General features: G+C 51.8%; 107 protein-coding genes (1 of these 107 only partly in view). 41 read left to right on the top strand and 66 right to left on the bottom strand.

Annotated features, from left to right (window positions below):
* Positions 1-735, top strand: the 3' portion of a protein-coding gene (locus AC13H5_RS00735; protein ID WP_034780476.1) for a hypothetical protein. 240 nt of this gene lie to the left of the window's left edge; 735 of the gene's 975 nt are visible here — the last part of the coding sequence; the start codon falls outside the window, past its left edge; it ends in the stop codon at positions 733-735.
* 49 nt (positions 736-784) lie between these two features.
* On the opposite strand, the gene AC13H5_RS00730 is transcribed toward AC13H5_RS00735, so the two are convergent.
* From AC13H5_RS00730 to AC13H5_RS00710, 5 genes are all read right to left on the bottom strand, one after another.
* Positions 785-952 carry a hypothetical protein gene (locus AC13H5_RS00730; protein WP_200881508.1) on the bottom strand — a complete coding sequence of 56 codons (168 nt, stop codon included), beginning with the start codon at positions 950-952 and terminating at the stop codon, positions 785-787.
* Between the two features lies 1 nt (position 953).
* Positions 954-1,157, bottom strand: coding sequence for a YwbE family protein (locus tag AC13H5_RS00725; RefSeq protein WP_021067949.1), 204 nt, complete (start codon positions 1,155-1,157; stop codon positions 954-956).
* A gap of 64 nt (positions 1,158-1,221) precedes the next feature.
* A complete protein-coding gene (locus AC13H5_RS00720; RefSeq protein WP_034780474.1) occupies positions 1,222-1,554 on the bottom strand; it encodes a hypothetical protein in 333 nt (110 codons plus the stop codon).
* Between the two features lie 49 nt (positions 1,555-1,603).
* Positions 1,604-3,301, bottom strand: a complete 1,698-nt coding sequence (locus AC13H5_RS00715; protein ID WP_371819214.1) for a glycoside hydrolase family 13 protein — start codon at positions 3,299-3,301, stop codon at positions 1,604-1,606.
* A gap of 140 nt (positions 3,302-3,441) precedes the next feature.
* The gene (locus tag AC13H5_RS00710; RefSeq protein WP_034780472.1) at positions 3,442-4,197 is read right to left on the bottom strand and encodes an alpha/beta hydrolase; all 756 of its coding nucleotides are present in this window, start codon (positions 4,195-4,197) and stop codon (positions 3,442-3,444) included.
* Between the two features lie 387 nt (positions 4,198-4,584).
* Between AC13H5_RS00710 and AC13H5_RS00705 the strand changes: the two genes are divergently transcribed.
* The 9 genes from AC13H5_RS00705 to guaC all read left to right on the top strand — a co-directional run bounded on the left by AC13H5_RS00705 (position 4,585) and on the right by guaC (position 20,490).
* The gene (locus AC13H5_RS00705; RefSeq protein ID WP_483546144.1) at positions 4,585-8,091 is read left to right on the top strand and encodes a chitobiase/beta-hexosaminidase C-terminal domain-containing protein; all 3,507 of its coding nucleotides are present in this window, start codon (positions 4,585-4,587) and stop codon (positions 8,089-8,091) included.
* A gap of 113 nt (positions 8,092-8,204) precedes the next feature.
* Complete coding sequence (locus AC13H5_RS00700) at positions 8,205-9,410, top strand: NAD(P)/FAD-dependent oxidoreductase (RefSeq protein WP_034780469.1); 1,206 nt, start codon at positions 8,205-8,207, stop codon at positions 9,408-9,410.
* Positions 9,411-9,460: 50 nt separating this feature from the next.
* Positions 9,461-10,123: a hypothetical protein gene (locus tag AC13H5_RS00695; RefSeq protein ID WP_483546143.1), complete on the top strand. Its 663-nt coding sequence runs from the start codon at positions 9,461-9,463 to the stop codon at positions 10,121-10,123.
* 111 nt (positions 10,124-10,234) lie between these two features.
* A complete protein-coding gene (locus tag AC13H5_RS00690; RefSeq protein ID WP_483546142.1) occupies positions 10,235-12,319 on the top strand; it encodes a heparinase II/III domain-containing protein in 2,085 nt (694 codons plus the stop codon).
* 109 nt (positions 12,320-12,428) lie between these two features.
* Entirely contained in the window at positions 12,429-14,438 is a 2,010-nt protein-coding gene (locus tag AC13H5_RS00685; RefSeq protein WP_214754403.1) for a catalase, read from the top strand.
* Between the two features lie 120 nt (positions 14,439-14,558).
* Positions 14,559-15,815: an MFS transporter gene (locus AC13H5_RS00680; protein ID WP_483546141.1), complete on the top strand. Its 1,257-nt coding sequence runs from the start codon at positions 14,559-14,561 to the stop codon at positions 15,813-15,815.
* Between the two features lie 139 nt (positions 15,816-15,954).
* Positions 15,955-17,139: an MFS transporter gene (locus AC13H5_RS00675; protein WP_214754407.1), complete on the top strand. Its 1,185-nt coding sequence runs from the start codon at positions 15,955-15,957 to the stop codon at positions 17,137-17,139.
* A gap of 110 nt (positions 17,140-17,249) precedes the next feature.
* Positions 17,250-19,307: a PAS domain S-box protein gene (locus AC13H5_RS00670; protein ID WP_215190471.1), complete on the top strand. Its 2,058-nt coding sequence runs from the start codon at positions 17,250-17,252 to the stop codon at positions 19,305-19,307.
* Between the two features lie 199 nt (positions 19,308-19,506).
* Positions 19,507-20,490 (top strand): GMP reductase, encoded by a 984-nt coding sequence (gene guaC, locus AC13H5_RS00665; protein WP_214708298.1) that lies wholly within the window; start codon positions 19,507-19,509, stop codon positions 20,488-20,490.
* Positions 20,491-20,518: 28 nt separating this feature from the next.
* Here guaC and AC13H5_RS00660 read toward each other — a convergent pair whose 3' ends face one another.
* The 4 genes from AC13H5_RS00660 to AC13H5_RS00645 are packed head-to-tail and all read right to left on the bottom strand — an operon-like array spanning position 20,519 to position 25,761.
* Positions 20,519-20,956, bottom strand: coding sequence for a GNAT family N-acetyltransferase (locus tag AC13H5_RS00660; RefSeq protein WP_214754409.1), 438 nt, complete (start codon positions 20,954-20,956; stop codon positions 20,519-20,521).
* On the bottom strand, positions 20,956-21,816 hold the full coding sequence (locus AC13H5_RS00655) for an MBL fold metallo-hydrolase (RefSeq protein WP_214824184.1): 861 nt from the start codon (positions 21,814-21,816) through the stop codon (positions 20,956-20,958). Before AC13H5_RS00655 ends, AC13H5_RS00660 begins: the two co-directional genes overlap by 1 nt.
* Positions 21,803-22,564 carry a P-loop NTPase family protein gene (locus tag AC13H5_RS00650; protein ID WP_214754413.1) on the bottom strand — a complete coding sequence of 254 codons (762 nt, stop codon included), beginning with the start codon at positions 22,562-22,564 and terminating at the stop codon, positions 21,803-21,805. The genes AC13H5_RS00655 and AC13H5_RS00650 overlap by 14 nt, the downstream gene beginning before the upstream one ends.
* Before the next feature lie 14 nt (positions 22,565-22,578).
* Positions 22,579-25,761 (bottom strand): EAL domain-containing protein, encoded by a 3,183-nt coding sequence (locus tag AC13H5_RS00645; protein WP_214754415.1) that lies wholly within the window; start codon positions 25,759-25,761, stop codon positions 22,579-22,581.
* 152 nt (positions 25,762-25,913) lie between these two features.
* Between AC13H5_RS00645 and AC13H5_RS00640 the strand changes: the two genes are divergently transcribed.
* Positions 25,914-26,225, top strand: a complete 312-nt coding sequence (locus AC13H5_RS00640; RefSeq protein WP_214754417.1) for a hypothetical protein — start codon at positions 25,914-25,916, stop codon at positions 26,223-26,225.
* 39 nt (positions 26,226-26,264) lie between these two features.
* On the opposite strand, the gene AC13H5_RS00635 is transcribed toward AC13H5_RS00640, so the two are convergent.
* Entirely contained in the window at positions 26,265-27,257 is a 993-nt protein-coding gene (locus AC13H5_RS00635; protein WP_214754419.1) for an LLM class flavin-dependent oxidoreductase, read from the bottom strand.
* A gap of 275 nt (positions 27,258-27,532) precedes the next feature.
* On the opposite strand from AC13H5_RS00635, the gene AC13H5_RS00630 reads away from it, so the two are divergent.
* Positions 27,533-28,909: a YjiH family protein gene (locus tag AC13H5_RS00630; RefSeq protein WP_215191455.1), complete on the top strand. Its 1,377-nt coding sequence runs from the start codon at positions 27,533-27,535 to the stop codon at positions 28,907-28,909.
* Between the two features lie 73 nt (positions 28,910-28,982).
* Positions 28,983-29,642 carry a C39 family peptidase gene (locus AC13H5_RS00625; protein WP_214824180.1) on the top strand — a complete coding sequence of 220 codons (660 nt, stop codon included), beginning with the start codon at positions 28,983-28,985 and terminating at the stop codon, positions 29,640-29,642.
* Here the strand turns inward: AC13H5_RS00625 and AC13H5_RS00620 are convergent.
* Positions 29,630-30,439, bottom strand: coding sequence for a hypothetical protein (locus tag AC13H5_RS00620; protein ID WP_214824178.1), 810 nt, complete (start codon positions 30,437-30,439; stop codon positions 29,630-29,632). The two genes, AC13H5_RS00625 and AC13H5_RS00620, sit on opposite strands and share 13 nt — an antisense overlap.
* 95 nt (positions 30,440-30,534) lie before the next feature.
* Between AC13H5_RS00620 and rluF the strand changes: the two genes are divergently transcribed.
* Positions 30,535-31,245 (top strand): 23S rRNA pseudouridine(2604) synthase RluF, encoded by a 711-nt coding sequence (gene rluF / locus AC13H5_RS00615; RefSeq protein WP_483546140.1) that lies wholly within the window; start codon positions 30,535-30,537, stop codon positions 31,243-31,245.
* 28 nt (positions 31,246-31,273) lie between these two features.
* Here rluF and AC13H5_RS00610 read toward each other — a convergent pair whose 3' ends face one another.
* Positions 31,274-31,693, bottom strand: coding sequence for a hypothetical protein (locus AC13H5_RS00610; RefSeq protein ID WP_483546139.1), 420 nt, complete (start codon positions 31,691-31,693; stop codon positions 31,274-31,276).
* 115 nt (positions 31,694-31,808) lie between these two features.
* Between AC13H5_RS00610 and AC13H5_RS00605 the strand changes: the two genes are divergently transcribed.
* Positions 31,809-32,135, top strand: coding sequence for a hypothetical protein (locus tag AC13H5_RS00605; protein ID WP_483546138.1), 327 nt, complete (start codon positions 31,809-31,811; stop codon positions 32,133-32,135).
* Between the two features lie 49 nt (positions 32,136-32,184).
* Here AC13H5_RS00605 and AC13H5_RS00600 read toward each other — a convergent pair whose 3' ends face one another.
* Both AC13H5_RS00600 and AC13H5_RS00595 read right to left on the bottom strand, forming a co-directional pair.
* The gene (locus AC13H5_RS00600) at positions 32,185-34,809 is read right to left on the bottom strand and encodes a S8 family peptidase (RefSeq protein ID WP_483546137.1); all 2,625 of its coding nucleotides are present in this window, start codon (positions 34,807-34,809) and stop codon (positions 32,185-32,187) included.
* A gap of 220 nt (positions 34,810-35,029) precedes the next feature.
* The gene (locus AC13H5_RS00595) at positions 35,030-35,779 is read right to left on the bottom strand and encodes an SDR family NAD(P)-dependent oxidoreductase (RefSeq protein ID WP_034780427.1); all 750 of its coding nucleotides are present in this window, start codon (positions 35,777-35,779) and stop codon (positions 35,030-35,032) included.
* A gap of 122 nt (positions 35,780-35,901) precedes the next feature.
* Here AC13H5_RS00595 and AC13H5_RS00590 point away from each other — a divergent pair, with 122 nt between their 5' ends.
* Entirely contained in the window at positions 35,902-36,528 is a 627-nt protein-coding gene (locus tag AC13H5_RS00590; protein WP_483546136.1) for a TetR/AcrR family transcriptional regulator, read from the top strand.
* Between the two features lie 26 nt (positions 36,529-36,554).
* Here the strand turns inward: AC13H5_RS00590 and gloA2 are convergent, their stop codons facing one another.
* Positions 36,555-36,935 carry an SMU1112c/YaeR family gloxylase I-like metalloprotein gene (gene gloA2 / locus AC13H5_RS00585; RefSeq protein WP_483546135.1) on the bottom strand — a complete coding sequence of 127 codons (381 nt, stop codon included), beginning with the start codon at positions 36,933-36,935 and terminating at the stop codon, positions 36,555-36,557.
* A gap of 279 nt (positions 36,936-37,214) precedes the next feature.
* On the opposite strand from gloA2, the gene htpG reads away from it, so the two are divergent.
* The 4 genes from htpG to ahpF all read left to right on the top strand — a co-directional run bounded on the left by htpG (position 37,215) and on the right by ahpF (position 42,407).
* Positions 37,215-39,083: a molecular chaperone HtpG gene (gene htpG, locus AC13H5_RS00580; RefSeq protein ID WP_483546134.1), complete on the top strand. Its 1,869-nt coding sequence runs from the start codon at positions 37,215-37,217 to the stop codon at positions 39,081-39,083.
* Between the two features lie 95 nt (positions 39,084-39,178).
* The gene (locus AC13H5_RS00575; protein WP_215190460.1) at positions 39,179-39,976 is read left to right on the top strand and encodes an SRA domain-containing endonuclease; all 798 of its coding nucleotides are present in this window, start codon (positions 39,179-39,181) and stop codon (positions 39,974-39,976) included.
* A 331-nt stretch (positions 39,977-40,307) separates the two neighbouring features.
* Complete coding sequence (gene ahpC, locus AC13H5_RS00570) at positions 40,308-40,871, top strand: alkyl hydroperoxide reductase subunit C (protein ID WP_021067918.1); 564 nt, start codon at positions 40,308-40,310, stop codon at positions 40,869-40,871.
* A gap of 12 nt (positions 40,872-40,883) precedes the next feature.
* Complete coding sequence (gene ahpF, locus AC13H5_RS00565; protein WP_483546133.1) at positions 40,884-42,407, top strand: alkyl hydroperoxide reductase subunit F; 1,524 nt, start codon at positions 40,884-40,886, stop codon at positions 42,405-42,407.
* Between the two features lie 14 nt (positions 42,408-42,421).
* Here ahpF and AC13H5_RS00560 read toward each other — a convergent pair whose 3' ends face one another.
* On the bottom strand, positions 42,422-42,835 hold the full coding sequence (locus AC13H5_RS00560) for a hypothetical protein (protein ID WP_034780399.1): 414 nt from the start codon (positions 42,833-42,835) through the stop codon (positions 42,422-42,424).
* A 142-nt stretch (positions 42,836-42,977) separates the two neighbouring features.
* Here AC13H5_RS00560 and AC13H5_RS00555 point away from each other — a divergent pair, with 142 nt between their 5' ends.
* Positions 42,978-43,814 carry an aldo/keto reductase gene (locus AC13H5_RS00555; RefSeq protein ID WP_034780397.1) on the top strand — a complete coding sequence of 279 codons (837 nt, stop codon included), beginning with the start codon at positions 42,978-42,980 and terminating at the stop codon, positions 43,812-43,814.
* Positions 43,815-43,849: 35 nt separating this feature from the next.
* Here AC13H5_RS00555 and AC13H5_RS00550 read toward each other — a convergent pair whose 3' ends face one another.
* The 4 genes from AC13H5_RS00550 to AC13H5_RS00535 form a co-directional block, all read right to left on the bottom strand.
* Positions 43,850-44,668, bottom strand: coding sequence for a MetQ/NlpA family ABC transporter substrate-binding protein (locus AC13H5_RS00550; RefSeq protein WP_034780395.1), 819 nt, complete (start codon positions 44,666-44,668; stop codon positions 43,850-43,852).
* 25 nt (positions 44,669-44,693) lie between these two features.
* Positions 44,694-45,356 carry a methionine ABC transporter permease gene (locus AC13H5_RS00545; protein WP_029596402.1) on the bottom strand — a complete coding sequence of 221 codons (663 nt, stop codon included), beginning with the start codon at positions 45,354-45,356 and terminating at the stop codon, positions 44,694-44,696.
* Positions 45,349-46,095 (bottom strand): methionine ABC transporter ATP-binding protein, encoded by a 747-nt coding sequence (locus AC13H5_RS00540; protein ID WP_483546132.1) that lies wholly within the window; start codon positions 46,093-46,095, stop codon positions 45,349-45,351. The genes AC13H5_RS00545 and AC13H5_RS00540 overlap by 8 nt, the downstream gene beginning before the upstream one ends.
* A 115-nt stretch (positions 46,096-46,210) precedes the next feature.
* Positions 46,211-46,957: a hypothetical protein gene (locus AC13H5_RS00535; protein ID WP_483546131.1), complete on the bottom strand. Its 747-nt coding sequence runs from the start codon at positions 46,955-46,957 to the stop codon at positions 46,211-46,213.
* Positions 46,958-47,092: 135 nt separating this feature from the next.
* Between AC13H5_RS00535 and AC13H5_RS00530 the strand changes: the two genes are divergently transcribed.
* Positions 47,093-47,521, top strand: coding sequence for a MarR family winged helix-turn-helix transcriptional regulator (locus AC13H5_RS00530; protein ID WP_483546130.1), 429 nt, complete (start codon positions 47,093-47,095; stop codon positions 47,519-47,521).
* Positions 47,522-47,627: 106 nt separating this feature from the next.
* On the top strand, positions 47,628-48,152 hold the full coding sequence (locus AC13H5_RS00525) for a CarD family transcriptional regulator (protein ID WP_131472030.1): 525 nt from the start codon (positions 47,628-47,630) through the stop codon (positions 48,150-48,152).
* A gap of 89 nt (positions 48,153-48,241) precedes the next feature.
* Here AC13H5_RS00525 and mqo read toward each other — a convergent pair whose 3' ends face one another.
* Positions 48,242-49,741: a malate dehydrogenase (quinone) gene (gene mqo / locus AC13H5_RS00520; protein ID WP_483546129.1), complete on the bottom strand. Its 1,500-nt coding sequence runs from the start codon at positions 49,739-49,741 to the stop codon at positions 48,242-48,244.
* A gap of 224 nt (positions 49,742-49,965) precedes the next feature.
* Between mqo and AC13H5_RS00515 the strand changes: the two genes are divergently transcribed.
* Complete coding sequence (locus AC13H5_RS00515) at positions 49,966-50,379, top strand: (deoxy)nucleoside triphosphate pyrophosphohydrolase (protein WP_214754526.1); 414 nt, start codon at positions 49,966-49,968, stop codon at positions 50,377-50,379.
* Between the two features lie 20 nt (positions 50,380-50,399).
* On the opposite strand, the gene AC13H5_RS00510 is transcribed toward AC13H5_RS00515, so the two are convergent.
* Positions 50,400-53,279 (bottom strand): DEAD/DEAH box helicase, encoded by a 2,880-nt coding sequence (locus tag AC13H5_RS00510; RefSeq protein WP_483546128.1) that lies wholly within the window; start codon positions 53,277-53,279, stop codon positions 50,400-50,402.
* 111 nt (positions 53,280-53,390) lie between these two features.
* Here AC13H5_RS00510 and AC13H5_RS00505 point away from each other — a divergent pair, with 111 nt between their 5' ends.
* Positions 53,391-53,942 (top strand): histidine phosphatase family protein, encoded by a 552-nt coding sequence (locus AC13H5_RS00505; RefSeq protein WP_483546127.1) that lies wholly within the window; start codon positions 53,391-53,393, stop codon positions 53,940-53,942.
* Between the two features lie 46 nt (positions 53,943-53,988).
* Here the strand turns inward: AC13H5_RS00505 and AC13H5_RS00500 are convergent, their stop codons facing one another.
* The 4 genes from AC13H5_RS00500 to AC13H5_RS00485 all read right to left on the bottom strand — a co-directional run bounded on the left by AC13H5_RS00500 (position 53,989) and on the right by AC13H5_RS00485 (position 56,885).
* A complete protein-coding gene (locus tag AC13H5_RS00500) occupies positions 53,989-54,852 on the bottom strand; it encodes a DegV family protein (RefSeq protein WP_029596408.1) in 864 nt (287 codons plus the stop codon).
* Between the two features lie 90 nt (positions 54,853-54,942).
* Positions 54,943-55,455, bottom strand: a complete 513-nt coding sequence (locus AC13H5_RS00495) for a methylated-DNA--[protein]-cysteine S-methyltransferase (RefSeq protein ID WP_483546126.1) — start codon at positions 55,453-55,455, stop codon at positions 54,943-54,945.
* The gene (locus AC13H5_RS00490) at positions 55,442-56,341 is read right to left on the bottom strand and encodes a DNA-3-methyladenine glycosylase family protein (RefSeq protein WP_483546125.1); all 900 of its coding nucleotides are present in this window, start codon (positions 56,339-56,341) and stop codon (positions 55,442-55,444) included. Before AC13H5_RS00490 ends, AC13H5_RS00495 begins: the two co-directional genes overlap by 14 nt.
* Positions 56,298-56,885, bottom strand: a complete 588-nt coding sequence (locus AC13H5_RS00485; protein WP_483546124.1) for a bifunctional transcriptional activator/DNA repair enzyme AdaA — start codon at positions 56,883-56,885, stop codon at positions 56,298-56,300. Before AC13H5_RS00485 ends, AC13H5_RS00490 begins: the two co-directional genes overlap by 44 nt.
* A gap of 209 nt (positions 56,886-57,094) precedes the next feature.
* Here AC13H5_RS00485 and mprF point away from each other — a divergent pair, with 209 nt between their 5' ends.
* The gene (mprF, locus tag AC13H5_RS00480; protein WP_483546123.1) at positions 57,095-59,593 is read left to right on the top strand and encodes a bifunctional lysylphosphatidylglycerol flippase/synthetase MprF; all 2,499 of its coding nucleotides are present in this window, start codon (positions 57,095-57,097) and stop codon (positions 59,591-59,593) included.
* 47 nt (positions 59,594-59,640) lie between these two features.
* On the opposite strand, the gene AC13H5_RS00475 is transcribed toward mprF, so the two are convergent.
* The 4 genes from AC13H5_RS00475 to AC13H5_RS00460 all read right to left on the bottom strand — a co-directional run bounded on the left by AC13H5_RS00475 (position 59,641) and on the right by AC13H5_RS00460 (position 63,817).
* The gene (locus AC13H5_RS00475; protein ID WP_483546122.1) at positions 59,641-62,031 is read right to left on the bottom strand and encodes a carbohydrate binding domain-containing protein; all 2,391 of its coding nucleotides are present in this window, start codon (positions 62,029-62,031) and stop codon (positions 59,641-59,643) included.
* A 191-nt stretch (positions 62,032-62,222) separates the two neighbouring features.
* A complete protein-coding gene (locus tag AC13H5_RS00470) occupies positions 62,223-62,795 on the bottom strand; it encodes a DUF1349 domain-containing protein (protein WP_215190445.1) in 573 nt (190 codons plus the stop codon).
* Positions 62,767-63,309, bottom strand: a complete 543-nt coding sequence (locus tag AC13H5_RS00465) for an NUDIX hydrolase (RefSeq protein WP_034780368.1) — start codon at positions 63,307-63,309, stop codon at positions 62,767-62,769. The genes AC13H5_RS00470 and AC13H5_RS00465 overlap by 29 nt, the downstream gene beginning before the upstream one ends.
* A 13-nt stretch (positions 63,310-63,322) precedes the next feature.
* Complete coding sequence (locus tag AC13H5_RS00460) at positions 63,323-63,817, bottom strand: LURP-one-related/scramblase family protein (protein ID WP_214797344.1); 495 nt, start codon at positions 63,815-63,817, stop codon at positions 63,323-63,325.
* Positions 63,818-63,920: 103 nt separating this feature from the next.
* Here AC13H5_RS00460 and AC13H5_RS00455 point away from each other — a divergent pair, with 103 nt between their 5' ends.
* A complete protein-coding gene (locus tag AC13H5_RS00455; RefSeq protein WP_215192615.1) occupies positions 63,921-64,364 on the top strand; it encodes a hypothetical protein in 444 nt (147 codons plus the stop codon).
* A 53-nt stretch (positions 64,365-64,417) separates the two neighbouring features.
* Here AC13H5_RS00455 and AC13H5_RS00450 read toward each other — a convergent pair whose 3' ends face one another.
* The 5 genes from AC13H5_RS00450 to AC13H5_RS00430 all read right to left on the bottom strand — a co-directional run bounded on the left by AC13H5_RS00450 (position 64,418) and on the right by AC13H5_RS00430 (position 71,129).
* Positions 64,418-65,788, bottom strand: coding sequence for an alkaline phosphatase (locus AC13H5_RS00450; RefSeq protein ID WP_483546121.1), 1,371 nt, complete (start codon positions 65,786-65,788; stop codon positions 64,418-64,420).
* Between the two features lie 174 nt (positions 65,789-65,962).
* Positions 65,963-66,613, bottom strand: coding sequence for a FusB/FusC family EF-G-binding protein (locus AC13H5_RS00445; RefSeq protein ID WP_483546120.1), 651 nt, complete (start codon positions 66,611-66,613; stop codon positions 65,963-65,965).
* Positions 66,614-66,745: 132 nt separating this feature from the next.
* Positions 66,746-67,012: a CD3324 family protein gene (locus AC13H5_RS00440; RefSeq protein ID WP_214797341.1), complete on the bottom strand. Its 267-nt coding sequence runs from the start codon at positions 67,010-67,012 to the stop codon at positions 66,746-66,748.
* Between the two features lie 275 nt (positions 67,013-67,287).
* Complete coding sequence (locus AC13H5_RS00435; protein ID WP_483546119.1) at positions 67,288-70,062, bottom strand: glycoside hydrolase family 3 C-terminal domain-containing protein; 2,775 nt, start codon at positions 70,060-70,062, stop codon at positions 67,288-67,290.
* A complete protein-coding gene (locus AC13H5_RS00430; protein WP_483546118.1) occupies positions 70,059-71,129 on the bottom strand; it encodes an alpha/beta hydrolase in 1,071 nt (356 codons plus the stop codon). The genes AC13H5_RS00435 and AC13H5_RS00430 overlap by 4 nt, the downstream gene beginning before the upstream one ends.
* Before the next feature lie 84 nt (positions 71,130-71,213).
* On the opposite strand from AC13H5_RS00430, the gene AC13H5_RS00425 reads away from it, so the two are divergent.
* Both AC13H5_RS00425 and AC13H5_RS00420 read left to right on the top strand, forming a co-directional pair.
* A complete protein-coding gene (locus tag AC13H5_RS00425; RefSeq protein WP_214824098.1) occupies positions 71,214-71,987 on the top strand; it encodes an aminoglycoside 6-adenylyltransferase in 774 nt (257 codons plus the stop codon).
* A 186-nt stretch (positions 71,988-72,173) separates the two neighbouring features.
* A complete protein-coding gene (locus AC13H5_RS00420; RefSeq protein WP_214824096.1) occupies positions 72,174-73,619 on the top strand; it encodes a DEAD/DEAH box helicase in 1,446 nt (481 codons plus the stop codon).
* A gap of 210 nt (positions 73,620-73,829) precedes the next feature.
* Here the strand turns inward: AC13H5_RS00420 and AC13H5_RS00415 are convergent, their stop codons facing one another.
* Together AC13H5_RS00415 and AC13H5_RS00410 are read right to left on the bottom strand one after the other, a co-directional pair.
* Positions 73,830-74,249 carry a hypothetical protein gene (locus AC13H5_RS00415; protein WP_404583739.1) on the bottom strand — a complete coding sequence of 140 codons (420 nt, stop codon included), beginning with the start codon at positions 74,247-74,249 and terminating at the stop codon, positions 73,830-73,832.
* A gap of 24 nt (positions 74,250-74,273) precedes the next feature.
* The gene (locus AC13H5_RS00410; RefSeq protein ID WP_034780348.1) at positions 74,274-75,467 is read right to left on the bottom strand and encodes a DUF4317 domain-containing protein; all 1,194 of its coding nucleotides are present in this window, start codon (positions 75,465-75,467) and stop codon (positions 74,274-74,276) included.
* Between the two features lie 255 nt (positions 75,468-75,722).
* On the opposite strand from AC13H5_RS00410, the gene AC13H5_RS00405 reads away from it, so the two are divergent.
* Both AC13H5_RS00405 and AC13H5_RS00400 read left to right on the top strand, forming a co-directional pair.
* Complete coding sequence (locus AC13H5_RS00405; RefSeq protein WP_483546117.1) at positions 75,723-76,355, top strand: HNH endonuclease family protein; 633 nt, start codon at positions 75,723-75,725, stop codon at positions 76,353-76,355.
* Positions 76,356-76,374: 19 nt separating this feature from the next.
* A complete protein-coding gene (locus AC13H5_RS00400; RefSeq protein ID WP_214754506.1) occupies positions 76,375-76,617 on the top strand; it encodes a hypothetical protein in 243 nt (80 codons plus the stop codon).
* 29 nt (positions 76,618-76,646) lie between these two features.
* On the opposite strand, the gene AC13H5_RS00395 is transcribed toward AC13H5_RS00400, so the two are convergent.
* Positions 76,647-77,120, bottom strand: coding sequence for a peptide-methionine (S)-S-oxide reductase (locus tag AC13H5_RS00395; RefSeq protein ID WP_483546538.1), 474 nt, complete (start codon positions 77,118-77,120; stop codon positions 76,647-76,649).
* A gap of 84 nt (positions 77,121-77,204) precedes the next feature.
* On the opposite strand from AC13H5_RS00395, the gene AC13H5_RS00390 reads away from it, so the two are divergent.
* Positions 77,205-77,468: a hypothetical protein gene (locus tag AC13H5_RS00390; RefSeq protein ID WP_214797335.1), complete on the top strand. Its 264-nt coding sequence runs from the start codon at positions 77,205-77,207 to the stop codon at positions 77,466-77,468.
* 66 nt (positions 77,469-77,534) lie between these two features.
* Positions 77,535-77,909 (top strand): VOC family protein, encoded by a 375-nt coding sequence (locus tag AC13H5_RS00385; protein WP_215190433.1) that lies wholly within the window; start codon positions 77,535-77,537, stop codon positions 77,907-77,909.
* Between the two features lie 81 nt (positions 77,910-77,990).
* Here the strand turns inward: AC13H5_RS00385 and AC13H5_RS00380 are convergent, their stop codons facing one another.
* The 19 genes from AC13H5_RS00380 to AC13H5_RS00290 all read right to left on the bottom strand — a co-directional run bounded on the left by AC13H5_RS00380 (position 77,991) and on the right by AC13H5_RS00290 (position 96,026).
* Positions 77,991-78,944 carry a hypothetical protein gene (locus tag AC13H5_RS00380; protein ID WP_483546116.1) on the bottom strand — a complete coding sequence of 318 codons (954 nt, stop codon included), beginning with the start codon at positions 78,942-78,944 and terminating at the stop codon, positions 77,991-77,993.
* Positions 78,945-79,168: 224 nt separating this feature from the next.
* Entirely contained in the window at positions 79,169-79,648 is a 480-nt protein-coding gene (rlmH, locus tag AC13H5_RS00375; protein WP_214797332.1) for a 23S rRNA (pseudouridine(1915)-N(3))-methyltransferase RlmH, read from the bottom strand.
* A gap of 83 nt (positions 79,649-79,731) precedes the next feature.
* Positions 79,732-79,893, bottom strand: a complete 162-nt coding sequence (locus AC13H5_RS00370; protein WP_021067873.1) for a CxxH/CxxC protein — start codon at positions 79,891-79,893, stop codon at positions 79,732-79,734.
* 37 nt (positions 79,894-79,930) lie between these two features.
* Complete coding sequence (locus AC13H5_RS00365) at positions 79,931-81,199, bottom strand: S1C family serine protease (RefSeq protein WP_483546115.1); 1,269 nt, start codon at positions 81,197-81,199, stop codon at positions 79,931-79,933.
* A 51-nt stretch (positions 81,200-81,250) separates the two neighbouring features.
* Positions 81,251-82,042, bottom strand: coding sequence for an MBL fold metallo-hydrolase (locus AC13H5_RS00360; RefSeq protein WP_034780331.1), 792 nt, complete (start codon positions 82,040-82,042; stop codon positions 81,251-81,253).
* A 13-nt stretch (positions 82,043-82,055) separates the two neighbouring features.
* Positions 82,056-82,880, bottom strand: coding sequence for a two-component system regulatory protein YycI (locus AC13H5_RS00355; protein ID WP_483546114.1), 825 nt, complete (start codon positions 82,878-82,880; stop codon positions 82,056-82,058).
* Positions 82,867-84,252 (bottom strand): two-component system activity regulator YycH, encoded by a 1,386-nt coding sequence (gene yycH / locus AC13H5_RS00350; RefSeq protein ID WP_034780327.1) that lies wholly within the window; start codon positions 84,250-84,252, stop codon positions 82,867-82,869. Before yycH ends, AC13H5_RS00355 begins: the two co-directional genes overlap by 14 nt.
* A complete protein-coding gene (gene walK / locus AC13H5_RS00345) occupies positions 84,252-86,093 on the bottom strand; it encodes a cell wall metabolism sensor histidine kinase WalK (protein ID WP_034780325.1) in 1,842 nt (613 codons plus the stop codon). The genes yycH and walK overlap by 1 nt, the downstream gene beginning before the upstream one ends.
* Positions 86,094-86,096: 3 nt before the next feature.
* Positions 86,097-86,807: a response regulator YycF gene (gene yycF, locus AC13H5_RS00340; RefSeq protein ID WP_034780323.1), complete on the bottom strand. Its 711-nt coding sequence runs from the start codon at positions 86,805-86,807 to the stop codon at positions 86,097-86,099.
* A gap of 120 nt (positions 86,808-86,927) precedes the next feature.
* Positions 86,928-88,217, bottom strand: a complete 1,290-nt coding sequence (locus AC13H5_RS00335) for an adenylosuccinate synthase (protein WP_034780322.1) — start codon at positions 88,215-88,217, stop codon at positions 86,928-86,930.
* Positions 88,218-88,453: 236 nt separating this feature from the next.
* Positions 88,454-89,806, bottom strand: a complete 1,353-nt coding sequence (gene dnaB / locus AC13H5_RS00330) for a replicative DNA helicase (protein ID WP_021067865.1) — start codon at positions 89,804-89,806, stop codon at positions 88,454-88,456.
* A 17-nt stretch (positions 89,807-89,823) separates the two neighbouring features.
* The gene (gene rplI / locus AC13H5_RS00325; protein WP_214718796.1) at positions 89,824-90,267 is read right to left on the bottom strand and encodes a 50S ribosomal protein L9; all 444 of its coding nucleotides are present in this window, start codon (positions 90,265-90,267) and stop codon (positions 89,824-89,826) included.
* Positions 90,264-92,255, bottom strand: coding sequence for a DHH family phosphoesterase (locus AC13H5_RS00320; protein WP_214755111.1), 1,992 nt, complete (start codon positions 92,253-92,255; stop codon positions 90,264-90,266). The genes rplI and AC13H5_RS00320 overlap by 4 nt, the downstream gene beginning before the upstream one ends.
* A gap of 150 nt (positions 92,256-92,405) precedes the next feature.
* Positions 92,406-92,636, bottom strand: a complete 231-nt coding sequence (gene rpsR, locus AC13H5_RS00315; RefSeq protein WP_015880232.1) for a 30S ribosomal protein S18 — start codon at positions 92,634-92,636, stop codon at positions 92,406-92,408.
* Positions 92,637-92,676: 40 nt separating this feature from the next.
* The gene (gene ssb, locus AC13H5_RS00310; RefSeq protein WP_024371077.1) at positions 92,677-93,186 is read right to left on the bottom strand and encodes a single-stranded DNA-binding protein; all 510 of its coding nucleotides are present in this window, start codon (positions 93,184-93,186) and stop codon (positions 92,677-92,679) included.
* A 37-nt stretch (positions 93,187-93,223) separates the two neighbouring features.
* Positions 93,224-93,511, bottom strand: a complete 288-nt coding sequence (rpsF, locus tag AC13H5_RS00305; RefSeq protein WP_021067861.1) for a 30S ribosomal protein S6 — start codon at positions 93,509-93,511, stop codon at positions 93,224-93,226.
* Between the two features lie 130 nt (positions 93,512-93,641).
* Positions 93,642-94,742 carry a redox-regulated ATPase YchF gene (ychF, locus tag AC13H5_RS00300; RefSeq protein WP_483546113.1) on the bottom strand — a complete coding sequence of 367 codons (1,101 nt, stop codon included), beginning with the start codon at positions 94,740-94,742 and terminating at the stop codon, positions 93,642-93,644.
* Between the two features lie 152 nt (positions 94,743-94,894).
* Complete coding sequence (locus AC13H5_RS00295; RefSeq protein WP_034780313.1) at positions 94,895-95,098, bottom strand: DUF951 domain-containing protein; 204 nt, start codon at positions 95,096-95,098, stop codon at positions 94,895-94,897.
* Positions 95,088-96,026, bottom strand: a complete 939-nt coding sequence (locus tag AC13H5_RS00290) for a mechanosensitive ion channel family protein (RefSeq protein WP_138860244.1) — start codon at positions 96,024-96,026, stop codon at positions 95,088-95,090. Before AC13H5_RS00290 ends, AC13H5_RS00295 begins: the two co-directional genes overlap by 11 nt.
* A gap of 169 nt (positions 96,027-96,195) precedes the next feature.
* Between AC13H5_RS00290 and yyaC the strand changes: the two genes are divergently transcribed.
* Positions 96,196-96,822, top strand: a complete 627-nt coding sequence (gene yyaC / locus AC13H5_RS00285) for a spore protease YyaC (RefSeq protein ID WP_034780311.1) — start codon at positions 96,196-96,198, stop codon at positions 96,820-96,822.
* On the opposite strand, the gene AC13H5_RS00280 is transcribed toward yyaC, so the two are convergent.
* The 5 genes from AC13H5_RS00280 to mnmE form a co-directional block, all read right to left on the bottom strand.
* Positions 96,795-97,577, bottom strand: coding sequence for a ParB/RepB/Spo0J family partition protein (locus AC13H5_RS00280; RefSeq protein ID WP_215192585.1), 783 nt, complete (start codon positions 97,575-97,577; stop codon positions 96,795-96,797). The genes yyaC and AC13H5_RS00280 overlap by 28 nt on opposite strands.
* A gap of 45 nt (positions 97,578-97,622) precedes the next feature.
* Positions 97,623-98,501, bottom strand: coding sequence for a nucleoid occlusion protein (noc, locus tag AC13H5_RS00275; protein ID WP_214755117.1), 879 nt, complete (start codon positions 98,499-98,501; stop codon positions 97,623-97,625).
* Between the two features lie 79 nt (positions 98,502-98,580).
* Entirely contained in the window at positions 98,581-99,297 is a 717-nt protein-coding gene (rsmG, locus tag AC13H5_RS00270; protein WP_214755119.1) for a 16S rRNA (guanine(527)-N(7))-methyltransferase RsmG, read from the bottom strand.
* A 4-nt stretch (positions 99,298-99,301) separates the two neighbouring features.
* Complete coding sequence (mnmG, locus tag AC13H5_RS00265) at positions 99,302-101,188, bottom strand: tRNA uridine-5-carboxymethylaminomethyl(34) synthesis enzyme MnmG (protein WP_034780305.1); 1,887 nt, start codon at positions 101,186-101,188, stop codon at positions 99,302-99,304.
* Between the two features lie 15 nt (positions 101,189-101,203).
* Positions 101,204-102,583 carry a tRNA uridine-5-carboxymethylaminomethyl(34) synthesis GTPase MnmE gene (mnmE, locus tag AC13H5_RS00260; protein WP_034780303.1) on the bottom strand — a complete coding sequence of 460 codons (1,380 nt, stop codon included), beginning with the start codon at positions 102,581-102,583 and terminating at the stop codon, positions 101,204-101,206.
* A gap of 170 nt (positions 102,584-102,753) precedes the next feature.
* Here mnmE and AC13H5_RS00255 point away from each other — a divergent pair, with 170 nt between their 5' ends.
* On the top strand, positions 102,754-103,506 hold the full coding sequence (locus AC13H5_RS00255) for a nucleotidyltransferase domain-containing protein (RefSeq protein WP_214824047.1): 753 nt from the start codon (positions 102,754-102,756) through the stop codon (positions 103,504-103,506).
* Positions 103,507-103,522: 16 nt separating this feature from the next.
* Here AC13H5_RS00255 and AC13H5_RS00250 read toward each other — a convergent pair whose 3' ends face one another.
* From AC13H5_RS00250 to rpmH, 4 genes are all read right to left on the bottom strand, one after another.
* A complete protein-coding gene (locus tag AC13H5_RS00250) occupies positions 103,523-104,065 on the bottom strand; it encodes an HdeD family acid-resistance protein (RefSeq protein ID WP_138860250.1) in 543 nt (180 codons plus the stop codon).
* 121 nt (positions 104,066-104,186) lie between these two features.
* Entirely contained in the window at positions 104,187-105,047 is an 861-nt protein-coding gene (gene yidC, locus AC13H5_RS00245) for a membrane protein insertase YidC (protein WP_034780298.1), read from the bottom strand.
* A 102-nt stretch (positions 105,048-105,149) separates the two neighbouring features.
* A complete protein-coding gene (rnpA, locus tag AC13H5_RS00240) occupies positions 105,150-105,503 on the bottom strand; it encodes a ribonuclease P protein component (RefSeq protein ID WP_034780297.1) in 354 nt (117 codons plus the stop codon).
* Positions 105,504-105,670: 167 nt separating this feature from the next.
* Complete coding sequence (gene rpmH, locus AC13H5_RS00235) at positions 105,671-105,805, bottom strand: 50S ribosomal protein L34 (protein ID WP_015880216.1); 135 nt, start codon at positions 105,803-105,805, stop codon at positions 105,671-105,673.
* Positions 105,806-106,576: 771 nt separating this feature from the next.
* Here rpmH and dnaA point away from each other — a divergent pair.
* The 6 genes from dnaA to gyrA all read left to right on the top strand — a co-directional run bounded on the left by dnaA (position 106,577) and on the right by gyrA (position 115,334).
* Positions 106,577-107,950, top strand: coding sequence for a chromosomal replication initiator protein DnaA (dnaA, locus tag AC13H5_RS00230; protein WP_021067847.1), 1,374 nt, complete (start codon positions 106,577-106,579; stop codon positions 107,948-107,950).
* Positions 107,951-108,147: 197 nt separating this feature from the next.
* Positions 108,148-109,287, top strand: a complete 1,140-nt coding sequence (gene dnaN / locus AC13H5_RS00225; RefSeq protein ID WP_034780296.1) for a DNA polymerase III subunit beta — start codon at positions 108,148-108,150, stop codon at positions 109,285-109,287.
* A 135-nt stretch (positions 109,288-109,422) separates the two neighbouring features.
* Positions 109,423-109,638: a S4 domain-containing protein YaaA gene (gene yaaA, locus AC13H5_RS00220; RefSeq protein ID WP_034780295.1), complete on the top strand. Its 216-nt coding sequence runs from the start codon at positions 109,423-109,425 to the stop codon at positions 109,636-109,638.
* Position 109,639: 1 nt separating this feature from the next.
* Complete coding sequence (gene recF, locus AC13H5_RS00215) at positions 109,640-110,758, top strand: DNA replication/repair protein RecF (RefSeq protein WP_034780294.1); 1,119 nt, start codon at positions 109,640-109,642, stop codon at positions 110,756-110,758.
* Between the two features lie 54 nt (positions 110,759-110,812).
* Positions 110,813-112,741 carry a DNA topoisomerase (ATP-hydrolyzing) subunit B gene (gene gyrB, locus AC13H5_RS00210; protein WP_483546112.1) on the top strand — a complete coding sequence of 643 codons (1,929 nt, stop codon included), beginning with the start codon at positions 110,813-110,815 and terminating at the stop codon, positions 112,739-112,741.
* 22 nt (positions 112,742-112,763) lie between these two features.
* Complete coding sequence (gene gyrA, locus AC13H5_RS00205) at positions 112,764-115,334, top strand: DNA gyrase subunit A (protein ID WP_034780292.1); 2,571 nt, start codon at positions 112,764-112,766, stop codon at positions 115,332-115,334.
* Positions 115,335-115,343 lie beyond the last annotated feature (9 nt).

Here is a 115,343-nt window from a genome sequence, read left to right as displayed (position 1 = left end):
CCGGAGAATATCAAGATTGATTTCCGTCTATTGAGCGGCTCATTGGAACGAGGAAACCCAGGAGGATACGACTTTAAAGCGTACTCAAACGTCGATCCGACCCACTTGCTAATTCCGTATGCGGACCTCGCGGGCTATTTAGGCGTGTTAGAGTCGACACTCAAATCGGACGGATTCCAATTTAACGTCTTCCTTCACTTGGATACGGTCGTGAACGGCTCTAGCGAGACGGCTTATCCTGGTGATCCGGGATCAGGTACCCCTTGGGTCCGCTACGTCACGTTGACGGTGGAAGAATGTACGCCACCACCGCCACCAATGGACGACTATGACGTGTATACGATCGGCTTCTGGAAAAACACATTCAACTTCGACAAAGTGACGTTCTCCTATGGAACGCTCATTACGATCGACGGCCAAACCTATAGCGTGATTGACGACCGTGAAGCACTAGCCCTGCTCATGGATCCTGCGAAAAAAGGAATGACCGAAGAGAAACGATTGATTATGCAACTGACGGCGGCAAAAATTAACGTCTTGTTAAACGGTGCTGATGTGCTCGACCTCGAACTCGTCTACGCCATAGACAATAGTGAAGTCGGGTTGACCGTCGGTGAGTTGCTTGCCGGTGCGGACGCGGCGCTCGCAAGCAAGAACATCGAACAGATGAAGTATTATCAACAACTGCTCGACCACTTCAACAATGGCTATTTCATCGGTACGTCACATGACTGAACAAACGTGGACAAACAAAAAAGGCAGTCGCTCACTGAGCGGCTGCTTTTTAGATGCCCGTCCGTTTCTTCTGGTTGTTCGGCTTCTTCGTCAACTGGTTCGTCAACGGTTTCTGCTTCGTCCCACGAAGTCCTGTCGGCACTTTCGTATCGTTTTGTTTCTTCTCGGCGAGCTTTTGCTTCATCGCCTCTTGAAAACTTAATTTCTTTTCACTCATATCATTCACCTCCAGCTTCGATCACTTTCACCCGACCGACCTGTCCATCGCTTAAGCGTACTTTAATGCCGTGCGGGTGACGCGGCGAGTTCGTCAAAATGTCTTTGACGACGCCTGACGTCAACTTCCCACTCCGCTGATCTTGTTTTAGGACAATCTGGACGTGGAGCCCTGGGCGAATGTCCGCGCGTTTCGTGCCATCCATACCCGACACCCCTTTCCGTATAGTCAACCTCTATCATATGCTCTTTTCCCGCGTTTGTCACAATCTATTCCACGATGCCGATTTGACTGACCGTTCTCGTCAAGTAACTTTGATCGGTCCTCAATCGACGCTTCGTTTGCCCCCACGCCGTCTCGACCTCGACCCGGCCGCGTTCAAATGAGATTGTCAAAATGTCTCGCCCGTCTGCATTTTGAAGCCTGGCTGCACCGTTCAACTCGTGATAGACGCGAGTCAAATCATTCGCGAACTGGACGTAATCACTTGTCCGAACCGTTTCTGGCTCCTGGTCGTGAACGAGCCGCAACGTGGTTCGTGACGCTTCCGCGATGACGAACCGGAATGTCGTCTCCTCGTTTCTAATCTCGAAGTGATGCATGATCCCACCTCCTAAAAAAGACACCTTCGACGTGAAGGTGCCTTCTCAATTATAAACGATACAACCTTGCTTCGAACGGCCGCATCATAAACGTTTCTGTCTCAATCGTCTCAGGGTCCATCTCATTCGTCAAGACGAGCGTCGCTTTATCGAGACCAGGAAGCGTCGCCTCGGCAGGGTTTGCCGTCAAGTTGACGACGACATAAAATGTCTGTTCTTCAAACTTCCGTTCATAGGCGAACACTTGCAGATGGTCCGGCAGCAAATCACGGTAACTGCCGTACGTGAACGTCTCTTCGGCCCGACGAAGACGAATCATCGCCTTGTAGAACGATAGAATCGAGTGGGCATCCTTCGATTGGGCGTCGACGTTAAGCGTCTCATATTCTTCGTGGATTGGCATCCACGGCTTCGTCGTCGAAAAGCCCGCGTTCGGTGACGCGTCCCATTGAATCGGGGTGCGGACGTTGTCGCGCGACGTGCCCCATACGTGCTGCATCGAATCGATTTCGCTCATCCCGTTGGCAATCCGTTCGAAATATTCATTTTTTGTCGCCACATCGTCATAGTCATGAATCGAAGGGAGCGGTACGTTTTTCATGCCGATTTCCTGACCTTGATAGATGAACGGCGTCCCGTGCATGAAGAAGTACATCATGCCAAGGGCGGTCGCGCTTTCGCGCCAGTAATGGTTCTCATCCCCGACGAGCGAGACGGCGCGCACCATGTCGTGGTTCTCGATATAGAGAGCGTTCCATCCCGTCTCGAGCAGGCCTTGTTGCCACTTGTCAAAGATTCGTTTCAATTCGACGACATCGAGCGGTGCCAGGCGTGACTTGCGCATGATGTCGACGTGGTCAAAGTGGAATGCCATGTTCATCGCCCCGTTGTCCGGCCCCATCCATAAGTCGGCCGCTTGCGGTTCAATCCCGTTCGTTTCGCCGACCGTCATGATGTCGTAATTGGCGAATGTCGCTTGTTTCATCTCTTGAAGATAATCGTGGATGCCGTCGATATTCGAATACATCGAGAACGCCGTGACGAACGATTTGCCGTCTGGAGATGGCAACATCGTCTCGGTCGGCATCTTCTTGATGTGGCTGATCGCGTCGACCCGGAATCCATCGATGCCTTTGTCGAGCCACCAATTGATCATGTCATAGACGGCGCCGCGCACTTCTTCATTTTCCCAGTTCAAGTCTGGCTGTTTTTTCGAGAAGACGTGCAAATAGTATTGTTCGGTCGTTTCATCATATTCCCAAGCCGAACCACCAAAGATACTCGCCCAGTTGTTCGGGGGTCCCCCATCCGTCCCGTCGCGCCAGATGTACCAGTCGCGTTTCGGGTCGTCCTTCGAGCGCTTCGACTCGACGAACCACGGGTGCTCATCGGACGTGTGGTTGACGACGAGGTCCAAGAGCAACTTCATGCCGCGTGCATGGACGGCCTTGAGCAAGGCGTCAAAGTCTTCCATCGTCCCAAACTCTTCCATGATGTCTTCATAATCTGAGATATCATAGCCGTTGTCATCGTTCGGGGACTTGTACATCGGACATAGCCAAATCACATCGATACCAAGGTCTTCTAAATAATCGAGCTTCTCGATGATGCCACGGAGATCACCAATCCCATCCCCATTTGAATCCTTGAAACTGCGTGGGTAAATTTGATACGCAATCGCTTCTTTCCACCACGTGCGGGTGACCGTTTTCTGTTTCTCTTGTTGTCTACTGACCATCGACTCCATACGCCGCCTGCCTCCTATATGTCATGATTTCTAGTTATATACTTGAACAGCAATACCTGTTTTAGGCTCAATCTAATCCTACAATAGCACTTGTGCAAGCGTTTGCAAATAATCAGACATAAAAAAATGCAGTCCGAGGACTACATTTTAGAGACGGTCGCGACTTGTTCACAAAACGAACCGATGACGTCGGCCAACCGCTCGCGATCATAATCCATCGTGGCCACATGGTACGAGCGTTCGAGCACTTCCCGTTGTTTCGGTGCTTGTACTTGTTCGTAGAGCCATACCGAATCTTCTGGAGGGACGACGTTGTCGATGGCGGAATGAATGACGCACGTTGGGACGGCCACCTCAGCCACCATCGGGCGCACCTCCTCGATGAGCGCGAGCAGTTCACGGATGGCTGACGTCGGGACTTTGTCATAGACGATCTCATACACGCCCGGTGCACAGATGTCCGGTTCGTCTTCATCGATGAAGCGACAGACGTCATCTGTGGCGTGACAGGCATAGCCCGGGACCGACAACGCCGCATTGATGGTGACGATCGCATCGGCATGACCGGACAAGGCCGCCTTCATCGCCAACGTTCCGCCCATCGACTGCCCGACGACGATGACGTGTCGACATCGCTCGCGTAAGAGACGGATCCCGGCCTCCATCGACTCGTACCAACAGCGGCGCGTCGAGTGCCGAAATTCTTCCGGGTCCGTCCCATGTCCTTTGAGCCGAGGCGCATAGACGGTGAATCCTTTCTCCATCAAAGCGATCCCGACATCACGCACACTTTGAGGCGTTCCGTTAAAGCCGTGACACAATAAGATTCCTATTTCATTTCCTTCATAAAAAAACGCGCCCGCTCCCGGGATGACCGGATAAGTAATTGTCGTCATTCGTTTCCTCCCTATTTAATCCACAGTTAACCGATATACTTAATTGTATTAATGAATTGTAAGAGTTGGACGACGTCCCGTCAACCCGATTGACCTCTGCCTTGTTTTCTTCTGGTCTGTAATCAAACTGTAATATGAACTTCGCAATAAGTGGATTGAGTTCTGACGTCTGCTTGGTTATGTTTAACATGTAGTTGAAAAGTTGGTAAATGATAGTGGAATCCGTCAATCGATGGAGGGAATACGAACGCATCTTCCTTACATCAAGTCGAGTAATGTAAGCGCTATCATTTTGTTTTGGCCTAAAGGGGGCATCCGCTCAAGCAAGTGACCACACGAACTGGGACATCGTATCGGCCATCTACATAATCAAAGGGAGACTAACACATGGGGAAACCACAAGCACGTTCATTCAAGCAAATGACCGGCCTCGCTTTATCGGCTGGACTCATCGTCAGCAGCATGACGCCGATTGCGGCAAACGTACACGCAGAGACGTTGAACGCTACAGATTTATTCATTTCGGAATATGTTGAAGGCTCTAGCAACAATAAAGCGATCGAACTGTTCAATGGAACGAATGCGGCCATCGACCTCTCGGCCTATAAACTTGAACTGTATTCAAACGGCGGGACGGCTCCAGGAACGACCCTCAACTTGACAGGTACGCTCGAGCCAGGTGGCACGTATGTCATCGTCAACGCCAACGCGAGCGATGCCTTGAAAGCGAAGTCGAACACGACAAGCGGTGTGACGAACTTTAACGGCGATGACACGCTCGTCTTGAAAAAAGGCGACACGGTGCTCGACGTCTTCGGTCAAGTCGGATTCGATCCGGGTACGAAATGGGGAACTAGCGTCGCCACGGCTGACCAGTCGTTGGTTCGAAAAGATACGGTCACGACAGGGGATGCGAACGGCGCCGATGCGTTCGACCCGGCCACTGAATGGAACACACAACCAATCGATACGTTCACGAACCTCGGAGCCCACACGTTCCAAGGCGTCGACTACGGCGATGGCGGTACGGTAGAACCACCGGCGCCGGTCACTCCGATCTCGATCAGTGACGCCCGTACGAAAGCCGAAGGTGAAACGGTCACGATTAAAGGCGTCGTCACGGCGAAACTGGCCAACACGATTTCGATTCAAGATGCGACAGGCGGCCTCTCGGTCCGTCCGACGTCACTCGCCGTCAACGTCGGGGATGAAGTCGTCGTCACGGGTGCGATCGGTTCGTATCGTGAACTGCTTCAATTGAACAGCGCCGTCGTCGTTTCAAAACAAGCGGCGAGCGTCCCGGCTGCGCAAGTTCTCACTGGCGAACAGATCAATGAGGACGTCGAGTCTGAACTCGTCACCGTCAATAACGTCACGCTCTCGGGCAGTGGTCAAAACTTGACGGCCACGGACGGAACGAAAGAATTCGTCGTGCGCGATGAGCGCGGCATTCTCGATTTACAGACGGACGTCAACTACTCGTCAATCACAGGAATCGTGCAACAGTTCGATAACACGTATCAAATCATCCCGCGTGACGCATCTGACACGGTCATCGACGCGTCGGTACTCCGTCCGGCAACTGCGAAGCCAGGTGCGGGCACGTTCGTCGGACCACAAGACGTGACACTCTCGACGACGACAGCGGGCGCTGACATCTATTACACGCTCGACGGGTCGGACCCGAAAGTGAACGGTACGCTTTATACATCACCAGTCCACATTGAAGAAACGAAGACGCTCAAAGTGGCCGTCAAATCAGGTGATGCGTTCAGCGCCGTGACGACGTTCGACTATAAAATCACGGACAAGATCCGCATCCACGACATTCAAGGCGCGAGCCATACGTCGCCGATGAACGGACAGACGGTCGAAGGTGTCGAAGGAATCGTCACGTACTCGTTCGTCTCGAACGGAACGACGTATTACTACATTCAAACACCTGACATGGAAGCGGACCAAGACGCACGCACGTCAGAAGGAATCATCTTGTATGGCGGCCGTTCGATCGCCGGCATTCAAGTCGGAGACCTCGTCAGCGTGAAAGGTCTCGTCAGCGAGTACGCCATCGAAGGATATAGCGACCGTCAACAGACGGACATGAAGATGACGCAAATCGATACACGTAACGGTGGTGTTGACGTCATCAAGAGCGGTGTCGCCCTCCCGACGCCAGTGAAAATCGACGAGTCGAACTTGCCGACCGAGTTCATCGACAGCGACGCCCTCGCCGTCTTCAACCCGGACAAAGACGCCATCGACTTCTGGGAGAGCCTTGAAGGGATGCGCGTCGAGACGGGCAACCTTAAATCTGTCTCCCCACAACAATACGGCGACCTCGTGACCGTGCTCGAAGGAACACCGACGGAGACGTTCAACGGTGGTGTGCTTCTTAAAAAAGATGACGCCAACCCGGAACGGATCCAATTCCGTCTCGAACCAAACGCGGAAGCGCGTGAATTCGATGTCGCGACCGGTGACCGATTCAACGGCCCGATCGTCGGAATCGTCGGATACTCGTTCGGAAACTACAAGATTCAAGCCTCACTCGACGAAATGAAAGCCGCCTTCGTCAAAGGCGATGCCAAGCGCGAGACGACGTTCATCGAAGCCGAAGAGGACAAATTGACGATCGCCTCTTACAACCTCGAGAACTTCTCGAATAACGTGAAGGAAACATCGGATGAGAAGGCACTTAAACTCGCGAAAGCGTTCGTCGAGGAATTGAACAGCCCGGACATCATCGGCGTGACCGAGGTTCAAGACAACAACGGTGAGGGCACAGGCGATTCTGCGGCCGACCAAAGCTATCAACGCTTGATTGACAATATCGTCTCGATCGGCGGCAAATCGTACAAGTACGTCAACATCGACCCAGAAAACAACAAAGATGGCGGTGCACCGAACGCCAACATCCGTGTCGGCTTCTTGTATGACCCGGAACGTGTCTCGCTCACAGAAGGCATCCCTGCCGGTGACGCGACGACAGCTGTCGGTTATGAGAACGGCAAGTTGACGCACAACCCGGGCCGCATCGACCCGCTCAACCCGGCGTTCAACAGCTCACGTAAACCGCTCGCGGCGCAATTCGACTTCCAAGGCGAGAACGTCGTCGTCATCGCCAACCACTGGAACTCGAAAGGTGGCGACACTGGCTTCTTCGGCTCGAAACAGCCGGTCGTCCTTGGCAGTGAAGTCCAACGGAAACAAATCGCACAAATCGTCCATGATTTCGTGGCCGATGTGAAGACGGACAACCCGGACGCGAACGTCGTCGCCCTCGGTGACTTTAACGACTTCGAGTTCTCAGACGCGATGCAAATCTTCAAAGGCGACTTGATGACGAACATGGTCGAAAAAGTACCTGCCGTCGACCGTTACTCGTACGTCTACCAAGGGAACTCGCAAGTGCTCGACCATATCCTCGTGTCGAACCACTTAGCGGCGACGACCGAGATCGATATGATCCACGTCAACGCGGACTTCACGGAAATGTCTGGTCGCGCAAGTGACCACGATCCGGTGCTCGCTCAAATCGACCTCACTCCGGAGCCGGAAGTGGAATTGACACGTTACACGGTCGAAAATAACCGTGCTGCTCGCCTCGTCCTTCAAGACGACTTCATCGGCGTGACGATCGGCAAGGGCACGAACTTCAAGAACGGTATCTTCGTACGTGGCGCTTACACGGAATTGACAGGTGACCCGCTTAAAAACATCGTCGTTCAAGTGAAACCGAAAGAAGCCGGTGCCATCATCGACTTCGACGGCGCGACTGTCAAAGAAGTCGTGGTAGATGGAACGAACTTGGCTGAAATCCGTGGCGCAGAGAATGTGAAACGAATCAGCTACACGAAAGGCGCGTCCGCTAACACGGTCGTCATCAAGAAGTAACGAACACACATCCGATTTAAAAAACCGCAGACACGTCGTCTGCGGTTTTTGGCGTTTTCAATCGTGAAATTCGGGGATTAAGAAGGAGATGCTGATTATCGGAGGATGACGTCATGGAGATGCACAACGGGAACTTATATTGGCCGATCACGGAATCGGAACAGATTGTCTTACAGAAACCAATCAAAAAAGAACGCTACGACGTACTCGTCATCGGCGCCGGCATGTCCGGAACGCTGACGGCCTATACCCTTCACAAGGATGGTGTCGATTTCGCCGTTATCGACCAAGGGAAAGTCGGTGCCGGGAGCACGGCCGCGAATACCGGGCTCATTCAATACTCGAACGACATCATGTTGCATGAACTCGCCGAGCAAATCGGCGAAGAGGATGCCGTCCGCTTCTATAAATTGTGTGCCGAGGCGGTCGATGCGCTCGACGAGGTCGCCGAGACGGTCGATGCCAAAGACGTCTACATCCGGCGCGACAGCCTTTGCTTTGCCAGCAGTGAGGCAGATGTCTCCAAATTGAAACGGGAGTATGAGATGCTGACGAAACATGGGCTTCAAGCCGAATGGCTCGACCGGGAGGCGTTACGCGCACGCTATCCGTTCGACAAACCGGCCGCCTTGATCACGAACGGGGACGCCGAGGTCAATCCGCTCACACTCAGCCGCCAAGTCGTCCGTTACTTGTCGACACAGGACGTCCCCATCTTTGAAGAGACGGACGTTACGGAAGTCGTCGCCGACGGAGACGACTGGCTCGTGCTGACTCCAGCAGGAACGTTCAAGGCGGGCCACGTCATCTTCGCGACCGGCTATCGCCCGGCCCCGCTCCTCGACACGCATCGAATCGAACTCAACCGTTCTTATGCGATTGCGACGAATCCCGTCCCTGATTTTAAAGAATGGGATGGCCAGGCGCTCATTTGGGAAACGAAACGGCCGTACCTTTATTTACGGACGACCGTCGACGGCCGCATCATCGCCGGCGGGCTCGATGAAGAGAAACCAGAGACGCCGCATAGCGAGGCGCTCATTCAAAAACGGGCCGAGCGGTTGCGCCAAGAAGTCGAGGCTTTGTTCCCGATGTATGATTTGACAGTTGAATACGCCTGGGTAGCCTTGTTCGGTGAGTCAATCGACCAACTTCCCTTTATCGGGGAACACCCGGACCGCCCCAATCTCTTTTATTTACTCGGATACGGGGGCAATGGAACGGTGTACAGCATGTTAGGTTCTAAAATTTTGAGTGAGCTGGTTCGTGGGATCGACAGTCCCGATTCTCGAATCGTACGGCTCGACCGCACACGTTAATCCCCTGACATCAGGGGATTTTTTTATATATAAGAATTGGAGTGATTTAAATGACAACGAAACGTAAACCGAAATGGGTGTATCGTCTAAGGCGCAGTCTTCTCTTCATCCCCGCCATGATCTTGACCGCCTATGTCTGGCCGCATGAGTCTATCGAGGATGAACGCGATGGCGCGATCACCCGAACAGAAGCGACACATGAGGAGGGACGCTATACAATCGAGGCGAGGCAGGCCGTGAAGGAAGACGAGGCCGTCCGCTATGCATATGACGTTATCGTCCACGGCCAACCCGACGTCGAGACACTCCAATCGATCAGCCAGGATGTGATCGACGAAGTGGCCGTACAAGACACGTTCCAAGCCGCCCTCATCCGTTTTTATGACCATGAAGCCTATATCGGTACAGAATCTCCGCTCGGCGAGGCCGTATTTGCGCCTGGTGGAGATTGGAGCCTTGCTGATACGGTAAAAGCCGGTTCTTATGAAGACATGACGTTCGGGTGGCAGTTGAAAGAAAAAGAATGGGGCACGCAACTTTCGGACAAGGAAGCACGTATCTGGCAAGCATGGAATCGTGTCTATGAAGCGGAACAGTCGGACGATCCTGACTTGAAAGCGAAGGTGACCCGCACCATTTCCACGAAATACGACTTGAATCCGGAAACTGTCCAACAAATTGTATTAAAGCAGAATGTGTGGGCCGCTTTATAACCTGAATCCTCCAGAAAAATACATCGAATTTTCCTTTCTTTGGCTAAATATATAATTGTATACTAATTGTATAGACGTAACTGGTTGAACGGCCAAAGAAAGGAAGACGTTATGAAACGATTGATGATTTTGTGGGTGCTGTTGTTCGTGATGGGTTCTACTATGACGCCACAGTCCGCCGTGGCCGCGACGACACCCCCTTATGAGGTGAGCGTCCCTTCCGGCACAACGCTTTATCAATTTGTCGGCAAGACACTCAAGCCGAAAGCGACGTTGCGAACAGCAAAGCGGTTCAAGGCGCTCAGCACGTCCGGTTATTACTATAAAGTCCAGGACGGAAGAACCATCTATTACGTGAAAAAGAAAGCCGTCAAACTAGTGGCGACAAACCTGTCCTTGACGACGTTTTCTGGTTCGACGTATGCACGTCTGACCCACGAATATATGCGCTCGCTCACCCGCGGCCAGACGCCGTACTACTATGATGAGTTGACAGCCAAGACCGCCGTCATCCGGGCTGACGCAGCGATGAAAGGGAACTGGTATATCCCCTCCCCGCCCTATCAGCTGCGCGTCCCGAACATCGATACATACCGCTTCGACGTCAGCGTCCCGGAGGTCGACTCGAAGTCGTTCAAGTTCCAAATCCATTACTTCACGACGTTGAACCAGTTGACGCAAGCATACGCCGCGACCGGAAACACTGAGTATCTCCGTTACGGAAAGCGGATCGTAACGAGTTGGACCAAGCAATATCCGGCTGGGAACTACAAACGCTATCCATGGCCGTATCACGACCACGGCACGGCGATCCGGACGTTCCATCTGCTCAACTTCTGGAACGAGTTCCGCTCGTCCGCCATCAACACCGACCCGGCGTTCTCGCAACTGTTCGCCAAGACGCTCTATGAGCACGCGACGCTCCTCGCGACACCGAGCTTTTATAAGCCGAACAATAACCATGGCATGTTCCAAGACATGGCGTTGACCGCTGTCGCGGAGACGCACCGAAGTTTCTATCGTTCGTCGTCATGGCGTTCGCTGGCGACGAACCGGCTCACACAGCAGTTGAACCATAGCTTGAGCACGGACGGGGTCCACCTTGAGCACTCACCGTTCTATCAGATTTATTTATATGACACGCTCGCCCGTTTCAACGACTGGGCCGCCGCTAACCGGTTCGCCTTGTCGAGCCGGATGGGAGACGTCAAAGATATGCCTGGTGCGCTGACGTATATGTTGAAGCCGAACGGGACACTCCCGATGTTCGGCGACACCCCGTCCATCGTTCACCGTCCGGACGCGATTCCCTATGTCGAGCGTTATCCACACTTGTATTATGCGATGACACAAGGGAGATCTGGGGCGCAACCGTCGACACGGGTCGGCAAGTTGTCGAACCAGTACGCCTTCTTCCGTCAGCATTGGGGCGGGGCTTCTGGTCCGTTCCACGACGCGGTCCAAGTGATGATGACGGCCGGCTATCACAGCAACATCCATAAACATGCCGACGATTTATCGATCGACCTTTACGGTTACGGACGCGACTTTATCGTCGAGAGCGGTCGTTACGCCTATACGAATCGACCCGAACGAAAGGTCGTCATGCAGGCAGCGGCCCATAATACCGTCCATGTTGCCGGACAGAACTTCAAATTGACGCCGAGCAACTTGCGACGCAGTCAAATCACTTCGGTCGGCGCTTCATCGACACAGTGGACGGCAGCCGGGACGAGCGGACTGCTCGGCCAGGGGATGACGCACACCCGTCGCCTCGCCTACGACCGCGACGGAACGGTGCTCGTGTACGATGACATCACGAGTCCGACCACGACCTCGTTCGTCCAGCGGTTCCATCTTGGGACCGGTTTGAACCGGGTCTCGAGCGGAAGCCGTCATGCCATGTTTAAAGACAACCAGAACCGCTCCATCCACTTGTTGCAACTCGAGGTCGGCACGACCCCGAAAGTCGCCGTCGGTGCGAGTTACGTGTCATACCGAGATTATGACTGGCAACGCCGCAATCAAGTCGTGACGACAAAGCGCGGCAAGCAAGTCGAGTATTTGACGCTGATCCATATCGGTGAAAAGACGACGAAAATCACATCCGCCACGGTCCAGACGACGGCGCGCCACTACGTCGTGCGCTACAAACTGTCGGACGGCAAGACGAAAACCCTATCCATGTTACGCTAACCTCCATTTTAAAAATGGGGGTTTTTTCTCGGTCGGTTAGGGAAAACTCGTTAAGTAGGCCAAAACGTGGCTTACAGCGCGTGTGCATACTTAAAGGGGAGGCAATTACATGGGGAACAAGAAGGAAGAGCAATTAAAACAACATATGATCGATAACGAGCAGCAAGCCGGGCTCACGACGAACCAAGGTCTAAAGATGGCGGAGGATGAGTTTTCGCTCAAAGCCGGGCGACGCGGACCGACGCTCATCGAGGACTTCCACTTCCGTGAGAAGATGACGCACTTCGACCACGAACGGATTCCTGAACGCATCGTGCATGCGCGCGGCGTCGGGGCCCACGGGGAGTTCCAAGTGTACGAGTCGCTCGCTGACTATACGAAAGCCGACTTCTTGAACGACCCGTCGAAAGTGACGCCGGTGTTCGTCCGCTTCTCGACGGTGCAAGGCTCGCGCGGTTCTGGGGACACCGTCCGCGACGTCCGAGGCTTCGCGACGAAGTTCTACACGGATGAAGGGAACTATGACCTTGTCGGGAACAACATGCCCGTCTTCTTCATCCAAGACGCCATCAAATTCCCGGACCTCGTCCATGCCGTGAAACCGGAACCGCACACGGAAGTGCCGCAAGGCGGAAGTGCCCACGACACGTTCTGGGACTTCGTCGGTCAAAACCATGAGGCGGCTCACCACGTGATGTGGGCGATGAGCGACCGCGGCATCCCGCGCAGTCTGCGCATGATGGAAGGGTTCGGCGTGCACACGTTCCGACTCGTCAACAAGGAAGGCAAGGCACATTTCGTCAAATTCCATTGGAAGCCAAAACTTGGCGTCCATTCGCAAGTGTGGGACGAAGCACAGAAGGCGCTCGGGAAGAACGCCGACTTCCACCGTGTCGACTTGTATGAAGCAATCGATAAAGGCGATTACCCGGAATGGGAACTCGGGCTTCAAATCATCGCGGAAGAAGATGAGTTCAAGTTCGACTTCGATATTCTCGATCCGACGAAACTTTGGCCGGAAGAAGACGTGCCCGTCAAACTTGTCGGCAAGATGATGCTCAACCGCAACGTCGATAACTTCTTCGCCGAGACCGAGCAAGTCGCGTTCCACCCTGGCCATCTCGTGCCTGGGATCGACTTCTCGAACGATCCGCTCCTGCAAGGACGCCTGTTCTCGTACACCGATACCCAGTTATCACGTCTTGGAGGACCGAACTTCCATCAACTCCCAATCAACAAACCGGTCTGCCCGTTCCATAACAACCAGCGCGACGGCATGCATCAGATGGCCGTTCATAAAGGACAGACGAGCTACCACAAAAATGCGCTCAACAACAATCAACCCGAGCCTGTTCCAGCCGAGCAAGGTGGGTTCGAGCACTATCAAGAGAAAATCGACGGGCACAAGATTCGTGGCCGAAGCGACAGCTTCCTCGACTTCTATTCGCAAGCGAAGCTCTTCTATAACAGCATGACCGACGTCGAAAAGCAGCACATTCAAGACGCTTACAGCTTCGAGCTCGGCAAATGTGAGTCGGACATGGTCAAAGAGAACGCCGTCGATTTGTTGAATCGCATCGACCGTCACCTCGCCTCTGTCGTCGCTGACAACTTAGGCGTCGAGCTTCCGGACGAGAACAATGAAGTCGTCTCGGACAAGACCTCACCGGCGCTCAGCATGGCCAATACAATCGCGAAACCGGACACGAAGAGCGTCGCCGTCCTCCTTGCCGGAGACGTCGATGCCGCGCAAGTGAAGGCGTGGGTCCAGGTGTTCGCTGACAACAAGGTCAATTACAGCCTCGTCGGGAAGAAGTCGTATACGCTCGGCGACCTTAAAGTGAAAGAGACGTATGATACGGTCGACTCGAGCCTGTTCGATGCCGCTTTCCTCGTCAGCACCGCGACCTCGGTCGAGGACGACGTGCTCGAATTCATCGAGAACACGTATAAGCACTTCAAGCCACTCGCGCTACATTTGCACCACGATGAAGTGCTCGACCGCTGCCGGGTGAAGACAGATCAACCAGGCGTCTACACGTTCAAACAACATAGTCTCGATGGTTTCGATACGTTTATCGACGGCATCGCGCAAGGACGGTTCTGGGACCGCGCCTAATGTGAACAGTTCAAGGATTCGACCCAAAACGACGGGTCGAATCCTTTTTACGTGCTTCCCTTCCCCTCCTCTCTAACGATATACTAGGTGGGGTATATAGCGTAAAGGAGGAAAGACTGGATGCGAAAAGAGTTTGCTACCTATGTGGAAAACCTTGAACTGCAACGACAGTTATACAAACGAACGTTAGTCACTGTCGTGCTCTCACAAATATTTGGAGGGGCCGGCCTCGCCGCCGGGATCACGGTCGGCGCCTTGCTGGCCCGTGATTTACTCGGGACCGACGCGTACGCGGGCGTTCCGACGGCACTGTTCACGCTCGGTTCCGCCGCCACCGCCTTTTTGATCGGGTTGATGTCACAGCGGGTCGGACGCCGCTTCGGACTAGCGACCGGGTTCTTGACCGGTGCGCTCGGAGCGGTCGGGGTCATCATTGCCGCGACGCTCGAGAGCGTACCGCTCTTGTTCATCTCACTCCTTATCTACGGGGCGGGGACAGCGACAAACCTCCAAGCCCGTTACGCCGGGACAGATTTGGCGAATGCGACGGAGCGAGCGACCGCGGTCAGTATCGCGATGGTCTCGACGACGTTCGGGGCTGTCGCCGGACCGAACTTGGTCGAGCCGATGGGACGTGTCGCCGACGGGCTCGGCTTGCCGACACTATCAGGACCGTTTTTGCTTGCGGGGGTAGCCTATCTCTTCGCCGGCCTCATTTTGCTCGTATTCTTGAACCCTGACCCGCTTCTCGTCGCCCGTGCCATCGAGGCGAAACGGCAAGAAACCATCGACACATCAGTCCATCCGGTTGAATCGACGCATGACCGCCGTGGTGTCTATGTCGGTGCGTTCGTCATGATCCTCAGCCAAATTGTGATGGTCGCCATCATGACGATGACGCCCGTTCATATGCGCCACCACGGACACGAGCTCGGTGCCGTCGGGCTCGTCATCGGGTTTCATATCGGGGCGATGTACTTGCCGTCCCTCGTGACAGGCGTGCTCGTCGACCGGATCGGTCGTGAAATCATGGCGATTGCCTCGGGGGTGACCTTGTTCTTCGCCGGGGTCGTCGCCGCTTTTGCCCCAGCCGACTCTCTCTTCTTGTTGATTGTCGGGCTCGTCCTGCTCGGTGTCGGGTGGAACTTTGGTCTCATCAGCGGGACCGCCATCCTCGTCGATGCGACGTCGACGGAGACGCGCGCGAAGACACAAGGCTCAGTTGATGTTTGGATTGCCTTAGCCGGCGCATCAGGAGGGATGCTCTCGGGCGTCATCGCCGCCCAGTCGAGTTATCTAACCTTGTCACTGCTCGGCGGCGTCATCTCCCACGTGCTCGTCCCGCTTGTCCTCTGGTATCGCCGTCATCTAGCCTGACGACCGACCGATGCGTGAACACGCATCGGTTTTTCTAGTGACAAGCGTCTGTTCGGACAAACCTCCATCCTTTTGTTATACTCCTTTAGTTATGTTTGTTAACTATTTAGAATCAAATGGATAAGGAGGCGGGCCGACGATGCAACTGACCGCACAAAAACTATGGACGAAAGATTTTCTCATCATCTCCCTCGTCAACTTCTTCTTGACGCTCATCTTCTTCTTGCTAATGGTAACCATCGGCGTTCATGCCGTTTCCACATATGGGGCTTCGACGAGCGAGGCCGGGCTTGTCACCGGCATTTTTATTATCGGGACGCTCGTCGGGAGACTCTTCATCGGACGCTTGATCGATTCGATCGGACGGCGCAAGACGCTTCTCATCGGTCTCACCTTCTTCACGGCGACAATTTTGCTCTATTTTATCGACCTCGGCGTTGGCTTTTTGCTGTTCACCCGCTTCGTTCACGGTCTCGGAATGGGACTGTCGAGTACGGCGACCGGAACAATCGTCGCCCAGGTCATCCCCGGCTCTCGAAAAGGCGAAGGCATCGGCTATTACAGCATGAGCTCGACACTCGCCACCGCCATCGGCCCGTTCGTCGGCCTGATGATGAGTCAGTACACGAGCTTCTCGGTCATCTTCCTAACTTGTCTCGTCGTCGGACTCATCAGTCTAGGAAGTGCCTTGTTCGTGAACGTCCCTGAGGCTGACAATCCGGAAGTTGTTCGGGGCTTGTCACTGAGTGCATTCGTCGAACCAAAGGCGTTGCCAATTGCACTCATCATTGGCGTCGCGGCCCTCAGTTACTCGAGCGTGTTGTCTTATATCAATTTCTATGCGAGTGAACTCGATCTCGTGGAAGCGGCGAGTATTTTCTTCCTTGTCTATTCTATTGCGGTCCTGATCTCGCGGCCCATCACCGGGCGCCTGATGGACGCGCGAGGGGCCAACATCGTCATGTACCCGGCCATCGCCTTCTTTGCGATCGGCATGCTTGTCTTGAGCCAAGCCAACAACGCAGTCATGCTGTTACTCGCCGGGGCGCTAATCGGATTAGGATTCGGGAATATCCAATCCGGCACACAAGCGATCGCCGTCAAAGCGGCGTCCCCTCACCGGATGGGCATGGCCACGTCGACCTTCTTCATCGCCTTGGACGCGGGTCTAGGATTCGGGCCTTATTTTATTGGCTTGCTCATTCCGTTGACCGGTTTTTCAACGCTCTATCTGTTGCTTGCCGGCGTCGTCTTCTTTACGTTGTTCCTCTATTACTTGATGAACGGTCGCCACGAGCGATCCGAAATGAAACAAGCTGCCTGACAGGACTTTTTACAGTCCCGTCTTTTTTAGAATGTTCACACATTTCATCGTCACTTACGGTAATATGAGAATGACGCGCCGAAAAGTTTTTGATTGAAATGAGGGACATGATGCACGCCGACCAGACAATCCAACACTATTCCTCCGTCCTCCTCCGAACGTTCGACAAAATCTCTGATTTTGTCTTCTTCATGGAAGTGGACGGTTCAACTTATCGCTATATATTTGTAAACGAGCCGGGGAAGCAGGCGATCGGCTGGACAGATGCCGATATCGGGAAACGTGTCGAGGACATGGTCCCGCCCGAGACAGCCGCTCTCGTCACACGACATTACGAGGAGGCTGTTCGGGAGCGAAAGAGTATCGTCTTCGAAGACTACCGCCTGGCCGAACCTTCTTACTCGGTCCAACCCGTCTCACATGAGATTCAACTACCGGTTCATTACTACGAATCCGAGGTGACCCCGGTCTTCGACGAGGCAGGCGTCTGCACACACGTCATCTCGGTCGTCCGGGAAGTGACGGAGCGGAAGCGTCGCGAACTCGAACTGTCGATTCTGAAAGACCAGCACGAGTCGCTCCGGCGCTACTCGCCGCATGGCATCTTCGTCCTCGATGACGCGTTTCGCGTCCAATCGATCAACCCCGCTGCCACGCAGATTACCGGTTACGGAGAAGATGATTTGTTAGGCGAGTCATTTTTAGCATGGTTGCCAGAGTCAGAACGAATGCTCGTCGACGACGGTCTCCGCTTTGCCTTGTCCGGCACCCCGCACAAATACGGGATCACGGCGCTTCAAAAGACCGGGGATTTCCTCGACTTGGCCATCTTGAATATTCCGATTGAAGTCGGAGGCCGAATCACGGGTCTGTTCGCCATCATTATTGACCATACTCCGGAGAAAAATGCCGAGCGTGCGACCCAAGAGAGCGAGCGTCGCTATCGCCAACTGATCGAGACGATTCCGGAAGGGATTATCGTTCATAAAGACGGCGTCATTCTATACGCCAACGCCCTAGCGCTAGAAACAATCGGAGAGACGAATATCGAGCGCGAATCAATCTTTAAATTTGTCGCCTCGGAATTTCATGAGACGACAAAGGCGCGCCTCCAAGCCTTACGGCAAGGTGATCCCGTTCAAGACACGGAAATCGTGCTCCTCACGCCGGGAGGACGAAGACTACATATGGACATCGGCAGCCTGCTCATCGATTACGAAGGCACGACTGCCGTCATGACTTTGTTGCGCGACGTCACCGAGAAGCGTGAGATGGAGCGCGCCCTGCACCAAAGTGAGACGCAATATCGCCTCATCACGGAGAACATGAGCGACCTCGTCTGTATCCTCGAGCGTGACGGTCAAGTGCGCTACGCTTCGCCGTCCCACAAGACCGTGCTTGGATATGCGCCCGAGCTTTACGAGGGTAAAAATACGCTCGACTTCATCCATCCGAATGACGTCGAGTCCGCGAGACGACAACTCGACACGATGACAGCGTCGAGCGAACCGCTCACCCTCGAATTTCGTCACCTGCACCAGGATGGACGTTGGATTTGGCTCGAGACGAAGATTCAAGCGATTTACGACGACGTTGGCCAGCTGCTCCATTATTTGACGGTCACGCGGGAAATCATGAAACGCAAAGTGTTGGAGAAACAGCTCAAGCACCTGGCTTACCATGACACGTTGACCGACTTGCCGAATCGGCGCTACTTCCTCGCCTACTTGGAAGAGACATTGGTGCGATTGGATGAAGGAGACGAGTCTCTCGCCGTCCTCTCGCTCGATATCGACTGTTTCAAACAGATTAACGACACACTCGGACATGACATCGGCGACGAACTGCTACGCCAATTCTCTGCTCGCCTGACCGATGTCCTGCGCAACCAAGACGTGATCGCTCGCTTTGGCGGCGACGAATTTTCGGTGCTCATCCGTTACACGGAATCCGATGCGCCGAGACGGGTGGCCGAAAAGCTTGTCACCGCGCTCCAACTTCCGTGGTTAATCGAAGGACATACGTTCGTTACGACCTCGAGCGTCGGGGTCGCCCCTTACCGACCAGGAATGTCGACGAAACAATTGCTCAAACACGCGGATTTGGCACTATATGAAGCCAAGGCCAATGGACGAAATCAATATGTCGTTTTTAAAGACCGCTCCTGAGCGGTCTTTTTTCACGTGAAACATAGATAACAGCACCTAAACACGAACATTAAAGAGGATTTATCAGCAATCATCAAGAATTTTTATCTTTTATCGCTATATCCCTTTGACATATGCTCTAATTTACGTTACATTACCGAATGGACGAAGTATTTATCATTCAACGAATCTAATTGTTCGTAAATAGGGGTGTGACAACATGGATAAAGTATTTGATTATGAAGATATTCAATTGATTCCCGCAAAATGTATCGTCGACAGCAGGTCTGAATGCGATGCGAGCGTGACGCTTGGGGGCTTTACGTTCCGACTTCCGGTCGTGCCTGCCAACATGCAGACGATCATCGATGAGAAAGTCGCCTTATCGCTGGCCGAGAACGGTTACTTCTACATCATGCATCGCTTCCATCCAGAGACGCGGCTCAAGTTCATCGAAGACATGCATGGACGCGGGTTATATGCATCGATCAGTGTCGGTGTGAAGGAAGATGAGTATCGCTTCGTCGAGATGCTGGCCGAATCCGGGCATACGCCGGAGTTCATCACGATCGATATCGCGCACGGTCATTCGAACGCGGTCATCCGCATGATTCAACACATCAAACACCACCTTCCAGGCTCGTTCGTCATCGCCGGCAACGTCGGGACCCCGGAAGCAGTCCGGGAACTCGAGCATGCCGGGGCGGATGCGACGAAGGTCGGTATCGGACCAGGCAAAGTCTGTATCACGAAAATCAAGACAGGCTTCGGCACGGGCGGTTGGCAACTCGCCGCGCTCCGTTGGTGTGCCAAGGCGGCGACGAAACCGATTATCGCGGATGGGGGCATCCGGACACATGGGGACATCGCCAAATCGATTCGCTTTGGGGCATCGATGGTCATGATCGGTTCGTTGTTCGCCGGCCACGACGAGTCACCGGGCGAGACGTTCGAACAGGACGGGAAGTTGCTCAAAGAATACTTCGGGTCGGCTTCTGAATTCCAAAAAGGGGAACGGAAAAACGTCGAAGGCAAGAAAGTGTTCGTCGAGCATAAAGGGGCGCTCCAAGACACGTTGACCGAGATGGAGCAAGACCTCCAATCGGCCATCTCTTACTCGGGTGGGGACAATCTCGATGCATTGCGCACCGTCGATTACGTCATGGTGAAAAACTCAATCTTCAACGGGGATAAAGTGTACTAAAAAAAGCGGCTCGCGTGAGCCGCTTTTTTTATGCATCAATCAATCGTTTCGTCATCATATAGTAATCAGAGCCAGGCGGATAGTCGTATAGGACGCCCGCTACCTCATAACCGAAGCGCTCATAAAACGTCTTCGCCTGAAACGAGAACGTCGTCAACTTGACGCGCGTCGCCCCGAGTTCGCGGGCCAACCGCTCCCCTTCCTCGAGCAGACGGCTTCCCAGGCCTGTTCCCGCATGTTCTGACGCGACCCATAACCGGTCCAAGTCGAACCAGCCCCAATAGACGCTCCCAAACAACCCTGCGATCATTTCCCCGTCGTGTTCCACTTTCAGCTGAACGACCGGGACGTCAGCATTGCGGATCTCGCGATGGTGCATCGAGTGAGCGTCATTGAACGTTCGCAACCGACTCGTCAAAAACTGTTGAAACGTTTCGTCTTCGTCGTGAATCCGTTTGATTTCCATCACGCTTCCCCACTCGAGCCGTTCACGAAGAACGAAATCAGCTCTTGTTCTTCCTCGTCGACCGAGCGCCCCGTCAAACGTTCGTACTGTGCGGTTATCTTTTCCTTATTTCCTGGGAAATCAATAGTGATTTGGGCCAAACTCCGTAATATGTCTCGGTCTTTCTCGTACTCGAGACGGGTCACGACTTGACCGTGCGACCAGACGTACGCCTCGGCCTCGAACTGGTCGAGCACCTCTAAAAGGCGAAGCGTCTGGGCCGGCGTCATCCGCCAAGACGGCGCGTACAAGTTCGCATAGAGGGCATCCCCTAAAAACAGTACCTTTTCCTCTGGTACGTAAGCCACGACCGCATCGGCAGCATGATCTCCACCGACATGCTTTAAGAGGACGTGGACCCCGCCAAGGTCGAGCGTGATTGTATCATCGAACGTCACGGTCGGTAAGACGACACGCATCGACCTGTCTTCACCGTATTCGAGTTGGATCGCCTCCGCGCAAAACGCGATTTCACGTCCGTCCTCGACCCGTTCGGCCAACGCCTCATCGTCCCACGTGTAGGGAAACAGTCGCTCGATTCCGGCTTTTGTCGCCGTGCTTGCAATCGAGACAGTATCGGTCAATGCCGACAATCCAAAAACATGGTCCCAGTGCCAATGCGTCAACGCCACGAGCGTTGGGCGCTTGATTCCTTGTACGGTCAAGGCGTCTAAAAATAAGTTCGTATGCGCCTCGGAGTTCCCTGCATCAATCATGAGTGTATGCGTGTCACCGACAACAGCTCCTAAAATCGGACGATCGGTCTCGGCGACAGGGGTCATGTACCAAAAGCGGTCGGAATATTGTTTAAGCGTCTGCATGACCGGCTCCTTCCTTATTCCATAATTTGTCGAACGCTTCGAGCGCTCTCCGTTCGTCATTGACGATTCGAATCGTTCGTAGCGGCAAATGACTCAACACCTTCAATTCACGTTGTTGCCGTTCTTCCAGAAGTCGAATCGTTCCTTCGATTCCAACCAATCCGTTCGCCCGGCCATACGCACGAGTCGTATAGTAGTCGACGAAACCTTGTTGCCACTCGGGCGGACGTTCCGCATACACATTACGAAACACAGCCGGGACATCGTTCGTCTCCAAGTACACAACCGTCGGATCAAGCGTAGTGATCAGGCCCGCCACGGTCTCAATATAACGCTCAATCTGTTCGTTCGGAACGTGTTGCGACACCATGCCGATCGTGAACGGATTTTGAAGAATGGCACACTCAAACACATAGTCTACCTCATCCCTTTGTGCACGTTCCACGAACCGATGCCAACGGCCGATCATGAGGTCGACATGTTTCTCGAACGGTAACTCATAGACGTCCGTGCCATAGATGGCCTCTCCAGCCCGATAGCGGACGAATCGACCATCTCCATCTTGATCGATGACATCTCCCTCGAACCGTATGTCCCCTTCGACCCAATGGACGTCATGCAAATCGACCGGGTGGGACGCATCGATTTCCGAATAGAATTTGTAGGAACTCCCTCTCGCCACAAACGTTTCGGCGAATGTCGTCTTTCCGCTCCCAGGCAACCCTTCAATCAGCCACAACTTCCCCATCGTCCGTCTCCTTTTCAGTGTTCTTGATATGAGTCGTACACGTAGTATCCGTCCCCGCCACAGTTTTTCGCGACGTACATGGCCGCGTCCGAGTGATGGATGATCGCATCAAGGGATGCTTGGTCCATCCTAGAGTAGGCGACACCGACACTGGCTGATAATCTAAGTCTCAAGCCGTTCCCGACCGTCATTTCCTGGGAAATGACATGATTCAACTCGCCAAACACGGTTGGATCGAGCGCTTCCGGCTCTGCTTCGATGACGATTAAAAACTCGTCGCCCGCAAATCGGTACGCTTTCCCTGAAACCGTTTGGCTGAACGTACGGATTCGTTTCGCCGTCTCGATGAGCACCTCGTCCCCGATCAAATGACCGTAGGAATCGTTTACTTGTTTAAAGTCATCTAAATCGATAAATAGCAGAGCGACCGTTTGCTTCCGATTCATTTTCTGTCTCAAATCGGTCATGAGCGAATGCCGGTTCGCCAGCTTCGTCAGCCCATCTTGGGTGATGAGCTCAATCACTTCTTGATGCTTGCGTTCACGTCGAATCTCGTTCTCCATCCAGCGGGTCACGAGCAGGATCGTATCGGTCATCTCGTTGATCGTCACCGTGTCGACGACATCGTCCAAGCTGCCTTGTTCAGCCAAAAAGACGACCCATCCGAACGTCTTCCCTTCATTCGCTAGTGGCAGGCTGATCATCGAGGCAAACTCGATTCCATCGATGACGAATTCGTTTCGACCCAGCTTTTGATGACCGATCGTCGTCAACGCGTGTAGTTGCTGCAACTCGTCTCCCGTCCAATCGAGTTTGCTTTCCCCATCCTCTGATAAGACGCGATAGGTGGACTCCGTCGAGAAAACGAGTGCGTGGGAATATCCAATCCAGTCACGGAGCACCGTCTGAATCCGTTTCAATTTATCACTGAACGGTTCGTGAATGGCCGTCACTTCATAGAGCGACTCGAGCGTCTGTTGCCGTCGGGCTTGCGCTCGCGCTTGCTCGGTCAATTCGATTTCCGCCATGACCCATCTGGCGAAATCTTCGAGCGTTTGCAGCGCCTCGGTATCGAAGCGACGTGACCGTTCGTCGGTCACGCATAGCGTACCGATGACGTGGCCGCTTCGTGTCAAGAGCGGCACGCCGGCATAAAAACCAATCCCTTCGAGTAACGGATTGTCCGACATCGCCTCGGCCGTCCGTACATCCTCGATGACGAGCGCCGATTTTCCTGTCACGACACGGTCGCACAACGTCCACTTCCGCTCCACGCTCGAATTTTCAAGCGCGACCCCTTGGCACGATTTGATCCATTGTTGATCCGTCGTCAAAATCGAGATCAGTGCGACCGGCATGTCCAACGTCCGGGCGACAAGCCGTGAGATCCGATCATACCGTTCTTCTCGCGGGGTGTTCAAAATTTCAAGCCGAAGGATTGTCTTCAGTCGTTCGGCCTCCGTCTCATCGAGTGACGTCACCGCCATGGCTTTATCTGACTCGCCCTGACGCAACGCCGCATGTTGTGAGACGAGCGCTTCAAGCGCCTGCTTGAGGTCAGAGGGTGGAAGGGGTCGACTGAAGAAGTATCCTTGAACCTCGTCACATCCGAGCTGATCAATCGCACGATACTGTACTTCAGTCTCAACACCTTCAGCCGTGACCTCTAAATTCAATTTCTTGGCGAGCGAGACGATCAGTTTGACGATTTCGTACTCTTTCAGCCCGTTGTCTTTGTCCAATTGATTGATGAACGAACGGTCAATCTTGATGCCATCGATATCAAACATTTTTAAATAGTTGAGCGACGAATAGCTGACCCCAAAATCGTCAATCAAAATCCGGAACCCCTTCGCTTTCAAATAATCGACTGTTTGAATGCCGAGGAGCGGTTCTTGCATGAGCGTATGCTCTGTGATTTCAAATTCGAACTGTTCCGGCAGCAGGCCATACGCCGAGAGAATCGGTAACAACTGCTGAATATAATCTTGGCGGAACAATACCGGCGAGACGTTGATTGCGACACGTCGGCCTTCAAACAAGTCCGGCTGGTCAATCATGTCACGGCAGACCCGATCAAAGACGAACTCGGTAATATCCTCGATCAAAAGTGACTTTTCGGCAATCTTAATAAACGTTTCCGGCGAGACGTTCCCGAGTGCCGCGCTTTGCCAACGCACGAGCGCCTCGAAATGAACCGTTCCGTCCTGACAGCCGACTTTCGGCTGGTAGACGACGCTCAATTCATCCGCCTTCAACCCTTTGACGAGTTCCATCTCAATCGTCATCTCATCGATGTAGTGCTGCACGTAGTCATCTTTCTCGTACACTTTGATGATTTGTTTCCCAGCCTGTCTGGCCTCCAGGAGTGCTGTTGACGCGTTCATGATGACCCGGTCTGCATCCTCGGTTCCCGCACTGATTCCGAGGCAGCCGGACAAGGCGAATTCCGTCTCGGCAACTTGGTACGTGTAGTCGGCAATCGCCGCGAGCAGGCGCTCCCCATGCATCGTCGCCGTTTCGACCGACGTGTATGGTAAGACGGCGATAAAATCCTCCCCGTCGACGCGACCGATGATTGAGCCTTTCGGCAATAGGTTCGACAAGTGCCGAGTCATCTCTTTAATCAGGCGATGTGACCGCTCCACGCCTTGGAGGGACAGAATGATTTTGAATCGATTGATGTGCAGCCGCATGACGCTCGTCGCTTCCGTTTCTTGTTTCAGGAACAACTTCTCGAGTTCGAGCTTCACTTTCATCAAGTTCGGCATCCCGGTCAAGTAGTCAATATTCTCGATGCTACTCAACAATTTCATTTCCGCCTCTTCCGATAAGTCCGTCGTCAAGCCGAGGACGTAACGCACCTCTCCCGCCTCGTTCTCGAGTGGCATGAGGACGGATGAGGCGAATCGGGCCGTGTTGGCGTCGATGTTCATCTTCGACATGAAATAGACGGGTTCATGCGAGGCGACGACTGCGTCGTAATGCACAATCAGCTCGTTGGCGACCTCGGCCGCGTACATGTCATGCAGATAACGTCCCCCTACGTCTTCCGGAAGTGAGGACGCCAGTTTCCCCTGCTCACTGACGCGCACATAACGGTAACCGTCAGGCGTCACTTCCATCAAAAACACCATCCGGTATAAATGAACGAAAACATCAAACAAATAATACGGGTCGATCTTCATCTGCTGCATACTGTACCTCCAGGCAATCTCCGTTTCCTCTAGTTTAGTTGTTTTAGACGATGTTGTTCACGAAACCGTTCAAAAAAAGGGGAAGCATTTTTTGAGATGTACTTAAAATCGGGTATAGATAGGTAAAAGTTGAAAAAGCGAGGTGAACCATCATGCTCAGTCGAAACGTCTACCCACAGACACGTCCAGGGAAATGGTCGGTCCTCTTGTTGCTCGCTGTGTTCTTTCTCTTAATCATCTCTGCCCTCATTGTCCAGTCGGGTCAACCATTCAATTTCGACACCCTATTCGACAACACGTGGGCTGCCGTCGTGTCGATATCGGCCGTCGTCGCCGCGTTCGGTGCGTTTGTCATTGGACTTTACACGATTTTCCGCAACCATGAGCGCTCGGTCGCCGTCTTCTTTACCGTCTCACTCGGTGGACTGGTCGCCCTGTTCGTCATCATGCAACTGTTTCTCTAATCGAAAACGCACCTATCCGTTAGGACAGGTGCGTTTTGGTCAGAGAAGCTCTTTGGCGAGGAGGCGGTAGACGTTCAGACGACTCTCTTGCGTATGTTGGATGCTGCAAATCATCGCCTCATCAAATCCATAATGGGCCGACTCTTCTTGTAGCTGCGTCGCGATTTGCTTCGGTGTCCCGACAAGATGAATCTTGCGGTTGTTGGCGATTTGAATCTTATCGACTTCGGTGAGGGGGTAATCGTGCGCCGCTTCCGGACTAAGCAGTTGACGGAGCTGGCCTTTCATCAAGAACAAGCGCGACAAATCCGACGGACGGGCCAAATACTCGGCTTCCTCTTCTGTCTCGGCCGTCGTGACGAGATACGTGACGCTAATGTCGGGCTTCTCCATGAACGCGGATGGGGTGAAGTGATGGCGATATGCGTCGAGCGCATCGACGCTCAGTTCACCGTTGAAAAACTGGGCGAACGAATAGCCGAGCCCCATCCGCCCTGCTTGAACGGCGCTGTTTCCGCTCGATCCAAGGAGCCACGCCTCAGGAAGCGTCACCCCGGTCGGAGCGGCCGGCGTGTTCTTATACCATCGCTCTTCCGGGGTCTCGTCGTTAATCAGTTGCAACGTCGTTCCAAGTTTTTCATACAAACCGTCCATCATCGGTTTTTGACCTTGTGACATCGCGTAGATGGCGTTAGGGTCTCCCCCCGGTGCCCGGCCGACCCCGAAGTCGATACGGCCCGGTGCGAGCGCGCTGAGTGTCTTGAACACTTCGGCCATCTTGAGCGGCGAATAGTGCATCATCATGATGCCACCCGACCCAAGACGAATCCGTTCCGTCTTCGCGGCGATATACGCTGCGACGACTTCCGGGGCCGAGCTCGCGAACGACATGCCTCCGTGGTGTTCGGCCATCCACATCCGGTAATATCCTAGTTCTTCTGCCACTTGGGCGAGTTCGACCGCGCTTTGCAACGCGTGTTCTGACGTATGGCCGGATGTCACCGGCGCTTGATCGAGTACACTTAATCTCATCTGTATCGCTCCGTTCCTAAAGTATATATGGTGAATATCTCGAATTTGTAAGACTCGCCGTCATCATACTAAAGTGAGCCCGAGAATACGAGCAGTTCGCTCGTGTGACCGTTTTCTTTTTTTCAGAAAATTGCAACGAGTTGTTGCCTGCTACGTATCCCCTTCTCTATAATGAACGAGAAGAAACTATTCTTTCATAGCGATTCACTCACGCATGATGGGGACATGCGAGTGAGGCGCGCCAACTACTTTTTCGGGGAAAAGGGGTAAAACACATGAATCAGACACCAAACAAGCCTGACCAAGGCGGGACGTCATTCACGTCCAACGACTTTCTGAAATTCTTAATTCCTTCTTTGATCGGCCTCATGTTCTTCATCGTGCCCGTTCCGACCGAGGACGGATTTACGATTCCGGTCGCACTCTTGTCGAATCAGTTGATCGACCTCATCGGCGGGATCGTTCCGACGCTTGCCGTCATCATGATGGGCATCTCAGTGCTTGGATCATTATGGACGTATTTGGCTAAACCGGCGTTCATCCTAGAACGGCCACACTTCAATTCACTGTTCAACGTCACACCGTTCTGGTTCGGGATGCGAGTCGTCGGTTTTATTGCTGGGGTGATGACGCTTCTCGTGATCGGACCGGAGATGATCACATCCGAATTCACTGGCGGACTCTTGCTGTATGATTTGATTCCGATTTTATTCGCGACGTTTTTATTTGCTGGGATGTTGCTCCCGCTCCTCTTGAACTTCGGTCTGCTCGAGTATGTCGGGACGATGCTCATCAAAGTGATGCGCCCGCTCTTCAAACTTCCGGGCCGGGCCTCGCTCGACTCGCTCGCATCTTGGGTCGGGGACGCGACGATCGGGATTCTTTTGACGACGAAACAGTATGAGAACGGCTATTACACGAAACGAGAAGCTGCCGTCATCGCCACGACGTTCTCCGTCGTCTCGATCACGTTCACCATCGTCATCTTGTCGTATATGGAGCTCGACGCTTACTTCCTGCAATACTACGGAGCGATTGTCTTATCAGGGATTGTCGCAGCGCTGATTATGCCTCGGATTTATCCGTTGTCGAAAAAGGCTGATACACCGTACGAAGAAACTGAACTAAAACCGGAAGAACCGGTGCCGGCCAACGTGAAGATGCGGACGTGGGCGTTGCGCCAAGCACTGTTGAAGTCGAAATCTAGCAAAGGTGCCGTCGCCACGTTCAAGGATGGTTTCCAAAACGTGCTCGACATGTGGCTCGGTATCTTGCCGGTCGTCATGGCCGTCGGGACGATTGCGCTCGTCATTGCAGAATATACACCGCTCTTCACGATTCTCGGTAAACCGTTCGAACCGATTTTGATGTTGCTCCAAGTTCCTGAAGCCGAAGCGGCTGCTCAGACGATGGTCGTCGGGTTCGCCGATATGTTCTTACCGGCTGTCCTCGGGAGCGGGATCGAAAGTGAGCTGACGCGTTTCGTCATCGCCACTGTATCGGTCACGCAGCTCATCTTCATGTCGGAAGTCGGGGGACTGCTGCTCGGATCGAAACTGCCGATTTCATTCTTTGACCTCGTCCTCATTTTCTTACTCCGGACGTTTATCACGTTACCTATCATCGTCGGGATCGCTCACTTGGTCTTTTGACGCCACAACGCCTCTTCTCATAGTTTCCTGAGAAGAGGCGTTGTTTGTATACTAAAGGAAAAGGAGGTGCGTCATGGAACATCATTACGCAGGTCAGCTCGAGGTCGCGAAAAAAGGCTATGCCGGGATCGTCGACCCTGTGGCTTACGTGAACGACCGCTATCATGGCCATTGGACAATCAAAACCGAAAAGCGGATTGAAGGAGTTCCGGCGCTCCTGCAAAAAACGTTCAACGGCGGCAAAAACAATTGTACGCTCACTTCGATGACGGCTGTCTTTCGTTATTACCGTGACCAAGGCTATGACCAAATCCCAGAGGACGTGTTCGAGATTCAACAGGATGCCCGCGCGATCGCCCTCGCCCATCAGTTCAAAGACGAGAAAGGCACACCCCCGACCCGCATCGCGACAATCGTCACGAAACTATGGGCCCACTACGGCTACAAAGGGCATAGCAGCTCACGTTATCTATGGAAATGGTCGACGTTCGAGCGCGAACTCGCGGCCGACCGTCCCTTCATCTTGAATATGGCGAACGGGTTCTATAAAAATCACTCTGTGACCGGAATCGGGTACATCATCTTCCGTAAACCCGGCTTTCCCGACGTCATCTTGCTCGAGGTGCTCGATAATCGGGTACGTGACGTCCGTTATATCGATTTCAACGAGTTCAACTTTTGGGGCAGCATCACGCGCGTCCATCCGCCAAAGCTTGACGTTCAGGCAAAATAACGACGAGCGCTCGTCTCGATGGCTGCCCCGATTCGAATCAGATGGTCTCGCTTCGCGTACGAACCGTGATGGAGTCCGAATACGTCTCGACCGTTCCCGAGACCGACGAACACTTCGGATGGTTTGAAATGCAGTCCGACCATCGGGACACCGAGCGTCGTATGATAACCGAGCTCGAACCGGGCACTCGGATACGCCTCGATTCGCTCACTGTAAGTGAATCCTTCAAACGACGCGCAGTTGTCCCGCCCAAGGACAATCAGACGAGACGGGTTCACATAACGAATTGTCCGTTCCAGCAAATCGAGTGACGTCGGGTGCTCCATCCATTGTCGCCCCGTCCGCAACCGGCCCATCTGACGCCACGTCGCATATTTGAAGAAGTCGACATGGAGCGCGGATTCGTCATAAAATGAGCGCCCCATGCCCTCAAGCAACGCTTCCAGTTTCGCTCCATTCCGCTTGCCGAACCAACTCGTCGTCGCTCGTCCGGCCTCAAAATAGGCCGCGGCGTGTTCAAGCGTCGCTTCGTGCGCCCTTTCGTCTTGAAGATAGGCATCGAGCGATTGGTCACGCCAATAAAATTTTTGCGACTCCCCGCTTCTGACGTTACCGTCCCGTTCGAAAAACTCGCCGCGCGACGGGTTTGTCCCGACGGTGAGCCATTGTTCCTCCGTCGGTCGCCCGTACCATAGAACCGGGGACGCCCCATCAATCAGCTCTGCCTGAAACGACGACGTCATGAGCGCTTGTTGAAATCGTATCGCGTCTTGCAATAGCAAACGTGCCTGCTCCATCATGCCACATCCTCTCTACTCGGTCGTTTCCCGCTTTCAGGCACCTCTAAAATACGTTATAGTGAGAGGACGAAGCCAAAAAAGGACGTGGATCTATGCGTATCAACAAATTTATCAGTGAATCCGGCAAGGCGTCCCGCCGCCAAGCCGACCGCCTCATCGAAGAAGGACGGGTAACCATCAACGGGAAGAAAGCGAAAATCGGGGACCAAGTGAGCCCAGGAGACGAAGTGCTCGTCAACGGTTCGGCCGCGCGTGTCGCACGAAACAACGTCTATATCGCCGTCCATAAACCGGTCGGCATCACGAGCACGACCGAGAAAAAAGTCAAAGGCAACTTGGTCGACCTCGTCAACCACCCGCTCCGCATCTTCAATATCGGCCGTCTCGATAAAGACTCGGAAGGGCTCATCTTGATGACGAACGACGGTGATATCGTCAACGAGATCCTTCGCGCAGAGGGTGAGCACGAGAAAGAATACATCGTCTCGGTCGATAAGCCGATCACCCCGGAGTTCGTCGAACAGATGGAAGCCGGCGTGAAAATCCTCGGCCAGAAGACGTTGCCATGTAAAGTCCACCAACTGTCGAAGTTCGATTTCAACATCACGCTGACGCAAGGACTCAACCGCCAAATCCGTCGCATGTGTGAAGCGCTCGGCTACGAAGTATACCGACTTCAACGCGTGCGTGTCATGAACATCACGCTCGGCAAGCTCCCGCCAGGACAATGGCGCGACCTATCGAAGAAAGAGCGCGAGCAGTTGTTCCGCGAATTGAATTACGAACCGAAAGAATGGTACTGAAAAGCAGCCTGAGACGTCTCAGGCTGCTTTATTCTGGTCGGAGCGAGTCGACATGGTCGGTCTCACGACGGATGAAACGTTTGAGTTGAGCGCTCAAATCATCGAGTTGCCCCATCGTCGTCTCGAACAAGAAGGACGCGTTCATGTCTCCCCCATCGCCTTTCATTTGTTCGACCACGGCGTTGACTTGCACGGTCCCTCTCGCATTCGCCAGTTCGAAGGTCAAGGAGACGTGGACGAGCGGAACATTGAGTCTCCACGTCTGGGGCGACTTCCCATTTCGTGCATTGAACGCGGATAACGTGGAGACGAGCGCTTCGATATCGGATGCGGTGACATACTCGTCCACCGTGACCTCGCACCATTTTGCTTTTAACGTCAATGCCACATTCATCTCGAGCGCATCCTCCCAAACACGTCTCATCTTGAACTGTTCGATCATAGCCATCCCTCACTCTCTCATTTCGAATATATCATGTCGTTTCAACGAAATCCGTCAACATTTCGCCAAAACGGGAATAGTCCTATACAGATGATTTTGTAACGAAAAGAGGTGAATCGTCATGAATGGCGCCTTGTTCCCACGCACCTCGGTCGGCAAGTGGTCGATTATCCTCATCGGCTTGTTCCTCGCCATGTACGTGCCGTTCCTCCTGCTCGATAACTTCGATACGACCTTCCACTCGACGCTTTGGAGCAACAACGCCGCGAACATGCTACGGCTCAGCTACATGACCACATTCTTCGTCCTTGGGCTCGGAGCGTTCGTGACCGGATGGTGGGCCATCTTGAAACAAAAAGAGTACGCCGTGCTCGTCTTCTTCGCGGCCGTTCTCGGCTCCGGACTGTTCGTTTTATTGGTCATGGAGCTCCTCGGTATCCTCGAGTAGAAGGCAAAACAAGGAGTTCGCTGCGGCGAACTCCTTGTTTCATGTGTACTTATTTGACGACGACGTGTTTCATCTGACTCGCGCGACCTTTCGCGTCCTCGATGTGGACCGAGAGGCGCTCCCCTTTTTTAAGGGTGCGTGTCTTCGTGACGAACGTTCCCGTGAGGCCGGTCGGCCCTTTCCCGATGACGCGGCGCTTCGCGTCTCGGACGATGACCGTCATTCCCGCATCCGCGCGACCCGATACTTGCTTCGCGTTCGCACGTGGTGTCGAGACGGTCGGTTGTTTCGCACGGGCACCTTTCACGACGAGAAGGCGTTCGCTCGAGGCGAGCTTCCCGTTGCTATAGACGACCCGGAGAACCGTGCCTTCTTTTTGAGCTCCGATATTCAATGCGACACGAGCCTGTTTCGACGTTCCGGTCGCGAGACGTTTCTCGCCGTTATAGACCGTCACTGTCGTCCCGCTCTGCACGCTAGCAGCAAATACCGTCGAATTGTCACGGACGACGCCTGGCTTGGCGTAGAGACGTAGCATCGAAGCCGCATGGTGCACGTTGACCTTGCCATAGCCGCTGATGTAGTCATAGTTGAACGGAAGTTCTTCCTCCGAGTCTTCCATGAAATAATCAAGGCCGTCTTCATAGCTCATCCCACCTGTCGCATCCCCGCCAGAGAAAGCAAGCGGCTCTGCCGTACGATGGAGCAACTGGCGAATCTCTTCGACTTTGAGTGCCGGACGTGTCGATAGCAGTAATCCAACGACAGCCGAGACGTGTGGCGTCGCCATACTCGTGCCGTCCATATAGACGACGTTTCCGTTCGGGACGAGACTCGCGACTTTCGTGCCCGGCGCCACGACATCGACCCCATAGCCATAGTTCGAGTAATCCGAGACGATGCCGAACGTGTTCGTCGCACCGACCGAAATCGTATACTTCGATGAAGCTGGATAAGAGAGACTTGAATCGCCATCATTCCCCGTTGCCGCCACGACGACGACACCGCGGTCATAGGCGTACTTCAACATGTAGCCGATCGTCCGGCTCTCGCTGCCGCCAAGGCTCATGTTGATGACTTTCGCACCGGCATCGACGGCATATTTGATTCCGAGCGCGATTTGTTCCGTATCCCCAGAACCGCTCGCGTCGAGCACTTTGACCGGGAGAATCGAGACAGCAGGCATCATCCCGCGCATCGATGTCCCGTTGTTTTGAATCGCACCGATGACGCCGGCTACGTGTGTCCCGTGTCCGTGATCGTCAAGCGCGCTGCCTTCCCCGTTCGGGTCGACAAAATTTTTCTCGTTGGCGATGTCGACACGTCCTTTGAAATCAAGGAGGCGATAATCGACACCCGTATCGAGGACGGCGACTTTCACCGAACGGACCGGCAATTTGAGAGCCTCATACGCATCGATTCCGATTCCAGCTTCCTGGAATGGCTGCAACACCGATTTCGAGTTGAGTGACCATTGATAGTCGTAACTCGTGTCGGCCATGAACGCTTGATACGTCTGGACCGGCTCGATGAATTCGACGTTCGTGTCACGCTCGAGCGTCGTCTTGGCCGTCGCCTGCGTTTTCGTGCTCGCCGACTCGACATCGACGACCGCGAAGTGGTCACCTGGGCGACCGATATCGATCTGCTCTGCCGAGACGTTCGACAATGCGTTCATCTTCCCGATCGACTTGCTCGGTGACGACTTGTATTTGACGATATAACGCGGGGCATCATCAATTTCAATCGATACTCCGAATTTGACCATCACATCTTGAAGCGGTGTCCCGGCAAGTGTACCTCTGCCGAGTGTGGCTGCTACTTTGTTTACTTCTGCCTGTAACGCGGTCGGGACGTTTGTCGTCACGAAGGCCTGCAAGCTCTTGATGGCAGCCTCATCCGCTTTCGTGAGCGTGTACGCCTTGCGGTCGACGAGCGCGTTCATGAGTGGCTGTAGCGCCTTCAAATCATTGTACGCTTGTTGACGTTTGGCTCCGTCTTTCACAATCGCTTTAATCAAGTACGGAGACGTGCGATAGTACAAGGCGGCCAAATCGTTCCCGGCCTCAGATTGCGACAACACTTCCGTCTGAATGCGACGGATAAGCTTCAACATCGAGTCGCGCTCCGGCGTCGGATTCAAAATCGACTCGACGGCGCACATGCCGGCCTCAGTCTCGATGTTCTCATATTTGACCGGCAATTTGACCGGGTTGTAGACGAGCTTGATGTCAGACGCAGCGGCCTCCTCCGCGTCTTCCGTCATTGGAAGGTACTCCACTTTGATGTAGTACGGGCCTTCCCATGCATACGGGAGACGAAGCGTCGCCGTCTGTTGTTCTTCCTCTTGTGTCGCGCTCGAACGATATTGTTCGAACGTCTCATCTTTCGCTGCCATGTCGGCGCTCGGATAGACCGAGATGTTCGCGAGTTTTGTTGACTCGAACTGGATTTCCATATGTGTCATCGATGACGGGGCACCCCGCTCCATCTTGAACCAATATGTATTCGTTGCGTCCGTCCCAGTCTCAAACGCGACCTCCACTCCCGGGCTGAGCGTCTTCGCATCTTGCATGCCCGCTCCTGCATCCGCGCTCACGTGGGGCGGGATCAAGGCCAAGACGAGCATGAGCACCGTGACGAATGATAATACTTGTTTCCATGTTGCTTTCATCTGTTTTCCTCATTTCTACATGTCCATAGCTACGACCGACGGATCCGTCAATTCATGTATACGAGATAATGGCTTGAAGGTTCCAACAATTAACTCCAAAAAATCACTTCATTTCATTATTTTAGGAAACGCTCAATTTGTCTATCTCTAATATGGTTTTTTCGAAAAATAATATGAAAAAGGCCAGAGGGATTCCTCTGACCTGGACAAGTGATTTTTCTTATTTGGCCGTGACACCCCCGTCGACGGGTAGTTCGATTCCGGTGATGTGGTTCGCCTCGTCCGATGCAAGGAACAAGACAGCCGCAGCCACTTCCCCCGCCTGACCGAGATTCGGCAAAGCGATTTGATTCAGGAAATGCTGTTTATAGTCCGGGTGCTCCATGTGCGGCGCGCTCATCGGCGTCACGATATAGCCCGGATGGACCGAGTTGACGCGAATATTGTGCTTCCCGTAATCGACGGCCGCAGCCTTCGTAAGTGAGCGAACGGCCCCTTTTGAAGCCGTATAGGCACCTGCCCCGGCCATACCGGTGAGCGCCGAGATTGACGAGATGTTGACGATTGAACCGCCGCCATTTTGCTCCATGAGCGGGATGGCATACTGCGTCCCGAGCATGACGCCATCGATATTGATTCGATACGTCCGTGACCAGTCGTCCTCGGTCTGTTCCAAGAACGGTTTTGCAAGCGCGATGCCCGCATTGTTGACGAGAATATCAAGCTTCCCGCACACCGATTGCACTTCATCATAAATTCTTTCCCAATCACTGCGCGAAGTGACGTCGTGCTGAAGTGCGAGCGCCTCTCCTCCGTTCGCCCGGATCGTTTCGACGACACGTGTCACCGCGTCTACATTGATGTCTGTCGCGACAACCGTCGCTCCTTCGCGTGCGAACAGTTTGGCCGTCTCTTCACCCATACCGCTGCCTGCCCCTGTAATGACCGCTACTTTCCCCGTTAACCGCATTGTTCCAGCTCCAATCTTAAATTATGATAGTCTAACTATCATAATAGTAGTCGATGCACATTCGATTCTCAACGAAACTGCTTCAAAGCGTTATAATGACAAGAGAACAAAGAGGTGATGATATGAGTAAACGTCAACAAAACAAAGAAGAACGATTAAATCGCATCATCAGTCAGGCTGAAATCCTGTTTCTGAAAGACGGATTCGAGCGCGTCCAAATGCAGGATATCGCTGACGCCGCCGAAATCGGGGTCGCGACACTGTTTCGCTATTTCCCGAAAAAAGATCAGTTGATTGTCGCAGCAGCTGTCCGTAACTTGGCACCGACGCTCGACGCGTTCAAGGAATTGACGAGCCGGACGGGAGATGCGTACTCGCGACTCGAGGCAATCATTGACTATTTGCTCGACCAACAAATGAAACGGACGAGTCACTCTCGCTTCCGTGAAGCGTTCGAGAGTTATGCCTCGTTCGTCGTAAGTCCCCTTCCCGGAATCGATAACTACATCGGACTACAGCGCGAGATTATGGAGACGCTCGAACCGCTCATTGAGCATGGGAAGACGGACGGCTCACTTCGAGGCGACATCGACGTGAAAACGACCGTCGTCACCGTCATCAATGCGTTCGGGACGTTCGGCAACAATATCATTTTGAAGTCTCACATCAGTTATTTAGAGGACGATATCGAACCGCACATCCAACAACGGGTGTTGCGAGAGATGCTCCTATCATATGTGCGGCCATAACGAAAGCCCCTTCGCGTGAAGGGGCTTTATTCATGTAGCTCGAGTGGCAGACCGTTTGGGTCGAAGAAGAACGTCATCTTCTCGCCCGTGAACGTGTCAAACCGAATCGGTTCCGTCGTGACACCGTGCGTATTCAGTTCGGCGACGACCGACTCGATGTCGTCGACTTTGAAGGCGAGATGACGGAGCCCGCACGCCTCCGGGAAGCTCGGCCGTTTCGGGCTATCCGGTTTGATGAACAGCTCAAGCTCGTACGCGCCGAGCCGCAGGTCGATCTTGTGATCGCCTTTGTCCGGACGATGATGCTCGCGGATGACGTCGAAACCAAGGATATCGATGTAGAACCGCTTCGCCTGCTCATAGTTCGAGGCGATAATCGCCACGTGATGGATTGTATGTAACTCCATAAAAATCCCCCATATACAAAAAAATGAGCACCTCTCACTAGAGGTGCTCTCGAAAAGTCTACCGCGTCGAACCACGCTCCACAACGTGCTCCCGAAGGAATGTCCGCCGTCTTACATAGACCAGCTCATCGCATGTACTCAACTATAGGCGAATCTGGCCCCCGCGTCAATCTTTTGTTTGAATCGGGTTGACATCTTCCTAAAAATTAGGATAATCAATAGTGTTAGCACTCTTATTGATAGAGTGCCAAAATCGAACAAATAAAAAGGAGAACGATCATGACAAAGAAACAGTTTCAAGCCGAATCGAAACGAATTTTAGAGTTGATGGTCCACTCAATCTATACGCATAAGGACATCTTCCTCCGTGAGCTCATCTCGAACGCGAGTGACGCCATCGACAAGATGTATTACCGGGCCCTGTCGGACGAGGCGATCGACTTCAACAAAGATGATTACTTCGTCAAAGTCGAGCTCGACAAGGACGCTCGTACGATCACCATCCGTGACACCGGAATCGGGATGACGGACGACGAGCTCGAGTCAAACCTTGGGATCATCGCCAAGAGCGGTTCGCTCGCGATGAAGCAGGCGACGAAGATGGAAGAAGATCACAGCCTCATCGGTCAATTCGGTGTCGGGTTCTACTCGGCGTTCATGGTCGCCGACCGCGTGACGGTCCGTACCCGCTCGGTCGACAGCGAACAAGGTTACTTGTGGGAATCAGAAGGCACGGACGGTTACACGATCGAGCCGACGGACAAGACCGACATCGGGACTGAGATCACGTTGCACGTGAAAACCGACACGGACGACGAGACGTATTCGACGTTCCTCGAAGAGTACGAGATCCGTTCGCTCATCAAGAAGCACTCGGACTTCATCCGCTATCCGATCAAGCTCGACGTGACGAAACACCGTCAAAAAGAAGACTCGGAAGAGTACGAGGACTACGTCGAAGAAGAGACGGTCAACAGCATGGTGCCGATTTGGCGCAAACGGAAGAGCGAGCTGTCGGACGAAGACTACAAGACGTTCTATCACGAGAAACGCTATGGCTTCGACGAGCCGCTCAAACACCTCCACTTGAACGTCGACGGTTCCATCCGGTATCAGTCGATTCTCTACCTCCCATCGACGGTCCCGTTCGACTATTACACGAAAGAGTTCGAGAAAGGACTCGAGCTATATTCAAATGGCGTCTTGATCATGGAGAAATCGCCTGACCTGCTCCCGGACTATTTCGGTTTCGTCAAAGGGATGGTCGACTCGGAAGACCTATCGCTCAACATTTCCCGGGAGATGCTGCAACAGGACCGCCAACTTCGCGTCATCGCCAAGAACGTGAAGTCGAAAATCAAAGGCATGCTCGAGAAGATGCTCCAAAACGAGCGCGAGGATTACGAGACGTTCTTCGAGTCGTTCGGCCGTCAAATCAAGTTCGGCGTCTACGACCAGTTCGGCGCTGCCAAGGACGAGTTGAAAGACTTGCTCCTGTTCCACTCGTCGAACGAGAACAAGCTCGTCTCGCTCAAAGAGTATGTCGAGCGCATGAAAGACGATCAAAAGTACATCTATTACGCGACGGGTGAATCGATTCATCGGATCGACCTGTTGCCGCAGGCGGAACGCTTGAAAGAAGAAGGGTTCGAGATTCTCTACTTCACCGAAGAAATCGACGAGTTCGCCATCAAGATGCTCCAGTCGTATGACGACAAAGAGTTCAAGTCGATCGCGAGCGGTGACCTCGGGCTCGATGACGAGGCGGCCCATTCCCTCAACGAGGACAACAAGGACTTGTTTGCCTTCATGAAACAAGAACTGGGCGACCGTGTTAAAGAAGTGCGCGCATCGACACGCCTCAAGTCACATCCGGTCTGCTTGACGGTCGCCGGCGACGTCTCAATCGAGATGGAGAAGATTTTGAATACGATGCCAAACGGCGGCGGCATGAAAGCCGAAAAAGTGCTTGAAGTGAACGCCGATCACGCCATCTTCCAGACGTTACAGCGCATCTATAAGGAAGACGAAGCGAAAGCGAAACAGTATACCGATTTGCTCTATCAGCAAGCGCTCCTTATCGAAGGACTACCGATTGAAGACCCGGTCGCCTATTCGAATGCGGTGTGCGCGTTGATGGCGGAGTAATGGAAAGGCAGAGGGTGTCCTCTGTCTTTTTCGTTTATTCAGTGAGAGACGTGATACAATTTATATAGATGAATTTTTTGGGGATGAGGTGTCGTATGCTGTTCGAAAAAAATAAATTGTACAAACGTTCGGAACTCCATGATCGGTATGGCGGAAGTCGACAACGAGGGATTAGTACACCCAACAAACATAAACTTATCTTTATATTCGATAGTGGAATGGACGAAGAGTTTGGATACAAAAATGGTTGGAACGAAGATGATGGCCTCTATTATTACAGCGGAGAAGGACAGGAAGGAAATCAATCGTTCTCGTTCGGCAACAAAGCGCTCCTTAACCATGTAGAGAACGGCGAAGACGTTTATTTATTTGAATCACTCGGACGAGGGACTTATCGCTTTGTCGATCAACTCATTTTAATTGGATTCGATATTCAATTTGGAATTGATAAATATCATAATCAACGAGAAGTCATCGTCTTTGCTTTTGAACCGTTACACGTGATTCAGGAAGAGGCCCATCAATTCTCATCGACGATGCGTTATAAACCGATTGAAGAGTTAGAGGAAATTGCATCACGCGATCCCAAACGAGCCACCGGCTTAAGTATGTCCGCACGAAAGCTACAAGTTCGCGAACAAACAGCAGCGCTTCTTTATTATGTGCTGGCTCGTGCCAATAACTGTTGCGAAGCTTGTGGGCAACCAGCTCCGTTTGAAACGGAAAACGGACCTTATCTCGAGCTCCACTCGCTCTATAAAGAATCCGATGATGGCTTATCGCAACCGGATCAAGTCGTAGCAGTTTGTCCGAACTGTCACGCTCGCCTGCATAAAGGTATAGACAGAGTAGAATTTAATCAACATATCATCAATAAGATTCAACAACCTTAATCTGCTTTAGATTGAGGTTTTTTATTTGTAATTGATAATGTGACGATTTATTACGAGAATCATGTGTTCATTTCTTCAGCAAATCTATATCTATGAGTAAGGTTTTATTTTTTTTGCATAGGTTATTGAAAACAAACTCACATTTATATTGTAACCGTTTTCTTCCCTTTTACCATGCGTATTATCCATTTACCGTTGATATATCAACTTTTTACCAAGCATGCAAACGCCTTGACATTTTTGGCGGGTTATATGAAGTTAGTATTACATTATAATTATTCTAGTAGAGATAGAATCCCACTAGAGTAAAAAACCAAGGAGGACATATCCCATGTCATTAATCGGCAAAGAAATCTTACCTTTCAAAGCACAAGCATTCCAAACAGGTGAATTCCTCGAAGTATCAGACAACGACTTCAAAGGTCAATGGAGCGTCGTTTGCTTCTACCCAGCTGACTTCACATTCGTCTGCCCGACTGAACTTGAAGATCTTCAAAACGAATACGCGACACTTAAAAACCTCGGCGTCGAAGTCTACTCAGTATCGACTGACACACACTTCACGCACAAAGCATGGCACGAAACATCAGAGAAAATCGGTAAAATCGAGTACATCATGATTGGTGACCCATCACACACAATCTCACGTAACTTCGACGTCTTGAACGAAGAAGATGGCCTTGCTGACCGCGGTACGTTCATCATCGACCCAGACGGCGTCATCCAAACAGTTGAAATCAACGCAGGCGGCATCGGCCGTGACGCGAGCACACTCGTTAACAAAGTCAAAGCGGCACAATACGTCCGCAACAACCCAGGCGAAGTTTGCCCGGCGAAATGGGAAGAAGGATCTGCAACACTTCGCCCGAGCCTCGACCTCGTCGGCAAGTTGTAAGGAGCGGATTTCATGTTAGAAGCAGATATTAAACAACAGTTGGACCAATACCTCCAGCTCATGGAGGGCGATGTCGTCCTCCGTGTCAGCGCTGGAGACGACGCGGTCTCAAAAGAGATGCTCGACCTCGTGAACGAACTCGCGAGCATGTCGTCACGCATCTCGGTCGAGAACGTCACGCTCGAACGCACACCGAGCTTTAGCGTGAGCCGTCCGTCTGAAGAGACAGGAATCGTCTTCGCAGGAATCCCGCTCGGTCACGAGTTCACGTCACTCGTCCTCGCGTTGCTCCAAGTGAGCGGCCGGGCGCCGAAAGTGGACGCGGATGCGATCAAACAGATTCAAAACATTCAAGGCACGTACCACTTCGAATCGTATATCAGCCTCAGCTGCCATAACTGCCCGGACGTCGTCCAGGCACTCAACGTCATGAGCGTCCTCAACCCGAACATCTCACACACGATGATCGACGGTGGTGCGTTCAAGGCAGAAGTGGAAGCGAAAGAAATCATGGCTGTCCCGACCGTCTTCTTGAACGGCGAGGCGTTCGGCAACGGACGCATGTCACTTGAAGAGATTTTGGCGAAACTCGGAACTGGTCCTGACGCTTCGGCATTTGAAAACAAAGAACCGTATGACGTCCTCGTCATCGGTGGCGGCCCAGCTGGTGCGAGCGCAGCGGTTTACGCGGCTCGTAAAGGCATCCGGACTGGTATCGTCGCGGAACGCTTTGGTGGTCAAGTGATGGACACGATGGGGATTGAGAACTTCATCGGCACATCTTACACGGAAGGCCCGAAACTCGTCGCGAGCTTGGAGGAGCACGTGAAAGAATACGGCATCGACGTCATGAACCTCCAGCGCGCGAAGCGCCTCGAGAAGAAAGACCTCGTCGAAGTCGAACTTGAGAACGGTGCCGTCTTGAAGAGTAAGAGTGTCATCCTTTCGACTGGTGCACGCTGGCGCAACGTCAACGTCCCAGGTGAAGCCGAGTTCAAAAACAAAGGTGTCGCCTACTGCCCGCACTGTGACGGCCCGCTCTTCGAAGGCAAGCGCGTCGCGGTCATCGGTGGCGGTAACTCTGGAATTGAAGCAGCCATCGACCTCGCTGGAATCGTCAAACACGTGACGGTGCTCGAGTTCGCTGCCGAACTCAAAGCCGACCAAGTGCTTCAAGACCGTCTCCACAGCCTCCCGAACGTGACCGTCGTCACGAACGCTCAGACGACAGAAATCACGGGTAGGGACAAAGTGAACGGCATCTCGTACTTGTCACGTGAGACGAACGAGACGCATCACGTCGAACTCGAAGGCGTCTTCGTCCAAATCGGACTCGTCCCGAACACGGACTGGCTCGACTCGGTCGAACGTAACAACTTCGGTGAGATTGTCGTCGACCGTCATGGCGCCACGAACATCCCAGGTGTGTTCGCAGCAGGCGACTGCACGAACAGCGCCTACAAACAGATCATCATCTCGATGGGATCTGGTGCGACTGCCGCACTCGGTGCTTTCGATTATATGATTCGCAACTAACAGGAAACGCGTCCTCACATTGGAGGACGCGTTTTTATAATGTCTCCCGAGTCTGGTAGAAACAAGATTTTGTCTCCAGAATCGATTTCAAACAAGTAGACGCGATTCGGTCGAAATGGGTTCCATCCCCTGTCCGATACACCGAGATCATTCACATATGTCACGTTCTTGTGTTCTCTTTTCAAAGTATGTTCCGCCTCGGTGACTGAATAACTCGGCAACCCAAAGTAAATCGCTCCAGCAATCAATAATGAAAAGATGACTCCCATTCTTATCCGATATCGGTTTTCTAAACTCTTTAGGCCAATCAACGCCACGATAATCATACTGGTCGCCGTTCCAAACGCCGCCGAGTTTCCATACCAAGCCTCATTGACGAACATCATTCCTCCAATGGCCAATATCCCGAACATCCACCACCACTTCATCCCCATCACCTCATGTCAATTATCCCAAAAACAGGAAAATAGACAACTCCATTTTAATTAACTCCGACCGATTCAAACGTTTGATTCCCTGGGAAAGTGGAATATCGGACAAGAGAACGGATTTTGAATGAGGAGGCATTTTATGAACATCCCAACAATCAAACTACATGACGGCTACGAGATTCCGGCCATCGGGCTCGGTACCGTCTATTTACGAGGTGAACCGGGCGTCGATGCCATCACAAGCGCCATTCGCAACGGCTATCGTCTCATCGACTCGGCGATTCGCTATGACAATGAAGGTGCCGTCGGGGAAGCCGTCCGACAATCGGGTATTCCACGTGAGCAACTGTTCTTGACGTCGAAGCTTCGCGCACAATACTTCGACTACGACGATGCGCTCGAGATGATTCGTGAGTCGCTCTACCGGGCTAACCTCGACTATTGGGACTTGTTCCTGTTGCATTGGCCGAACCCGAAACAAGACAAATATGTCGAGGCGTGGCGCGCACTCATCCAAGCGAAAGAGAACGGGTGGATCCGCTCCATCGGCGTCTCGAACTTTATGCCCGAGCATCTCGACCGCTTAATCGAGGAGACAGGTGAGACACCGGTCATCAACCAAATCGAGCTCCACCCGTACTTCTCACAAGTCGAGCAACGTCAGGCTGACAAAGAGCGCGGCATCATCACCGAGGCCTGGAGTCCGTTGAGCCGAGCCCGGACCGTCACGCATGACGAGACGATCGCGGAACTAGCAAGACAAAAAGGCAAGACCGTGTCCCAAGTCATTCTGCGTTGGCACGTCCAACTCGGTGTCATCCCGCTCCCGCGTTCGTCGAGCGAGTTGCACCAAAAAGAGAACCTCGACGTCTTCAACTTCGAATTGACCGAGGACGAGATGGAGACGCTCAACGCCCTGACGAAGCCAGACGGCCGCATCGATAATCAAGACCCAAGAGAATACGAGGAATACTAAAAAAGATTGAGCCGTCTGGGCTCAATCTTTTCTCGTTAAAACGCCGGAATCGCCGTTTCTTCGTAATTCTCTTCCAAGAACGCGCGGACTTCGTCACTTGTGAGTGCTTCGCCGAGTTTCTGGATCGCTTCTTCATCTTTGTTGTCTTCACGAGCAACAAGCGTGATGGCGAAGTCGTTCTCGACACCTTCCGTCAAGAGAGCATCGCTCTTCGGCGTCAAGCCGAGTGGAGCCGCGTAAGCTGGCGTCATGAGGACCGCATCGACGTCGTCATACGCACGCGCGAGCATGAGCAAATCGACTTCCTCGAACTTGAGGTTCTTTGAGTTTTCTGTGATATCGGCTTGCGTGTAATACGAACCGTTCTTCTCACCGAGCTCGATCACATCGTGTTGCGCGAGCAATGAGAGCGAGCGATCGATGTTCGACACGTCGTTCGCGATGGCGATGGTCGCGCCTTCCGGGATGTCGTCCATGTTGTCATACTCTTTCGAGTAGACACCGTAGTTGGCGAAGTAAATCGGTTCGATTGGGACGAGGTTGGCGTCATTGCTGCGGTTGAACTCTTCCATGTACGGGACGTGTTGGAAGAAGTTCGCGTCGACTTCTTTTGCTGCGAGCGCCGTGTTCGGTTGGACGTTGTCACCGAGGACGACGATTTCGAGCTCGATGTTGTCTTCTGCGAGTTGCTCTTTCGCGATTTCAAGCATATCCGTCATCGGTGGGATGAGCGATGCGACTTTGAGCGTCTGCGGCTCGTTTGACGGGGCTTCCGTCGTGTTCGTTTCTGAATCGTTCCCACACGCCGCGAGGACGAGTGTGAGTGAGGCGAAAAGCGCCATTAATTTTTTCATAAATTTTCCTTCTTTCTGTAGGTAATTAGCGTTTGTCGATGAGCCGAGCCACCGTCGTACCGGTGAACTGAATCATCTGGACGAAGACGAGCATGATCAAAATCATGTACATCATCAGCTCCGTCTTGAACTGTTGATAACCGTAGCGGATGGCAAAATCGCCGATGCCACCGCCCCCGACCACCCCCATGATGGTCGAGTACGAGATGAAGCTAATGATTGACGTCGTCAGCCCGAGGACGAGACCGGAACGGGCCTCGACGTATAAGAACTTGAAGATGACGTCTTTGATGGACGCCCCCATCGACACGGCCGCCTCGACGACGCCGCGCGGGACGTCAAGGAGTGACTGCTCGACGAGTCGCGAGTAATGGGCGATGGCGATGATGGCGAGCGGCACGGTTGCCGCCGCCGTCCCGATGGCCGTTCCGATGATGAGCCGCGTAAATGGAATCAAAAACACGACGAGTAATAGGAACGGGAACGAGCGGACGATATTGACGATCAAGTTGAGCACGGAGAAGACGGCCCGATTCTCGAGCAGTTGTCCTTTTCGTGACAAATAGAGCCACGTCCCGAGCGGCAGACCGAGGAGGACGGCCGCGAGAATCGAGACGCCGACCATGATGAACGTCTCCCCAATCGATTGCCAAATCTCAGTCTGATATTGCAGGAGCACCTCAGGCATGTGGTTCACCTGCCTTCTTCAGTTGATCGACGAACCAGGACGGATTGTCGTCGATGTCTGCGACCCCACTCGGAATGACGTCAATCGTCTCATACACCGAACCGTCCGTCATGACGGTCACGCGGTCGCACACTTGTTTGATGACGTCCATCTCATGCGTCACGATGACGATGGTGACGCCGAGCCGCTCGTTAATCGACTTCAACACGCCGAGCACTTCGGCCGTCGTGTTCGGGTCGAGCGACGACGTCGGCTCATCACATAACAAGACGTGCGGTTCGTTCGCGAGTGCCCGGGCGATAGCGACGCGCTGTTTTTGACCACCGCTTAGTTGCGCCGGATACTTGTCTTTGAACGACTCGAGCCCGACGAAACGAAGGCACTCGAGCACCCGGGCCTCATGCGTCGAGCGCGGTCGACCGGCCAATTTCAGCGAGGCTGCCACGTTGTCATAGACGCTCTTGTTCGCGACGAGATTGAACTGTTGGAAAATCATGCCGATGACGTGGCGCTTCTCGCGTAGCTGTCGACTCGATAAGCTCGTCAATTCGTCCCCATCGACCGTGACTTGCCCCGCGTCCGGTGTCTCGAGCAGGTTCATCAACCGGAGCAACGTCGACTTACCGGCCCCGCTCGCGCCGATGATGCCATATACCTCACCCCGCTCGATCTGAAGCGAGACGTCACGGACGGCTAAGTCGCGGCCGAACTGTTTGCTGACATTCGTTAACGTGATCATAGACGGTTCCTTTCTCTTATGGGAAAACTGGGTCAACCTCGTACCCCATTTTAGCGAACTAAAGCAAACTTGTCAGGTGAGGTGCTTCACAAAAAAAAGAACCGCACGGGGCGGTTCACTTTAACGGGTGCTGTTTGAAATGGTCAGCGATATGGCGCCGCATCGATTCACGATTTTCGGCAAAGATTCGATGCCGATGGCCGTTCCCCCCTGATGGATGGGGAAATCCGCTCACGACGCGTTCTGGCGCGATAATGCCCTTGTCGACGAGCGTCTCGACGGCCCGACGGACGTTAATCCCCATCGGCAAGATGAGGGCGTCCTCGAGGACGGCCATTTCGTCGGCGAAACCTCCTTCGACATAAGACCGGAACAAGTCCGTCTTCAACATGTCTGGACTCGACCCGTTGTAGTTCTTCCCTTTATAGAAGACCGGATACGGTAGCACCGCCGTGTTCTGAACGAGATGGTTCGCCTCGCCGAACAAGTCGAGCGTCGTCGGGAGACCGAGGTGGTGATGCAACTCCAAGTCGTCGAGCATCGTCACCAAGTTCTTGCGGATTGGTCCCGAGAAACTGCCCCGTTGTTTGACGGCTCGGAGCGCCTCCTCGTCTGGCGCGTCCGCCAAATCGCGGATTGCCTCGAACGATTGCCGCATTTGATACAGTCCTGGTGTAATCCCGGCGATGACGACTTTGGCCTGCGGGTTAACGTATTCGAACGGAGCGTAATAGATTGTAAGTTGTTTGTTCGGGTCCTCCTCGAGTAAGAACGGTTCACTCTTCAGTGTCGCTTCCTCCAGGTCGGGCAGTTCGAGAATATGTTGTTTATAGCGTTGAAACAAGTCAGTACGTGTCGGCATGAAAGTCCCTCCTCTGTTTTTCTGTTCCCTAAATCAGTAAATCTTATCGGAGGATGACGATCTCGTTTGCGCATTGACGCGACACATCGGCTTTTGTATAGTTAGGAACGACAAAAACGAATAGGAGTGACCAATTTGACTCCAACAGAACCGACGACACGACTCCTCGATCTCCTAAGCGAGCGTCACGACCAAATCCGTCGCATCAGCGAACGGGCTTGGAACGAGCAACACGATATCTACATCTCCAACTCCGAATGGTACGTGCTCGCCCGCATCTATAAGACGAAGCCGACCATTGCCGAAGTGACACGCAACGTCCACATCTCCCGCCAAGCGATTCATAAGCTCATCAAGAACTTGAAAGCGAAAGAACTCGTCACGGTGACCGATCACCCGACGAGCCGAAAAGATAAATGTATCGAGCTGACCGAGCTCGGGGTCCGTTGCTACGAACAGAACGAGGCACTGAAAGCCGAACTCGAACAAAAAATAGCCGATTCACTCGGTGACGACGCGTTCCGACAACTGAAAATGTTGTTGAAAGCCGACTGGAAATTGTAATCTCTCCTAACGATTGGGAGGGATTTTTTTGTGTCATATCTCACCTCAAATGTCAACCGAGTTGACATTTCGTGTCATGAACTACTATACTTGATGAAAGGAAGAGGTGATCGATTTGTTCAAAACTGGTGATTTAATCATCTATTCGACCCACGGAGTTTGCCGCATTGACGACATTTCCGACATGACGGTCGCGGGTGAGACGAAGTCGTACTATACGCTCCATCCCATCAACAACGCACAGAAGTTACAAATCAGTATCCCCGTCGATAGTGATAAAGTGATGATGTTGACGCTCCTTGAAGCCAAAGAAGCAAAAGAGATCCTTGAATCGTTCCGCTCGCCGGGTGTCGAATGGAATCCCCATCCGAACAACCGCAATCGCGAATTCTTGAACGTCGTGCACTCGGGTAACCGTCACGACATCGCTCAAGTCATCAACACGCTTGCTCGCCGCCAAAGCGAAGCTATCTTGTTGAACAAGAAGTTATATGAACAGGACCGTAAGATTCTAGAGAACGCTAAAACGATCCTCGTGAAAGAACTTTCGCTCGCGCTTGAATTGTCGGAAGAAATTATCGATCAACAAATTGCTGCTTATTTGAGCGAAGAACCTGTCGCCACTACTTGATTGGCCCCTTCCGTGCGAAGAGGTCTTTTTTTTATGCAAAAATCAAAAAGAAAAAGCGAGAATATGAACATATCCTCGCCTGTACTCGCTTAATTGTGGACGACGCCTTTCTCTTTCAAGCCGAGCGCCATCGCTGTCGATTCGTGAATCGTCTTGAACAGTTCCGGGTGATCGGAGAGTGAGACGCCATAAGACGGCACCATCTCTTTGATTTTCGGTTCCCATTCCGGCATCCGGTTCGGGAAACACTGCTCGAGCACTTTTAACATGACGTGCACGGCCGTCGAGGCACCCGGTGACGCACCGAGTAGTGCTGCGACCGATCCGTCTTCGGCGCTGACGACTTCCGTTCCGAACTGGAGCGTCCCTTTGCCGTCCGGCGTATCTTTGATGACTTGGACTCGTTGTCCGGCGACGACGATTTCCCACTCCTCGTTCTTCGCCGTTGGGATGAATTCGCGGAGCTCGTCCATTCGTTTGTCATGCGACAAGAGCACCTGTTCAATCAAATATTTTGTGAGCGGCATCTCTTTCGCCCCGGCCGCGAGCATCGTTACGACGTTGTATGGTTTGACCGATTGAATGAGGTCGAGGTTCGAGCCCGTCTTCAAGAACTTCGGCGTAAAGCCGGCGAACGGTCCGAACAGCAACTCTTTGCGCCCTTCGATGAAGCGCGTGTCGAGATGTGGCACCGACATCGGCGGCGCGCCGACTTTCGCTTTGCCGTATACTTTCGCGTTGTGCTGTTCGATAACGTCACGGTTCTTACAGACGAGGAACAGACCGCTGACCGGGAATCCGCCGATGTGCTTCGACTCCGGAATGCCTGTCTTCTGGAGGAGTGGCAGGCTACCGCCACCGCCACCGATAAATAAGAACGGCGCCGTGTGCGTCTCGATTGTGTTCGCCTCGATGTCTTTCACTTTCACTTCCCACAATCCGTTCGCCAACCGTTTGACGTCCTCGACGCTATGCTTGTAATTGACCTCGACACCTTGGCCGGTCAAATGATCAAACAGCATCCGTGTGAGCGCACCGAAGTTGACATCAGTACCTGAATCGATTTTCGTCGCCGCGATCGGCTCATCGACGGAACGTCCTTCCATGACGATCGGCATCCAGTCACGGAGTTGTTCCGGGTCATCCGATAAAACCATTCCTTCAAACAACGGATTATTTGTTAGCGCTTCCAAACGTTTTTTCAAAAAGCGGACATCGTTCTCGCCTTGGACCATACTCATATGTGGAATCGAACGGATGAACGCTTCCGGATTTTGAATCAAACCTTTATTGACGAGATGCGCCCAAAACTGACGCGAGATTTGGAACTGCTCGTTCACGTTGATCGCTTTCGAGATATCGAGCGTGCCATCTGGCTTCTCAGTCGTATAGTTCAACTCACAGAGGGCGGCATGTCCCGTCCCGGCGTTATTCCATTCGTTCGAACTCTCTTCCCCTGCACTTTCGAGCTTCTCAAAAACTTTGACTTCCCACTCTGGTACGAGCTCTTTAAAAAGCGACCCGAGCGTCGCACTCATGATACCGGCACCAATCAAAATGACGTCTGTTCTCTTTTGAACACTGCTCATGAAAACCCCATCCTTCTCCCCTGGATTTGTGTATGAGACGATTCGGTAAATCCCCATTCGCCGACTCGCCCCGTTTATAATTGTTATATTGATTATAACGCTTTTGTGATGTTTGATAAGGGTTAAGTACGGAAAACTTTTAGAGATTCTAACGAAGTCATCTCGCGGGAACTAGAGATGTTATGATGAATACAATCGATACTTAAGAGAATGAGGTAGCTATAATGAAAAAGAAAGTAAAAGTAGTTGCAGCAGTGATTGAAAATGAAAATCAAGAAATTCTCTGCGCCCTTCGCTCAACGAATATGTTGATTCCAAACATGTGGGAGTTTCCTGGTGGAAAAGTTGAAGACGGTGAGAATTTGCAAGAAGCACTTGAACGTGAGATTTCTGAAGAATTAGCTTGTGAAATCACGGCACACGAAGTGATTAATGAACATGTCCACGAATATGAAACGTTCATCATTCAATTGATTTCATTGCGTGCTGAGTTAAAATCAGGAACGCCGATTGCGACAGAACACGATGCATTAATTTGGTTGAAACGCGACAATTTACATTCCTTATTGTGGGCCCCAGCAGATATTCCTGCTGTCAACGATGTCATTAATCAAAAGACAAAAGCCGAGAACGTGTAACCCTCACGTCTCGGCTTTTATTAATGTGTTTGTTCGTGTAAATAGTCGTAAATTTGTTGATCGACACGTTCTTGGAGGAGTAAGTTCATCGTAACAACAGACAATTCCTGTCCGTCTTGATTCAGCATTGTCGTATCTTGAACAGATTCGCGATCCGGTTTGACTTCCCCCAAATAGTAGAAATCTCCGCCTTCATCATCATCCTTTTTCACAAAGAGATGAATATCGATTTCTCTTTCCTGTGCTTCAATGATTTTACGTACTTCTTCCGATTTTGTCGTTCTTCTGCTTCTCGTATACCAATGAAACACTTCTGGATTAATAAAGGAGTCTCCATAATTGACGCTAGCTTCAACGTCTTCACCCTTATGATATGTGACAAAAATCGGACAAGTTTGATGTTTTATTTTGTAGCCATACATCGTCGATTGTTCTTCTTTATCCCAATTTAATAGGCGGCAAGCATCTTTCCTCGTGTACTTTTCAAGTCGGGTTAATGGTTTTGTTTGATCGTATCGTTGACCTCTAGCTAAGGAAGCTGTTAATACATCTTTAAACAGCTGAGTGAACCATTCATCTTTTAATAAAGAGTGCATATGAGATGAGAATCTATACACCTCACCTTCCCAAGAAATTAAGGCGTGTCCTCCATACTTCAATCGATCAGCATCTTTAAAGAAGTTTAGTGATAATACGTTTTCTAAAGAGTGAATGGTAGCTTTATCACTTCGTATGCCCTGCTCACGCAAGCGATGAATAAAATCTTGTTTGTTCAAACTTTCCTGCTCCAACAGAAATTGCATTAACAATGCCTCATGTACTCGTTTTCCTGATAATAACTCTTGGGTCACCATCAACAGAACTTTCGAATGAATGGAAGGAAGATCAGGGAGATCAGGCTCCACTATATTCAAAAAGGCACCGTAATGACCCTTCTTTGTTCCAATAACAATTGGATCCATTGAATAATGTTCAACAAAATCACTTAGCATCGGAGGTCGGCCTAAACGGTTTTTCAAATTGTGATAAGCCTCTTTTAACACTTTTAAGTCCGTTAGTTTTGCTTGATTAATCGATTCGTAAATTCGTTCTTTTGCGATGGCTTCAAAATTAATAGTCGACGTACCAGAAATATAGCTACGATCGATCACTTTTCTCCGAATCGAATCTTTATTTTGAGAGCGGTCTCCGGATAAAGCGATTGGAATCAAATAGTTATTTTTATAGTTAGCAATGAAATCGATAACGGTCACGTATTGTTTTGAGCTGTGTTTTCTTAATCCCCGTCCTAGTTGTTGAATAAAAATAATACTTGATTCTGTCTGTCGCAACATGACGACTTGATTAATGCTTGGAATATCAATACCTTCGTTGAATATATCAACTGTTAAAATGTAATCTAGACGACCCTCTTCCAAATTAGTAACTTCAACTCGTCTCTTTTCTTGCGAATCATCTCCCGTTAAAGCACATGTTCTAAAACCTCGATGATTCAATTCCTCAGAAAGTCGTTTCGCTTCTCGTTTTGAACTACAGAACATCAAACCACATAAACGCTCTCCAGAAAAACCATAGTAATCAATCTTCTCGATAATCCGTTCTACACGCTCCTCTGACACGAGCTGAGTGAATACATCAAACTCAACTTGATTTCCACTCACTTCAAGATCTGTCACTCCAAAATAGTGGAAAGGACACAACATGTCCTCTTCAAGCGCTTCTTGTAACCGAATCTCATATGCAATGTTGTAATTAAACAACTTAAATAAATCATATCCGTCTGAACGTTCAGGAGTTGCTGTCATTCCTAATAAAAATTGTGGTGTGAAATGTTCTATAATTCGTTGATATGTAACCGCTCCTGCTCGGTGACTCTCATCAATCAATACGTAGTCAAATGCGTCTCGGTCAAACTGATCTAATGTTTCTTGTTTAGAAATTGTTTGGATCGTTGCAAAGACATACCTAGCCCCCATTGCTCGGCTCGAACCTGACAGGATACCAAAATCACTTTCATCACCACCAATGACTCGATGAAAATCATTCTTTGCTTTTTGCAAAATCTGTTCGCGATGCACTACGAATAGCATTCGCTTCGGTCGATAGCGACGAACATCAAAAGCGGCTAAATATGTTTTTCCCGTGCCCGTCGCTGATACGACGAGCGCTCTTGTATTTCCATGCGCACGAACGGCCTCGATTCCATTTAAAGCTGCTAGTTGCATCGAATTAGGTTCTACCTGTAACGCTTCTTTTAATCGATTGACTCCATACGAGTCTGGAAATTCAGCTACACGTTCTCCGAAGACTGGACGATACGAACGTTCGTAAGCTGAAATCCATTCAAGTGTCAATGGAACTGAAACACTCCACATTTCTTCAAACTGATCGAGGAAGTGTCCGACAATTTCTCCATTCTCGTGAGAGGTCAACTTCAGATTCCACTCGTAATTTGTCTTTAACGCTCCAGACGTCAAATTAGAGCTTCCAACAATTAATGAGTAGTACTCTTCGTGTTGAAAAATGTATCCCTTAGAGTGGAATGCCTCAACTTCTGAAATGCGAATATCTACATTCTTCAGTTTTAATAGTTCTTTAAAGACTTTAGGTTGATTAAAGTATTGGTACGTTGAGGTCATGATTTTTCCACGGATACCTTTGTCATGTAAGTCGGAAAGCGTAGATTTTAACGTAGCTAAGCCAGCTTCCGTAATAAACGCAACAGAGAATAAGAAAGATTGGCATCCCTTTAGTTCGTCTAGAAGCGAAGTGAGTACATCTTGTCGTTTATGTTTTTCATTCATTAATAACTCAGGTTTAAATGGACTCACGTGATGATGATGCTTATCAATGAACCCCTTTTCTAACGAATTTTTGAGTTGTTCTGTAAAATGAGTCATATGTACCTCCAACATGATTTATACTAAATTCAAATAATTTCAATACCAGTATTTTATTTTACATATATTTCATTATTATCTTCTGCATAAAAATGATCAAGGAGGAACTTTATGTCTACGTTCTATCTCATCCGTCATTGCTCGGCGACTGGCCAAGAGCCGGACGCCCCACTCACTGAAGCCGGCGAACAACAAGCACTCGCCCTCGCTGACTTCTTTCGAGACATTCCCGTCGAACGCATCATCTCGAGCGACTATACGCGAGCCATCGCCTCGATTGCACCACTCGCCACGTCCAAACAGCTGACCATCGAGACGGAGCCGAAGTTGCGCGAACGCATCCTCTCGCTCGAACCGCGCGACGATTGGTTCGAGTTGCTCCGTCATTCGTTCACCGATGCCTCGTTCCGTGTGCCAGGTGCCGAGTCAGGTCAAGATGCGACGGACCGGATTTTGAGCGTCATCACTTCACTCGACGACGTAAACGGCACGACCGTCCTCGTGACACACGGCAACCTGCTTGCGCTACTTCTTCAACATGTGGATAACCGCTTCGACTTCGACACGTGGCGCACACTCGGCAATCCCGATGTCTATTGCCTTAAAATTGTGGATAACTCTTGGTCTGTGGAACGTGCCTGGTCCGTCCCTGCCTGTGGATAACGTTATCCACAGAAAAAGCCGTCTCGCAGATGAGACGGCTTTCGTTTTATTTCTCTACGAAGAACATTGAGATGGCTCCGAGCCCGACGTGTGTCCCGACCGAGACGCCCATCTGCATAAGGTAAATCTCGCCCTTGAAATCGGATTCAGCTTGAATCTTCGCCTTCAAGTTCTCGGCAATCTTTTGATCCGACGTATAGCCGATGATGACGAAGTTGGTGATGTCCTTGTCGCAGCGTTTGATGAACTCGTCCGTATAGTGCTTGAGCACTTTACGCGTTCCGCGCTCTTTGGCGACGATGGCCCCTTTGCCGTTCTTCATGCTCATGATCGGCTTGACCATCAACAGCTTGCCGATAATCGCGCTCGCGTTCGAGATGCGACCGCTTTTAATCAAGTGGTCCAAGTCGTCGACCGACAAGAAGTGCTTCACTTTCAGCTTGTACTTCTCGTTGAAGTCGACGAGCTCCTCGAACGTCGCCCCAGCTTCACGCATCTGGGCGCTCTTCATTAACAACCAGCCGCTCCCGTGGCTCATCGAACGTGAGTCGACGATATGAATCTTCACCGTCGAATCGGGATGCGCCTCTTCGAAGTATTCTTTTCCGAGCACGGCCGATTGATACGATCCGCTCGTCCCGCTCGACATACAGATGCAAAGAATCTCGTCATGTCCGCTCTCAACGGCCTCTTCCATCAGCTTCATAAATGTCGCTGGGCTCGGCATCCCCGTCGTCGGGAATTCCGGTAGCGCTTCCAACATTCCGTAAAACTCATCGGGCTGGATGTCGACACGGTCCTCATACGATTTATTGTCAATCGTGATGATGAGCGGCGCGACGCCAATCTCATATTTTGCTAAAATCTCATCGGATAAATCACAAGTTGAATCTGCTAGTAATTTTATCATGGTACCCTCCAAATAATCGCCCTTAAATGACGAGAATCGTCCTAGACCACTACGTCGATTCAGACGTCACGATAGGACTTCTCCATTGTATCAGATATGGAGGGGTAGATGTTTTTTTGCCAGGCTCGGATATGCGTTTGTTTGCTCGTGTCGAAGCAGCCATTCCTTTCGCCAGAGGCCGCCCGCATAGCCCGTCAACGTCCCGTTCGATCCGATGACGCGATGGCACGGGAGGACGATGCTCAATCGGTTTCGCCCGTTGGCGCTACCGACGGCACGCACAGCACGGTCCCGTCCGAGTATCACGGCCAGTTCGCGATACGAGGTCGTCTCGGCGTATGGAATCATGACCAGCGCCTGCCACACGTCCTGTTGAAACACCGTCCCCTGTACCTCATACGGGAACGTGAACGATTGGCGACGTCCGTTGAAATACTCCTCGATTTCTCGGTAACACGTATTCAACACGTCCGGCGTCGTCTCATCCGCTTCAAAGCAGACGTCAGTACGTTCAACGAACAGGATGGAGCGGATGGCCGTCTCTGTCCCGACCATCTCCAGAATTCCAATCGGACTCACATAGTCCAGTCTATACGTCTCCATACAATGACCTCCATAAATAGAATGTGGCGTACGCTTCCCACCCGGCAAAGCGTTCCCCGTACTGCCTCACTTCGTCTGCCGTCAATTTGTCGTTTCGCCCGAGGTGATGCTTCAACGCCTGATGCAGACCAGCGTCCGCAACCGGGAACGCCGTCGGATCTTGGAAACACTTCATCCGGACATACGCGGCCGTCCACTCCCCGACACCGCGTAAGCTTAACAACCGTTCATGCATCACGTCGGGTGACTCGCTGCGTAACTGCTGTTTCGACAATCGTCCGTCCGTCATCTCCTGGGCGATGCCGATGATATATTCTGCTTTTCGGGTGCTGAATTGGAGCGGTCTCAGTTCACTCGGATCGAGCAGCGCGATCGTCTCAGGATTTGGGAAGGCCCAGTATGTCACGCCGTCCACCTTCCGGGATGGTCCATACTGCTCGACGAACCGTCGTTTCAGCGTGTAGGCGAACGAGAGTGTAATCTGTTGACCGATGACGGCCCATGTGAGCGCCTCGAACAAGTCCGGGAACCCGATCAGACGCAGCCCCTCGTACTCTCGGACGAGCGGACGCAACAGTTCATCCGTCTCGGCCATTCGCACGAACGCCGCGACGTCTTGGTCGAGGTCGAACCAGTCGCGGACGTATCGCTCCACGTGTTCCTGTTCTAAGCTCGTGATGTCGTCTTCCGGGAAGCCGATGACGAGCCCTTGGGACGTCTCCATGATGTCCCCTAGCAGCAACCGTCCGTCGACGTCGAACAGCTTCGAGACGGACGTTTCACGGGCGACATGCATTACTTCATCGTTTGAGCGTCGCAAAAACTGTAGACATTGCTGAAAATCAAACGGAGCGGTGACGTGAATCTCGAACGATGAGCGACTCATCGGCTCCCCCCTTTCGATACATGCTCGGTGAACAACCCTTGAGCCGTCGGAAGACGCGATAAAAGTTGGATGGGGTTTGAAAGCCGACCTCATAACAGATGGCGAGATTGCTCATGTCCGTCGTCCGCAACAGATGGGCCGCCTTGTCGATGCGAACCTTTTCGAGCAGACGGCGCGGCGTCTCGCCCGTCGCTTGCGTGAACGTCCGCTCGACGTAGAACGGGCTCAAGCTGACGTGCTCGGCAATCTCCTCAAGCTTGAGCGGCCGTTTGTAATGCGTGAGCACGAACGCCGTCACGTCATGGACGAGCGCGCTCGCCGGACTACGGTCGACCTCGGGCTGACATCGTTTGCACGGCCGAAAACCGAACGACTCCACTTCCGCTTTCGTCTCATAAAAATCGACATTCTCCCGCTTTGGCTTTCGCGAGCGGCACGAGGGCCGACAGTAAACCCCGGTCGTCTTGACCGCGGTATAAAACTGTCCGTCATACGCCGCATCACAGGCGAGCACTTTCTCCCACTTCTCTTCAAACGTCAGCATCTCAGTCCACCCCCTTTGTTCCACTGTATCAGATTGATTTTCGTTCACTCGTCCTGTTTCTTGCCCTTACAGTCTACATTCCCACGATTCAAGAATCTCATTTATTTTGAATCCGTCTCCCCCTCTGACTCGTACTATGATTACACGACTCAATTGAGTACACTTTAGCTAATCAAGATTTCGATAGTTTGTCAGAAGGAGTACATACGATGCAAAAGCGATTTTCCTGGAAACAACTGAAATGGTTGCTTCCATTCCTATTGATTGGATTGATTCTTTATCAGAGCGGCCAGGAGCTCCAAAACCTGTCGCTCGCCGCGGCGTTTCAAACGTTAGAGGCGTTGACGGGCTTTGAACAAATCGCCTTGATCGGACTTGGCCTCGTCGCCGTCTTGACGATGACCGGATACGACTACTTTTTACTGCGCTCGCTCGACGTCCATATCCCGCTCTCGAAGCTGCTTCGCGCGGCATGGATCACTAACGCGATGAACGGCATGATCGGGTTTGGCGGTGTCATCGGCATCGCGCTCCGGACGTCGCTGTATCGACCGTATACGGACACGTTGCGGTTGCTCCGAGCCATCGGTTGGATGACCCCGACGCTCATCAGCGGCTTGTCGTTGCTTGCCGCAGGCGTGCTACTCGGGCTCTTCCCAGCTAGCGCGCTCACCGAAACGAAACAATGGATTTGGCCCGTGCTCCTCGCGACACTCGCCGTCCTACCGCTCTATATCTATGTGACGCGGAAGCGTTCGAACTTAGATTGGTCGACATTGCTCGGCTATATCGCGACGTCGCTCGCCGAATGGGTGACCGCCGGACTCGTCGCCTTGTATGCCCTGCATTTGCTCGGAGGCGAAGCACCGCTCGCGGCCATGATGGGCGTCTTCATCGTCGCGACCATCGTCGGGGTCGTCTCGCTCGTCCCGGGTGGTGTCGGTTCGTTTGATCTATTATACCTCGTCGGGATGACCCAGCTCGGCATCGACCAAGAGATCGTCTTATCTTCTTTGATCGTCTATCGCTTCGTCTACTTCATCGTCCCGTTCATGATCGGCCTGTTCTTGGCGGCCCTCGTCTTCGGGGACCAGGTCGTCAAACAGATCGAGTATAAACCGATCATCGGGTCGTCCTATGAAATCGGGACCGTCGTCTGGCGCATCGTGTCGCGCACACTCGCCAAGACCGGACGGCTCGCCGGAAGCCTGATTGCGTTGATGACGAGCCTCGTCTTGTGGTTCCAGACGCTGTTACCGAGCGTGTCACCGCTCTATTCGACCGCCCTCTGGTTACAGTGGGTCGGCACGCTCGCGCTGTTCACGGCCGGTCTGTTGACGCTACTGACCACGTTCGGGATGTACATTCGGACGAAGCGTGTGCTCTGGCTCGTCGGGGTCGCAGTTTTCATTGCCAGTATCGGTGTCATCGCGCGCGGCTTCAATCTGTTTGAAGCGTTCGTCGTCGGCGGGTTCGCCTTGTTCGTTTGGTTGACCCGGACCCAGCACAAACGCTATCGCTCCATCGTGACCGTCAGCCGTTTCGTCCGCAACGTCGCCTATGTCGGCCTCTACGTCGGTACGCATGCGTTCCTGCTGCAGTCGTTCAGTCAGACCGACACGATTTTCTTCGACCCGGAAGCTGCCGCCGGCTTGAGCCTCGCCGCCGTCGTCTTGTCCGGACTGCTGTTGATCGGCATCTTCACGCTGTTCAACCGGTTGAAACGTCCAAAGCTCGGCACGTCGTTCGAACCGTCCCGCTTCGTGGCGTTTCAAGCCACGCATGCGACGACGAGCGCGTTCGACTTGGCCTATATGAACGACAAACTCGTCTATTATGGGCCGGACGACGAGGCGTGTCTCTTGTTCGCCGTATCTGGCAATCACGCCATCGTCCTCGGGGATGTGCAAGGAGCGCGAGACGCCGCGTCACACCTATTGCTCGCCTTTATCGAAGAGACGGACCGGCTCGGCTATATCCCGCTCTTTTATCAAGTCACCCCGGACTGGATGCCGCGCCTGCACGACGCCGGTTTCACGTTCTTCAAACTCGGTGAAGAGGCGACGGTCGACGTCGTCACGTTTTCGCTCACTGGTAAAAAGCGCGCCAACATGCGCTCGCTCCATAATCAATTCACGAAGCGGGGCTACACGGCCGACATCGTCATGGACCCGTCGCCCGAGCTGATTGCGTCACTGCGCGGCATCTCGGATGATTGGCTCGGCAATCGAAGCGAGAAAGGGTTCTCGCTCGGCTTCTTCAACGGGCAGGCCTTGCTTCACTATCCGGTCGCCCTCCTTCGTGACGAGACGGGACAAGTCGTCGCCTTCATCACGTTGCTCCGCGGCAGTGATACCGTCTCCATCGATTTGATGCGCTCTCACGGTGACGCCCTGCCCGGATCGATCGAAGTGCTGATTCTGCATGTGATCGAGTGGGCTCGGGCCAATGACTACGCCCACGTCGGTCTCGGCATGGCACCGCTCGCCTCGGTCGGTGAGCAACCGTTCGCGTACTGGCCGGAGCGAATTGCGGCCGACATCTTCGAGAACATCAGTTACATCTATCCGTTCAGTGGACTCCGTCAGTTCAAACACAAGTTCAAACCGACGTGGGAAGCCAGATATTTGGCCATCCGCAAGCGACGGAAGTTGCTCCCATCCTTGATGCGTACAGCACGGCTGATCAGTCGAAAACGAGAGTCTTAAACGCAAAAAGAGCGTCTCGCATGCATGCGAGGCGCTCTTATTTTCGATTATTTTACAGTCACGCTGACGTTGTCGATCGTCACATCGTGCGCGCCGAGCGGCGAGCCGTCCGTGCGGCCGAGCAAGAATTTCATTGCTGTCATGTCCGTCTGGCCCATAACAAACTCGAACTCATATGTGTTCGTCTCAGGAGTTACTTGGACGATTTCGCTCAAGTAACGTGTATATGCCGCGTTCTCGATCGTCACTTCCATGTTGCGGGCCACTGTCGACGAAGCATCAAAGCGTACGACGTACGTTTGACCTGCATGCAACTCGAGGCCGCCTTGCTCCATGAGCACGCTCCATGGCTCTTGTCCTTCTTGCGTGATTGATAACTGAGCTGCCTCGTTCACCGCTTCGACCGCCGCTTGGGCGTCAAAGTGGACGTACGAGCCCCAATGCGTCAACCCTTCTTTGAACGAACCGTTCTTGAGCGGTGAAGAATCGACCTCAATCGGTGTCACATCGATTAATTGCACATCATCGAGTGTGATTGTGCCTTTGGCAGAGCCGAGGACAAATTGGAGTTGGCTCAACAAGTCCGTCTCTTGTCCCATCGTGAATGGAATCTCGATTGCTTTGAACTTACGCGTCAACGACACGTCTTGGAGCGGGAGATACGCGTCTCCGTCCAATCCGTTCAAGCTGACTTGAAGCGATTTGATGCGTTCTGACTTGGCGTTGAAGCGGAGCACGTACTCACGGCCTTCTGTCAATTGAATGCCGTTTTGGACGAGTGTCGCCGGTTGGCCTTTTTTCTTGTTCGTGACGAACTCAAAATGACGGGCTTCCTCGTCAACTGTGCCTGTCCCTTTCGTCGCGCCTGGGTCGAACTGCCAGTACGTCAACCGGTCCATCGCCCCTTGGTCGAACGTGCCGTTATAGACGTGGTTCCCGTCTCCGAGCGCCGGTTTCGTCGCGTTCGGGTCGAGTGCTTCACGCGGTGTCTGTTCGACGCGGACGTTCCCGATTTGAACGCCTGCCGTGCTGAGTCCGACGTTGAACTCGAGGCGTGCCGCGAGATCTGTGTCTTCTGTCATGTCGAACGTCATCGAGTACGTCTTGACGTCGGTCGTCAAATCGAACGAGCCTTCATCCGAATACTTGGCGTAACCGCGGTCTGGTCCGCCGCCGACTTTGACAGCAATCGAACGGGCCGAGTCGGCACTCGCATCGAACGTCACTTTATAGTGACCGCCTTTGCCGAGTGACACGTTTTGAATCAATTGGTGCGAGTAAGGCTGACTGCCGGCTTGCGTGATCGAGATATCCGCGAAGCGTGAACCTGCCTGCTCAATCACGTCGATGGATCCGGCCCCACCAAAATCGGGTAACGCCACATAGTTCCAATTCACAGGGTCGAGCGCCTGCGAACCGTTCGTCACGGTCGTGATTGGCTCAGTGTAATCTTGATCGTAGACGAGATTGCCGTCTTCAGTCGGTTGTTTCGCTCCGTCCGGAAGCACGATTGTTTCATCCGTATACACCGGTTCGACCGCTTCGCGATAGTCGCGGTTTTTCAAATCGAAGACGCGGACATAATCGACTTTCATCTCGGCCGGGAATGGTGTCGTCGCATCGACGTCTCCATCAAACCAGCCGCCGACGGCCAAGTTCATAATCAAATAGAAGTTTTGATCGAACGGTGCCGGATAGCTATATTTTGTCGCTTGGTTCAAGCCTTTCGAGTACCAATCGTTTTGAGTCTGGTACAATTCCCCATCGACGTACCAGCGCAACTCGCCGGGTTCCCACTCGACCGCATATGTATGCCATTTGTCGATGCCGTCGCCTTCTTCAAAGTGATAGTCTTTACCCGTATATTTATTGTTCGGCCAGTTCTCGCCGTAATGGATCGTTCCGGCGACCTTATCCGGCTGACTGCCCCATGATTCCATGATGTCGATTTCACCAGACGCGGCCCAGGCACCGTAGCGGTCCTGTTCTGGCAACATCCAGAACGCCGGCCATAGCCCTTTGCCAGTCGGGAGCTTCGCCCGCATCTCATAGCGGCCATACGTTTGACTGAACTTGCCTTTGGTCGTCAACTTCGCCGACGTGTAATCGTATGACCCGAGTTCGTCTGTCACTTGTTCTTTTTTTGCACGGATGACGAGGTTCCCGTTTTTTACGAAAGCGTTTTCGTTTTTGTCCGTGTAAAATTGCTTCTCATTGTTTCCCCAACCCGGTGTGACCGGCGTACCGTCTTGGTCCTTCAACCAGTTCCCCGTGTCAAAATTCCACTTCGTTTGGTCAATTTTTGATTGGTTGAACTCATCCGACCAGACGAGCTTCCATTTCGTGTTGTCTTTTTTCTCCGGTTTTTCGGCAGATGCGCCTTGTGCGGCTGACAAGACAAGACCGGTCCCGAGTGCAAGTGCGACCCATTTCTTCATTACATTTCCTCCTTTGGCATGAATGAAGGCAGGGACGACGCAATCGACCTTGCCTCTGTAAGTGACGTACAAATTGAAAACGCTTTCCGAAAGCGCTTTCGTTAATTACATTATAAATTTTTCCCATACCTAGATTCAACCATTTTCTTGAAGTGAAATGAAAATGACATAAAAAAGCATCGACCCATGACTCAAGTCGATGCTTCCGTGACTGTCCAATCTGAAATCGTGACTTTGAATCCAGGCGCCTCCGTATCGGGACTGCAAGCGTACGGTCCGACGCGTAACGTCGACACGTCATGGAGATGAGCAATCCGCAACTGTTCACGCGTACCATCCTCGTATTCGAAGAACACCTCAACATCTCCATCTGTATAGACGAGTTCGAACGTCAACCGTCCGTGAATATCCTTGTTCGGGAAATCACGCGTCGACCAATCCGAATAGCCAAAGGATGTAACGACGGCCCCGAGGTGTGACGGTCCGTCCGGGATATATTCAACGGACGTCTTGAGCCAATGGTCGTCGTTAACGTACAGCAGGATCCCGGCCTGGTCATATGTATGGCTCGGCCCCATCTCAATCGTCGCCCGGCACGTGAACCGCTCGGCCGAAACGGCCGTCACCAACGCGTGCGCCGTCATCCGGTTGAATCCGTAGTGGGTGTTTCGCCAAAAGTCGGTGTCTGGTGCTGTCTGGAACGTCAGGCTCTCACCTGCGCTCACTTCATTAGGTTCATTGATCCACGTGTACTGCTGCCACATGATTGATTCCTCCCCACTGGCCTCGCATCGCGAACAACAATGGAATCATCGGTTCGTGATACGGGATGAATTCACCTGAACGGATCATGTCGAGAATCGTCGCCTCATCCGCCCACTTTACGGCCTGCACTTCTGATTCCTGTAACGTCAACTCGTCGAGGTCGACTTCTGCCTCGACAAGATAGATATCATCGAACCCCTCGTCAAAGTTGACCGTCAAATGAGGCCTTGTGTGGGATAAATCGATTTTCAGCCCGATCTCTTCTTCGAGCTCGCGCATCGCCGCCTGTTGGCTCGTATCACCTACCGTGGCGCTGCCACCGACGGTGATGTCCCACATGTTCGCCCAACCGTCTTTGAACGGTTGGCGCTGCTGAATCAACATCTGTCCGTCCTTGTTGAAAATGCAGACGTGGATGACGAGATGATAATCGCCGTTCTCGAGACGGTTGCCCCGCTGCCACGTCCGCCCGGTCTTCTTGCGGTCCACATCATACACATCCCAAAACTCCATCGTTCCATCCCCTTTATGTCGCCGCGCTAGCACCTGCGGCTTGGTCTGACTTCGCACAATCGATGGCGACGACGATTGAGATGAGCATGTGCTCCATCGTCTCGTCCATCACTTGAATCTCGTAACTGTCACCCCATGACAACCATTTCTTTTGGACGCTGCCGATGACTTGGCCGTTCTGCATCACTTGGAAGTCCATGTCCCACCAGTTGCCTTGCACATCGATTCCGGCCGCATCAATCGTATAACGCGGTTTGAATAACGTAAACTCTTTCGAAATCGTGACCGTCTCTTGGCCTTCGACGTCGACATAGAACTTCGGCAAGAAACTGAACGTCTTTTTCGTGATCGTGGTAATCTCATGGCCGTCTTTGTCCGAGATGGTAAACGACTTCGGAAGCTTCATGAAGCTTCCTTCGACGAAATACAAATCGTTCTCATCCGCATCCTTGATGGTGAAACGTCCGCGCAGGCTGAAAACCTTTTGTTTCATGTAGAGCGTGTTCATCGTCATCCCTCCGATTTGGTCGTGATACCATATATACGAGTATTTACCCAACTATGGTTCAGTTCATTGTATTTTTCTGTGCTGATCGTTGAGAGGAGTTTTTATGAACAGTCAAGTTTCAATCGAAGTGGATCTCGACTCTTTAACTTATGAGACACATATCATCGGCAATATTGCCTTTGTCATCGATGCTTATGCTTATTTCCCGGGACAAGGATGGTCTGATTTCGTCGCCGTCGTCTTAAACTGGTGGATTCCTAATGCCCGCGCCCTCTTATTCGCCCCATTGCATGAGACATACTCGTTTCAATTCATGGACGGCCCGATCCGGATAGCCGCTACAAAGGTGACCGCCACAGGAGTTGAGCTCACCTTTTTAGAAGATGGTCATGCTAAGACGCCTATGGGGACTGTATCGCTTGAGGAATTGAAAGATGCCCTCATCAAAGCGACACGTCAGTTCATCAATGCCGTGGATCGATTTGGCTGGAACAACGAAGAAGTGGAAACATTACGACACGCAGTCAAGGCGCTAGATGCAACCTGAATTCAAACAAAAAGACTACGCGGCAACCTACCGCGCAGTCTGTAAATCCGTTCTTATTTTTTGATTTTCCCACGATTCTCCAACAACTCAAAAATGCGCGCGGCTTGATCCGTATTATCAATCATGCCCGTGAATTGCTCTTTTTGAGGACCGTACGCATAGACCGGCACATCGTCCCCGGTATGACCGTCTGTCGTCCAGCCCGTCCCTGAGCGTGTATCGAAGATTTTTTCAATCGCATTGTCAATCTTCGTCACGTCTTTCGTCTCGGCAGCTTGCTGGACCAATTTGATTTCAGCGTCCGTCAAGTCGAGGTCGATCCATTCATTCAAGACAGTTTCCACATCTTTTCCTGCTTCAATCTGTTTCGCCATGAAGTCCGGCGTCCGTTTTGCAGCTTGAATCGCAGCCGGGTCCCAGTTATAGTTCCCGTCCGATCCGATCGAGAAGCCTCCGGTCGAATGGTCGGCCGTGACGATGACCAACGTCTCCCCGTTTTCTTTCGCAAAGTCTTCAACGACTTTGAATGCGTTCTCGAAGTCTTTCATTTCACTCATTGCACCGACGACATCGTTGTCATGACCAGCCCAGTCTATTTGACTGCCTTCGACCATCAAGAAGAATCCATCTTCGTCGTCTTCTAAGCGATCGAGCGCCGACGTCGTCATATCCGCCAGGCTCGGCTGGCTGTCGTCCCGGTCGATCATCTTGTCGAGTCCGACCTCGGCGAACAAGCCGAGCACTTGTTCATTATTGTCCTGCTTCATCTCTTCTGCCGATTTTACATAGCTATATCCATCTTGTTGAAACTGTTTCGCGATATTGCGGTCCGAGCGTTCGAAGAATTCGGTCCCACCGCCTAGCATGACGTCAATTTTATGTTCCCCATTGATTAAATCATCATAATAATCGTTAGCGATGGCGTTCTCACTCTTGCGCTCTTCTTCGTGGGCACCGTACGAGGCCGGTGTCGCGTGTGTGATTTCAGACGTTGCGACGATTCCCGTCGACATGCCGTTCTCTTTTGCCTGCTCGAGGACGGTTTTCACATCCGTCTTATCGTTATCGACCGCGATGGCATTGTTATACGTCTTCACCCCGGCGCTCATCGCGGTGGCCGCTGCCGCCGAGTCCGTCACGTTCTCTTCTTCATCTTCAGGATACGTCGACTGTAATCCGACCAAGTGAGGGTCGAATGCCGTCTGCGGCATATCTACCCCTTCTGTATCGTTCATATAACGAAGCGCCGTCGTGTACGGCACACCCATCCCGTCCCCAATCATAAAGATGACGTTTTTCGCCTTGCCGTTCTTTCCTTCTTTCGCCTGTACTTCGGCCTCATTTTGTTGCATCCCAATCAGCCCACCAAGTGCAAGTGTCGACACGACCGCCAATGGAATCACTTTTTTCATCGATTTCTTCATTTCCTTAGTCCCTCCCGAATATGTACTGCGTTTCTAGACTTTTGTAGACTAAAGGAAATTTGTTAAGAAGCTTTTTCAACACCGAGTCAATCCTGTATAGGTTTTGTAAAGACAACAAAATGCGCTTGGTTTTAAGCTCCACAAAAAAGAATCGACGCATGGTCGATTCTCCGTTTACTCTTTTAACGCCGTTTCGACGAACGTCATCAAGGCGTCAAGATTCGTCATGTTCTCGTTGCATGAGGCACTGTCTGTACAAATATACGTCCCAATCGCTTTATAATAGTCAGGATTTTTCGCTTGTTTCGCTTTTGTGATGGTGACACAGTACGAGACTTCTGCCAACTGGTTACAGAAGGCGCAAATATTTTTCTTCGCATTCGAGCTTGCCTTAAGCTCGATTCCTATGAGCTGATGATCCTTCTCGCAAACGATATATTTCCGATTGGAGCGCAGGTCGTTCCAGCTCATATAAGATATCCGATTCACATTGAGATCATCTCGGTCTGGAAGTCTCAGTTTTTTCTGTTTGGGAAACATTTTTTTCACTTGCTGTACCGACACTTGCGGAAACGACCGGACGTGAGGTCTTAACTCATCTATAAACCCATCATAGGCTTCGTCAGTTTGTAACGTTGATACGTCCAACATGGCAAGCCGAGCTGGTGTCGCTTCAGGAAACAGAAAAGCAATTTTGGCATTTGCCAAATCGATGACGGCTTGTAACACGGAAGACGGTAAACTTTTCTTTCGACTATCTCGAATCGTCTCGACTTGCTCTCGAATGAAATTAAATTGGTGGTTCTCAATAAAACGCTCTTGCATATTCAGTCATCCTTTCTCAATCCTGACTCCTTTCAGTGTAAAGGATTTTGGACGACCCGATTGTACCGACTTTGAATTAGAACTGTTCTATACAAAAACGGTACAGTCGCAAAAAATGCGCTGTACCGCTAGTTACTGTGAAGAGTAGACGATTTTCCGAATGGTCGTGACCGCTAAATGATAGTCAGCGGCCAACTGCTCGACCCGAGTCCCCTTCGCAAAGGATGTTCGAATCGCTTCATTCCGTTTTTCAAGCAGCTGTTTCCCACCACTGACCGTTCCCCAGCGCTTCTTGTCTTGACCGGTCCGGGGAACGTAAAGTGTCTCCCCTTGGACGTATCGTTGAACTTCCTGAAGCAACTTCTCTGGAAGAATCTGTTGCGCATTTACGTACTTCATCTCTGCTCGCTCCTTATAAAAAATCCGACAATAAGGAAGCAAAGCCATTGTTGTAAAAGACTAGATTGCGATCAAATTAACCGTTCTGCCCCATGCAAATGATCGCCTTTGTGACAACTGGCTTTGCATGAGTGATTGAAGACTTAGAAAATCTCAAACGATTTTCCACGTATATGCGCCCCCCTTTCCAATCACAAGATGTTGACTTCATTATACAGAATAGCTCGTGATGTGTGAAAGGCGGCCAGACGTATACGATGAAGCGATTGGGCTCATCAGCCGTTTTTCATGCTGAACGAGTCGACGAGCGTGAACGTGATGTCTTTCACGTCGAGACCGCCGAGCGCGAAGTAGAGCTGCAAATAGTTGTGTTGGTTCAAGAAGAACACTTGCTTCGTCTGCGTCACCCATTCCCCGTCCGTGCCGTTGAACGTGAACGTCGGGCCCGGGATGTTGTTGGCGAACAACGTGACCGGCATCTGGGCGAGTTCGCCTGCGTCCGACTTCGCCGTGATCGTCACGTCGTACGTCCCCGTCTCATCGACCGAGACGGCAAAGACATGCGTGTTCCCCGTCGATGTGTCGGCGTCACTCAAACTGACGCTCTCCCCGTTTTCGAGATGGCGATACGTCACATCAAAGTCGATGGCTTGTCCGGCTTCCTCGTCGAGCCCGATCACCTCGATCGTCCCGTCGTGAATGCCGAGCTCGCGCTCCATCGCCGGTGACTGCAAGACGAAACGACAGATGTTCGCCGCACTACGGAGCAGTTCACCGCGCGTGAGCGACCCGGCCGCGAGAGCCGCGCCCGTGTTGTCATCGAACGAGTTCGTGTCCGGACGGTCGACGACCATATACAAGTCGTTCTGCGACTGGACCATCGCCGCCGTGTTCTGACGGTTCGCCGGCTCGTCTTCATGGTGGTTCACTTTCGCCCACCAGTCGGTCATGACGATGCCGTCAAAGCCCCACTCGTCCCGGAGGATACGTGTGTTCTGGTCATAGTGTCCAGCCGTCCAGACGCCGTTGACGGCGCCATACGTCGTCATGATTGATGTCGCCTTGCCTTCTTTGACGGCCATCTCGAACCCTTTCAAGTAAATCTCACGCAGCGCCCGCTCCGAAACGATCGAGTCGATATCGTGACGGTGCGCCTCTTGGTTGTTGGCGCTGAAGTGTTTGAGCGTTCCCGTCACGCCGACGCGATGCATCCCGTTCAATTGAGCAATCGCCATCTTACCGGTTACGTGGGGGTCTTCCGAGAAGTACTCGAAGTTCCGGCCGTTCAGCGGGTTGCGGTGGATGTTCATCCCAGGTCCGAGGAGCGTATCGACACGATTTTTCCGCATCTCGAGTCCGGTCATCTCGAACAGGTCTTCCACCAATTCGACGTTGAACGTCGAAGCGAGGAGCGTCCCGTTCGGAAGGGCGAATGCCTTCGTCCCGATGTCCATCCGGATGCCGGACGGGCCGTCCGCGCAACATGCTGCTGGGATGCCGAGGTCGTTCAAGCGGTCCGATACCCCACCGAACGCGGCGGCCGTTCCCGGTGTCACGCGCGGCGAGTTCATCCCTTGTCCACGGACGATGCAGGCGAGGTCTTCATCCGTCAACTGATCGAGGAACGTCTCGAGTTCGGCCTTGCCGGCGTAAACGTCCTTCAGTGTTAAGCCGTTGTCACCGACGTAGTCGCGCGAGAGCGGACGTTCGGCGAGATAGCGTGCCTCGACATCGACCGCACGGAGCGGTGTCGGCACGTATTCGACCAAATAGCCATTCTCACCGACGACCGGCTTGATGCGGTCGAACGGAGTGACCGGGGCCATGTTTTCACTGAGCGTTTCAATGACTTGAAGCGAATCTACATTATACGTAAATACAGGTCGCGCCGTGCGGACGTCCGTCCCGAGGTGAAGCTCGTATGTCCCGCCCTCGAGAACGAAGCTTGATACGTGCCCTGTCGCGCCGTTATCGTCATAGCTCGCGAAGTCCGTGACTGGGACGCTGAGTGTGAGCGTCGTCCGTTCCCCCGGTGCGAGTGTGTCCGTCTTATCGAAGGCGACGAGTGAACGAGCCGGGTTGCCGAGCGTGCCTTGTGGCTTCTCGACGTACAGCTGGACAACTTCTTTTCCTTCAACGGCGCCTGTGTTCGTCACATCGACGGTCACCGTGATCACGCCATCCTGTTCGCTCGCCGTCGCGACGTCGGTCGTGAACGTCGTATACGATAAGCCAAAGCCGAACGGATAGAGCACCGAATCTTTGGCGAACGTCTCGAAATAGCGGTACCCGACGTAGATGTCTTCTTGATAGATGCCCTTGTCCGCATGTCCGAAGTTTTTCGTCGATGGGTAGTCCTCAATCGATTTGGCAATCGTATCGGTCAACTTACCAGATGGCGTGACAGCACCCGTCAAGACGTCGACGAGCCCGGTCCCACCTTCCATTCCACCCTGCCACGTATAAAGGATTGCGCTCGGTTGGTGCGCCCAGTCCATGTCGATGATATTGCCGACGTTCAAAACGACGGCCGTTTTCGCGAATTGTTTGGACACTTTCTCGATCAACGCCTGCTCGATGTCCGTCAACAAATAGCTGCCCGGGTCGGCCGTGTTATCTCGGTCCTCACCGGCCGTGCGTCCGATGAAGATGAGTGCCAAATCAGAAGCTGCGGCCGCTTTTGTGACGAGCTCGTCCGTCACTTCCATCTCTGGCTGCGACCACGGCTCACCGGCCCAACCGACACCCTGGTCGAACGGATTCGCCTCGACCCACGTCTCGTACGTCTCAAGAAGCGACGCGTTCAATTGAATGCCTTCTGTCGCCTGAAGCGCCTCGAGCGGACTCGTCACATGCGAGACGTTGACCATCCCGCCTGATCCTGTGCCGCTCTTGTAGTAGTTGAATTGGCTGCGCCCGAATACGGAAACGGTCGTCCCCGCTTGAATCGGAAGCGTCGCGTGTTCATTCTTCAAGAGGACGGCCCCTTCTGCGACGGCTGTCCGCGCCAGTTGTTTATATGTATCCCAGTTCAATGTGTAAGTCTTCATCGTGTCATCTCCTTCATTCCATTTGCGATTTCGATCATGCAGTCTTCGGCTTGCGGAAAGTCGCCGAGCTTGTCCATAAAGGCGTGGTCCATCCCGCGATATTGAATCAGTCGCGTCGGTACGCCGTCGCGTGCGAGTTTACGCGCGTACGCCTCACCTTCGAGACGAAGGTAATCGTATTCGGCCGTGACAATCAAAGCAGGCGGTAAGCCGTTCACATCATCCGCGAACAACGGCGACACGAGCGGGTCGGTCAGCTCGGCCTTTCCCTGTAAATAAAGCTGGTTGAAGAATCCTTCATTGTCAGCGAGCGCCCGGACGACTCCGCGAATCAAGTCGTGATGATGTTTGATTTCATAGTTGTCCAGCTTCCATTCATAGTCGTCTGTCGGAATCGATCCCAGATTGACGACCGGATAAATGAGCGCCTGGAAACGAATCATGTTTCTCTCGTTCGATCGGTCGAGTAAGCAACACGCCGTCGCCAAGTTCCCACCAGCACTGTCGCCGGCGACCGCGATGTCGTCGCGTGACACTCTGAGGTCATCGGCACGCTCGTGCACCCATTCGAGCGCCCGGTAACAGTCGTTCAGTCCTGCCGGAAACGGATGCTCCGGCGCGAGCCGGTAATCGACCGAGACGACGAGGGCGTTCGCTTTCTCGGCGAGCAGTTTACACGGGTTCTCGACCGTATCGAGCGTCCCGCCGAAGAAACCGCCGCCATGGAAGAACAGGATGGCCGGTAACGTCTCTTCCGTGCGCGGCCGATACAGGCGCGCCGGGATGTCGCCGTCAGCGCTCGGAATCAAAACGTGGTCTGTCGTGATGTCCATCGTCGTCACGTCACGGTTCGGCCAGCCCATGCTGGCACGGACCGACGCCAAGTCGAATGACGTTTCTGGCTCGGTTGCGTCATACCCTTGGATGACGGCCAATACCCGCGGGTCGAGGTCACCGGTCACATCAGCGTCCGGGACGGGTTTGATGATTGTTTCGACGCCGTTCTCATGATTCATGTTTTGAGACTGGCTCAAGAGCCTCACCAGTTGTGCATAAGTTTGTTTCATCACTGCATCCTCCTTATGTGATTAAAGGGTTTGCCCTCGATTGGTAGAATAAGGATTTATCATCTACGAAAACGAGGTCATTCTATGTACAGTACAGTTGAAAGAGACACACACTTCCAGCACGTTCTTAATCACCTACAAACCGACACAGGCGTTCAAGGTGTTGTTCAGCTCGGCTCTGGTGCCGCAGGATATCAGGACCGTTATTCCGATATCGATTTAATGGTGGCTGCCCGCACTGGCGTTGACCCCCAATCAATCAAGCGGCATTTGGCCGAATACTTTCTACAGTTATCTCCGGTTTTCATTAAAGAAAAGCAGTTCGGACCAGATATCTATTTATTGATTGTCCTGCTTGAGAACCGCTTAGAGTTTAACGTCTCCATCGCCCCGCTTGAAATACTCCCGGTTCGTTCCCCGCTTTGGAACGTCGTGGTCGATCGGAACGGGCAACTTCTCCAACACATGGAAACCGAACATGAACGGTTCATCGCCAGCCCAATCAGGTACGAGACTAGCGACGTTCCCTTCGAGTTTATCTATGCTTCGCTGGCACTTGAGAAAGAGTTGAAGCGAAACAATCCTATCTATGCATTGAAGATGCTCGAGACGTTGCGCGAGTTGACGTTGACGGCCCAGACATTGAAAGAGGGGCGAAAAGTTCATCAATTCAAGGCGTATCACACGTTGAAAAGTTCGTTCATTGAGGATTATTTACGGACGTATCCCGCTTCCATCGATCCGGTATCAATCCAACGCGCCAAGCAATCGATTCACACTTTATTCTCAGCCTGTTTGGAAGACCATCCGCAATTCAAACTTGAACCGTATATGCAGCGGTTGCTTCATGAGGAATGACATGCACAGGCTCCTGCTGAACGCACGTTGGCTATAAAAAGTCCGTTCGACTTGTCCAGCTTCACACTCGACCGATTTTCGGGATGAACGACGAACGGGTTGCTTTCGTGTATAATGAAGCGTAATACAAATTGCTAATGAAAATTTCTCGAATAGAAGTTTCTTACACGAAAATGAGGTAAACCTATGAATCAACCAAGCTTTTCAGACTATCGCCTAAGCGAAGATATCCAACGCGCACTAGGCATCATGAAATACGAATCACCGACCGAGGTCCAACAGAAAGTCATCCCGCTCGCACTCGAGCGTCAAGACTTGGTCGTCAAAGCCCAAACCGGGAGTGGTAAGACAGCGGCGTTCGGGATTCCAGTCACGGAACTCATCGAATGGGAAGAAAACAAGCCGCAAGTGCTGATTCTCACACCGACGCGCGAACTCGCCGTCCAAGTCCGTGAGGATATGACGAACATCGGTCGTTTCAAACGCATCAAGGCGACTGCCGTTTACGGCAAAGAACCGTTCTCGAAGCAACGTGATGAATTGAAACAGAAGACGCACGTCGTCGTCGGGACACCAGGACGCGTCATGGACCACATCGAACGGGAGACGCTCGTCCTCGATAAAATCGATTATTTGATCATCGATGAGGCCGACGAGATGTTGAACCGCGGTTTCCTCGCTGACGTCGAGGCGATTCTTCAAGAATTGCCGCGCGACCGCGTGACGATGGTGTTCTCAGCGACGTTCCCGAACGACATCGAGCGTTTATGCCAAAAGCACATGAACGAACCAATCCGTGTGGCTATCGAATCGAGCGGTGTCACCGCTTCGACGATCGAACATGGCTTGATTGAAGTGCGCCGCGAAGACAAGCTCGCCGTACTGAAAGATTTGACGGTCGTCGAAAATCCAGACAGCTGCCTCATCTTCTGCCGGACGAAAGAACACGTCGACACGGTGTACAGCGAACTCGATCAAGCCGGTTACTCGTGTGAACGCCTCCACGGTGGCCTCGAGCAAGAAGACCGCTTCGCCGTTATGGAAGGCTTCAAGATGGGTAACTTCCGTTATCTCGTCGCGACCGACGTCGCAGCGCGCGGAATCGATGTCGATAACGTCAACCTCGTCATCAACTATGACGTGCCGATGGAAAAAGAGAGCTACGTGCACCGGACCGGACGCACAGGCCGTGCCGGCAACGCCGGAAAAGCGATCACGCTCGCGACGCCGCATGAAGGCAAGTTCGTTCGCGCCATCGAAGCGTTCATCAAGTTCGACATCCCGGAAATGGATGCACCGACTGAAAGAGAAGTCGCGCGCAACCAAGCCGCTTTCGAAGAGAAGTTGAGCGGACGACGCGTCGTTCGCAACAACAAGACGGCCCGCATCAACCAAGACATCATGAAGCTTCACTTCAGCGGCGGGAAGAAGAAAAAACTCCGCGCCATCGACTTCGTCGGTACAATCGCCAAAATTCCTGGTGTGACGGCAGACGATATCGGTATCATCACAATCAACGACCAAATGACGTACGTCGACATTTTGAACGGCAAAGGCTCACTCGTCCTTCAGGCGATGGAATCGACACCGATTAAAGGTAAAAAGCTAAAAGTTAGTAAAGCCCATAAATAAACAATCCAGGTTTCGGAGAGAATGATCTCTCCGGGCCTTTTTTGTGTTTAACCAACATCATCGAAAGCGCTTTCGGAAACTGTTAAAAAAAATAACGTTGTTGAGAGAACGCTTTCAACAAAATAATACCGATAACTAGTCTTGAATTCAACCTTCCTCACCTGATTGTCATAAAAATAGCTCAGGCGTTGCGCCTGAGCCTTCGTCTTTTCAATGTAGAAAATCCATTTTCCCCTCGATTGTCGAACTATACCCTCGTTGCTCGACTTCACCTTGGTCTGTCACCCTATAATAATATTCGGCATCCGGCTCACTCGAAAACGTCACATATATCGTGTATGGATCCGTGCTCTCGTATCCTTCTGTCCGAAACGGGATCGTCGTAGTGGTGAACGTTTCATTCGGGTACCGTTCTTCGAGTTCGTCTTCAAGGATGACAACGTCCGCCGCGACCCGGCCCTCGATTAAAGACGGACGAATCGCATAAAACACCGCATACGTGATGATGCAGATTACAGCCAACAGACGAATCATCGTCCGCCATTTCCCGCGAAATACATAAGACGCCGCAAAAATCAGCATAACCATAACGGCTGCCATCAAATGTTCAATCAGCTCTATCGGATGCACTCGATGTCCTCCAGTCGGAATTTATTAGTCGAGCAGTTCTTCCGAGATCAGCTTGAATCCTTCGATTTCCGTGTCCTCTTCTAGTTCGATTAACAAGCACCGTTTCCCTTTCACGTTCACTTGTCTCACGTACTTCAAGTCTTGTGGACTGATCGAGATATTGGCGACTTTCGTATTGATTTTAATCGACTTCGATGTGTATTTCGGGACGACACTGCTCGCCTTCATCTCGTATTGTCGGTCGTCGACGACTTGTTGGAACGCCGCCTCGACTTTCTCCGTCGTCACGTCCTCGACGCCGCTCGCTTTCAAGACAACCTCCACAGTGCGGGCGTCAATCATCGGCACGCTCTCTTCCTCGTCCTCGCGTTCTGCTTCGGCGAGAATCATCTGGTTGATTTCATCGTAAACGGTAGCGAGCGTCCCCACGTTCACTTCTTCGCCGATAACGGTTTTGACGACTTCTTCGAACATCGCCTTCTCTTCGACCGCCGTCACAATCTCGGTGCCATTCAAGACGTTCTCGATAAAGCCGAAGTCTGGTTGATGAGCCTTTTGCGCGGCGTACAAGATATGGTTGACGTCGGCCGCGTTGTCCGTGAAGCACGGGAACATAAAGCCGCCGATCGGGGCATCGAGTTTGATGACCGGATTGATGAAGATGTTCGACTTGAACTCCCGCTCGATATAGTCGAACACGAGCGACTGTTTCGGGAGCTCGGTCTGATTGATGCTGCATAGGATGAATCGTGACGTCCATACCTCGTCGCGCATGTCGATCTCCGTCTCCTCGGAATGACGACGCGTCGGCTTATTGTATTTGAAGCGGATGAACGTGACGACCATATCTTTCTCGAACGGCGCCTCCTGGACCATCTTGAGCGCGATCCGCTGCATCATACCGGCCCACTCTTCAATCTCGTCGGTCCGGAGCGCCTCATAGAGCAATGTCTGCGTATGGTCGGTCTGCCCAGCTTCCGGGTGCTGGAACTTCACTTCGAACAGCTTCTCGTCGATTTTGCCACCGAGCACTTTCTTGAAATTGGCGAGGAACAACTCTTGATGCTCCTGCTCGACGAACGGGAACGAGCGTAACTCCTCGTAAAAAATCTCGTTGCTGTCTTGGCGAATATAAATATTATAAATGTCAGCGATTTTGACCGCTTCCGCATTCAATTTGAAATGCTTCCGAATCGCCGCGATGTCTTTTTGATTCATGGCGTACCACTCCTTCGTCCTTTACTACAAACCGCCTTCATTATACCAATAGTTGGTCTCTACGCGTATGTCAGTAGTGCTAAAGCCGGGACGTCTGATGTCATGTATCATGTCCCTGACCTCAAGTTTTATAATCGTTAGATTCATTTTTCGTAAATTTGCGTATTTCTCACTTCCTTGCCATGTATATTCGAGGTGCATCGTGCGTTTACGATGCACCTCGTCCAGTCGTCATACATAATAGGAGGCACAAACATGCTTAAAAAATGCATCAGTTCGTTATTCGCCATCATCTTGGTCATCACAACGCTTCACTTCACGACGCCAACCGCTTCGGCGCTCCCACCAGGTATCCCATCTAAGTCAATGGCGTTATCTAAATTAAACGCCTTGACGGTGAAAAATGAAGGGGCGATGACCGGCTATAGTCGTGACTTGTTCCCCCATTGGAGCAGCCAAGGGAACGGGTGTAACACGCGGCACATCGTCTTGAAACGCGACGCCGACTCGGTCATCGATGAGTGTCCGGTCACCACCGGTAAGTGGTACAGTTACTATGACGGCATCACATTCACATCAGCGTCTGACATCGACATCGATCATGTCGTACCTTTGGCCGAAGCGTGGCGCTCAGGCGCAAGCAGCTGGACGACGACGAAGCGTCAAAGCTTCGCCAATGATTTGAATGGGCCGCAGCTCATCGCCGTCTCGGCCAGCTCGAACCGTTCGAAAGGGGACCAAGACCCGTCGACATGGCAGCCGCCACGTACCGGTGCGCGCTGTGCCTACGCGAAGATGTGGGTCGAGACGAAGAGCCGTTGGGGCCTCAGCCTCCAATCCACAGAAAAGACGGCCTTGCAAACGGCCATCAATGCTTGCATCTATTGAGTTTTGAAAGGAGTTCGCTATGAACCAGCACTCTTCAGTATTTAAAGCCTCCCACGGCGTCATGACCGAGGAAGTCGGCGTCATCAGTGGAGAACTTGAATTACGGACGACATGTCAGGAAGACGGCACGCTCGAGCTCGCCATCACGTACGTCGGGGCGGCCGAGTGGTATACGTTACCGGGGAAAGATTACAAACTGCATGACGTGCGTGACCACGAGGTCGTGCATCGCTTGCTCGTGAACGTCCTCGAGCGCGCATAACAAATGAGCCGACACGGCATCGTGTCGGCTCATTGTTTGTACTTCTCTAATAATGTCTTCGGGATATGGCAGTAATCGTCCGGACATCGCTCAAGCCTGTCTTGATGCTCGTCCGCGCTTCGGATGTAGTTCGTGAGCGGTAATACCTCGACCGCGATTTGCTTCGCATCGCTCCGACTATTGATAAACGTGCGCGCGACTTCCAAGTGGCGCGGGTCGGTACTATAGACGCCGGTCCGATACTTTTCGCCGACATCTTCGCCTTGACGATTGACGCTGTATGGGTCGATGATTTCAAACAAGTACTTCATTAAATCCTTCATCGTGACGATGCTCGAATCGAACGTCGTTTTGACGCATTCGGCGTAGCCGTCATATTTTCCATCGAGCGAATCCGTCGTCCCATTCGCTCGCCCTGCTTCTGTCTCGACGACGCCCGGTAACGTCTTGATGAACGCTTGGACGCCCCAAAGGCAGCCCCCTGCTAAATAAACGGTTTCGATGAGTCTCACTCCTTGTCTGTCAGGTTTAGGAAATCCTCGCTATACTATCGTTATACATGATTATATCCAAAAAGGAGTACCATTTTGAAAACAATCAGACTCGCTCTTCTCCTATCCGCAGCACTCCATGTGATGTACATTATCGCCACGTTCGGGATTGGCTTCATCCGCACGCTGAACTACGAACCCGATATCATCGCCGAGGCGGATAACGTCACCATGTTTCAAAACGAGGTGGCCATTGGGACGACCGGTTCACCCTTCTATTTGGGATTCACGTTCATTGTCCTAACCGTCATTTTGGCGCTCGGACTATTCATAGTTCAACGGATCCGCCAAACTCGTTAAACAGGAAGGGAATCCAGGATAAATTCGCTACACTCGTGATAGAACCTAATTCAGGAGGGATGTCGTTTGAATCTCATTCAGCAAATCAGACAAATCTATGTGCCGGTGCACGACTTGGATCGCGCGGTACGTTTTTATCGGGACACGCTTCAGCTTCCGCTCTTATTCCAGGCAGACAACCTCGCCTTTTTAGAATGTAGCGGTGTGCGGCTCATGCTGTCGCGTCCCGAAAATGAAGATTTTGCGAAAGCGAGCTCTGTGCTATATCTCCAAGTGAACCATCTCACTGAGGCGTATGAACAGCTTTTGGCGAAAGATGTTCAGTTTATCGACGAGCCGCACCTCGTCGCGAAAATGGAGAATCTCGAGACGTGGATGGCTTTTTTCAAGGACTCTGAGGGTAACACGCATGCGTTGATGAGTGAGATTCATACAAAATGATAGGTTGCGGCTGTTCGGTGACCTTTCTTTTATTTTTTGACTAGTTTCTAGTGACTTACTCAATCGTTCCTTTACCATTTTTTAATCTGTTTGAATTACTTCAGCCAACCTCACGACTTGAAGCTCAGTTTTCACTTCATTGATGGAAGAGATTGTTCGCTTCGATCGTTCGGCCATTTCTTCAGGAAGATCTTTTAGACGTTCTCTTGAATCTGCTAGCTCTTTTTCAATTCGATCGTACTTGTCCTGATCAATTTTATTTTCATTCTTTTCTTCTTTCCAAAATTGCAGTGTCTCGATGGCTTTTCCACCCGTCCTTTTCACCTTTTGATAGGAAGAAATTGTATAGTTCGCCGTTACAATGACATTTGTAGATAATTCTAGAGCTTCCCTAGCTTCGATTGTCGAGGTTCGAACGTCCTCAATTTGATAAACGAGTTCCGTATCCAATTCGTGCTCCATTTCTAATAGCAATGCTGGATCATTCTCAGTTTGGTAGGTCTCATATAATTGACTCACCCGTTTACGCGTCTCAGCCATCTCTTGTTTGATACTCGATAAGTGTTCTAGTCGAAATAAAACGTCATCCACTTCATTTAACGTGCTGTTGGCAGAACTTAAATAAGAACTCATTTTACCTAACACCGGACTACTAACCACACTGTTAACTCCTGAAATGACAAGCGTTGCTGAATTGATATGTTCTAAAACGTTACGGACAGGGACCATATTTTCTTTTAACCAATCGACTTGTTGGACGAGTTGGGTTAAATCTTGATTGTATTCTTCTAAATCATTAATGATTTGCGGTACTTCTTTTTCAATGGTTGTGACAGATTCTGCTTGCATATCGTCGACGCGCGATTGCATCTCCGCTTGAGAAATAGACTCGTTCGTATCCCGATTCATATTAAATTGGCTAACAAAGTATCCGACTGTACCAGATACGACTACAGACGAAGCGATTGTGATTGGGATCAAATATCTTTGAAAAAATGATGTTCTTCTTGTCGTTCGTTCTCGTTTCGATTCCATTTTTGGAAAGCTCCTCTGCGCTTAAAAATATGATTTTTTATAAAAAATACCATTTTATGATGATTTTTATCTATATTGTAAATTCGAAACTGATAATCGACAATCCTTTTTAAATTGGACATAAAAAAGATTGGATTATGGTCTTAGTCTCTATTTAAAAATGTCTTCAGGACAAAATAAAAGGTTGATGAGCGTTGGCTCATCAACCTTTTATCAGACCTCATTTATTTATGATAAGGCTCATTCCTGTTGATCCGATACGCTCGATAAATCTGTTCACACAAGACGAGCTTCATCAACTGATGCGGGAACGTCATCTTCGAGAATGAGATCGTATCATCCGAGCGTTTCATGACGTCGTCCGACAAGCCGAGCGAGCCGCCGATGACGAACGCGATTTTGCTCTTGCCGTATGTCGCCAAGTGGTCGAGCTCACGGGCGAACTCTTCGCTCGTCCGTTGCTTGGCGTCGATGGCCAAAGCAATCACATGCGTGTCCGGACTGATTTTCGCTAAAATCCGCTCGCCTTCTTTTTGTTTTACTAGAATCATGTCCGCCTCACTCAAATGCTCGGGCGCTTTCTCGTCCGCGACCTCGATTTCCTGCACTTTCGCATAGGCCGACAAGCGTTTTGTGTACTCGGCAATCCCTAGTTTCAAATACTTCTCTTTTAGTTTGCCGACCGTGATAATTGAAATATTCATCCAATTCTTCCTTTTTCCACAGTTTTTTTGGAGTTATCCATAGGGTTATCCACAGAGTTATCCACAAATCCACATGTTGATAATCATTTTTTGCTTGACACAACATATGTTGCGTCGGCATCGCAGAACTCACATGTCACTTGTCCACTTGTGGATAGTTCTTCTAGCAACGGGTATTCCCCCGTCTCATCGACAATGATATCTAAAGCGATTTCAACATGTTCCTTGCATACTTTTTTTTCCACAATGTTTCCTCCTTAAAAAAGAAGCGTCGCCGCTCCTTTAGGTTGCTTCAGTTAATGTTGCCTCGGTCTTGCCTGCCTTGCCGCGTCGCGTATATTGAATCGTGACCTTATCGCCAACCGTGGCATCACGATACAGCGCGTCCCGCAAATCGACGTAACGTTTGATGTCGCGGTCGCCGATTTTGACGATGACGTCACCGACGCGGAGGCCCGCCTCTTCGGCCGGACTGCCGGGCGTGATCGCCTCGACGAATACCCCGTCTTCGTTGTCAAAACTAATCCCATACTCTTCCCGGACGTTACCCGGTACGGCGATGACTTCTTGAATCGTGACGCCGAGCTGGGCCCGCGTCACTTTGCCATCACGCTCGAGCATATCGATGACCGGCAGCGCGACGTTGACGGGAATCGAGAAGCCGACCCCTTCGACGCTCGCCTCGGCGATTTTCATCGAGTTGATGCCGACGAGCTCGCCGCGGATGTTGATGAGTGCCCCGCCGGAGTTCCCCGGGTTGATGGCGGCATCGGTCTGGATGACCTCGGCATTGTAGTCCATGAGGCCATCACTGTTCGTATCGACCGGCACGGTGCGTTCGACACCACTGACGATACCACGGGTGACCGAGTTTGAAAAGACGCCGAGCGGATTCCCGATCGCCATGACAGTCTCGCCTGCCTGGAGCACGGTCGAGTCCCCGAGCGTGATCGGAGCGACATCGATATTGGCGGGCAGTTCGACCGATGCGACAGCTAAATCGTTGAGCGGGTCCTCGCCGAGAATCGTCGCCGAAGCGACTTGTCCGTCAGAAAACGCGACGTTGATCTCGTCCGCTTCTTCGATGACGTGGAAGTTCGTGACGATATACGCCGTGTTGCCTTCGACCTTATAGATGACACCAGAGCCCGCTCCGGCCTCCCACTGCGAGTCCGAGGTGAACGCCCGCTGGATGTTCGTAATGCTGACGACGGACGTTTTAGCACCCGTCACAGCGCTCGTGATGTCGGATTCCGTGATGGTGACGGCTTGTTCTGTCCGAATCAGTTCATTTGTCACAAAACGAGAGGTTGGGGAATCCCAGAGCATCATCGCCAAAAAGAACAAAGCCGCTCCTAAGAATCCGCCAACCCCTCCGAGTAACAACGGTTTTAAGTTCATTCGCGGCTTATGGCGCACATGTTCTTCTTGTTTCGGGCGCCACTCGCTGCGAGATGGGTACGTCGGTTTTACATCGTTCATTGTATCTGCTTCGTGCTCTAAAGGTTCGACGTCTTGAGGTTCATACTCATGGTGTCTCTCTTCATTCACGACGCGTCCCCCCTTCAAGACAGTGTGTTATCTGTCTTTTCCCAAGTTCGCTTATAAAGAAACGAGCGAAGTGGGGGTCGATGGGTCAGTATCGCACAATTTAATGCGACCGAGGTCGACATCGCGCATCCCGAGTGTTTGGGACACGCTCATTTGAGCGAGTTCTTTCATATTGTTGTCTTTACTGAGGTGGGCCAAATAAATCCGTTTCGTCTGGTCTCCGATGACCTCGCTCATCGCGATGGCCGCGTCTTCGTTCGAGACGTGACCGTAGTCCCCAAGAATCCGTCGTTTGACGCTCCACGGGTACCGTCCCATTTGAAGCATCGAGACGTCATGGTTCGATTCGAAAATAAAATCATCGGCCCCACGGATGACGCCTTTCATCCGATCGGACACATAGCCCGTATCGGTGATGTGGGCGAGGCGTCTGCCGTCATGCGCGAACTGGTAGAACATCGGGTCGGCCGCGTCATGGCTGACGTTAAACGACTCGATTTCGATATCCCCGAACTGTTTAATCTCCCCTACCTCGAAGTGAAACTTCAAGGCCGGGTCGACTTTTCCAATCAACGATTCCATCGCATCCCACGTCTTCGCGTTCGCATAAATCGGTAAGTTATATTTTCGAGCGAGAATCCCGACACCTTTAATATGGTCGGAGTGCTCATGCGTGACGAGCAGTGCATCGATCCCATCAAACGATCGTCCAATCTCAGTGATGCGTTGTTGCATCGCCTTCCCGGTCAATCCGGCATCGACGAGCAATTTCGCCCGTTCCGTCTCAATGTAGAGGGCGTTCCCGGTCGAACCGCTCGCAAGCACACTATAGCGTAAAGTCACTCGATCACTCCTTTCATTCTTCTGAATCAAATTCAACCCGTTCGACGGTCCCATCGATCGCATTGACGAAGTAGACGTCCTCGTCAATCGTGATCGACCAGAGCGGCGGCATGATGATCAAGCTGCCGGAACTGTCGAGCGGCAGGCTATAGAAGCCCGTATTGATGGCCCGCATCTCTTGGTTCGGCTGGAAGTACTTCCGGGCCGCAAGTTGCGAGATCGCCTCGCTCGCCGTCAAGACGAGATCGTCTTGCGACTTCGAGGACAAGTTCGTCAAATGACGTTGTTTATAGTCGCTCACTTCAAGCGCTTCGTTCAATTGAAGTAACAGGAGCGACGGACCGATGTACTGCTCGGTCTCCCCATCGATCTCGGGGTTCGAGAAGATTTTATTGTTCTCATACGTCTGCACGAAGGCGACTTGACGCGTCTCGGCGTCATAGCGCCAGTACGCATACTCGGAACCGAACGGGACATACTCGGAGACGAACGTCGACGCAGTCGTCCGTAAATCGTCTTGATCGAGCGGGACCGGCTGTTTGAGCTCGACTTCGAGTTGCATATTGTCGAGCGTCGTCGCCAGCTGGGCTTCCCGGTTCTTCGTAATCATCGAGGCCGACATCTGTTCCGATGACCCCGTCAAATAACCGATATCCCGACCCATCCGCGGCAACTTCGACGCATCGACGTTTCGTTGGTCCAAGATTTGCGCGATCGACGTATTGTCGTTCGTCACGACCTCTGTCGCCCACGTTTCCGTCAAAAGCTGGAACAACAGGTAGATGTTCAGCGCGAGGAAGGCGAAGAGAAGAATCGTTTTCGCTTTACTCCAATCCACGATACATCATCCTTTCTGTCCAGTCATCCGGTTGATCGAATGGGATCCATCTTCCGGCTTCCCGAACGAACCAGTTCGGGGAGAACGTGACGTAACGGCTCGTGTCTTCATTGTATTCAATCTCATAGCCGAGTCGAATCTCGGTCACGTTTTCAAATCGTCCGGCATTGACGAGCGTATCGACCACATCTTGTCCATCCGCGAGCTGTGTCGTCCCGACCGAGATCAAGCGATCGATCTCGAGATGGTGCCGAGTGATCGACCGGACTTGTGTCCCGTCGTTCTCGACACGCAGCGTCGATAAGTCGACGGCATCGTTGTTGATAAACGCCTCCCGTTGACTGAACACCGGGAAACCCTTCACGTGAAACCGGAACACGGTCGTTTCAAAACCTTTGTTGGCCGGAGTGATCGCATCAAACCGAAGCGACAAACCTTGGCTCTCCGACGTCTCATCGACCCAACCTCCGTGGAAGTTGACGAACTCGACGATCGTGTCGAGTCCGATGACCGACTCCTGTTCCGAACTGTTGCGTGATAAGTTTCGATAACGGCTCGCGTTCAGGTTCGCATCATATTCGGCGACGCTAATCCCGTTCGTTAGTGCGCCCACGGAGCTGGCCGGATCGACTTCCTGCACGTTCGGGTCGCCCGGGAAGAACGTATCGCGCATCCAATCGAGACGGGCCGAGATTTGAATCTGAGATACGTCGTAAGCGAACAGCTCGTTCATCTCCGGTCCGACGACGGGGATGTAGTTGACGCGTTCATCCGTGTACGTGACACGACGCATCGATCGGTCTGAGTCTTTCAAGAACAGACTGTTGACGTCACCTTGGCCGACTTTCGACAAACGCCCTTCCCAAAGTGATTGGTCGCTCATGATCGTGCGGATGCGCCACGTGTCGTCCTCCATGAAGATGAGGGCCCGCTGTGGCACTTTCCCGGACAAGCTGTATGAGCCCGGAAGCATGTAGCTGAGTGTATCCGCATAATACGGCTCCGGTAAAATCAATTCGACGGCCTCATCGACACCCGCATACAAACTCGGGACGTTCTTGACGGCGAGCGGTTTAAATTCGCTCGCCTCGAACGACTCCCGGATGACACGCATAATCTGTTTCGGTGAGTTTTTCGTGGCGAAGACGGCGTTGTTCTCGTGGACGACCGTCTGGGCCGGTACGATGACTTGGCGCGGTTGTCGCTGCAGCGACTCATCCACCGTCGCGACTTGCGTCTCTGACTGGACCGACTGATACTTCGGATGGTAGTCCCAGAGGATGACCGTTTGGACGATGGACGTGACGATCAAGGTGAGCAAGACGAGCGATTTCACTAGTTCTGGCTTCGCCAAGAAGCGTGGTCGTTCCATCAGTCATTCACCTCCACGATCGTATCGAATGGGATGGTGAAGTAAATCGTCGTCCCGCGTCCGAACTCACTCTCGGCCCAAATGTCGCCGCCATGGGCGGAAACGACTTCTTTGGCAATCGACAAACCAAGTCCGGTCCCGCCGATATTGCGGGCCCGAGCCTTATCGACCCGGTAGAACCGTTCAAAGATTTTCTTCAAATTCGATTTCGGAATGCCGACCCCTTCATCTTTAATACCAATGACGAGTCGCTTGGCACGGAGCATCGTCCGGAACGTGATCGTCCCGCCTTCTGGCGAGAACTTGATGGCGTTCGTAATGATGTTGTCGATGACCTGCGTCATCTTATCTTGATCGGCGTGGACGTATACCCGACGTTTCATGAGCTTCCGGCGGAACTGGATCGTCTCGCCTTTCGTCATCTCATGCCGGTCGATGATGTCGTTGAAGAACTGGATAAAATCGAACTTCACTTTTTGCATCGTATACTCTTTGCTGTCCATCTTCGATAGCTGCAACAGATCGTTGACGAGGCGGATCATCCGCTCCGTCTCATTCTGGGTCGTCTCGAGGAAGCGCGGGGCGAGCTCGTCATCCTTATACGCGCCTTCGGCGAGCACTTCGAGGTAACTCCGCATCGTCGTGAGCGGCGTCCGCAACTCGTGGCTGACGTTCGCGACGAACTCACGGCGGTCTTGCTCGACTTGTTCTTGCTCGGTCACATCGTGCAGAACGACGATGAGACCGGTGATTGGTCCGCTATGCTTTTGAATCGGTGAGAAGTAGGCGCGGACGAGGAATAGTTCTTCGTCCGTACTGAGGTCGATCAGTTTTGGCGGCATCGTCCCGTCTTCCGGAATGACGATCTCGTCATCGAATTCGAGTAAGTTCTGTAGGTTCGTCCCCATCGCTTCTTCTTCAGCGAGTCCGATCATATCGCGGGCTTGGTCGTTCATCAAGATGACGCGCAAGGAACGATCCGTCGCGACGACCCCGTCCGACATGTTCTCGAGGACGCTCGTCAAGCGGCGCCGTTCGGCTTCCGTCGTTGCGTTCGCCTCCATCAGTTCATCGGTCAATTCGTTGAAGGCGTAAGCAAGTTGGCCGACCTCGTCGTCGGAATAGACTTTAACTTTCCGCGAGAAATTCCCTTTTCGCATCTCGACGGCTTGACGACGCATATCCGCAATCGGTCGCGTAATCGTCCGTGACAGCAACACCCCAAGGATCGATGTGATGATGAGAGCGATGAGTGTCCCGGTCGCGAGAATCCTCGTCACTTGTTCCATTTGGTTATAGATGGACTGCATCGAGGCCTCGATATAGATCATACCGGTCGTCGTCCCATCGACCTCGGATTTCACCGGGACGGCGACGACACGCATGCGTTCGTTCGAGTCTTCATAGACGAGCGTCTCTTGCGCTCCGCTCGTCGCAAACGATTTTTGAATAAACGAGTTCGCCGTCCGTTGTCCGACGAGACTTTGGTTATTCGGATTCGACGTCGCCCGGACGACACTGTTCGTGTCGATAATCTGGACTTCGCGAATGTCATCAGCTAGCGTCGTGCTCTCCGTAAACTCAGACAGCAGTTGATCCAGTACCTGGTTCAACTGCTGGTCCGAGGTCGAGTCACCGCCGTTCGATGCGATCCCTTCACTGACGTTATAGCTCAGAAGGTTGGCGCGATCGACGAGCGACTGCGAGAAGTTGTTGATGTATTGTCGTTCGAGGGAGCGCACAAAGTACACTCCGATGACTTGCATCGCAACAAGAATGAGCAGCGCATAGATGACGACGAGCTTCCACTGGATAGATTTAAAGAAGTTCGTCCGTTTCATCGTTTAGTCTTCTTCTCCTGCTTTTAAATAGTAACCGACACCACGGCGCGTGATGATATACGTCGGCGTCGATGGGTTGTCTTCGACTTTTTCGCGCAAACGCCGGACCGTCACATCGACCGTGCGGACATCGCCGAAGTAGTCATAGCCCCATACCGTCTGGAGCAAATGCTCACGCGTCATGACTTGCCCGATGTTTTGGGCAAGATAATGGATGAGCTCGAACTCACGGTGTGTCAGTTCGATTTTCTCTTCCCGCTTCGTGACCATGTATGAATCCGGATGAATCGTCAAGTCACCGATGACGATATCATTGGCGTTGGCACCTTTCGTTTCTGGGGCCGGGGCCGTTGCATGACGGCGCATGTTCGCCTTGACGCGGGCCAAGAGCTCGCGCGAGCTGAACGGCTTCGTGACGTAATCGTCAGCACCGAGCTCGAGTCCGAGCACTTTATCGATCTCAGAGTCTTTCGCCGTCAACATGATGATCGGCATATCGTACTTCTTCCGGACTTCACGGCATACTTCCATACCGTCTTTGAGCGGCAACATGATGTCGAGCAAAATCAAATCTGGTTTGACTTCTTCGACTTTCACGAGCGCCTCTTCCCCGTCATAGGCGACGTGGACTTGGTAACCTTCTTTTTCAAGCTTAAACTTCAATATATCTGCGATTGGTTGTTCGTCATCTACCACTAAAATCGTACGATCCATTCAGTGAGTCCTCCTCTTATCGTTAAACGTACATGTCTACATTGTAACTCTTTTTCTATAGGTTAGAAAGCGTGGTCCATTTCCGTGGAAATGAAAAGAGAGCCACGAGGGCTCTCTGTCTTATGCTTTGTAAATATCACGTAAGATGACCGTTTGCTCACGTGCCGGTCCGACCGAGAACGTCAACAATTCGATACCTGTCAACGCTTCGATGCGCTTGACATAGTTCTGCGCGTTCACCGGCAAGTCTTCGAACTTGCGAACGCCTGTGATGTCTTCTGTCCAGCCTGGGAGCTCTTCAAACACCGGTTTGCACTGTTCGAGCACGCGGAAGTTCGGCGGGTACTCGTCGAGGAGCTTGCCTTCGAACTCGTAGGCTGTACAAATCTTGAGCGTCTCAAGACCTGTCAACACGTCAATCGAGTTGAGGCAAAGGTCTGTGATCCCACTGACGCGGCGTGAGTGACGGACGACGACCGAGTCGAACCAACCGACGCGACGCGGACGTCCTGTCGTCGTACCGTACTCTTTTCCGACCTCACGGATCGTGTGACCGATCTCATCGTCAAGCTGGGTCGGGAACGGGCCGTCTCCGACACGTGACGTGTACGCCTTACAGACGCCGACGACGTGATGGATCTTCGATGGTCCGATTCCGGCACCGCTCGATACGCCGCCTGAAGCCGCGTTCGATGATGTGACAAACGGGTACGTTCCATGGTCGATGTCGAGCAACACACCTTGTGCGCCCTCAAATAACACTTTCTGTTCTTCGTCGAGCGCATTGTTCAACACGACCGATGTATCACATACGTACTTGGCGAACTGTTGGCCGTACGCGTAGTATTCTTCGAAGATGTCATCGAATTCAATCGCATCGACTTCATACATCTTCACGAACATGCGGTTTTTAATCGTGAGGACGGTCTTGAGCTTCTCAGCGAACACTTCTTTGTCGAGAAGGTCGGCGATGCGAATCCCGATACGCGCCGCTTTGTCCATGTAGCAAGGACCGATCCCTTTGAGCGTCGTCCCGACTTTGGCGTCGCCTTTCGCGTCCTCTTCGAGCTTGTCTTGCAACTGGTGGTACGGCAAGATGACGTGGGCCCGGTTCGAGATGCGGAGGTTATCCGTACTCACGCCACGCTCGTGCAAGTACGCGAGCTCCGTGACGAGCGATTTCGGATTGACGACCATCCCGTTCCCGATGACACATGTTTTGTCCGAGTAGAAGATCCCCGATGGAATCAAGTGAAGTTTATACTTCGTATCGTTGAAGACGATCGTATGACCAGCGTTGTCTCCCCCTTGATAACGCGCGACGACCTCGGCCTGCTTCGATAAGAAGTCCGTGATTTTCCCTTTACCTTCATCGCCCCACTGCGTTCCCACTACGACTACTGATGACATAATGAATCCTCCTTGTAGATAAACGTTCTATTCAAACCATCCGTAAGTGTACACTTGCTTCTCGCGAAAGTCAACCTAATACCGAACGATATTTTTATGTTGTAACCTTTCGTTCGTTATTGACGCCTCATTTCTTATTCAATGAATGAATTCTTTAAAAATCGAATACGTTTAGGTCCAAAGACCGACAAAAAAGGCGACGTCTCGTGACGTCGCCTTTGGCAGAATCATTCGTCCTACATCGGTGGCGCAAAAGCTTGCGTCTCCATGTTGACGAACTTGTTATATTCTTTTCGGAACGAGAGCTTGACCGTCCCGGTCGGACCATTACGCTGTTTGGCGATGATGATCTCGATCGTGTTGGCGTCTTCACTCTCTTTATCGTAATAGTCGTCCCGGTAGAGGAACGCGACGATATCGGCATCTTGCTCAATCGCCCCGGATTCCCGGATATCTGACATCATCGGCCGCTTGTCTTGACGGCTCTCAACACCACGTGAGAGCTGTGACAAGGCGATGACCGGCACTTGAAGCTCACGCGCGATCGCTTTGAGCGTACGCGAGATTTCCGAGACTTCTTGTTGCCGGTTCTCGCCCGGCTTGCCGTTCCCGACGATGAGCTGCAAGTAGTCAATCATAATCATGCCGAGGCCGTGCTCTTGTTTCAAGCGACGGCATTTGGCTCGAATCTCGTTGACCCGGAGACCCGGCGTATCATCGATATAGATACCGGCTTGTGACAGTGACGACATGGCGAGCGAGAGACGCCCCCAGTCCTCGGCCTCGAGCCGACCCGTCCGCAGACGCTGGGCGTCGATATTGCCTTCCGCACAGAGCATCCGCATGACGAGCTGCTCGGCGCCCATCTCCAAACTGAAGATGGCGACGTTCTCGCCAGTACGGACGGCCACGTTTTGCGAGATGTTGAGGGCGAAAGCCGTCTTCCCGACGGAAGGACGGGCCGCGACGATAATGAGGTCGTTGCGTTGGAAACCGGCCGTCATCTTGTCGAGATCGCTGAACCCGGTCGCGATACCGGTGATTTCGCCACTCGATTGGTGCAGTTTTTCAATCGTCGAGTAGGCGTCCGATAAGACGGAGCCAATCGGATGGAAGCTTGACTGCCCTTTACGTTGCGAGACTTTTAAAATGTTCCGCTCGGCGTCTGACAGGACGGCATCGACCTCATCTTGGCGTTCATAGCCGTCCGAGACGATATTCGTCGCAGTCCGAATCAAGCGGCGGAGTGCCGCCTTTTGATCGACGACGTTCAAATAATACCCGATGTTCCCGATGGCTGGAACCGCCTCGGCGATTTCCGCCAAATAGTTCAATCCACCGATCTCATCGAGAATACCTTGGGCTTGAAGCTCCGAACTGAGCGTGACCAAATCGACGAGTTCGCCCCGGTCATTGATCTTCAGCATCGCCTCAAAGATCCGTTGATGGCTGACACGATAAAAGTCGTCCGGGTCGACCCGTTCCGAGGCCGTGATCAGCCGATCGGAATCGAGAATGACGGCCCCGAGGACAGCTTGTTCCGCTTCGACGCTATGTGGCGGGGTGTTGACTTGAATCGCATCACTCATACGTGTCTACCTCACCTTCACGCTTCTTGAACATGAACGTTTAACATAGCCGTGACGTCGTGGTGCAACTTCACCGGCACTTTCGTGAACCCGAGCGCTTTGATTGGATGTTCGAGCTCGATTTTACGCTTATCGATCTTGTAGCCCATCCCTTTCAACGCTTCACCGATTTGTTTGCTCGTGACCGATCCGAAGACGCGACCGCCCTCACCTGACTTCGTCTTGACGACGATCGTCTCTTTTTCAAGCTTGTCCTTCAACTGCTGGGCTTGTTTCAATTCTGCTTCAGCCGCTTCTTCGGCGCGTCGCTCTTTTGCGGCGAACGCCTTCAAGTTGCCCGGTGTCGCTTCGACCGCCAAGTTCTTTTTAAAGAGTACGTTCTTCGCGTAAGCGTCCGCGACGTCTTTGACGTCACCAGCTTTACCTTGACCTTTAACATCTACTTTTAAAATGACTTTCATTCAGAATCCTCTCCCTCTGTTTCATCTGTCATATAATGATCGATCGCTTCTTGTAATAACGTTTTCGCCTGTTCCCGGCTCACGTTCAATTGTGTCGCCGCATTCGTCAAATGACCGCCCCCGTCCAGCATCTCCATGATGACTTGGACGTTGACATCACCGAGCGAACGGGCACTGATGCCGGTTCGGCCGTCGGGTAAGACGGCGATGACGAACGATGCTTTGACGCCCTCCATATTAAGGAGCTGGTCAGCGGATTGGGCGATCAACACTTGATGGTGCACTTCATCGTCCGAGGCGACGGCGATCGCCATGCCATCGGAATAGATGTCCGTGTTTTCGAGAATATGAGACTGTTCGATATACGAATCGAGGTCTTGCCGCATGAAGTGCTGGACGAGCACGGTGTCTGCCCCTTGAATCCGAAGGAAGGAAGCGGCATCGAACGTCCGCGACCCGGTCCGCAAGGTAAATCCTTTCGTGTCGACCACCATACCCGCAAGGAGCGACGTCGCTTCTAAAATCGATAGCTTGCGCGTCCCGGCCTGATACTCGATCAACTCCGTTACGAGTTCGCACGTCGAGGATGCGTACGGCTCCATATAGACGAGGACCGGATCTTCAATGAACTCTTCACCGCGGCGATGATGGTCGATGACGACGACCCGTTCCGCGCGGTCTAGAATATCCCGCGAGATGACGAGCGACGGCCGGTGCGTATCGACGACGACGAGGAGCGTCTGTTCGTCGATGAGCGGTTGAGCCTCGAACTCGGTCAAAAAACGGCTATACAGCTCTTCGTCGTTTTCGACTTCATTGACGAGACGTTGAATGCCAACGCTCGTCTCGCCGGCCGGGATGACGACGTACGCCTCACGTCCGACAAATTCAGCCAGTTTCATGATGCCGATGGATGCTCCAAGCGAGTCCATATCCGGGTTTTTATGCCCCATGATCAGGACACGGCTCGACTCGCGAATCAAATCGCGCATCGAGTTCGAGATGACGCGGGCGCGAACCCGAGTCCGTTTCTCGGTCGGGTTCGTCTTGCCGCCGAAAAAGCGGACTTTCCCGTTATGACGTTTGACGACGACTTGGTCCCCGCCGCGTCCGAGCCCTAAATCAAGGCTCGATTGCGACAAGTTCCCCAGTTCCGTCAGCGTCGTCTCCCCACAACCGATCCCGATGGAGAGTGTGAGCGGAATTTTATGCTCTTTCGTCGCCTCGCGGACCTCATCGAGAATCGAGAAGCGATTGTTCTCGAGTTCGGAGAGCGTCCGTTCGTTCATCACGAGAAAGAAACGATCGGCTGCCGTTCGACGCATATAGATGTGGTATTTTTGAGCCCATTGGTTCAAGAGGACGGTCACGCGTCGATTGATTTCACTCCGGACCTGTTCATCCACAGCGGTTGACATCTCGTCATAGTTGTCTAAGTATAAGACGCCGATCACCGTCTGCGTTTCCGAGTATTTTTGTTCAATCTCTGCCTCATCCGTCATGTCGAACAAGTAAAGGGTCTGATACTCCTTATTGTAGAGGACCCGATAAACGCGGTCTCCGACTTCGATGGTCGCCTCGTCCTCTTCTTCCTCAATCAACTCGGTGAACGCCGAGTGAATCGAATCGATCGAGATCCCGAGCTCCATCTCGAGCTCAAAGATGAGTCGAGACTGTTCATTGAACCAGCTGATGCGACGAGTTTCGTCAAAGACGAGAATCCCAATCGGCATGCCGGTGAGCGCTTCTTTCCCGACGTCTTCGATTCGATGCGACAAAGAATGGACGTATTGTTCCCAAGCCTTGCGTTCTCGTCGAATCGTCACTTGCTGATAGATGAAAAAAATCAGCGTGCCCACGAACAGGGTGATTGCCGCCACAATGCTGTAGAACGCCAATCCTAACGCGACAAGCAGTCCAATCACATATGGAACGGCGTGACGCGCGTACTGGTTCTTCACTGATGTTATTGCTTCACCACTGTGCATGTGTGCCTCCTAAAATGAGTGGTGTTCCACCCATGATATCTAAATGGTTTCTGCTCTATCATACCATATCCGTCCGTTTCACTTACACTCCTACATCGGCTCGGAAAACAAAAAACGACCTATCCCGAGGGATAAGCCGTGTGTCAAAAATTACTCTGCAACGTATGGAAGCAAAGCCATTTGACGTGAGCGCTTGATAGCGACAGTAAGTGGACGTTGGTATTTCGCTGAAGTACCAGTCACACGACGTGGAAGAATTTTACCACGCTCCGAAACGAAGCGTTTGAGCAATTCTACGTCTTTATAATCGATATGAGTGATGTTGTTCGACGTAAAGAAACATACTTTACGACGACGACGACCTCCTGGACGACGTGCCATGTGAAGACCTCCTTTTTAGTTTAGTTTCGAATCGACGCGATCAAAATGGTAGATCGTCATCCGATAAGTCGATTTTTCCGCCACCCGAGAACGGGTCAGCTTCAAAACCTTTGTTTGAGTTCGAGGACTGAGATGAAGTCGAAGAAGCGGCTGCGCCCCATCCTGATCCACTTGACTCACCACCACCGAAGACATCTCCAGCCGGTGCTGTATCACGTTGCGTTGAAGCACCGCGTGGTTCAAGGAAGCGTACGCTATCGGCTACGACTTCTGCCCGGTAACGACGTTGGCCATCTTGACCTTCGTAACTACTGATTTGAAGGCGACCGTCTACGCCGGCCATGCTGCCTTTTTTCAAATATTGTGCTACGTTCTCTGCTTGTTTGCGCCAAACGACACAATCAATAAAGTCCGCCTCGCGCTTCCCATCTTGTCCAGTGAATGGACGATCGCAAGCGAGAGTGAAGCGAGTTACGGCAATCCCGCTCTGCGTATAACGCATTTCTGGATCGCGTGTCAATCGACCAACTAACACAACTCGGTTAATCATCTCAAAGCTCCCCTTTCGCAATATGAAGCGTTAAGAATTAACGCTCGTCTTTAGTTGTCATTTGACGGACAACGTCATCAGAGATCTTCATGAGACGCTCTGTTTCTTGAATCGCTTTAGGCTCAGCAGTGATGTTGAGAAGAACGTAGTGTCCTTCGCGCATCTTGTTGATTTCGTAAGCGAGACGACGTTTACCCATGTCTGTTGTTTTATCAACAGTACCACCGTTTTCAGTGATGACGTTGTTGAAGCGTTCGATTAAAGCTTTCTTAGCTTCCTCATCAACTGATGGACGGATAATGTAAAGAAGTTCGTATTTACGCATTATCTTTCACCTCCTCTTGGACTAACGGCTCCTACCGGTTGTAGGAGCAAGGAGCAAACAATTGTTTTACTCACGTCATAATATACTATCAAACTTCTGTTCATTTTACAATACGTTTCCGGAAAATGCCTTAAACGTTGAAGCGGAACGTGACAACATCGCCGTCTTGGAAGACGTACTCTTTTCCTTCTGAGCGAAGTTTCCCTTGTTCTTTAACTGCCGTCATGTTGCCGGCAGCTGACAAATCTTCATACGATACGACTTCGGCACGGATGAACCCACGTTCAAAGTCAGAGTGGATGACGCCCGCACATTGTGGAGCTTTCATGCCTTGCTTGAACGTCCAGGCGCGCACTTCTTTCTCACCAGCCGTGAAGTATGTGGCGAGACCGAGCGTCGAGTAGGCGGCACGAATCAATTGATCGAGCCCTGACTCTTCGATGCCGAGGTCTTGCAAGAACTCAAGGCGCTCTTCTGGCTCGAGTTCTGAGATTTCTTCCTCGATGCGAGCACAGATGACGATTACTTTCGCCCCTTCTGTCGCGGCGTGTTCACGAACTGCTTGGACGTAAGGATTTTGGTCCGCGTCAGCCACTTCGTCCTCACTCACGTTCGCGACGTAAAGCATCGGCTTCATCGTGAGCAACTGGAAATGTTTGACGATGGCGAGTTGATCTTCTGTCAATTCAGCAACACGAGCCGGGCGCTCCGATTCGAGGACCGCTTGAACGATTTCCAGTGCTTCGAGCTCTTGAGCTGCGCCTTTGTCTTTCGACTTGACCATTTTTTGGACGCGTGTGATGCGTTTCTCGACCAATTCAAGGTCGGCCAAAATCAATTCGAGGTTGATGGTCGTGATGTCATCGATCGGTGAGACTTTACCCGCGACGTGTGTGATGTTGTCATCTTCAAAGCAACGGACGACTTGGCAAATCGCGTCGACTTCACGGATGTTAGCCAGGAATTTGTTTCCGAGCCCTTCCCCTTTTGACGCACCTTTTACGATTCCGGCGATGTCTGTAAACTCAAATGCGGTCGGTACGGTCTTCTTCGGTTTGACGAGTTCCGTCAACCGGTCAAGACGCGCGTCCGGTACTTCGACGACCCCAACGTTCGGGTCGATCGTGGCGAACGGATAGTTGGCTGCCTCTACACCGGCTTGCGTGATGGCGTTAAATAATGTCGATTTCCCGACGTTCGGTAATCCGACGATTCCTGCTGTTAATCCCACTTGTATTTCCTCCTCATCCGGCTTTCCCGGGAAATGTTGATCCGTCTGTGGAGTGGGTACGTTCAGTACACCACACCGTCACATCCTTCACAATTATAGTTAGTCCTCGATTAAACCGCAACTCACGGTTGTAACATAGAGAAGAACGCCACTTATTCAGCGGCGTTCTCTTGTGGAAGCACTTTTTTCAATCGCTTATCAAAGTCGCGGCGCGGCATGAGTACACTCGCCCCGCAGCCTTGACACTTGATACGAATGTCCATCCCGACCCGAGTCACCTGCCAACGGTTCGTCTGACAGGCGTGTGGTTTCTTCATTTCTACAAAATCGTTCAACTCATACGATTTAGCCTGCATTTTCGGGCGCTCCTTTAGTCGATGTGGTTGGCGGCATCATGACGGTCCGCGGATACGGGATCTCGATTCCGCGCTCATCAAGTCCGGTTTTCAACTCTTTATGCAAAATCCGTCCGGCCGCGAAGTGTTGCGTCGGTGGCACTTCGGCCATGAGACGATAGACGACTTCCGATGGTCCGAGCGACTGGACCCCGGCGAGCGTGATCGGCTCGATGAACAAGTCGTGATACTTCTCTTCGACCGTCTTCGCGATCTCTTTCAACGCCTTCTCGACTTTGCCCATGTCTTCTTCATAGGCGACACCGATATCGACGACCGCGACGCTGTTCTCGAGCGAGTAGTTCGTCACTTGCATGATCTGTCCGTTCGGGATGATCGTCACTTGCCCGTTCAATCCCTTCAACTTCGTCGTCCGAATCCCGACTTCGATGACGGTCCCGTCGACTTGTTGATTCAAATTGACGTAATCCCCGTTCTTGTATTGATTTTCAAAGATGATGAAGGCGCCCGTGATGACGTCTTTCACCAAGTTCTGCGCCCCGAACGAGATGGCGAGACCGGCGACCCCGGCCGATGCGATCAAACCAGCGATGTTGACGCCGAACTGGCCTAGCACCGTCAAAATCATAATCAAGCCAAGGACGTACCGAATCGTGTTTTGAGCCAGTTTTGACAGCGTCTCATTTTGGCGCTGGGCGACGATATTATCTTCTTTGATTTTGCGCAAGGCGAACACGCGCTGCACCATCGACGTCAAAATGCGTGACGCCACATAAAGCGCCAAGATGATGAGCGCGACACCTGTCAATTTAATGCCGAGCCCAATCCACATCTCCGTGTCTTGGAAATAAGCGACGAACCGATTGACGTTATCAATCGTCTCATCGGCCACTGTGCTCAAGTCTGTATCTGTATTTTGTGAAGCCATGTTGTCACCTCTAAAGTTATAGATTCTAACTCATCAAACCATAACTGACGACTTTTCTCAAACCCTACATCCGGACGTTATAAGTTTCGGTGTTCCGGGAATGGGATAATACGGTTTCATTCCGCAATTGCAACTAGACGCAGGCAGCTTAGAAGAGAGGATGAGATTCATGCCGTTTCGCCTAAAACCTCATAAACCATACTCTTTCTTCATCGAACATACCGAACGGAGTGGATCCAAGCTCTTTGCCGATCAACTGCACGACCAGTTGGCGAAAGAGACGCATCGTCCCATCGTCCTCGTGTGTATCGGTTCCGACCGTTCCACGGGGGATTCACTCGGGCCGCTCGTCGGCACCTTCCTTGAAGAACGGTCCGTTCGAAATATCCATGTTTACGGGACGCTGACGAAACCGGTCCATGCCTTGAACCTCGTCGAGACGCTCCACGAGATTCAGACACGGTTCCACCGCCCCCTCATCATTGCAATCGACGCCTGTCTCGGCCGATTGTCGAGTGTCGGGTATATCTTCTTTTCGGAAGGGCCGCTCGCTCCTGGCGCCGGCGTCCAAAAAGAGCTCCCTTCGGTCGGTGAATACAACATCAAAGCTGTCGTCAACGTGAGCGGCTTTATGGAGATGATGATTTTGCAGAACACACGCTTACATCTCGTCTACGAGTTGGCCCGTTTCATCACCGATGGCTTTGCCGAATTCGACTTACGAATCGGACGGCTCCATCAAGAAGAGGCAGCCATTACCCGGCTTCGTCAATCTCGCGACGAATCGAAATCTTGAGGCGATAAAAGCGTCAACAAATGCTCCAAATCGTCTTGCGAGAAATACTTCAGCTCGAGGACGCCCCCTTTTCGACGCGGGCGAATCGATACATCCATTTGAAGACGTTCCGCTAGCACCGCCTCGACGGCTTCGACGTCGGCGTCTGAGCGCTTGAGCGTCTTTTTTTCGATGCGTTCTTTTTGTAAGTAGCGCTCGAGCCGTCGGACCGTCCATTGCTCGGCGATGACGCGACGAGCAATCTGTTCCATCGCCTGAGCCGATTTCATGCCTGTAATGGCGCGGGCGTGGCCCATCGTCAATTCGCCAATCATGACCGCATGCTGGACCGCACTCGGTAACCGGAGCAGTCTGAGGCTGTTCGTCACATGGCTCCGACTCTTCCCGACACGTTCAGCGAGCTGTTGTTGCGTCAGACCGAGTGTCTGCATCAACTGTTCGTAGGCGAGTGCCTCTTCGATTGCGTTCAAGTCGGCGCGTTGAATATTCTCAATCAAGGCCAGCTCCATGACGCGGTCCGAGTCGGCTGTAACAATCAGCGCCGGGATATCCGTCTTGCCGGCTAACTTCGCAGCTTGAAACCGGCGCTCGCCGGCGATGATTTCATAAAATCCACTCGCTTTACGGACGACGATTGGTTGCAACACACCGTAACGCTCAATCGACTGCCTGAGTTCGTCTAACTTTTCCGGCTCAAACTGTTTGCGGGGCTGGTTCGGGTTCGGGCGAATATGATTGATCGGTAATCGTTCCATCCTGATTCCTCCATTCCATCTGATTGCTACAAAAAAAGCACGGGCTCACTTTTGTGGCCGTGCTTTCGGGATTCGAATCCGAATTTCAACAAATTCATCTTCTTCGACTTCCTCGGTTTGGACTTCGATGCCGGTTTTACCGATCAAGCTGACCGAGTCCCGGATCGTGTTGATAGCGATTCGCGTATCTCTAGCAAAACTTTTCGTCCGACGGCGCTGTTTTTTCGGTTTCCGTTTCTCTTCCTCAATCGGTGTCGTCAAAAATTCGACGCGTTCTTCCGTCTCTTTGACGTTAAAGTCTTGTTCTAAAATTTCCATGAGCACTTGGATTTGAAGACCGGACTCTTTGAGCGGTAAAAGCGCCCGGGCATGACGTTCGTTGATTTGACGATCACGCAAACATTGCTTCACATCTTCCGGTAATTTTAATAGACGCAATTTATTGGCAATTGTCGACTGACTTTTGCCAAGACTCTTCGCAAGTGCGGCTTGTGTCAGTCCGTTCATTGCGAGCAGACGATCATATGCTTCCGCTTCCTCGATTGGACTGAGCTGTTCCCGTTGCAAGTTTTCAATCAGCGCCAAGGCAGCTGTCGTATCGTCATCCATCTCTCGGACGATAGCCGGAATGACAGACCATCCGAGCGACTTAACAGCCCGGAAACGACGCTCCCCAGCGATAATCTCGTAGCGATCCCCTTCCGCCTTGCGAACGACAATCGGCTGCAAAAGACCATGTTCGTCAATCGTGACGGCCAATTCGTCAATTTTAGCCGGCTCGAATACTTTACGCGGTTGATAACGGTTCGGTAAAAGCAACGATAAGGCAATTTCTTGGACAGCATCATTCGATTTGACTTCTGCCAGTTCCGCGACGGCTACTTCCGGACGACTTCCAAACAGTTTAGCAATTGTTTTCTTCAACGTCGGCACCCCTTTATGTAAAAAATAAGCAGATTCCACTACCGGAATCTGCTTTTGGTTTCACGTGAAACACTATTGCTCAGATTAGCGGCTCTTTCGCCGGTGTACCCGCTTTACGTGGATATTTCCCAGGCGTTTTTCGTAATTTATCTACAATTACGATATTACGCTCACTCATCTCTCCTGGCAATAGGAACTGGTGTGTCGTTTTTATTTCCCCACCGAGCACGGCCAAGGCGTTTTTCGCATCGATAAGCTCGTCAGAAACCTTCGCTGCTTTGAGCGCTACGAACGTTCCGCCGACTTTTGCGAGCGGTAAACAGTACTCGGCGAGCACCGTCATCCGGGCAACTGCACGGGCGGTTACGACATCAAATTGTTCACGAAATTTTCTATTTTTTCCAAACTCTTCGGCGCGTCCGTGATGGAACGCGACACCTTCTAGCCCGAGCGCGAGCGCGAGTTCGTTTAAGAACGTGATTCGCTTGTTGAGCGAGTCAATAATCGTTACATGAAGGTGCGGGAATAGAATTTTGAGCGGCAAGCTCGGGAATCCTGCCCCGGCACCGACGTCACAGACGGTCTCGACGTTTGAGAAATCGAAATGGAACGCCGCGCTAAGCGAGTCGTAGAAATGCTTCAAATACACTTCTTCCTTATCTGTGATCGCCGTCAAATTCATCTTCTCATTCCACTCGACGAGCATCTCGAAATACAGTTCGAACTGAGCGAGTTGTTTCTCGCTCAATTCAAATCCTTCTGCCTGCAACGCCTCAATAAATTGGGATTGGTTCATCGTTTCACTCCACTGTCGCGTATTGTCCTTGCTCGATATAGACAAGAAGGATCGAAACGTCCGCCGGGTTTACCCCGGAAATACGTGACGCTTGTCCAATCGAGAGCGGACGAACTTGTTTTAGTTTTTGTTTCGCTTCCGTCGCAAGACCACCGATTGCATCGTAATCGAGTTTCTCCGGAATCCGTTTTTCTTCCATCCGACGCATCTTCTCGACTTGCTCGAGCTGCTTCGAGATGTAGCCTTCGTATTTCACTTGAATCTCGACTTGCTCCGCCACTTCAAACGGCACTTCGATCGGGGCCGGTGCAAAGCGCATGAGCGTCGCGTACGTCACTTCTGGCCGCTTCAAAAGAATACTGGCATGTGTCGCTTCTTTGAGCGGGTTCGCGCCAACTTCTTCGAGCACGGCGTTCACGTCAGCCGACGGTTTGATGACGAGTCCGTTGAGACGTTTTACTTCTGCCGCAATCGCGACTCGTTTGTCTTCAAGATGGGCATGACGCTCTGGTGACAATAGACCGACTTCATGACCGATGTCGCTCAAGCGAAGGTCCGCATTGTCGTGACGCAGGAGCAACCGATACTCGGCACGGGATGTGAGCAAGCGATACGGCTCGTTCGTCCCTTTCGTCACGAGGTCGTCAATCAAGACGCCGATATACGCCTGTGAGCGGTCCAAGATGACCGGATCTTTGCCGAGCACTTGGCATGCGGCGTTGATTCCGGCCATGATTCCTTGTCCGGCCGCTTCTTCATAGCCGCTCGTCCCGTTGATTTGACCTGCCGTGAACAATCCGCCGACCGTCTTCGTCTCGAGTGTCGGCCAAAGTTGCGTCGGCACGACCGCATCGTACTCAATCGCATATCCAGGGCGCATCATCTCTGAGTTCTCAAGTCCAGGAATCGTCCGGAGCATTTGATGCTGAACGTCTTCCGGCATACTCGTCGAGAAGCCTTGAACGTAAATCTCTTCCGTGTCGCGACCTTCTGGCTCGAGGAAGATTTGGTGACGCGGTTTATCGTTAAACCGGACGACTTTATCTTCAATCGATGGGCAGTAACGCGGGCCCGTCCCTTTAATGGCACCCGAGTACATCGGCGAACGGTGCAAGTTCTCGTCGATCAATTGGTGTGTCCGCTCGCTCGTGTAGGTGAGCCAGCACGGGATTTGCTCGATCGGGTCGAGGTCTTGCGACGTGTAAGAGAAGAGCGACGGATTGTCGTCCCCTGGTTGAATCTCCGTCTTCGAGTAATCGATCGTCTTGCCGTCGATGCGTGGTGGTGTCCCCGTTTTGAAACGGACGAGTTCGAGCCCGAGCTCTTCTAAATGCTTCGACAATTCGACCGAAGGCATCTGGTTGTTCGGACCGCTCTCATACGACAATTCGCCGATGATGATTTGACCGCGCATGAACGTACCCGTCGTGACGATGACCGCTTTCGAGCGGTACTCCGAACCGGTATTCGTGACGACACCGGCGACTTTCCCGTCTTCGATGAGAAGTCGTTCGACGAGCGCTTGACGAAGCAATAGGTTCGGTTCGTCTTCAAGCACTTTCTTCATATGATTTTGGTATTGGAATTTGTCCGCTTGCGCTCGTAATGCGCGCACTGCTGGACCTTTTGATGTGTTGAGCATCTTCATTTGAATGTATGTCGCATCGATCGCCTTCGCCATCTCGCCGCCGAGGGCATCGATTTCGCGAACGACGATCCCTTTCGCGGGACCACCGATCGATGGGTTGCAGTACATGAATCCGACCATATCCGGATTCATCGTGAGCATCGCCGTTTTCGCGCCCATGCGTGCCGACGCCAGTGCGGCCTCGATCCCTGCATGACCGGCTCCGATGACGATGACATCAAACTCGCCTGCCGTGTAAGCCATAGTTGTTCCTCCTTATTATTTCCCAAGACAAAACTGTGAAAAGAGTTGATCAATCAAACTTTCTTGAACGGTGTCCCCGTTGATCTCGCCGAGCGTGTCCCACGCCCGTCGCAAATCGATTTGGACCATATCGATCGGCAAATTCATGACGGCACTTCCGAGCGCCTCATCGATTTGTTCGATCGTCCGTTTGATGAGTTGAATGTGTCGTGCGTTCGAGATATATGTCATATCCTGTGATTCGACGCCTTTAGCGAAGAACAAGTTCGAGATCGCCTTCTCCAATGCGTCGATTCCCTCTTCTAATAAGAGAGACGTCGCCACGATCGGGCGACCTGCCGCTAGTTTCTCCAGCTTAGAAGAATCCATACTTTGTGGCAAGTCCGTCTTATTGATGATGATGATCGCATTCATACCAGCAATCGCCTCAAACAAGGCCTCATCCTCGACAGTCAGACCTTCGTGCCCGTTCAAGACGAGCAAAATCAAGTCCGCGCCCGTGAGCGCCTTGCGCGATTTCTCGACACCGATCCGCTCGACGATGTCTTCCGTCTCGCGAATCCCTGCCGTATCAATCAATTTGAGCGGAACGCCTTTGACGTTCACATACTCTTCAATCGTATCGCGCGTCGTGCCGGCGATTTCCGTGACAATCGCTTTCGTCTCTTGAACGAGCGTGTTCATGAGCGATGACTTGCCGACGTTCGGCCGACCGATAATCGCTGTCGCGAGACCTTCCCGCAAGATTTTCCCTTGTCGCGCCGTCTCAAGCAGTTGCTCGAGCACACGCTTCACTTCGCCCGCCTTGTCTTCGACGATGGCCTGGGTCATCTCTTCGGCGTCGTATTCCGGGTAGTCGATATTGACCTCGACCGCCGCAATCGTCTCAAGCAACAATTGACGCAACTCGCGGACAAGCCGTGACAAACGTCCTTCCATTTGTGACATGGCGACGTTCATGGCCCGATCCGTTTTGGCACGAATCAAATCCATGACGGCCTCGGCTTGCGACAAATCGATGCGTCCATTTAAAAAGGCGCGTTTCGTGAACTCGCCCGGTTCTGCCAAGCGGATGTCCGGTTGTTCAAGAATCAGTTCGAGGACACGATTGACCGCGACGATTCCTCCGTGGCAATTGATTTCGACGACGTCTTCTCGCGTGAACGTCTTCGGTGCGCGCATGATGCTCACCATGACTTCATCGACGACCTCGTCCGTGCCAGGACGTTTCAATTTTCCGTAATGGATCGTATGTGACTCCACTTTCGTCAAATCTTTTCCAGAAAACACACGGCCCACCGTCTCGACGGCGCGGTCACCGGACAAGCGGACGATTCCGATTGCCCCTTCACCCATCGGCGTCGAAATCGCCGTAATCGTGTCAAACTCTAGCATCATCTTTCCCTCCCATACTTCTTACTACTTCCTCTATCTTATGCATAACGCACCTACTATACACGATATTTGTCTCGAACGAAAGAGTCCGACCTCTCGAGCAACGGTTGCATTTCAAGGAATTACTTTAGTACAATAAAGGAATATATTTCCATGGAGGACGTGATGAAATGCGACAGCAAGATGCCATCGCCACATTGACCGACAGCCTCATCTCCGACAAGGATGTGCAGGCCATTTTCTTGAAAGGATCGTTCGGACGTGGTGAAGCGGACGAACATTCCGATGTCGACTTGTACGTCATGGTCGCCCCTGACAGCCTGAATGAGTTCTTGCCGCGCCGCCGCGACCATCTGGCCACATATCGCCCGATCCTGCTCGAGGACGAAATCGATATCGTGGCCCCGCAACTGATCGTCGTCTATGATGATTTCTTGCATCTCGACTTCTTCACGGTGACGGCGGACACGTTGAACCATCAAGACACAATTACGGTGCTGTACGATCCGGAACACCGACTGCAACATCACCCGAGTTCGCTCACTTTATCGGTTGAAGATTTGAGCGGACACGTGTTTGATGCGATTTGGTTCTTTTTCCAATATACGAAAGCCCGTGACCGCGGCAACGATGTCTGGGCCGTCGAGATGCTCCGGCAAGGCATGAGTCATTTCGCTTACGCACTTGCCGCTCATTACGAACCCGAACGGGCCGCACTCGGGTTGAAAGACGTGGCCGCCCGGCAGCGGATTGAAATCCGGACCTTTTATGAAGCGTTGACACCCGACCATCATGCGACAGCCGCTCGCTGGTATATCTCCCGTCTCGAAGCCGAGCGTCCCTTCTTCGAGACGACCGTTGCGTTCGAAGTGATTCGTCCGTTTTTGGACCGACTCGTCATCCGTGAAAAAAGCCGCTCCTGATGTGAGCGGCTTTCGTTTATGCTTGCTGACGTCTCGACGAGCGGAGCGTGAAATAGAGCACCCATTCGATCACCCCGACGGCGATGAGAAAACCGCCGAACAATTGGAACAAGACGAGCAGGCTATCGAACGGGTTCGCCAACATGAGCAGGCCAATCCCAATCCACAATAGACTGCTCAGCATGAAGTACATCCACCGATTGGCGATCGTCCGGCGAAATCCGACGGCTTGAATCAACCGGATGATCCCCCCGAACAAGAAGAGGGCACCGATGAAGATTGGAAGCAGGCTCGCTAACGTCTCGGCGAAGAAAAAGACGATCAAGGCGATCAATAGATAGATGATTCCCATAAAAAAGCCGGGTGGGAGGCCATTTCGTTTGTGGCGCAACCCTTGAACGATGGCGATTAGACCGATGATGGCAAAATAAGCCGCGACCACATAGACAATCGCATCAAAAAAGAAACGTGGATATAAGATGATGAGTAAACCGATGATGACATAAAGTGCTGCCTGAATGAATGTCGACCGTTCCAACCGTTTGATAAGCGTCTCCATTTGAAAGACCCCTTTCCGATGTAACGAAGTAGACCACTTCTTCCTTTATTCCCGTATTCGGCCCTTATCCATCCGAAGCGACAAAAAAAGGCTGTGGATTGGTTATCCACAGCCTTAGGATTTATTTACGTTTTTTCTTTTTCGTCTTCTTCTCTTCTTCAGCAAGCGCGGCACGTTCTGCTTCTTTCGCCGCAATCTTCGCTTCAGCTTGGACTTTCATCTTCTCACGCATCGGGAGCATGATTGCCATCGTCACGATGATCGAGATGATGTAACCGACGACCCAGTACATCGAGAGGGCAGCCGGAAGGGTAATCGACATGACGAAGATCATCACCGGGAAGATGTAGAGCATCATTTTCAATTGTGGGTTTTGTTCTTGGCCCGCCATTGAAATTTTTTGCTGTGCAAACGTCAAGATTGCCGCGAGAATCGGCAAGATGAACGTCGGATCTGGTGCCCCGAGGTCGAACCAAAGGAACTGCGCTTCAAAGATTTCAGGTGTCCGACGGATCGCATCGTAGAACGCGAAGAGGATCGGCATTTGAATCAAAATTGGCAAGCAGCCCGCGAGCGGGTTGATTTGATACTCTTGATACATCTTCATCATTTCTTCTTGAAGCTTGCGTTGCGTCTCTTGGTCTTTCGAGCTGTACTTCTCACGAAGCTTGAGCATTTCCGGTTGCAACACTTGCATCGCACCCATGCTCTTCGTCTGCTTGATCATAAGCGGTAAAATCAAGAGACGAACGATAATCGTCGCAACGATGATCGAGTATCCGTACTGCCACGTCCCACCGATTAAGTAAGCCGCTTCTTTCAACAACCATGCCAATGGCCAAACAAAGTATTTCGACCAGAAGCCTTCCGTCTCAGCCGTGATCGGCTCTCCTTGGATCGTCGATGGGTCGACACAACCAGCCATCAACATGATGACGCCGGTCATGACGGCCAACAATCCTAATTTTAGCTTTTTGCTCATAGTTCCTCCTACGCTTTCTTTATCGATTCTTTTGTTTCATCACACGTCTATCGGTCAATCCTAATTAGTTCGCGTTATATATGAAAGAACGAGCTCGGATTGTTACGATCGATCGACTTGTCTCTGCTTCCAAACTTTAGCCCGTTTAAAGACGTGTTTCAAGCTTTCCGTCACTTCATCTTGTGTAAGGGACGTCGCAGGTTTGCGCGCAATGATGACGTAATTGTGCGGAGCCACGTTTGGTTCGAGCAAGCGAAGTGATTCACGCATCAATCGTTTCATCCGGTTTCGTTCCACGGCATTTCCAAGCTTTTTACTGACCGAAAGTCCGACCCGGAAGTGCGCTTGATCCGCTTTTTGCGTGTAGACGACAAACTGACGATTGGCCACGGAGCGTCCTTCACGAAACACCGCTTGGAACTCTTCATTCTTTTGCAGGCGGTATTCTTTTTTCAAAATTCTCACTCCATCCTTCACTTCAAAAATCGTCAACTAACATCATACCATATCCCATTCGTTTCAACGAGGGCGAATCAGCTTTTTCCGTCCGTTTGTGTGACTTCTGTGACGATATAAAAAAAGATTGCCCAAGGAAAAATCCTCGGGCAATCTCATGATCTTTATTAGACAGTCAAGGCTTTGCGGCCTTTACGACGGCGAGCTGCAAGAATGTTGCGGCCGTTTTTAGTCGCCATGCGAGCACGGAATCCGTGGACTTTCTTACGCTTACGGTTGTTAGGATTGAAAGTTGGTTTCATGGTTAAAGCACCTCCTCAAGGTTAACGCTCTATTAGCAAGTTATAGTTTCATTTAAGGCAGTCTTTAAGATTATATAAACAGTTCCCCAGATTGTCAATGAATTTTCGTTAGGTTTTCCATTAGGGCGAAATCAATTGCCAGGGGAGGGGGAGACGATCTCTGGATGGCACGATTTAGAAGAAACGGAAGCGTTAAGTAACATCGAGAATTAACAATCTTACAGTGACTTTTTTACAAACAGCTGTCTTAAGCCATTTTATCCACATATCCCAAGAGTTATCCACACTTATATGTGAATAACTCCTTCTTTTTCAACAAATTAAGCATGCCGTTTTTTAATTTTTCATTTTCTTCTCTTAAAAAAATATTCTTCTCCATTCCTTCTTCCTCTTTTGTGTATAACTTTTCTGACCACAACTTTGCTTACTAACAATTATCCACAACATATCCACAGTTTATCCACACTGTACACAGCATGTGGATAACTGCCTGTGGATTCTTTTGGTCGTCTGTGGATAAATATCAAAAACCGTTGCCACGTCTATTTTATTTTGATAAACTGAATGTGCACAAACTTGTGGATGAACTTTTAGCAATTCCAAGATATACACAGGCTGTGGATAACTGTTATCCCCAACATCAACACCATGTGGATAACGTTATCCACAGTTTTTGTTCTCTGGGGATAACCCTAGTATCTACTATAGAATAGTGAATGTGTATATCATGTGAATAAGTTTCGCCAACATGTGAGTAAAGGAGGTCTTTCATTGAAGAATGCTCGCGAGATTTGGAGAAATGTTTTATCTCTGATTGAAGAAGAGGAACGAACGCCAAAAGCCAGCTTTGATATGTGGTTGAAATCAACAGAAGGAATTTCGTTGATGGGGACGACGCTCGTCGTATCCGCACCAGCCAGTTTCATTGTGACTTGGCTTGAACGTCAGTACTTGTCATTGTTACAAGATACGATTGAAGAAGTGACAAACAACAAGCTTGAGATTCATTTTATCGAAGAGTCGCAAGCACACAAGTATGCACCTGCGGATGGATCGAAAGAAACGATTGCTGCCACAGAAATGAAAGAACAGCCGCTTCCAGTACTGCCAAAAGAGGAAGGGAACCTCGGACAACTGAATGACAAATACATTTTCGAGACATTTGTCATCGGCTCCGGAAACCGGTTTGCCCATGCCGCCTCGCTCGCCGTGGCGGAAGCTCCGGCCCGTGCCTATAACCCGCTCTTCATTTATGGGGGAGTCGGACTCGGCAAGACGCATTTGATGCATGCGATTGGGCATTACGTGAAAGGGCAAAAGCCTGGCGCACGAATTGCTTACGTATCATCTGAAAAGTTCACAAATGAGTTCATCAACTCGATTCGTGACAATAAGACCGAAGAGTTCCGTAACCGTTATCGGAACATCGATGTCCTCTTGATTGATGACATTCAGTTCTTGGCCGGTAAAGAGCAGACGCAGGAAGAGTTCTTCCATACGTTCAATGCGCTTCATAACGACCAAAAACAGATTGTGATTTCTAGCGACCGACCGCCTAAAGAGATCCCGACGCTCGAAGATCGTCTTCGTTCGCGGTTCGAATGGGGTCTTATCACAGATATCACACCGCCTGACCTCGAAACGCGGATTGCCATCTTACGTAAGAAGGCGACAGCAGAAGGGCTTGATATCGCAAACGACGTCATGCTGTACATCGCCAATCAAATCGACACGAACATTCGTGAACTCGAAGGGGCGTTGACGCGCGTCGTCGCCTACGCCAAACTCGTCGGTCGTCCGATTGATCCGGATGTCGCTGCCGAAGCGTTGCACAATATCATGCCGGTCCAAGAAGCGAAGAAGATCGTCATTCGTGACATTCAAGAGATCGTCGGTCGTCACTTTAATATTGAAGTCGATGAGCTGAAAGCGAAGAAACGGACGAAGACGCTCGCATTCCCTCGTCAAATCGCGATGTACTTGTCCCGTGAGATGACGGAAAGCTCGCTTCCTAAGATAGGAGAAGAGTTCGGCGGACGTGATCACACGACCGTTATCCACGCTCATGAGAAAATTAGTACGTTACTCAAGCATGATCCAGAGATGCAAGAGACGATTCAGACACTAAAGAAGGCTTTGTCCTAACGTCTTATGTTTCGCTGTGGATATCCTGTGGATAAACCCACATAGTTATCCACATGTTATTCACAGGCAGAATGGCTTAGTACGAGTGGTTCAAGTGACTTATCCCCAGTATCCACAGCCCTTATTACTATTATGACTTAAATAATACTATTATTATTAAACTATATGACTCAGTTCACTTAGGAGGAATTATCCACATGCACTTAACGATTCAGCGAGATGTATTCATGCAAGCCGTACAAGACGTATCGAAGGCCGTTGCTTCTAGAACGACGATTCCAATCCTCACAGGTTTAAAGCTTGAGGCTCATGCCGATGGGTTGACACTCACAGGAAGTGATACCGAGATTTCAATCGAACGCTTAATCCCGATTGAAGAAGGCGGAATCGAACTCATTCAAATCCAACGAGCAGGCAGCGTCGTGCTCAATGCGCGCTTCCTTGGCGAAATTGTTAAAAAGTTGCCGACGAATGAAGTGACACTTGAAGTGTCTCCAAACTTTATGACGCGGATTGAGTCAGGACAAGCCGAATTCCACTTGAACGGACTCGACCCAGATGAATACCCACGTCTTCCTGAGCTTTCAAGCGAGCGTCGTTTTTACTTGCCGGCTGATTTGTTGAAGACAATCATCCGCCAGACGAGCTTCGCTGTATCAGCTCAAGAGACACGTCCCGTTCTTACAGGGGTTAACTTCTCAGCTGAAAAAGGATTTTTGACTTGTGTCGCCACGGATAGCCACCGTTTAGCCCTCCGTCGGGCACGGTTCGAGACCGACAACGATTTGACGTTCCAAAACGTTGTCGTACCGGGCCGCTCATTGAACGAGCTCGCTAAATTGCTCGACCGCGAAGAATTGCCAGTCGAGATTGTTTTGACGGATCAACAAATTTTATTCCGAATGAAAAACATCTCGTTCTTCTCACGTCTCTTAGACGGGGCGTACCCGGACACATCACGTTTGATTCCGGAAGAATACCGGACAGCGGTCCGTTTGAACGCTAAAGATTTCTTGCAGGCAATTGACCGAGCCTCGCTGCTCGCCCGGGCCGATCGCAACAACGTCATTAAATTTGTCGCGGAAGAAGCGACGACGGTTGAAGTTTCGTCCCACTCTCCAGAAGTCGGGAAAGTGTCAGAACGCGTCAGCATCCTGTCGCTTGAAGGAGAAGAGTTAAAAATTTCATTCAACTCTAAATTTGTGATGGATGCACTCCGTGCGCTTGATGCTTCAGAAATCGAAATCCAGTTTACGGGTTCGATGCGACCGTTCATCTTGCGTCCGGTCGAACAGGATAGCGTCCTTCAGTTGATCTTGCCAGTCCGTACGTCTTAAATCTGACGGAGCGGATTCGGGGATGATGAGGTGTTTCACCTTATCATCCCCGTTTTTGCCTTATTCGACGTTTTTCGATAAACTAATAAGTATGGCGATTTTTTGTACTAAGTATGAAAGAAAGGAAGTGACGACATGCAAAAAGTGTCGATTACAACCGAGTATGTAACACTCGGACAATTTTTGAAGTTGGCTGATATTATTTCAAGCGGAGGCCAAGCGAAGTTCTTTTTAGAGGACGTTCAGATCAAAGTGAACGGCGAGGTCGATCAACGTCGCGGACGGAAACTACGGGATGGGGATACGATCGAAGTCGAAGGCTTCGGAGACTTCCAAATCGAGGGGAACTAACGTGCACTTAAAGTCGATCCGATTGCAAAACTACCGCAACTACGAAACCCTCGAGCTAGATTTTTCAGAACAGACGAACGTTCTCATCGGGGAAAATGCCCAAGGGAAAACGAATCTACTCGAATCGATTTACGTACTTGCGCTCGCGAAGTCACATCGGACGACGCAAGACCGTGAACTGATCGGCTGGGAAGCGGATGCTGCGATGGTCGAAGGGCGGATTCATAAACGGACCGGTGAGACGGTCCAATCGCTCACGTTTTCACCGAAAGGGAAAAAAGCGAAATTGAACCATCTCGAACAACGTCGTCTCAGCGACTACGTCGGGGCCTTCAACGTCGTACTGTTCGCACCAGAAGACCTCGCCATCGTCAAAGGCAGCCCGCAAGGACGACGTCGGTTTTTAGATATGGAGATCGGGCAAGTGAGTCCTGTTTATCTACATGAATTAAACCAGTACTTGAAGACGCTAAAGCAACGAAACGCCCTGTTGAAACAGCTCTCAATCAAAGGCGGGGATGAGACACTGCTCGAGGTACTCACCGATCAAATGATTGAACTTGCGGTGAAAATCGTTTCACGGCGCCATCATTTCATCGATCAACTCGAAAAATGGGCCGGGCCGATTCACGCCGGCATCACGCGAAACTTGGAGACACTGACGATTCAGTACGTATCGGATACATTCCAAAAAGAACGTTACCCAAAAGATGCGATGTTTGAAACGTATCGTCGAAAGTTTGATAAAATAAGAGAGAACGAACGAAGACGAGGTGTGACGTTATTTGGTCCGCATCGAGATGATTTTGAGTTGTACGTCAACAATCGCAATGTCCAAACGTTCGGTTCGCAAGGTCAGCAGCGCACAGCGGCTTTGTCTTTAAAGCTAGCGGAGATTGAACTGATTCACGAAGAGGTCGGGGAATATCCGCTGCTCTTGTTAGATGACGTGTTATCTGAATTAGACGACCATCGCCAAACCCATCTGCTCGATACGATGGGCCAAAAAGTCCAAACGATTATCACGACAACCAATATTGATGGGATCGCTCACGAAACGATTCAACAAGCAAAGGTGTTTCACGTGAAACAGGGCGAAGTTGAAACAGAATCTGTATGAAGTAAGACCAATCCATATGAACACCAATTCATGTATAGTAGGTGAATGAAACCGATGAGTAACGAAAACGAAAAACAAATGCAAGATTATGGTGCCGATCAGATTCAAGTACTTGAAGGGTTAGAAGCTGTTCGCAAACGCCCGGGGATGTATATCGGTTCGACGAGCTCACGAGGACTCCATCACTTAGTATGGGAAATCGTCGATAACTCGATTGACGAAGCACTCGCGGGACACTGTGACACGATTACGGTCACGGTCGAGCCGGGTAACTCAGTCGTCGTTGAAGACAACGGGCGAGGCATCCCGGTCGATGTTCAAAAGAAAACGGGACGTCCAGCCGTTGAAGTCATTTTCACGGTCCTTCACGCCGGAGGTAAATTCGGTGGTGGCGGATATAAAGTCTCAGGCGGTCTGCACGGCGTCGGAGCCTCGGTCGTTAACGCCTTGTCGACGAAACTTGAAGTGTTCGTTCGCCGTAACGGCAACGTCTACTACCAATCATTCAAACGCGGTGTTCCACAAGGAGAACTCGAAATCGTTGGTACGACTGATACGACGGGTACGACTGTCCGTTTCTTCCCGGACGGCGATATCTTTGAGGAGACGCTCGAATACGACTTTGATTTACTCGCCACACGTCTGCGCGAACTTGCCTTCCTGAACAAAGGGCTTCGCATCGTCGCAAAAGACGAGCGCAGTGATGAGACGATTGAACGCAACTATCATTACGAGGGCGGAATCAAGTCATACGTTGAACACTTGAACCGCTCAAAAGCCTCAATCCACGATGAGCCTGTCTATGTACATGGCACGAAGGATGGGATTGAAGTTGAGATCGCGCTTCAGTACAACGAAGGATTTGCGAGCAACATCTATTCATTCACGAACAACATCCCGACCCACGAGGGCGGAACGCACGAGACAGGGTTCAAAACGGCACTGACTCGTTCGATCAACGACTATGCAAAACGCTTCGGTCTCATGAAAGAAGCCGATGGTAGCTTGTCAGGGGATGACGTACGTGAAGGATTGACGGCGATTGTCTCGGTCAAACACCCATCGCCACAGTTCGAGGGTCAAACGAAGACAAAGCTCGGCAACGCTGACGCTCGTACAGCGACAGACTCGCTCTTCACAGACACGTTTGAGCAGTTCTTGCTTGAGAACCCGTCTGTCGGGCGATTGATTGTCGACAAAGGTTTAATGGCGGCACGTGCTCGTCTTGCAGCGAAACGTGCTCGTGAAATGACTCGCCGAAAAGGAATCCTCGAAGTCAGTTCATTGCCTGGGAAACTAGCAGACTGTTCATCGAAAGATGCATCGAAGTCTGAATTGTACATCGTTGAGGGTGACTCGGCCGGTGGCTCTGCAAAATCAGGTCGCGATCGTCACTTCCAAGCGATCTTGCCGATTCGAGGTAAAATCATCAACGTCGAAAAAGCGAGACTTGATAAGATTTTAGCCAACCAAGAAGTTCGTACAATTATAACGGCGCTCGGGACTGGGATCGCGGAAGAGTTCGATCTCGCGAAGGCGCGGTACCATAAATTGATTATCATGACCGATGCCGACGTCGATGGAGCCCACATTCGGACACTGCTCTTGACGTTCTTCTACCGTTACATGCGTCCGCTCGTTGAAAGCGGCTATGTGTATATCGCGCAACCGCCACTTTACGGCTTGAAGCACGGAAAAGACGTCACCTACGTCCAAAATGAACGGGAACTGCAAGAAGCGATTAAACAGCTTCCAGAAAGTGCTCGTTACAGTGTACAGCGTTACAAAGGTCTCGGTGAGATGGACCCTGAACAGCTGTGGAGCACGACGATGAATCCAGAGACACGCTCGATGCTTCGTGTCGACCTTCAAGACGCCATTGAGGCGGATGAGATTTTTGAAACACTCATGGGTGACAATGTCGAGCCGCGACGTGACTTCATCCAATCACATGCGCATTACGTGAAAAACCTCGATATTTAAAAAGAAGGGTAGGCAATAACGAATGGCAGAACAAGAAAATATCAAGGATATAAATATTAGCCAAGAGATGCGCACCTCGTTCATGGACTATGCGATGAGCGTAATCGTGTCACGTGCCCTCCCAGATGTACGAGACGGTTTGAAGCCGGTTCACCGCCGCATTCTTTATGCGATGAACGAACTTGGAATTCGTGCTGACAAGCCCCATAAGAAATCGGCGCGTGTTGTCGGTGACGTTATCGGTAAGTATCACCCGCACGGTGACTCTGCCGTTTACGAGACGATGGTTCGGATGGCGCAAGACTTTAGTTACCGTTACGAACTCGTAGATGGCCACGGAAACTTTGGTTCTGTCGACGGTGACTCGGCGGCAGCGATGCGTTACACAGAAGCGCGGATGTCGAAAATCGCGATGGAACTCGTCCGTGATATCGGGAAGAATACAATCGATTACCAACCGAACTTTGACGGGGAAGAAAAAGAACCGGTCGTCATGCCTGCCCGGTTCCCGAACTTCTTGGTTAATGGAACGAGCGGGATTGCAGTCGGGATGGCCACGAACGTACCGCCGCATAACTTGAACGAAGTGATTGATGGGGTGCTTGCATTGACGCATAATCCGGATATCACGATTTCTGAGTTGATGCAGCATATTCCTGGTCCTGATTTCCCGACAGCTGGTGAGATTTTAGGACGTAGCGGAATTCGCCGCGCCTATGAGACGGGTCGTGGATCGATCACGATGCGTGCCAAAGCTGAGATCGAAGTGTTGAAAAATGGCCGTGAGCGCATTCTCGTTCATGAAATCCCGTATCAAGTGAACAAAGCGCGCCTCGTCGAAAAGATTGCCGATTTGGTACGCGACAAGAAAATCGAAGGCATCACCGACCTTCGTGACGAATCAGACCGTAACGGGATGCGTGTCGTCATCGAAGTACGCCGCGATGCGAATGCCAGCGTCATTTTGAACAACTTGTACAAACAGACGCCGATGCAAACGACGTTTGGGGTCAACATGCTCGCCCTCGTCGGCGGTCGACCGAAGACACTCAACTTGAAGCAGGCGATTTATTACTATATCGAGCACCAAAAAGAAGTCGTTCGTCGTCGGACACAATTCGACCTCGACAAGGCTGAGGCACGTGCGCACATCCTTGAAGGATTGCGCGTGGCACTCGATCATTTGGACGAAGTCATCGCCATCATCCGTAGTACACGGACCGGTGACGAGGCTCGCGAGAAGTTGATTGCCCGTTTCGGGTTATCGACCGAGCAGACACAAGCGATTCTCGATATGCGTCTTCAACGTTTGACTGGACTTGAGCGTGAGAAAATCGAAGGCGAGTATCGTGAGATTCGTGCCTTGATCGAAGAACTTCGTGCCATTTTAGGGGACGAAGAGCTCTTGCTCCAAATCATCCGCAACGAGTTGACAGAAATCAAAGAGCGTTACGGCGATCCACGTCGGACGGTAATCCGTACGGACATCATCGAACTCGAAGATGAAGATTTGATTCCGGTCCGTGACATGATGATCACACTTACGAGTGAAGGATACATCAAGTCGATCCCGAGTGACTCATATCGTACGCAACGCCGTGGTGGACGAGGGAAACAAGGAATGGGCACGAACGATGAAGACTTCGTGTTACGTCTTTTGTCTGCATCTACGCATGATACGATTCTCTTCTTTACGAATTTCGGCCGTGTCTTCCGCTTGAAAGGCTATGAGATTCCTGAGATGAGTCGGACTGCGAAAGGGATGCCGATTATCAACTTGCTCCAAGTCGATAAAGGCGAGAAAGTCGAAACGATGATTCCGGTCGATTTCCAAAGTTATTTGGCGGACAAGGCCATCGTCGAGGATGGCACTGAAGACTCGGAAGCGGAAGTGGCGGATGAGCAATTGTCGCTCGTATTCATTACGAAGCAAGGACTCGTTAAACGTTCACCGCTCTCGGCGTATGCCCGCATCAATAAAAATGGACTTCGTGCCATCAGTTTGAATGACACCGATGAACTCGTCACCGTTCGTCTCGCGAAGAGCGACGACGAAATGTTGATTGTGACCCGTGAAGGGATGTCGATTCGTTTCCCACTTGAAGGGGAAGTGCGTTCGATGGGCCGTACAGCTCGCGGCGTTCGTGCCATCCGATTGAAAAAGGACGATGATCAAGTTGTCTCGATGGAAATCGTACGACCGACACAAGACGTATTGATCATCACGGAAAAGGGTTACGGAAAACGTACCGCAATGGAGCAATTCCGTACGCAAGGTCGAGGTGGTTCTGGAATCATCGGAATCAAGACCGACCGCGGTACCGTCGTCGGTATGCGAGTCGTGGATGAGGACGACGATATCATGCTCATGACCGAGCTTGGTGTCGCCATTCGAATTGACGCACAGACGATTTCACAAATGGGTCGCAGTACGCGCGGTGTGAAAGTCATGAACATCGAGGATGGCGATCGCTTAGCGACCATCGCAAAATTGAAAAAAGATGAGCTAGAAGAGGAATCAGCAGATGAGATGGAGAATGGATTTGATGGTGAAGCACCAGAAACCGACCTATCGTCTGAAGTGACCGAATAAGGCGAAACA

This window comes from Exiguobacterium sp. FD-YE-25-4, from assembly GCF_057004685.1.
The sequence above is the reverse complement of the archived record's forward strand: the minus strand, read 5'-3'. Positions and strand labels throughout refer to the sequence as shown.

What these genes read in the sequence shown, in the direction of transcription:
- AC13H5_RS00505 (WP_483546127.1), top strand. Translation starts at nt 53,391, where the DNA reads ATGTCTACGTTCTATCTCATCCGTCATTGCTCGGCGACTGGCCAAGAG.
- AC13H5_RS00425 (WP_214824098.1), top strand. Translation starts at nt 71,214, where the DNA reads ATGTACAGTACAGTTGAAAGAGACACACACTTCCAGCACGTTCTTAAT.
- AC13H5_RS00445 (WP_483546120.1), bottom strand. Translation starts at nt 66,613, where the DNA reads ATGCAAGAGCGTTTTATTGAGAACCACCAATTTAATTTCATTCGAGAG.
- AC13H5_RS00470 (WP_215190445.1), bottom strand. Translation starts at nt 62,795, where the DNA reads ATGTGGCAGCAGTACACGTGGATCAATGAACCTAATGAAGTGAGCGCA.
- AC13H5_RS00410 (WP_034780348.1), bottom strand. Translation starts at nt 75,467, where the DNA reads ATGAATCAAAAAGACATCGCGGCGATTCGGAAGCATTTCAAATTGAAT.
- AC13H5_RS00490 (WP_483546125.1), bottom strand. Translation starts at nt 56,341, where the DNA reads ATGAGTCGCTCATCGTTCGAGATTCACGTCACCGCTCCGTTTGATTTT.
- AC13H5_RS00625 (WP_214824180.1), top strand. Translation starts at nt 28,983, where the DNA reads ATGGAACATCATTACGCAGGTCAGCTCGAGGTCGCGAAAAAAGGCTAT.
- mprF (WP_483546123.1), top strand. Translation starts at nt 57,095, where the DNA reads ATGCAAAAGCGATTTTCCTGGAAACAACTGAAATGGTTGCTTCCATTC.
- yyaC (WP_034780311.1), top strand. Translation starts at nt 96,196, where the DNA reads ATGCCGTTTCGCCTAAAACCTCATAAACCATACTCTTTCTTCATCGAA.
- gloA2 (WP_483546135.1), bottom strand. Translation starts at nt 36,935, where the DNA reads ATGGAGTTACATACAATCCATCACGTGGCGATTATCGCCTCGAACTAT.
- AC13H5_RS00555 (WP_034780397.1), top strand. Translation starts at nt 42,978, where the DNA reads ATGAACATCCCAACAATCAAACTACATGACGGCTACGAGATTCCGGCC.
- AC13H5_RS00455 (WP_215192615.1), top strand. Translation starts at nt 63,921, where the DNA reads ATGAACAGTCAAGTTTCAATCGAAGTGGATCTCGACTCTTTAACTTAT.
- AC13H5_RS00400 (WP_214754506.1), top strand. Translation starts at nt 76,375, where the DNA reads ATGAACCAGCACTCTTCAGTATTTAAAGCCTCCCACGGCGTCATGACC.
- dnaB (WP_021067865.1), bottom strand. Translation starts at nt 89,806, where the DNA reads ATGAGTGATGCGATTCAAGTCAACACCCCGCCACATAGCGTCGAAGCG.
- AC13H5_RS00590 (WP_483546136.1), top strand. Translation starts at nt 35,902, where the DNA reads ATGAGTAAACGTCAACAAAACAAAGAAGAACGATTAAATCGCATCATC.
- AC13H5_RS00670 (WP_215190471.1), top strand. Translation starts at nt 17,250, where the DNA reads ATGCACGCCGACCAGACAATCCAACACTATTCCTCCGTCCTCCTCCGA.
- AC13H5_RS00705 (WP_483546144.1), top strand. Translation starts at nt 4,585, where the DNA reads ATGGGGAAACCACAAGCACGTTCATTCAAGCAAATGACCGGCCTCGCT.
- rpsF (WP_021067861.1), bottom strand. Translation starts at nt 93,511, where the DNA reads ATGCGTAAATACGAACTTCTTTACATTATCCGTCCATCAGTTGATGAG.
- AC13H5_RS00680 (WP_483546141.1), top strand. Translation starts at nt 14,559, where the DNA reads ATGCGAAAAGAGTTTGCTACCTATGTGGAAAACCTTGAACTGCAACGA.
- AC13H5_RS00320 (WP_214755111.1), bottom strand. Translation starts at nt 92,255, where the DNA reads ATGCACAGTGGTGAAGCAATAACATCAGTGAAGAACCAGTACGCGCGT.
- rpsR (WP_015880232.1), bottom strand. Translation starts at nt 92,636, where the DNA reads ATGGCACGTCGTCCAGGAGGTCGTCGTCGTCGTAAAGTATGTTTCTTT.
- AC13H5_RS00510 (WP_483546128.1), bottom strand. Translation starts at nt 53,279, where the DNA reads ATGACTCATTTTACAGAACAACTCAAAAATTCGTTAGAAAAGGGGTTC.
- AC13H5_RS00635 (WP_214754419.1), bottom strand. Translation starts at nt 27,257, where the DNA reads ATGAGATTAAGTGTACTCGATCAAGCGCCGGTGACATCCGGCCATACG.
- AC13H5_RS00420 (WP_214824096.1), top strand. Translation starts at nt 72,174, where the DNA reads ATGAATCAACCAAGCTTTTCAGACTATCGCCTAAGCGAAGATATCCAA.
- AC13H5_RS00500 (WP_029596408.1), bottom strand. Translation starts at nt 54,852, where the DNA reads ATGATAAAATTACTAGCAGATTCAACTTGTGATTTATCCGATGAGATT.
- AC13H5_RS00685 (WP_214754403.1), top strand. Translation starts at nt 12,429, where the DNA reads ATGGGGAACAAGAAGGAAGAGCAATTAAAACAACATATGATCGATAAC.
- ssb (WP_024371077.1), bottom strand. Translation starts at nt 93,186, where the DNA reads ATGATTAACCGAGTTGTGTTAGTTGGTCGATTGACACGCGATCCAGAA.
- AC13H5_RS00720 (WP_034780474.1), bottom strand. Translation starts at nt 1,554, where the DNA reads ATGCATCACTTCGAGATTAGAAACGAGGAGACGACATTCCGGTTCGTC.
- AC13H5_RS00560 (WP_034780399.1), bottom strand. Translation starts at nt 42,835, where the DNA reads ATGAAGTGGTGGTGGATGTTCGGGATATTGGCCATTGGAGGAATGATG.
- AC13H5_RS00575 (WP_215190460.1), top strand. Translation starts at nt 39,179, where the DNA reads ATGCTGTTCGAAAAAAATAAATTGTACAAACGTTCGGAACTCCATGAT.
- mqo (WP_483546129.1), bottom strand. Translation starts at nt 49,741, where the DNA reads ATGAGCAGTGTTCAAAAGAGAACAGACGTCATTTTGATTGGTGCCGGT.
- AC13H5_RS00295 (WP_034780313.1), bottom strand. Translation starts at nt 95,098, where the DNA reads ATGCAGGCTAAATCGTATGAGTTGAACGATTTTGTAGAAATGAAGAAA.
- AC13H5_RS00730 (WP_200881508.1), bottom strand. Translation starts at nt 952, where the DNA reads ATGAGTGAAAAGAAATTAAGTTTTCAAGAGGCGATGAAGCAAAAGCTC.
- AC13H5_RS00630 (WP_215191455.1), top strand. Translation starts at nt 27,533, where the DNA reads ATGAATCAGACACCAAACAAGCCTGACCAAGGCGGGACGTCATTCACG.
- AC13H5_RS00545 (WP_029596402.1), bottom strand. Translation starts at nt 45,356, where the DNA reads ATGCCTGAGGTGCTCCTGCAATATCAGACTGAGATTTGGCAATCGATT.
- AC13H5_RS00700 (WP_034780469.1), top strand. Translation starts at nt 8,205, where the DNA reads ATGGAGATGCACAACGGGAACTTATATTGGCCGATCACGGAATCGGAA.
- AC13H5_RS00715 (WP_371819214.1), bottom strand. Translation starts at nt 3,301, where the DNA reads ATGGAGTCGATGGTCAGTAGACAACAAGAGAAACAGAAAACGGTCACC.
- AC13H5_RS00465 (WP_034780368.1), bottom strand. Translation starts at nt 63,309, where the DNA reads ATGGAGTTTTGGGATGTGTATGATGTGGACCGCAAGAAGACCGGGCGG.
- AC13H5_RS00710 (WP_034780472.1), bottom strand. Translation starts at nt 4,197, where the DNA reads ATGACGACAATTACTTATCCGGTCATCCCGGGAGCGGGCGCGTTTTTT.
- AC13H5_RS00485 (WP_483546124.1), bottom strand. Translation starts at nt 56,885, where the DNA reads ATGCTGACGTTTGAAGAGAAGTGGGAGAAAGTGCTCGCCTGTGATGCG.
- AC13H5_RS00535 (WP_483546131.1), bottom strand. Translation starts at nt 46,957, where the DNA reads ATGCCGACACGTACTGACTTGTTTCAACGCTATAAACAACATATTCTC.
- AC13H5_RS00495 (WP_483546126.1), bottom strand. Translation starts at nt 55,455, where the DNA reads ATGGAGACGTATAGACTGGACTATGTGAGTCCGATTGGAATTCTGGAG.
- AC13H5_RS00430 (WP_483546118.1), bottom strand. Translation starts at nt 71,129, where the DNA reads ATGAAACAAACTTATGCACAACTGGTGAGGCTCTTGAGCCAGTCTCAA.
- AC13H5_RS00690 (WP_483546142.1), top strand. Translation starts at nt 10,235, where the DNA reads ATGAAACGATTGATGATTTTGTGGGTGCTGTTGTTCGTGATGGGTTCT.
- AC13H5_RS00725 (WP_021067949.1), bottom strand. Translation starts at nt 1,157, where the DNA reads ATGGATGGCACGAAACGCGCGGACATTCGCCCAGGGCTCCACGTCCAG.
- rluF (WP_483546140.1), top strand. Translation starts at nt 30,535, where the DNA reads ATGCGTATCAACAAATTTATCAGTGAATCCGGCAAGGCGTCCCGCCGC.
- AC13H5_RS00695 (WP_483546143.1), top strand. Translation starts at nt 9,461, where the DNA reads ATGACAACGAAACGTAAACCGAAATGGGTGTATCGTCTAAGGCGCAGT.
- rlmH (WP_214797332.1), bottom strand. Translation starts at nt 79,648, where the DNA reads ATGAATATTTCAATTATCACGGTCGGCAAACTAAAAGAGAAGTATTTG.
- mnmE (WP_034780303.1), bottom strand. Translation starts at nt 102,583, where the DNA reads ATGCTAGAGTTTGACACGATTACGGCGATTTCGACGCCGATGGGTGAA.
- yycH (WP_034780327.1), bottom strand. Translation starts at nt 84,252, where the DNA reads ATGGAACGACCACGCTTCTTGGCGAAGCCAGAACTAGTGAAATCGCTC.
- AC13H5_RS00405 (WP_483546117.1), top strand. Translation starts at nt 75,723, where the DNA reads ATGCTTAAAAAATGCATCAGTTCGTTATTCGCCATCATCTTGGTCATC.
- htpG (WP_483546134.1), top strand. Translation starts at nt 37,215, where the DNA reads ATGACAAAGAAACAGTTTCAAGCCGAATCGAAACGAATTTTAGAGTTG.
- gyrA (WP_034780292.1), top strand. Translation starts at nt 112,764, where the DNA reads ATGGCAGAACAAGAAAATATCAAGGATATAAATATTAGCCAAGAGATG.
- AC13H5_RS00620 (WP_214824178.1), bottom strand. Translation starts at nt 30,439, where the DNA reads ATGGAGCAGGCACGTTTGCTATTGCAAGACGCGATACGATTTCAACAA.
- AC13H5_RS00450 (WP_483546121.1), bottom strand. Translation starts at nt 65,788, where the DNA reads ATGAAGAAATCGATGAAAAAAGTGATTCCATTGGCGGTCGTGTCGACA.
- AC13H5_RS00645 (WP_214754415.1), bottom strand. Translation starts at nt 25,761, where the DNA reads ATGCAGCAGATGAAGATCGACCCGTATTATTTGTTTGATGTTTTCGTT.
- rsmG (WP_214755119.1), bottom strand. Translation starts at nt 99,297, where the DNA reads ATGAACCAATCCCAATTTATTGAGGCGTTGCAGGCAGAAGGATTTGAA.
- AC13H5_RS00290 (WP_138860244.1), bottom strand. Translation starts at nt 96,026, where the DNA reads ATGGCTTCACAAAATACAGATACAGACTTGAGCACAGTGGCCGATGAG.
- AC13H5_RS00640 (WP_214754417.1), top strand. Translation starts at nt 25,914, where the DNA reads ATGCTCAGTCGAAACGTCTACCCACAGACACGTCCAGGGAAATGGTCG.
- AC13H5_RS00515 (WP_214754526.1), top strand. Translation starts at nt 49,966, where the DNA reads ATGAAAAAGAAAGTAAAAGTAGTTGCAGCAGTGATTGAAAATGAAAAT.
- gyrB (WP_483546112.1), top strand. Translation starts at nt 110,813, where the DNA reads ATGAGTAACGAAAACGAAAAACAAATGCAAGATTATGGTGCCGATCAG.
- AC13H5_RS00540 (WP_483546132.1), bottom strand. Translation starts at nt 46,095, where the DNA reads ATGATCACGTTAACGAATGTCAGCAAACAGTTCGGCCGCGACTTAGCC.
- AC13H5_RS00280 (WP_215192585.1), bottom strand. Translation starts at nt 97,577, where the DNA reads ATGGAACGATTACCGATCAATCATATTCGCCCGAACCCGAACCAGCCC.
- mnmG (WP_034780305.1), bottom strand. Translation starts at nt 101,188, where the DNA reads ATGGCTTACACGGCAGGCGAGTTTGATGTCATCGTCATCGGAGCCGGT.
- ahpF (WP_483546133.1), top strand. Translation starts at nt 40,884, where the DNA reads ATGTTAGAAGCAGATATTAAACAACAGTTGGACCAATACCTCCAGCTC.
- yidC (WP_034780298.1), bottom strand. Translation starts at nt 105,047, where the DNA reads ATGAGCAAAAAGCTAAAATTAGGATTGTTGGCCGTCATGACCGGCGTC.
- AC13H5_RS00435 (WP_483546119.1), bottom strand. Translation starts at nt 70,062, where the DNA reads ATGAAGACTTACACATTGAACTGGGATACATATAAACAACTGGCGCGG.
- dnaN (WP_034780296.1), top strand. Translation starts at nt 108,148, where the DNA reads ATGCACTTAACGATTCAGCGAGATGTATTCATGCAAGCCGTACAAGAC.
- AC13H5_RS00610 (WP_483546139.1), bottom strand. Translation starts at nt 31,693, where the DNA reads ATGGCTATGATCGAACAGTTCAAGATGAGACGTGTTTGGGAGGATGCG.
- AC13H5_RS00255 (WP_214824047.1), top strand. Translation starts at nt 102,754, where the DNA reads ATGCGACAGCAAGATGCCATCGCCACATTGACCGACAGCCTCATCTCC.
- AC13H5_RS00600 (WP_483546137.1), bottom strand. Translation starts at nt 34,809, where the DNA reads ATGAAAGCAACATGGAAACAAGTATTATCATTCGTCACGGTGCTCATG.
- AC13H5_RS00460 (WP_214797344.1), bottom strand. Translation starts at nt 63,817, where the DNA reads ATGAACACGCTCTACATGAAACAAAAGGTTTTCAGCCTGCGCGGACGT.
- AC13H5_RS00655 (WP_214824184.1), bottom strand. Translation starts at nt 21,816, where the DNA reads ATGCAGACGCTTAAACAATATTCCGACCGCTTTTGGTACATGACCCCT.
- AC13H5_RS00380 (WP_483546116.1), bottom strand. Translation starts at nt 78,944, where the DNA reads ATGGAATCGAAACGAGAACGAACGACAAGAAGAACATCATTTTTTCAA.
- ahpC (WP_021067918.1), top strand. Translation starts at nt 40,308, where the DNA reads ATGTCATTAATCGGCAAAGAAATCTTACCTTTCAAAGCACAAGCATTC.
- AC13H5_RS00675 (WP_214754407.1), top strand. Translation starts at nt 15,955, where the DNA reads ATGCAACTGACCGCACAAAAACTATGGACGAAAGATTTTCTCATCATC.
- AC13H5_RS00650 (WP_214754413.1), bottom strand. Translation starts at nt 22,564, where the DNA reads ATGGGGAAGTTGTGGCTGATTGAAGGGTTGCCTGGGAGCGGAAAGACG.
- rpmH (WP_015880216.1), bottom strand. Translation starts at nt 105,805, where the DNA reads ATGAAACCAACTTTCAATCCTAACAACCGTAAGCGTAAGAAAGTCCAC.
- guaC (WP_214708298.1), top strand. Translation starts at nt 19,507, where the DNA reads ATGGATAAAGTATTTGATTATGAAGATATTCAATTGATTCCCGCAAAA.
- AC13H5_RS00335 (WP_034780322.1), bottom strand. Translation starts at nt 88,217, where the DNA reads ATGTCATCAGTAGTCGTAGTGGGAACGCAGTGGGGCGATGAAGGTAAA.
- AC13H5_RS00440 (WP_214797341.1), bottom strand. Translation starts at nt 67,012, where the DNA reads ATGAAGTACGTAAATGCGCAACAGATTCTTCCAGAGAAGTTGCTTCAG.
- rplI (WP_214718796.1), bottom strand. Translation starts at nt 90,267, where the DNA reads ATGAAAGTCATTTTAAAAGTAGATGTTAAAGGTCAAGGTAAAGCTGGT.
- AC13H5_RS00605 (WP_483546138.1), top strand. Translation starts at nt 31,809, where the DNA reads ATGAATGGCGCCTTGTTCCCACGCACCTCGGTCGGCAAGTGGTCGATT.
- AC13H5_RS00595 (WP_034780427.1), bottom strand. Translation starts at nt 35,779, where the DNA reads ATGCGGTTAACGGGGAAAGTAGCGGTCATTACAGGGGCAGGCAGCGGT.
- yaaA (WP_034780295.1), top strand. Translation starts at nt 109,423, where the DNA reads ATGCAAAAAGTGTCGATTACAACCGAGTATGTAACACTCGGACAATTT.
- yycF (WP_034780323.1), bottom strand. Translation starts at nt 86,807, where the DNA reads ATGGATCGTACGATTTTAGTGGTAGATGACGAACAACCAATCGCAGAT.
- walK (WP_034780325.1), bottom strand. Translation starts at nt 86,093, where the DNA reads ATGAAACGGACGAACTTCTTTAAATCTATCCAGTGGAAGCTCGTCGTC.
- AC13H5_RS00550 (WP_034780395.1), bottom strand. Translation starts at nt 44,668, where the DNA reads ATGAAAAAATTAATGGCGCTTTTCGCCTCACTCACACTCGTCCTCGCG.
- AC13H5_RS00475 (WP_483546122.1), bottom strand. Translation starts at nt 62,031, where the DNA reads ATGAAGAAATGGGTCGCACTTGCACTCGGGACCGGTCTTGTCTTGTCA.
- AC13H5_RS00250 (WP_138860250.1), bottom strand. Translation starts at nt 104,065, where the DNA reads ATGGAGACGCTTATCAAACGGTTGGAACGGTCGACATTCATTCAGGCA.
- AC13H5_RS00660 (WP_214754409.1), bottom strand. Translation starts at nt 20,956, where the DNA reads ATGGAAATCAAACGGATTCACGACGAAGACGAAACGTTTCAACAGTTT.